At 66.6% G+C, this 115,343-nt stretch carries 99 protein-coding genes (2 of these 99 cut by a window edge); 49 read left to right on the top strand and 50 right to left on the bottom strand.

The features are described from left to right. Positions 1 to 1,475, bottom strand: partial view of an FdhF/YdeP family oxidoreductase gene (locus tag DIE11_RS09300; protein ID WP_124623068.1) — the 5' portion only. Its footprint begins 850 nt before the window's first position; 1,475 of the gene's 2,325 nt are visible here — the first part of the coding sequence; the start codon lies at positions 1,473 to 1,475; the stop codon falls past the left edge of the window. Between the two features lie 152 nt (positions 1,476 to 1,627). Here DIE11_RS09300 and DIE11_RS09290 point away from each other — a divergent pair, with 152 nt between their 5' ends. Then, on the top strand, positions 1,628 to 3,049 hold the full coding sequence (locus tag DIE11_RS09290; RefSeq protein WP_124623064.1) for a PLP-dependent aminotransferase family protein: 1,422 nt from the start codon (positions 1,628 to 1,630) through the stop codon (positions 3,047 to 3,049). Positions 3,050 to 3,108: 59 nt separating this feature from the next. Here DIE11_RS09290 and DIE11_RS09285 read toward each other — a convergent pair whose 3' ends face one another. Beyond that, positions 3,109 to 4,350 (bottom strand): mechanosensitive ion channel family protein, encoded by a 1,242-nt coding sequence (locus tag DIE11_RS09285; RefSeq protein ID WP_124623062.1) that lies wholly within the window; start codon positions 4,348 to 4,350, stop codon positions 3,109 to 3,111. A 256-nt stretch (positions 4,351 to 4,606) separates the two neighbouring features. Then, a complete protein-coding gene (locus DIE11_RS09280) occupies positions 4,607 to 5,482 on the bottom strand; it encodes a LysR substrate-binding domain-containing protein (protein ID WP_124623060.1) in 876 nt (291 codons plus the stop codon). 95 nt (positions 5,483 to 5,577) lie between these two features. Here DIE11_RS09280 and DIE11_RS09275 point away from each other — a divergent pair, with 95 nt between their 5' ends. After that, positions 5,578 to 6,177, top strand: coding sequence for a LysE family translocator (locus tag DIE11_RS09275; protein WP_082729053.1), 600 nt, complete (start codon positions 5,578 to 5,580; stop codon positions 6,175 to 6,177). Positions 6,178 to 6,206: 29 nt separating this feature from the next. Here the strand turns inward: DIE11_RS09275 and DIE11_RS09270 are convergent, their stop codons facing one another. The 6 genes from DIE11_RS09270 to DIE11_RS09245 all read right to left on the bottom strand — a co-directional run bounded on the left by DIE11_RS09270 (position 6,207) and on the right by DIE11_RS09245 (position 10,650). Beyond that, positions 6,207 to 7,661, bottom strand: coding sequence for a DHA2 family efflux MFS transporter permease subunit (locus DIE11_RS09270; RefSeq protein WP_124623058.1), 1,455 nt, complete (start codon positions 7,659 to 7,661; stop codon positions 6,207 to 6,209). Then, positions 7,658 to 8,221, bottom strand: a complete 564-nt coding sequence (locus tag DIE11_RS09265) for an isochorismatase family protein (protein ID WP_124623056.1) — start codon at positions 8,219 to 8,221, stop codon at positions 7,658 to 7,660. Before DIE11_RS09265 ends, DIE11_RS09270 begins: the two co-directional genes overlap by 4 nt. Before the next feature lie 68 nt (positions 8,222 to 8,289). Continuing rightward, the gene (locus DIE11_RS09260) at positions 8,290 to 8,745 is read right to left on the bottom strand and encodes a MarR family winged helix-turn-helix transcriptional regulator (protein WP_059607205.1); all 456 of its coding nucleotides are present in this window, start codon (positions 8,743 to 8,745) and stop codon (positions 8,290 to 8,292) included. 120 nt (positions 8,746 to 8,865) lie between these two features. Further along, positions 8,866 to 9,102: a hypothetical protein gene (locus DIE11_RS09255; RefSeq protein ID WP_124623054.1), complete on the bottom strand. Its 237-nt coding sequence runs from the start codon at positions 9,100 to 9,102 to the stop codon at positions 8,866 to 8,868. 46 nt (positions 9,103 to 9,148) lie between these two features. After that, positions 9,149 to 10,216: a serine hydrolase gene (locus tag DIE11_RS09250; RefSeq protein WP_124623052.1), complete on the bottom strand. Its 1,068-nt coding sequence runs from the start codon at positions 10,214 to 10,216 to the stop codon at positions 9,149 to 9,151. Positions 10,217 to 10,413: 197 nt separating this feature from the next. Further along, positions 10,414 to 10,650 (bottom strand): hypothetical protein, encoded by a 237-nt coding sequence (locus tag DIE11_RS09245; protein WP_124623050.1) that lies wholly within the window; start codon positions 10,648 to 10,650, stop codon positions 10,414 to 10,416. A gap of 93 nt (positions 10,651 to 10,743) precedes the next feature. Between DIE11_RS09245 and DIE11_RS09240 the strand changes: the two genes are divergently transcribed. Continuing rightward, entirely contained in the window at positions 10,744 to 11,619 is an 876-nt protein-coding gene (locus DIE11_RS09240) for a LysR family transcriptional regulator (protein ID WP_124623048.1), read from the top strand. A gap of 71 nt (positions 11,620 to 11,690) precedes the next feature. Then, on the top strand, positions 11,691 to 11,975 hold the full coding sequence (locus DIE11_RS09235; protein ID WP_124623046.1) for a transcriptional regulator: 285 nt from the start codon (positions 11,691 to 11,693) through the stop codon (positions 11,973 to 11,975). 72 nt (positions 11,976 to 12,047) lie between these two features. Here DIE11_RS09235 and DIE11_RS09230 read toward each other — a convergent pair whose 3' ends face one another. The 3 genes from DIE11_RS09230 to DIE11_RS09215 all read right to left on the bottom strand — a co-directional run bounded on the left by DIE11_RS09230 (position 12,048) and on the right by DIE11_RS09215 (position 17,996). After that, complete coding sequence (locus DIE11_RS09230; protein WP_124623044.1) at positions 12,048 to 12,794, bottom strand: transporter; 747 nt, start codon at positions 12,792 to 12,794, stop codon at positions 12,048 to 12,050. Positions 12,795 to 12,861: 67 nt separating this feature from the next. Beyond that, positions 12,862 to 15,633: a magnesium-translocating P-type ATPase gene (gene mgtA, locus DIE11_RS09225; RefSeq protein WP_124623042.1), complete on the bottom strand. Its 2,772-nt coding sequence runs from the start codon at positions 15,631 to 15,633 to the stop codon at positions 12,862 to 12,864. A gap of 716 nt (positions 15,634 to 16,349) precedes the next feature. Then, positions 16,350 to 17,996: a S8 family peptidase gene (locus DIE11_RS09215; protein ID WP_124623038.1), complete on the bottom strand. Its 1,647-nt coding sequence runs from the start codon at positions 17,994 to 17,996 to the stop codon at positions 16,350 to 16,352. Between the two features lie 200 nt (positions 17,997 to 18,196). Between DIE11_RS09215 and DIE11_RS36245 the strand changes: the two genes are divergently transcribed. Both DIE11_RS36245 and DIE11_RS09210 read left to right on the top strand, forming a co-directional pair. Then, positions 18,197 to 18,448 carry a hypothetical protein gene (locus tag DIE11_RS36245; RefSeq protein ID WP_185633737.1) on the top strand — a complete coding sequence of 84 codons (252 nt, stop codon included), beginning with the start codon at positions 18,197 to 18,199 and terminating at the stop codon, positions 18,446 to 18,448. After that, the gene (locus DIE11_RS09210) at positions 18,412 to 19,308 is read left to right on the top strand and encodes a glutamate/aspartate ABC transporter substrate-binding protein (RefSeq protein ID WP_124623036.1); all 897 of its coding nucleotides are present in this window, start codon (positions 18,412 to 18,414) and stop codon (positions 19,306 to 19,308) included. Before DIE11_RS36245 ends, DIE11_RS09210 begins: the two co-directional genes overlap by 37 nt. A gap of 136 nt (positions 19,309 to 19,444) precedes the next feature. Here the strand turns inward: DIE11_RS09210 and DIE11_RS36840 are convergent, their stop codons facing one another. Then, a complete protein-coding gene (locus DIE11_RS36840; protein WP_260436561.1) occupies positions 19,445 to 19,570 on the bottom strand; it encodes a hypothetical protein in 126 nt (41 codons plus the stop codon). Between the two features lie 38 nt (positions 19,571 to 19,608). Between DIE11_RS36840 and DIE11_RS09205 the strand changes: the two genes are divergently transcribed. After that, positions 19,609 to 20,856 carry a multidrug effflux MFS transporter gene (locus tag DIE11_RS09205; protein ID WP_124623034.1) on the top strand — a complete coding sequence of 416 codons (1,248 nt, stop codon included), beginning with the start codon at positions 19,609 to 19,611 and terminating at the stop codon, positions 20,854 to 20,856. Positions 20,857 to 20,902: 46 nt separating this feature from the next. Here DIE11_RS09205 and DIE11_RS09200 read toward each other — a convergent pair whose 3' ends face one another. Beyond that, a complete protein-coding gene (locus DIE11_RS09200) occupies positions 20,903 to 21,595 on the bottom strand; it encodes a hypothetical protein (protein WP_124623032.1) in 693 nt (230 codons plus the stop codon). 88 nt (positions 21,596 to 21,683) lie between these two features. On the opposite strand from DIE11_RS09200, the gene DIE11_RS09195 reads away from it, so the two are divergent. Further along, a complete protein-coding gene (locus tag DIE11_RS09195) occupies positions 21,684 to 23,213 on the top strand; it encodes a YgcG family protein (RefSeq protein ID WP_185633736.1) in 1,530 nt (509 codons plus the stop codon). An 80-nt stretch (positions 23,214 to 23,293) separates the two neighbouring features. Beyond that, positions 23,294 to 23,914: a LemA family protein gene (locus tag DIE11_RS09190; RefSeq protein WP_059607227.1), complete on the top strand. Its 621-nt coding sequence runs from the start codon at positions 23,294 to 23,296 to the stop codon at positions 23,912 to 23,914. Between the two features lie 17 nt (positions 23,915 to 23,931). Here the strand turns inward: DIE11_RS09190 and pbpC are convergent, their stop codons facing one another. Both pbpC and DIE11_RS09180 read right to left on the bottom strand, forming a co-directional pair. Continuing rightward, on the bottom strand, positions 23,932 to 26,169 hold the full coding sequence (gene pbpC / locus DIE11_RS09185; protein WP_124623029.1) for a penicillin-binding protein 1C: 2,238 nt from the start codon (positions 26,167 to 26,169) through the stop codon (positions 23,932 to 23,934). A 10-nt stretch (positions 26,170 to 26,179) separates the two neighbouring features. Then, the gene (locus DIE11_RS09180; RefSeq protein WP_124623027.1) at positions 26,180 to 32,212 is read right to left on the bottom strand and encodes an alpha-2-macroglobulin; all 6,033 of its coding nucleotides are present in this window, start codon (positions 32,210 to 32,212) and stop codon (positions 26,180 to 26,182) included. Positions 32,213 to 32,516: 304 nt separating this feature from the next. On the opposite strand from DIE11_RS09180, the gene DIE11_RS09170 reads away from it, so the two are divergent. From DIE11_RS09170 to DIE11_RS09150, 5 genes are all read left to right on the top strand, one after another. After that, positions 32,517 to 33,023, top strand: coding sequence for a sugar dehydrogenase complex small subunit (locus DIE11_RS09170; RefSeq protein ID WP_124623025.1), 507 nt, complete (start codon positions 32,517 to 32,519; stop codon positions 33,021 to 33,023). Next, the gene (locus DIE11_RS09165; protein ID WP_124623023.1) at positions 33,023 to 34,642 is read left to right on the top strand and encodes a GMC family oxidoreductase; all 1,620 of its coding nucleotides are present in this window, start codon (positions 33,023 to 33,025) and stop codon (positions 34,640 to 34,642) included. Before DIE11_RS09170 ends, DIE11_RS09165 begins: the two co-directional genes overlap by 1 nt. 2 nt (positions 34,643 to 34,644) lie before the next feature. Then, the gene (locus DIE11_RS09160; protein WP_124623021.1) at positions 34,645 to 35,922 is read left to right on the top strand and encodes a cytochrome c; all 1,278 of its coding nucleotides are present in this window, start codon (positions 34,645 to 34,647) and stop codon (positions 35,920 to 35,922) included. A 176-nt stretch (positions 35,923 to 36,098) separates the two neighbouring features. Next, positions 36,099 to 36,518 (top strand): DoxX family protein, encoded by a 420-nt coding sequence (locus DIE11_RS09155; protein WP_059607238.1) that lies wholly within the window; start codon positions 36,099 to 36,101, stop codon positions 36,516 to 36,518. Positions 36,519 to 36,581: 63 nt separating this feature from the next. Further along, positions 36,582 to 37,685, top strand: coding sequence for a porin (locus tag DIE11_RS09150; RefSeq protein WP_059533872.1), 1,104 nt, complete (start codon positions 36,582 to 36,584; stop codon positions 37,683 to 37,685). A 195-nt stretch (positions 37,686 to 37,880) separates the two neighbouring features. On the opposite strand, the gene DIE11_RS09145 is transcribed toward DIE11_RS09150, so the two are convergent. Continuing rightward, a complete protein-coding gene (locus DIE11_RS09145; RefSeq protein ID WP_124623019.1) occupies positions 37,881 to 39,200 on the bottom strand; it encodes an MFS transporter in 1,320 nt (439 codons plus the stop codon). A 43-nt stretch (positions 39,201 to 39,243) separates the two neighbouring features. Then, entirely contained in the window at positions 39,244 to 40,428 is a 1,185-nt protein-coding gene (locus DIE11_RS09140; protein WP_124623017.1) for a M20 aminoacylase family protein, read from the bottom strand. 181 nt (positions 40,429 to 40,609) lie between these two features. Between DIE11_RS09140 and DIE11_RS09135 the strand changes: the two genes are divergently transcribed. Together DIE11_RS09135 and DIE11_RS09130 are read left to right on the top strand one after the other, a co-directional pair. Beyond that, positions 40,610 to 41,512 carry a LysR substrate-binding domain-containing protein gene (locus DIE11_RS09135; RefSeq protein WP_059607242.1) on the top strand — a complete coding sequence of 301 codons (903 nt, stop codon included), beginning with the start codon at positions 40,610 to 40,612 and terminating at the stop codon, positions 41,510 to 41,512. 178 nt (positions 41,513 to 41,690) lie between these two features. Further along, entirely contained in the window at positions 41,691 to 42,011 is a 321-nt protein-coding gene (locus tag DIE11_RS09130) for a pyrimidine/purine nucleoside phosphorylase (RefSeq protein ID WP_124623015.1), read from the top strand. Positions 42,012 to 42,123: 112 nt separating this feature from the next. On the opposite strand, the gene DIE11_RS09125 is transcribed toward DIE11_RS09130, so the two are convergent. The 4 genes from DIE11_RS09125 to DIE11_RS09110 form a co-directional block, all read right to left on the bottom strand. After that, positions 42,124 to 42,456 (bottom strand): hypothetical protein, encoded by a 333-nt coding sequence (locus tag DIE11_RS09125; RefSeq protein WP_174919636.1) that lies wholly within the window; start codon positions 42,454 to 42,456, stop codon positions 42,124 to 42,126. A 425-nt stretch (positions 42,457 to 42,881) separates the two neighbouring features. Then, positions 42,882 to 44,669, bottom strand: coding sequence for a chloride channel protein (locus DIE11_RS09120; protein ID WP_124623014.1), 1,788 nt, complete (start codon positions 44,667 to 44,669; stop codon positions 42,882 to 42,884). A gap of 30 nt (positions 44,670 to 44,699) precedes the next feature. Then, a complete protein-coding gene (locus DIE11_RS09115; protein WP_059607248.1) occupies positions 44,700 to 45,113 on the bottom strand; it encodes a MarR family winged helix-turn-helix transcriptional regulator in 414 nt (137 codons plus the stop codon). A gap of 103 nt (positions 45,114 to 45,216) precedes the next feature. Further along, complete coding sequence (locus tag DIE11_RS09110; RefSeq protein ID WP_124623012.1) at positions 45,217 to 46,392, bottom strand: HPP family protein; 1,176 nt, start codon at positions 46,390 to 46,392, stop codon at positions 45,217 to 45,219. Positions 46,393 to 46,757: 365 nt separating this feature from the next. Here DIE11_RS09110 and DIE11_RS09100 point away from each other — a divergent pair, with 365 nt between their 5' ends. Further along, on the top strand, positions 46,758 to 47,726 hold the full coding sequence (locus DIE11_RS09100; protein ID WP_124623008.1) for a LysR family transcriptional regulator: 969 nt from the start codon (positions 46,758 to 46,760) through the stop codon (positions 47,724 to 47,726). A gap of 36 nt (positions 47,727 to 47,762) precedes the next feature. Here DIE11_RS09100 and DIE11_RS09095 read toward each other — a convergent pair whose 3' ends face one another. Together DIE11_RS09095 and DIE11_RS09090 are read right to left on the bottom strand one after the other, a co-directional pair. Further along, complete coding sequence (locus DIE11_RS09095; RefSeq protein ID WP_124623006.1) at positions 47,763 to 49,139, bottom strand: MFS transporter; 1,377 nt, start codon at positions 49,137 to 49,139, stop codon at positions 47,763 to 47,765. Between the two features lie 70 nt (positions 49,140 to 49,209). Next, on the bottom strand, positions 49,210 to 50,148 hold the full coding sequence (locus tag DIE11_RS09090; protein WP_124623004.1) for a 2-hydroxyacid dehydrogenase: 939 nt from the start codon (positions 50,146 to 50,148) through the stop codon (positions 49,210 to 49,212). A gap of 113 nt (positions 50,149 to 50,261) precedes the next feature. Between DIE11_RS09090 and DIE11_RS09085 the strand changes: the two genes are divergently transcribed. The 6 genes from DIE11_RS09085 to DIE11_RS09060 all read left to right on the top strand — a co-directional run bounded on the left by DIE11_RS09085 (position 50,262) and on the right by DIE11_RS09060 (position 57,275). Next, entirely contained in the window at positions 50,262 to 51,170 is a 909-nt protein-coding gene (locus DIE11_RS09085) for a LysR substrate-binding domain-containing protein (RefSeq protein ID WP_059607255.1), read from the top strand. A 237-nt stretch (positions 51,171 to 51,407) separates the two neighbouring features. Further along, positions 51,408 to 52,436: a TRAP transporter substrate-binding protein gene (locus tag DIE11_RS09080; RefSeq protein ID WP_124623002.1), complete on the top strand. Its 1,029-nt coding sequence runs from the start codon at positions 51,408 to 51,410 to the stop codon at positions 52,434 to 52,436. 3 nt (positions 52,437 to 52,439) lie between these two features. After that, positions 52,440 to 54,323 (top strand): TRAP transporter large permease subunit, encoded by a 1,884-nt coding sequence (locus DIE11_RS09075; RefSeq protein WP_124623000.1) that lies wholly within the window; start codon positions 52,440 to 52,442, stop codon positions 54,321 to 54,323. A gap of 8 nt (positions 54,324 to 54,331) precedes the next feature. Next, a complete protein-coding gene (locus tag DIE11_RS09070; protein WP_124622998.1) occupies positions 54,332 to 55,405 on the top strand; it encodes a LacI family DNA-binding transcriptional regulator in 1,074 nt (357 codons plus the stop codon). Beyond that, on the top strand, positions 55,402 to 56,424 hold the full coding sequence (locus DIE11_RS09065; RefSeq protein ID WP_124622996.1) for a D-isomer specific 2-hydroxyacid dehydrogenase family protein: 1,023 nt from the start codon (positions 55,402 to 55,404) through the stop codon (positions 56,422 to 56,424). The genes DIE11_RS09070 and DIE11_RS09065 overlap by 4 nt, the downstream gene beginning before the upstream one ends. After that, positions 56,421 to 57,275 (top strand): amidohydrolase, encoded by an 855-nt coding sequence (locus tag DIE11_RS09060; protein WP_124622995.1) that lies wholly within the window; start codon positions 56,421 to 56,423, stop codon positions 57,273 to 57,275. Before DIE11_RS09065 ends, DIE11_RS09060 begins: the two co-directional genes overlap by 4 nt. Positions 57,276 to 57,608: 333 nt before the next feature. Here DIE11_RS09060 and DIE11_RS09055 read toward each other — a convergent pair whose 3' ends face one another. Next, a complete protein-coding gene (locus tag DIE11_RS09055) occupies positions 57,609 to 57,893 on the bottom strand; it encodes a hypothetical protein (protein ID WP_124622993.1) in 285 nt (94 codons plus the stop codon). A gap of 12 nt (positions 57,894 to 57,905) precedes the next feature. Between DIE11_RS09055 and DIE11_RS09050 the strand changes: the two genes are divergently transcribed. Both DIE11_RS09050 and DIE11_RS09045 read left to right on the top strand, forming a co-directional pair. Continuing rightward, on the top strand, positions 57,906 to 58,676 hold the full coding sequence (locus tag DIE11_RS09050; protein WP_124622991.1) for a hypothetical protein: 771 nt from the start codon (positions 57,906 to 57,908) through the stop codon (positions 58,674 to 58,676). 20 nt (positions 58,677 to 58,696) lie between these two features. Continuing rightward, positions 58,697 to 59,830, top strand: coding sequence for a LysM peptidoglycan-binding domain-containing protein (locus DIE11_RS09045; protein ID WP_124622989.1), 1,134 nt, complete (start codon positions 58,697 to 58,699; stop codon positions 59,828 to 59,830). A gap of 93 nt (positions 59,831 to 59,923) precedes the next feature. On the opposite strand, the gene DIE11_RS09040 is transcribed toward DIE11_RS09045, so the two are convergent. Next, positions 59,924 to 61,012, bottom strand: a complete 1,089-nt coding sequence (locus DIE11_RS09040; RefSeq protein WP_059607271.1) for a calcium:proton antiporter — start codon at positions 61,010 to 61,012, stop codon at positions 59,924 to 59,926. Positions 61,013 to 61,558: 546 nt separating this feature from the next. Between DIE11_RS09040 and DIE11_RS09035 the strand changes: the two genes are divergently transcribed. The 5 genes from DIE11_RS09035 to DIE11_RS09015 all read left to right on the top strand — a co-directional run bounded on the left by DIE11_RS09035 (position 61,559) and on the right by DIE11_RS09015 (position 67,339). Beyond that, positions 61,559 to 63,115 (top strand): 3-hydroxyacyl-CoA dehydrogenase, encoded by a 1,557-nt coding sequence (locus tag DIE11_RS09035; RefSeq protein ID WP_124622987.1) that lies wholly within the window; start codon positions 61,559 to 61,561, stop codon positions 63,113 to 63,115. A 59-nt stretch (positions 63,116 to 63,174) separates the two neighbouring features. Beyond that, entirely contained in the window at positions 63,175 to 64,497 is a 1,323-nt protein-coding gene (paaK, locus tag DIE11_RS09030) for a phenylacetate--CoA ligase PaaK (protein WP_124622985.1), read from the top strand. 38 nt (positions 64,498 to 64,535) lie between these two features. Continuing rightward, entirely contained in the window at positions 64,536 to 65,336 is an 801-nt protein-coding gene (locus DIE11_RS09025) for an enoyl-CoA hydratase-related protein (protein ID WP_124622983.1), read from the top strand. A gap of 120 nt (positions 65,337 to 65,456) precedes the next feature. Then, on the top strand, positions 65,457 to 66,131 hold the full coding sequence (locus DIE11_RS09020) for a MarC family protein (protein ID WP_059819240.1): 675 nt from the start codon (positions 65,457 to 65,459) through the stop codon (positions 66,129 to 66,131). 227 nt (positions 66,132 to 66,358) lie between these two features. Then, positions 66,359 to 67,339 (top strand): aldo/keto reductase, encoded by a 981-nt coding sequence (locus DIE11_RS09015; protein WP_124622981.1) that lies wholly within the window; start codon positions 66,359 to 66,361, stop codon positions 67,337 to 67,339. A gap of 52 nt (positions 67,340 to 67,391) precedes the next feature. Here DIE11_RS09015 and DIE11_RS09010 read toward each other — a convergent pair whose 3' ends face one another. The 3 genes from DIE11_RS09010 to DIE11_RS09000 all read right to left on the bottom strand — a co-directional run bounded on the left by DIE11_RS09010 (position 67,392) and on the right by DIE11_RS09000 (position 70,272). Next, entirely contained in the window at positions 67,392 to 68,258 is an 867-nt protein-coding gene (locus DIE11_RS09010; protein WP_124622979.1) for a CPBP family intramembrane glutamic endopeptidase, read from the bottom strand. Positions 68,259 to 68,330: 72 nt separating this feature from the next. Next, positions 68,331 to 68,987, bottom strand: a complete 657-nt coding sequence (locus DIE11_RS09005) for a VC0807 family protein (protein WP_059607286.1) — start codon at positions 68,985 to 68,987, stop codon at positions 68,331 to 68,333. A 220-nt stretch (positions 68,988 to 69,207) separates the two neighbouring features. Then, positions 69,208 to 70,272 carry a 2,3-butanediol dehydrogenase gene (locus tag DIE11_RS09000; protein WP_124622977.1) on the bottom strand — a complete coding sequence of 355 codons (1,065 nt, stop codon included), beginning with the start codon at positions 70,270 to 70,272 and terminating at the stop codon, positions 69,208 to 69,210. A 563-nt stretch (positions 70,273 to 70,835) separates the two neighbouring features. Here DIE11_RS09000 and DIE11_RS08995 point away from each other — a divergent pair. Continuing rightward, positions 70,836 to 71,318 (top strand): DUF3331 domain-containing protein, encoded by a 483-nt coding sequence (locus DIE11_RS08995; protein WP_124622975.1) that lies wholly within the window; start codon positions 70,836 to 70,838, stop codon positions 71,316 to 71,318. Positions 71,319 to 71,341: 23 nt separating this feature from the next. Here DIE11_RS08995 and DIE11_RS08990 read toward each other — a convergent pair whose 3' ends face one another. Then, positions 71,342 to 72,541 (bottom strand): GNAT family N-acetyltransferase, encoded by a 1,200-nt coding sequence (locus tag DIE11_RS08990; RefSeq protein ID WP_124622974.1) that lies wholly within the window; start codon positions 72,539 to 72,541, stop codon positions 71,342 to 71,344. Positions 72,542 to 72,702: 161 nt separating this feature from the next. Between DIE11_RS08990 and DIE11_RS08985 the strand changes: the two genes are divergently transcribed. Further along, a complete protein-coding gene (locus tag DIE11_RS08985; protein ID WP_124622972.1) occupies positions 72,703 to 74,175 on the top strand; it encodes a PLP-dependent aminotransferase family protein in 1,473 nt (490 codons plus the stop codon). Positions 74,176 to 74,222: 47 nt separating this feature from the next. Here DIE11_RS08985 and DIE11_RS08980 read toward each other — a convergent pair whose 3' ends face one another. Beyond that, on the bottom strand, positions 74,223 to 75,476 hold the full coding sequence (locus tag DIE11_RS08980) for an MFS transporter (protein WP_124622970.1): 1,254 nt from the start codon (positions 75,474 to 75,476) through the stop codon (positions 74,223 to 74,225). Positions 75,477 to 75,607: 131 nt separating this feature from the next. Here DIE11_RS08980 and DIE11_RS08975 point away from each other — a divergent pair, with 131 nt between their 5' ends. Further along, complete coding sequence (locus tag DIE11_RS08975) at positions 75,608 to 76,483, top strand: LysR family transcriptional regulator (protein ID WP_124622969.1); 876 nt, start codon at positions 75,608 to 75,610, stop codon at positions 76,481 to 76,483. Between the two features lie 245 nt (positions 76,484 to 76,728). Continuing rightward, positions 76,729 to 78,297 (top strand): trypsin-like peptidase domain-containing protein, encoded by a 1,569-nt coding sequence (locus DIE11_RS08970; RefSeq protein WP_124623172.1) that lies wholly within the window; start codon positions 76,729 to 76,731, stop codon positions 78,295 to 78,297. A gap of 142 nt (positions 78,298 to 78,439) precedes the next feature. On the opposite strand, the gene DIE11_RS08965 is transcribed toward DIE11_RS08970, so the two are convergent. Further along, positions 78,440 to 79,651 carry an MFS transporter gene (locus DIE11_RS08965; RefSeq protein ID WP_124622967.1) on the bottom strand — a complete coding sequence of 404 codons (1,212 nt, stop codon included), beginning with the start codon at positions 79,649 to 79,651 and terminating at the stop codon, positions 78,440 to 78,442. Positions 79,652 to 79,771: 120 nt separating this feature from the next. Between DIE11_RS08965 and DIE11_RS08960 the strand changes: the two genes are divergently transcribed. Further along, positions 79,772 to 80,731 (top strand): LysR family transcriptional regulator, encoded by a 960-nt coding sequence (locus DIE11_RS08960; RefSeq protein ID WP_124622965.1) that lies wholly within the window; start codon positions 79,772 to 79,774, stop codon positions 80,729 to 80,731. A 303-nt stretch (positions 80,732 to 81,034) separates the two neighbouring features. On the opposite strand, the gene DIE11_RS08955 is transcribed toward DIE11_RS08960, so the two are convergent. Continuing rightward, positions 81,035 to 82,021 carry a zinc-dependent alcohol dehydrogenase family protein gene (locus DIE11_RS08955; protein ID WP_124622963.1) on the bottom strand — a complete coding sequence of 329 codons (987 nt, stop codon included), beginning with the start codon at positions 82,019 to 82,021 and terminating at the stop codon, positions 81,035 to 81,037. A gap of 111 nt (positions 82,022 to 82,132) precedes the next feature. On the opposite strand from DIE11_RS08955, the gene DIE11_RS08950 reads away from it, so the two are divergent. From DIE11_RS08950 to DIE11_RS08925, 6 genes are all read left to right on the top strand, one after another. Further along, positions 82,133 to 83,002 carry a LysR family transcriptional regulator gene (locus DIE11_RS08950; protein WP_124622961.1) on the top strand — a complete coding sequence of 290 codons (870 nt, stop codon included), beginning with the start codon at positions 82,133 to 82,135 and terminating at the stop codon, positions 83,000 to 83,002. Between the two features lie 538 nt (positions 83,003 to 83,540). Then, positions 83,541 to 84,431 carry a LysR substrate-binding domain-containing protein gene (locus DIE11_RS08945; protein ID WP_124623170.1) on the top strand — a complete coding sequence of 297 codons (891 nt, stop codon included), beginning with the start codon at positions 83,541 to 83,543 and terminating at the stop codon, positions 84,429 to 84,431. A 189-nt stretch (positions 84,432 to 84,620) separates the two neighbouring features. Then, positions 84,621 to 85,370 (top strand): SDR family NAD(P)-dependent oxidoreductase, encoded by a 750-nt coding sequence (locus tag DIE11_RS08940; protein ID WP_124622959.1) that lies wholly within the window; start codon positions 84,621 to 84,623, stop codon positions 85,368 to 85,370. An 80-nt stretch (positions 85,371 to 85,450) separates the two neighbouring features. Further along, positions 85,451 to 86,779: an MFS transporter gene (locus DIE11_RS08935; protein ID WP_124622957.1), complete on the top strand. Its 1,329-nt coding sequence runs from the start codon at positions 85,451 to 85,453 to the stop codon at positions 86,777 to 86,779. A gap of 45 nt (positions 86,780 to 86,824) precedes the next feature. After that, a complete protein-coding gene (locus tag DIE11_RS08930) occupies positions 86,825 to 87,667 on the top strand; it encodes a transketolase (RefSeq protein WP_124622955.1) in 843 nt (280 codons plus the stop codon). Then, the gene (locus DIE11_RS08925) at positions 87,664 to 88,668 is read left to right on the top strand and encodes a transketolase family protein (protein ID WP_124622953.1); all 1,005 of its coding nucleotides are present in this window, start codon (positions 87,664 to 87,666) and stop codon (positions 88,666 to 88,668) included. Before DIE11_RS08930 ends, DIE11_RS08925 begins: the two co-directional genes overlap by 4 nt. Positions 88,669 to 89,102: 434 nt before the next feature. Here the strand turns inward: DIE11_RS08925 and DIE11_RS08920 are convergent, their stop codons facing one another. From DIE11_RS08920 to DIE11_RS08885, 8 genes are all read right to left on the bottom strand, one after another. Next, positions 89,103 to 90,185, bottom strand: a complete 1,083-nt coding sequence (locus tag DIE11_RS08920) for an ArsO family NAD(P)H-dependent flavin-containing monooxygenase (protein WP_124622951.1) — start codon at positions 90,183 to 90,185, stop codon at positions 89,103 to 89,105. 81 nt (positions 90,186 to 90,266) lie between these two features. Then, positions 90,267 to 92,030, bottom strand: a complete 1,764-nt coding sequence (gene arsA / locus DIE11_RS08915; RefSeq protein ID WP_124622949.1) for an arsenical pump-driving ATPase — start codon at positions 92,028 to 92,030, stop codon at positions 90,267 to 90,269. A gap of 9 nt (positions 92,031 to 92,039) precedes the next feature. Beyond that, the gene (gene arsD / locus DIE11_RS08910) at positions 92,040 to 92,885 is read right to left on the bottom strand and encodes an arsenite efflux transporter metallochaperone ArsD (RefSeq protein WP_124622947.1); all 846 of its coding nucleotides are present in this window, start codon (positions 92,883 to 92,885) and stop codon (positions 92,040 to 92,042) included. After that, positions 92,882 to 93,181, bottom strand: a complete 300-nt coding sequence (locus tag DIE11_RS08905; protein ID WP_185633735.1) for a hypothetical protein — start codon at positions 93,179 to 93,181, stop codon at positions 92,882 to 92,884. The genes arsD and DIE11_RS08905 overlap by 4 nt, the downstream gene beginning before the upstream one ends. A 669-nt stretch (positions 93,182 to 93,850) precedes the next feature. Continuing rightward, on the bottom strand, positions 93,851 to 95,389 hold the full coding sequence (locus DIE11_RS08900; protein WP_124622945.1) for an efflux transporter outer membrane subunit: 1,539 nt from the start codon (positions 95,387 to 95,389) through the stop codon (positions 93,851 to 93,853). Next, positions 95,386 to 96,462, bottom strand: a complete 1,077-nt coding sequence (locus DIE11_RS08895; RefSeq protein ID WP_124623168.1) for an HlyD family secretion protein — start codon at positions 96,460 to 96,462, stop codon at positions 95,386 to 95,388. Before DIE11_RS08895 ends, DIE11_RS08900 begins: the two co-directional genes overlap by 4 nt. Before the next feature lie 11 nt (positions 96,463 to 96,473). Then, entirely contained in the window at positions 96,474 to 98,099 is a 1,626-nt protein-coding gene (locus tag DIE11_RS08890; protein WP_124622943.1) for an MFS transporter, read from the bottom strand. 52 nt (positions 98,100 to 98,151) lie between these two features. Continuing rightward, a complete protein-coding gene (locus DIE11_RS08885) occupies positions 98,152 to 98,838 on the bottom strand; it encodes an antibiotic biosynthesis monooxygenase (RefSeq protein ID WP_124623166.1) in 687 nt (228 codons plus the stop codon). A gap of 430 nt (positions 98,839 to 99,268) precedes the next feature. Between DIE11_RS08885 and DIE11_RS08880 the strand changes: the two genes are divergently transcribed. Beyond that, the gene (locus tag DIE11_RS08880) at positions 99,269 to 100,201 is read left to right on the top strand and encodes a LysR family transcriptional regulator (RefSeq protein WP_124622941.1); all 933 of its coding nucleotides are present in this window, start codon (positions 99,269 to 99,271) and stop codon (positions 100,199 to 100,201) included. Here the strand turns inward: DIE11_RS08880 and mug are convergent. Both mug and DIE11_RS08870 read right to left on the bottom strand, forming a co-directional pair. Then, on the bottom strand, positions 100,162 to 100,692 hold the full coding sequence (mug, locus tag DIE11_RS08875) for a G/U mismatch-specific DNA glycosylase (RefSeq protein ID WP_059599029.1): 531 nt from the start codon (positions 100,690 to 100,692) through the stop codon (positions 100,162 to 100,164). The genes DIE11_RS08880 and mug overlap by 40 nt on opposite strands. Further along, positions 100,689 to 101,720, bottom strand: coding sequence for a GlxA family transcriptional regulator (locus DIE11_RS08870; RefSeq protein ID WP_124622939.1), 1,032 nt, complete (start codon positions 101,718 to 101,720; stop codon positions 100,689 to 100,691). The genes mug and DIE11_RS08870 overlap by 4 nt, the downstream gene beginning before the upstream one ends. A gap of 529 nt (positions 101,721 to 102,249) precedes the next feature. Here DIE11_RS08870 and DIE11_RS08865 point away from each other — a divergent pair. The 7 genes from DIE11_RS08865 (at position 102,250) to DIE11_RS08835 (ending at position 109,427) form a co-directional block, all read left to right on the top strand. Next, on the top strand, positions 102,250 to 102,804 hold the full coding sequence (locus DIE11_RS08865; protein ID WP_239007243.1) for a DJ-1/PfpI family protein: 555 nt from the start codon (positions 102,250 to 102,252) through the stop codon (positions 102,802 to 102,804). A 368-nt stretch (positions 102,805 to 103,172) separates the two neighbouring features. Beyond that, positions 103,173 to 105,038: a biosynthetic-type acetolactate synthase large subunit gene (gene ilvB, locus DIE11_RS08860; RefSeq protein WP_124622935.1), complete on the top strand. Its 1,866-nt coding sequence runs from the start codon at positions 103,173 to 103,175 to the stop codon at positions 105,036 to 105,038. 137 nt (positions 105,039 to 105,175) lie between these two features. After that, the gene (locus DIE11_RS08855) at positions 105,176 to 105,475 is read left to right on the top strand and encodes a helix-turn-helix transcriptional regulator (RefSeq protein WP_124622933.1); all 300 of its coding nucleotides are present in this window, start codon (positions 105,176 to 105,178) and stop codon (positions 105,473 to 105,475) included. 251 nt (positions 105,476 to 105,726) lie between these two features. Beyond that, entirely contained in the window at positions 105,727 to 106,068 is a 342-nt protein-coding gene (locus tag DIE11_RS08850; protein WP_124622931.1) for a hypothetical protein, read from the top strand. Between the two features lie 340 nt (positions 106,069 to 106,408). Then, positions 106,409 to 106,810, top strand: a complete 402-nt coding sequence (locus DIE11_RS08845) for a hypothetical protein (protein WP_124622929.1) — start codon at positions 106,409 to 106,411, stop codon at positions 106,808 to 106,810. A gap of 481 nt (positions 106,811 to 107,291) precedes the next feature. After that, on the top strand, positions 107,292 to 108,113 hold the full coding sequence (locus DIE11_RS08840; protein ID WP_124622927.1) for a universal stress protein: 822 nt from the start codon (positions 107,292 to 107,294) through the stop codon (positions 108,111 to 108,113). Positions 108,114 to 108,125: 12 nt separating this feature from the next. Then, positions 108,126 to 109,427, top strand: a complete 1,302-nt coding sequence (locus DIE11_RS08835) for an NRAMP family divalent metal transporter (protein ID WP_124622925.1) — start codon at positions 108,126 to 108,128, stop codon at positions 109,425 to 109,427. 144 nt (positions 109,428 to 109,571) lie between these two features. Here the strand turns inward: DIE11_RS08835 and DIE11_RS08830 are convergent, their stop codons facing one another. From DIE11_RS08830 to cobA, 7 genes are all read right to left on the bottom strand, one after another. After that, a complete protein-coding gene (locus DIE11_RS08830; RefSeq protein ID WP_124622923.1) occupies positions 109,572 to 110,270 on the bottom strand; it encodes a fumarylacetoacetate hydrolase family protein in 699 nt (232 codons plus the stop codon). Positions 110,271 to 110,399: 129 nt separating this feature from the next. After that, positions 110,400 to 111,341: a helix-turn-helix transcriptional regulator gene (locus DIE11_RS08825; protein WP_124622922.1), complete on the bottom strand. Its 942-nt coding sequence runs from the start codon at positions 111,339 to 111,341 to the stop codon at positions 110,400 to 110,402. Between the two features lie 126 nt (positions 111,342 to 111,467). Then, entirely contained in the window at positions 111,468 to 112,250 is a 783-nt protein-coding gene (locus DIE11_RS08820; protein ID WP_124622920.1) for a YkgJ family cysteine cluster protein, read from the bottom strand. Between the two features lie 31 nt (positions 112,251 to 112,281). Beyond that, positions 112,282 to 112,881: a uracil-DNA glycosylase family protein gene (locus tag DIE11_RS08815; RefSeq protein ID WP_124622918.1), complete on the bottom strand. Its 600-nt coding sequence runs from the start codon at positions 112,879 to 112,881 to the stop codon at positions 112,282 to 112,284. 145 nt (positions 112,882 to 113,026) lie between these two features. Continuing rightward, on the bottom strand, positions 113,027 to 114,070 hold the full coding sequence (locus DIE11_RS08810; RefSeq protein ID WP_124622916.1) for a CmpA/NrtA family ABC transporter substrate-binding protein: 1,044 nt from the start codon (positions 114,068 to 114,070) through the stop codon (positions 113,027 to 113,029). A 5-nt stretch (positions 114,071 to 114,075) separates the two neighbouring features. Further along, positions 114,076 to 114,672 carry an ANTAR domain-containing response regulator gene (locus tag DIE11_RS08805; RefSeq protein WP_059600584.1) on the bottom strand — a complete coding sequence of 199 codons (597 nt, stop codon included), beginning with the start codon at positions 114,670 to 114,672 and terminating at the stop codon, positions 114,076 to 114,078. Between the two features lie 165 nt (positions 114,673 to 114,837). Further along, positions 114,838 to 115,343 carry the 3' portion of a uroporphyrinogen-III C-methyltransferase gene (cobA, locus tag DIE11_RS08800; RefSeq protein WP_124622914.1) on the bottom strand. The gene runs 265 nt beyond the window's last position, so the window shows 506 of its 771 coding nt (coding positions 266-771); the start codon falls outside the window, past its right edge; its stop codon occupies positions 114,838 to 114,840.

The raw sequence follows: 115,343 nt of genomic DNA, 5'->3' as shown, positions 1-115,343 counted from the left end.
ACGGAGAGGTCGCAGCGGCGCATGCCTTCCCACGTGCGCGGCGTGTCGGGCGTCGCCATCGCGAAGTTGCCGCCGAGACCGATCAGCACCTTCACGTGGCCTTCGAGCATGCCTTCGATGGTTTCGACGACGTCGTAGCCGTGATGGCGCGGCGGCTCGAAGTCGAACACGTGGCCGAGCCGGTCGAGAAACGCCTGCGACGGTTTTTCCTCGATGCCGACCGTGCGGTTGCCCTGCACGTTCGAGTGGCCGCGCACCGGGCACAGGCCCGCACCGGGGCGGCCGACGTTGCCGCGCATCAGCATCAGGTTCGTCAGCATCTGCACGGTCGCGACCGAATGCTTGTGCTGGGTGATGCCCATGCCCCAGGTCGCGATCACGCGCTCGCTGCGTGCATAGCGTTGCGCGAGGCCGTCGATCTGCTCGTACGGCACGCCGCTTTCGGCCGTCAGCGCGGACCAGCTTTCGTTGCGCAGATCTTCGGCGAACGCATCGAAGCCGGCCGTGTGCTCGCCGATGAACGCGGTGTCGAGCACACGCGGCGCACCGGCAGCGCGCGCGGCGTCGTCGAGTTCGAGCACGCGCTTCGCCATCCCCTTGATCAACGCGAAATCGCCGCCGATCGTCGGCTGGATGAACGTCGACGCGATCTTCGTGCCCGACATCGTCAGCATCTCGAGCGGGCTTTGCGGATCGGCGAAGCGTTCGAGTCCGCGTTCCTTCAGCGGGTTGATCGACACGATCGTCGCGCCGCGCTTCGCGCATTCGCGCAGCTCGCCCATCATCCGCGGATGGTTGGTTGCCGGATTCTGGCCGAATATGAGCAGCATATCCGCGTGCTCGAAATCGTCGAGCGTGACGGTGCCCTTGCCGACGCCGACCGACGCCGGCAGCCCGCGGCTCGTCGCCTCGTGGCACATGTTCGAGCAGTCGGGGAAGTTGTTGGTGCCGTACAGCCGCACCAGCAGCTGATACAGGAACGCCGCCTCGTTGCTCGCGCGGCCGGACGTGTAGAACGCCGCCTGGTTCGGGTCCGGCAGCGCGCGCAGGTGGCGTGCGATCAGCGCGAACGCGTTGTCCCACGCGATCGGCACGTAGCGGTCGGTCCGCGCGTCGTACACCATCGGGTCGGTCAGGCGGCCGTGCTGTTCGAGTTCGAAATCCGACTGTTCGAGCAGCTCGGCGACGGTGTGCGCGGCGAAGAATTCGGGCGTCACGCGCTTGCTCGTCGCTTCGGCGGCCACGGCCTTCACGCCGTTCTCGCAGAATTCGAACGTCGAGGCATGCTGGCGGTCGGGCCACGCGCAGCCCGGGCAGTCGAAGCCGTCCGGCTGGTTCTGGCGCAGCAGCGTGCGGTAGTTGCCGCCGGCGACCTTTTCCTTGATCAGGTTGATCGTGACGGCTTTCAGCGCGCCCCAGCCGGCGGCCGGGTGGGTGTACGGTTCGATGCGCGCGGCGGCGGATTTCTTTTTCATGATGCGTGTGTCGGGGTCGATGCACGGAGAGTACGCGCAGTGTTCCGGCCGCTGTGTGTACACCTTTCGTCTTCGAAAAAGAGTACAGTTGCGGCCAATCAGGCAGTGCGGACCGCAACTGTGTTGTTGAAGGGACGTTGAAAGGGAGGCGCGTGAAGCGTTACGAACAACTGGCCGATGATCTGCAGGCGCAGATCGAGCGCGGCGTGTACCGGCCCGGCGAGCGGATTCCGTCGGTGCGCCAGGCGAGCCGGCAGCAGCAGCTCAGCGTCACGACCGTGCTGCGCGCGTATCTCGTGCTCGAGAGCCGCGGGCTGATCGAGAGCCGGCCGCAGTCGGGCTATTTCGTGCGGGCGCGGGCCACGGCGCCGGCGGAGGCCGAGCTGCACGTGTCGGCGCCGGCCGACGAGCCGTCGGCGGTGGACGTGAGCCGGCTCGTGCTGTCGACGCTGCGCTCGATCGCGCGCGACGACGCGGTGCCGCTCGGTTCGCCGTATCCCGACGCGTCGCAGTTCCCGGTGCAGCGTCTTGCGCGCTACGCACAGGCGATCGGCCGGCGCCGCACGCGCTGGGGCGTGATCGACGACCTGCCGCCAGGCAACCAGGAGCTGATCCGCCAGATCGCGCGGCGCTACGCGGAGCGCGGGATCCCGGTCGAGCCGGGCGAGATCGTGATGACGATCGGTGCGACGGAGGCGATCAACCTGTGCCTGCAGGCCGTCGCAAAGCCCGGCGACACGATCGCGGTGGAGTCCCCGACGTTCTACGCGATGCTGCACGCGATCGAGCGCATGGGCATGCGTGCACTCGAGGTGGCGACCCATCCGGGCGACGGCATCGATCTGGACGCGCTCGAACGGATCCTCGCGCGCGAGCGCATCGCCGCGTGCATGGTGATGCCGAATTTCCACAATCCGCTCGGCTTCCAGATGCCCGATGCGCGCAAGCGCGCGCTCGTCGAGCTGCTCGCGAAGCATGACGTGCCCGCGATCGAGAGCGACGTCTATCACGAGCTGCATTACGGCGACACGACGCCGAGTGCGCTGAAGTCGTACGACCGCGACGGGCTCGTGCTGCATTGCGCGTCGTTCACGAAGAGCCTGTCGCCGCGCTACCGGATCGGCTGGGCGATGCCCGGCCGCTACCGCGACCAGGTCGAGAAGCTGAAATTCCTGAACACGCTCGCGACGCCCGCGATCGAGCAGCTCGCGATCGCCGAATACCTGAAGCACGACGGCTACGATTTTCATCTGCGGCGGATGCGCAAGCAGTATGCGCAGCAGGCGAGCCTGATGAGCGCGATGGTGCGGCGCTTCTTTCCGGAAGGCACGCGATTGTCGCAGCCGCAGGGCGGGTATGTGCTGTGGGTCGAGCTGCCGCCGCAGGTCGACGCGATGAAGCTGTATGCGCTCGCGCTCGCGCAGGGGATCACGATCGGGCCCGGCCACATGTTCTCGGCGACCGCCGATTACCGGCACTTCATCCGGCTCAACTACAGCTATCCGTGGTCGCGGCAGATCGAGGATGCGCTGAAGGTAGTGGGGCGGCTCGCATCCGAGTGCGCGGGGCGGTGAGCGGCGCCACGCGCGCTCGGATGCCGGCAGCGACCCGTTGCAGGCCGCCGCGGCAAGCACTATCGCGCGTGCAGCGCCGGCATGTCGGCTTGCGCCGCGCCGGCCATCCGGCGCATGTCGAAGCCCGACGGATGCTGGTACACGCGCAGCCCGAATTCCGGCAGCACCGCGATCAGGTGATCGAACAGGTCGGACTGGATCGCCTCGTAGTCGACCCAGGTCGTCGTGTCGGTGAAGCAGTACAGTTCGAGCGGAATGCCCTCGGCCGTCAGCGGCAACTGGCGCGCCATGCACGTCATGTCGCGGCGGATCCGCGGATGGCCCTTCAGGTAGTTCGCGACGTACGCGCGGAACGTGCCGAGATTCGTGAGCTGACGGCGGTTCGCCTGGCATTCGCCGGCGGCACCGAGCGTGCCGTTCCATTGCGCGATCGCGTCGACTTTGTCTTCCAGGTAGTCCTTCAGGAGCGTCAGGCGTTCGAGCCGTTCGATCTCGTCGTTGCCGAGAAAGCGCACGCTCGTCGCGTCGACGAACAGCGCGCGCTTGATGCGGCGCCCGCCGGCCTCGGTCATCCCGCGCCAGTTCTGGTAGCTTTCGGTGATCAGCTTCCAGGTCGGCACCGTGATGATCGTGTGATCGAAGTTCGCGACCTTGACCGTGTTCAACGTGATGTCGATCACGGTGCCGTCCGCGCCGGCCGACGGCATCGTGATCCAGTCGCCGATCCGCAGCATGTCGTTCGACGACAGCTGCACGCCGGCGACGAGGCCGAGCAGCGTGTCCTTGAAGATCAGCATCAGCACCGCCGACATCGCGCCGATGCCCGACAGCAGCAGACCGATCTGCTTGCCGGTCGCGTCGCCGATCACGACGAGCGCGGCCGTGATGAACATCACGAGCTTGACGAGCTGCATCGCGCCTTTCAGCGACAGGCGCGGCTGGTCGCGCCGGCTCGTGCGATGCGTGTGCTCGAGCGCGGACAGCGTCGCGCTGATCGTCATCGACACCAGGAACACGATCAGCGCGAACAGCGCCTTGTCGGCGGTTTGAGCGGCCACGGCGGGGATGCCGGGCACCGCGCCGAGCCCGAGCTTGATCACGACGAACGGCACGATGCGGTTCAGCCACTTGAATGCGCCGAACTCGAACAGCGCGTCGTCGATGCGGGTGGCCGACAGCCGCGCAAGACGCGCGACCACGCGGAACAGCAGGAAATGGGCGGTGGCCGTGATCGCGCCGGCGGCGGCGAGCAGGATGAGGATGCCGACGAGCGGCGCAAACCAGGATTCGTTCAGGGTCATAAGGGCAGACAGGGTCCTTCTCGTGCGTTGAATCTGCGCCGCGATGCGGCGCGCGCCCGCTGAAGGGCACATGAAAGGGACCGTGATTGTGCCATCGGGTTCCGCCCGGATGCCGCGAATGCATGACGTAGGGCTCCGGAACATTTTCACCGTTACGTCGCACTGCCTTGTTTTCATGCCGGGCAACACACTGCGCGCATTGCCATGCAATGCCCGCTCGGGGCACGTGTCGCGCAGCGGCAAGCGGGGAAGAAGGCTAGGCGGCCGTGCGCATGCGCGCGAAGCCGTTGCGCAGGTGGCGGCCCAGTTCCGCCGCAGCCGGCGTGGGCTCGCCGCGCGGCAGATGGAGGTTGATCGCGAAATTCGGTAGCGCGGGCAGGCCGCTGTTGGCGGGCAGGATGTCGAGATCGACCGGTACGGTGGACGCGAGCCAGACGGTCACCGCCAGATCGGAGCGCACGGTCGCGGCCGTTGCGTCGATGCTGCCGTTCTCGAACACCGTGCGCCATGCGCGGTCGCAGGCACGCAGTGCGTCGAGCACGGTCGGGCGGAACGCGCAGGTCCGGTCGACCATCGACACGGGCAGCGGTGTCTGCAGATGGGCGCTGCCACCTTTTGCGCCGACCCAGACCAGACGGTCGACGGCGACGCATTCGCCGCGCGACGGGCCGACCGGCGCCTCGATCAACGCGACATCGATCTCGCCCTGCCTGAGCGCCTTGCGCAGTTCGGGCGACGCCGCGCACACGAGCGACAGCGCGACTTGCGGATGCGCGTGCGCATAGCCTTTCAGGATCGGCGCGAGACAGCTGCCGACGAGATCCTGCGGCGCGCCGATGCGCACGGCGCCTTCCATCGCGCCGGCCGTCATGTCGGTCAGCAGCGCGTCGTGCGCGGCGAGCAGCCGGCGCGCCTGCGCGAGCAGGCGCTCGCCGTCGGCGGTGAGCAGCAGGTTGCGATGCTCGCGCACGAACAGCGGGCCGGACAGCGTTTCGAGCCGCGCGACCTGCTGGCTGACCGCACCTTGCGTCAGATGCAGCGCGCGGCTCGCCGCCGTCATGCTGCCGTGATCGGCGACCGTGACGAAGGCGCGAAGCAGGGCGATGTCGAGGTTGCGTACCATAGGTCGCATTATGAATGCTAATGGAAGGCATAAAAAGCTTTCGCTTTCGTAATGCGTGGATCGCGGGTAAAACGGGGCTTCGACGACCATGACCGGGGGCCCGCGTGCCGCTTCAAGACTACTTTCCGCTGATGCTGTTCGTGATCGTGTCCACGGTGACGCCGGGTGGCGCGACAACGCTGGCGACAGCATCGGGCGCGCATTTCGGCTATCGGCGTTCGTTGCCGATGATGGCGGGCATCGCGGCCGGCCTGGCATCGATGGCCGCCGCCGCCGCGGCCGGGCTCGGCAGCGTGTTGCTGGCGCTGCCTGCGCTGCAACTCGGGATGAAGGTGCTCGGCTCGCTGTACCTGCTGTGGCTGGCCACGCGGATCGCGCGCGGCGGCAAGCCCGGCGTCGACGCGGCCGTGCATCGGCCGCAAGGGTTCGTCAGCGGCGTCTGGATGCTGTGGCACAACCCGAAGGGCTGGGCGATGACGCTCGGCGCGGCCGCGTCGTTCGCCGCGCTGGCGTCCGGCCCCGTCAGGCTCGGGGTATTGATCGGGCTGGCATTCGGCGTGGCGGCGATGGCGTCGCTGTCGCTCTGGTGTTGTGCCGGGCTGCTGTTCGCGCGCGTGCTGCGCACGGAGCGGCAGTGGCGTTGCGTGAATGCCGGGTTGGGCATCCTGCTCGCGGCGTCGATCGTGCCGATGTGGCTGAAGTAGCGGCGCCACGCGCGGCGCGGCCCCGGCATTCAGCGCGAACCGGCCCGTGCGGCCCCCGCCGGCCGTCCGCCCGCGCCGCTCGACCATCGCGGCAGCCGCAGCGTCGTCACGAAGCTCGCCGCATGCAGTGCGCAAAGCAGGCCGAACGCCCACGCGTAGGCGGTCCCGTGCGTGCCGCCGGTCGACACGGATTCGGCCTGCAGCCGCCATGCGAGAAGCAGCGTGCAGATCGTCGTGAACGTCGGGCCGCCGAGGCGCTGGACGATATTGAGCGACGTCGTCGCCATCGGCAGGTTGCGCCGTTCGACCGACGCATACGCGGCGGAAATCGACGGTGCGCCGATCGCGCTCTGGCCCATCCCGCGCAGAAACAGCGCAGGCACCAGCACGTAGGGATCGTAGCCGGCCAGCGCGAGATACACGAACGGCAGCGTCGCGGCGAGCGCGAGCAGCGCGCCGGCGGCGGCCAGCCGGCGCACGCCGAACCGGCCGGTCAGCGCGCCCATCGACGGATAGGTAACGAGCATGCCGAGCCCGAGCGGCGCCAGCAGCCAGCCCATTTCGCCGGGGGAGCGGCCGCACGCTTCGATCAGGAACACCGGAATCAGCATCTGGCCCGCGTAGATCGCGCCGTTGGACAGGAACTGCGTGGCAGCGGCCGCGCCGAATACGCGCGAGCGAAACAGCGCGAGGTCGATCAGCGCATGCTCGCCCTTGCGCCGCGCGACGCGCAGGAACGCGGCGAGCAGCAGCACCGAACCCGCGATCGCAGCGATGCCGGGCACCGCGTCGATGCGCTCGGCGCCATACAGGAACAGCACGAGCGCCGGCGACAGCAGCGCGAGGCCGACCCAGTCGAGTTCGCGCCGCTGCGTCTGCTCGCGGTCGCCGGGCAGGAACCACACGGCCAGCGCAAGCGCCAGTGCACCGACCGGCAGATTCACGAGAAACAGCCAGCGCCATGATGCGTGCTGCAGGATTGCACCGGCGACGACGGGCCCGAGGATCGGCGCGATCAGCACCGGCACCGCCGCATAACCGATCACGCGCGCCATCTGCTGGCCGGCCACGCGCGCGATCATCATCTGCGCCATCGGCGCGAGCAGCCCGCCGCTGACGCCCTGGAGCACGCGGAATGCGATCAGCGACGGCGCGGACCACGCGAGCCCGCACAGCGCGGACGTCAGCGTGAACGCGGCGAAACACCACAGGTACAGCGCCTTCGCGCCGATGCGGTCGACCAGCCAGCCGTTCAGCGGCAACACCAGCGTGAGGGCGAGCAGGTAGGCGCTCGTCACCCACTGGATCGTCGACAGGCTCGCGTGCAGGTCGGTCGCGAGGCTTGCCAGCGATACGTTGACGATCGTCGCGTCGAGTTGCGACAGCAGCGAGCCGAGCGTTGCGACCGCGCTGACTTTCCAGATCGATGGATCGAGCCGGCCGGCCGCTTGGCCCGGCACCCGCTGAGCGCGTTTGTCGCTCACGCGCCGCGCCGGTCGAGCAGCGCGAGGATTTCTTGCGTCGGGTCTGTCTCGCCTAGACGCGGGAACAGCCGTTCGACGCTGTTCGTGTGCGCGTCGGCGTTGAGGTCGGTCATCGCGTCCACCGCGAGCGTCACGTTGTAGCCGAGCTCGTGCGCCTGGCGGGCCGTCGATTCGACGCCGATGCTCGTCGCGATGCCGGCCAGCACGATCTGTGTGACGCCGGCCGCTTTCAGGTGTGCGTCGAGACCGGTGCCGGTAAACGCGCCCCAGGTCTTCTTCGTCACGACATGGTCGCTCGGCTGGCGGTTCAGTTCGGGCAGAAGATCGGTCCAGTCGGCGGGAAGGGCATCCACTCGCACCTGCTGCTGCGTGCGGCCCGGCGCGCTGCCGGCGACGTTGACGAGCACGACGGGCAGGCCGCGGCTACGGAAGGCGTCGAGCAGTTCGCGCGCACGCTCGATCACCGGTGCGACCGGATGGGCGGTGGGCAGCGCGACGATGCCCTTCTGCAGGTCGATGACGACGAGCGCCGTTTGCGTGTCGAGACGGGTTGTGCTCATGGCGTGATGCTCCGTGAATTGGGCGAAGAAAAGCGTGCGCGCGGATGCCGCGCATCACGCAGGCGAGGTCATTGCTCGCCGATGCGCCGGATCAGCGGAATCGCGGCGGCGAGCGTGCGGATGTCTTCCGGGCCGAGCTTCTCGATCGCGGCGCCGAGCCACTTGTGCTTCGCGGTGTCGCGCTTGCGACGTGCCGCGAGGCCGGCTGCGGTCAGCAGGAACAGGATCTGGCGGCCGTCGGTCGGATGAGGCTCGCGTTCGACGAGCCCGTCTTCTTCGAGGCTTGCGAGAATGGCCTTCATCGACTGCGGCTTCATCGCCTCGGCGCGGGCGAGATCGGCGGTGGTCATCGGGCCCTGTCGTTCGAGCCGCGCGAGCGCGCTCGTCTGCGACATGCCGAGCCCTTCGGATTCGATCTCGGAACGCAGCCGGCGGATCAACTGGCCGACCGCGAGGGTCAGTTCGGCGGCGACGGTATCGGCGGAAACGCCGGGTGTGCGTGGCGGTGTCATGCGGCGGATCATAGAACACGACAGTTTAACTTGCAAGTTAAACTGTCGAATTTGACATTGATGCGGCCGGAGTGGCGGGTAGTGGCGCGGCAACCACCGGTGGGCGGGACGTCGGCGGCGGGCGGCGGCGCGTTACGCGCGGCGCGGGGACGGAATCGGCACGACGTCGTTGTACTTCGGCGACGCATCCTCGTGCAGCAGGTCGCCGAGATATTGCGCAAGTTCGTCCGCGGCGAGCGCGGACGGAATCTGCAGGTTGGCCGGCCGTCGCTTGCCTTCGGTGCCGAGATCGAACACGGCCCAGCGATCGTTCGAACGCACGACGGCGAGCAGGCGTCCGAACGCGTTGAAACGGTATTCGTCCTGCATGGCATCGCTCCTTCGTGGATGAGCGCGCCGGCCGCGCGCGTCGTGTTTACTGGATCGAGCAGGCCAGCCAGCGATGGATCATCAGTGCATCGCTCGACACGCCGGCGCGCGTCGGCGCGCCAAGCAGCACGACAGTTTCGCGGCGGCCCTTCACGTGCATGCGCATGACGACGCCGTGCCCCGATTCGTTGATGAAGCCGGTTTTCTGCATCCGGATCGGCAGTCGGCCGTAGCGGACGAGCGGATCGGAGTTCACGTACAGCAGATCGCCATCGCCGGCCTGCACGGTGGTCGACGTGTCCGTCGAGAAATAGCGGATCAGCGGATCCTGCGCGGCTGCGTCGACGAGCCGCGCGAGATCCTCGGCGGTCGACACGTTGTGCGGCGACAGGCCGGTCGGTTCGCGGAAATGCGTATGGCGCATCCCGAGCCGGCGCGCCTCGCGGTTCATCGCCTTCACGAACGCGGCGCGGCCACCCGGATAGTCGCGGCTCAGCGCGGCGGCGGCGCGATTTTCCGACGACATCAGCGCGATATGGAACATCTGGCGGCGCGACAGTTCGGCGCCGATCGGCAGCCGTGAACCGGTGAACTTGATCGTGTCGCGATCGCGCGAGGTGACGCGCAGTACGCCGTTCAGCGGCCGGTCCGCGTCGCGCGCGACGACGGCGGTCATCAGCTTCGAGATCGATGCGATCGGCCGCACCGTGCGTGCGTTGCGGGCCAGCAGCGGCGTGCCGGAGTCGACGTCGAGCACGTAGGCCGCGCGCGAGTGCAGCGAGCGTACCGCGCGCGGGCTGTAGCCGCAGCTCGCGAGCAGGCGCGGCTTCGCGGCGGGGCGTGGGTGGACCGCGTTCGTGCGTTTCGCGCGCCGGTGCGGTGCGGGCGCCGCGTGACGCTTGACCGCATGATACTTCACGCGCGGGCGGCGATGCTTGACGGCCTTGTGTTTGCGGGGCGCGGGTTTCTTCTTGACGACTTTCGCATGCGCATGCGGCGACGCGGTGCGATGCGGCTGCGCGGACGCGTTCGTCGCGAACGCGAGTGTCAGCAATGAGAGGGCGATGATCAGGGTGGTCCGGGCACGAGGCAGGCGCGCGATGAGGCCGGTCAAGCGAAAGTCTCCTTTTCACGCGCGTTGCGGCGGCGCGAAATGCGTGGGCGGTCGGTGGCTGCGGGAAATTATAAGGTCGATCGCGTGACGATGACGATGGATGTGTGCGCATTGATGCGTGATGCGCGCGGATTTCTGCTGTTTTTTTGCGGAGGGTCGAACGCGTGCGTTCGTCGGCGGGCGCCTGGCGTATCGACTCAACGCGGCCAGTTCCGCCGCGATACGACCGCGAAGCTGATCGCGATCGAACCGGTGACGGCACGCGGCTGCGCGTCGTCCAGCGCATCGCCGAAGCGGAAGCGGCGGCTGCGACCGTCGGCGCGTGCGGTGCGACGCTCGGGCGCCGGCGCGTCGGGCTCGGCATCGCTTGCGTCGGTGACGACCGTGTCGTGGGACGCGTCGGTCAGGCACTCGGCCGCATGATCGAGAGGCATGATGGTGAATTCCGAAAGGGGCGTGCCCGTATTGAACGTCACGCCATTCGATCAGTAAAATGAATGTTTTGATCGATACGATTCCTTTGAAGAATGGAATTGAAACTGCTGCGCACTTTCCTGAAGGTCACCGAGCTCAGCCATTTCAGCCGCGCGGCCGATACGCTGCACATGAGCCAGCCGGCGCTGAGCAAGCAGATCGGCGCGCTCGAGGCGAGCCTCGGCGGCAAGCTGTTCGAGCGCGGGCGGCATGGCGCGGAGCTGACGCCGTTCGGTGAACGCTTCCTGCCCGACGCGCAGGCGCTCGTGCGCGATGCCGACGAGATGCTCGCGCGCGCACGGGAGGCGACCAGCGGGCAACGCGGGCATTTGCGGCTCGGCATCTGCCTGTCCGTGCTGACGCTCGTGCCGAAACTTGTCGCGGAATTCCGGCGCCGCAATCCGGGCATCGCGGTCACGCTGAGCGACCTGTCGTCGTCCGAGCAAACGCGTCGGCTCCGCGCGGGCAAGCTCGACGCGGGGTTCCTGCGATTGCCCTCGGATGAAGGATTGTCGTCGTTCAAGGTGATCGACGAAGGGCTTGCGCTCGCGGTGCCGCCGCACCTCGGCTTCAAGCGCGTGCCGGCCGATCTCGACGTGCTCAACGAGATCGGCTTCATCGCGCTGCAGCGCGCACGCGGCCCCGGGCTCGCCGCGCAGATCGACCGGTGGTGCGTCGAGCGGCGCTTCGTGCCGCAGGTCACGCAGCAGGCGGAGGACGTTCAATCGGTGCTCACGTCGGTCGCCGCCGGGGTCGGCGTTGCGTTCATTCCGTCGCGTGCGCAGTACCTGCTGCGCGACGCGACCGTGTTGCCGCTCGCCGGCAGGGACGCGAAATGGCGCGTCGGGCTGGCGTGGCTGTCCGGCCGCGACGATCCCGTGACGACGCGTTTCGTGTCGTTCATGCGCGCCGCGATCAAGGGCGCGTGACCGGGCGTATAGTGTCCGCGATTGCATCCGTCCTGAATGCCGGTCCCGCGCCGGCTCGCGAACCCGAACCGATGACTTCAGAATCCGACGACGCCCCGCTCGATCCCGCACTCGTTGCGACGCTCGCGACGCTGCACGAAGCCGCGACCGATCCGTCCGGCAGAACGTGGTCGCTGCCGAAGATCGCGAAGCGCGCGCAATTGCCGATGAGCACGCTGCGTCGCGTGCTGACGCAACTCGACGCCGCCGGCCTGAGCGCGACGACGCTGAACGACGACGGCACCGGCAGCGCCGCATTGACCGAAGAGGGGCGCGCCGTGTGCGCGCAACTGTTCGGCGCGAACGACGGCCAATGAGAAAACGGGCCACCCGAACGCGGCCCGTCGTGGTGCGCTCAGACATGCGGCGTCGGCCGCATCACCGCGGCATCACCACCGCGCCGTTACGCCACCCATGATGGAATGACGGTAGGTCTGGTCGTTCAGCCCGTGCCGGTAGCCGATGTCGAGATCGAACCAGCGCTTCGGCGAGTAGATCGCGCCGGCGATCACGAACGCAGGATTCGCGCCGGACGTGCTTTCGGTGTTGCGCGACAGGCCGATGTCCGCCACGAACTGCAGCGTGTCGGTTGCCTTGTAGAGCGCCGCGGCCGACACGGCCCAGACCGAGCGCAGATCGCCCTGGCGATTCGGCTGGTAGGCGAGACCCGCATTCGCGAGCAGCAAGAAGCGTGCGACGTCGGCTTGCGCGAGCAGCGTCGCGCCAGTGCCGACGCGGCCCGTGCCGAGCCCGCGACCGTCGTTGCCGGTCGGCATCGTCACCTTCGGTTTCAGCGCAAGCGATAGCGGCCCGTGTTCGACGAAGCGCCATTTCATGCCGATCTCGACATCGCCGATGCCCGCGCCGTTGTCGTCGGTCCGCGTTTGCAGATGCGTGTAAGGCGCGTTCACGTAGAGATCGACGTGCTCGCCGAACCCGCGCGTGAGCGTCGCGTTCCACAACTGATGGCGGCCGTTCTCGTCCTGTTTCGAGGTTTCCTCGCCGTTGAACTCGAACTGCCAGTTCGCATTGCCCTGCGTGCCCGTGTCGTCGCTGACGAGCGGATGCGCCGCGTAGGCATCCAGCGGCGCGAGGAGGGCGCTCGCGGCCGCGAGCGGAAGCATTCTTCTTTTCATCATGTCACCTGTAGTGCGTCGTGGGCGGCCGGCCCATGTGGGCCGGCACGCCGTCGCCTGGAGGAAATCAGAACCACTGCTTGTAGCGGCGCACATAGATCGTCTTGACGATCTGCGCGAGCAGGATGTAGCCGACCATCGTTGCGGCGAGCCACAGCCAGTAGGTGCCCGGCAGGTGCATGAAGCCGAGCGAAGCCGCGAACGGCGAGAACGGCAGCCAGCAGCCGATCGCGATCGCGGTGAATGTCGACAGCAGCACAGGCAGTGCGGCCGTGCTCTGCAGGAACGGAATCTTCTGCGTGCGCAGCAGGTGCACGACGAGCGTCTGCGACACGAGGCTCTCGATGAACCAGCCCGAGTTCATCACGATCTGGCCGCCCGAGCCGCCTTGCAGGTGATACATCGCGCCCGCACCGAACACGGTCCACATCAGCACGTAGGTCGTGATGTCGAACACCGACGACGTCGGCCCGACCCACAGCATGAAACGGCCGATGTTGCCGGCTTCCCATTTGCGCGGCTTCTTCAGGAACTCCGGATCCATCTTGTCCCACGGCAGCAGCATCTGCGACGTGTCGTAGATCAGGTTCAGCACGAGCAACTGCGTCGCGAGCATCGGCTCCCACGGCAGGAACGCGCTGGCGACGAGCACCGAGAATACGTTGCCGAAGTTCGAGCTGGCCGTCATGTTCAGGTACTTCAGGATGTTGCCGAACGTCTCGCGGCCCTTGATCACGCCTTCCTCGAGCACCATCAGGCTCTTTTCGAGCAAGATGATGTCGGCGGTTTCCTTCGCGATGTCGGCGCCGCTGTCGACCGAAATGCCGACGTCGGCGTCGCGCAGCGCGGGTGCGTCGTTGATACCGTCGCCGAGGAAGCCGACCGTGTGGCCGTTCGCCTGCAGCGCCTTCACGATGCGCGCCTTCTGCAGCGGCGTGAGTTTCGCGAACACCGTCGTGCGTTCGACGACTTGCGCGAGCGTCGCATCGTCGAGCGCCTCGATTTCGGCGCCGAGCACCGGCTTGCCCGGTTCGAGGCCGACCTGGCGGCACACTTTCATCGTGACGGTCGGGTTGTCGCCCGTCAGCACCTTCACCGACACGCCGTTATCGCGCAGCGCGGCGAGCGCCGGTGCGGCCGATTCCTTTGGCGGATCGAGGAAGGTCAGGAAACCGCGCACGACGAGGTCGCGCTCGTCGGCGGTGCGGTATTGTTCGCGTTCGACGCCGCGCGGGATCGCGCGCGTCGCGAGCACCAGCACGCGGAAGCCGTCCTCGTTGTATGCGTTTGCCTGTTCGAGCAGTCGCTTGCGCGCGACGAAGTCGAGCGGACGCACGCCGTGCTCGTCCTGCACGTGGGTCGATACCGCGAGCATTTCCTCGACCGCGCCCTTGCAGATCAGCAGGTGCGCGCCGTGCGTGTCCTCGACGACGACCGACAGGCGGCGGCGCACGAAGTCGAACGGCAGCTCGTCGATCTTCCCGTAGCCCTGCGGCTTCACGCGCTCGCCGATCTCGTCGGCGCGCGCGACCACCGCGATGTCGATCAGGTTCTTCTGGCCGCTCTGATGGAAACTGTTCAGCCAGCCGAGCCGAAGGATGTCCTCGTTACGGTGGCCGGACAGGTCGAGATGGTGTTCGAGGATGATCTTGTCCTGCGTGAGCGTGCCGGTCTTGTCGGTGCACAGCACGTCCATCGCGCCGAAGTTCTGCACGGAGTTCAGCCGCTTCACGACGACCTTGCGGCGCGCCATCGCGATCGCGCCGCGCGCGAGGTTCGCGCTGACGATCATCGGCAGCATCTCGGGCGTGAGGCCGACGGCCACCGCAAGCGCGAACGTGAGCGCGCTCAGCCAGTCGCCCTTGGTCAGGCCGTTGATCATGAACACGATCGGCACCATCACGAACATGAACCTGATCAGCAGCCAGCTCACGCTCGCGACGCCGCGGTCAAAGCTCGTCTCGATGCGCTTGTGGCTCACCACGTTGCGCGCGAGCGATCCGAAATACGTGTCCTCGCCGGTCGCGACGACCACGGCCGTCGCGGTGCCGCTGACCACGTTGGTGCCCATGAAGCACACGTTCTCGAGATCGAGCAGCGACGTCGACGCGTCGTTCGCCGCGCCCGGCGTGCCCGCCATGCCCGCGTGGGCCGACTTGCCGGCAACCGCGCCGAGCGTGTCGTACTTCTCGACCGGCAGCGCTTCGCCGGTCAGCACCGCCTGGCTGATGAACAGGTCGCGGGACGTGAGCAGACGCACGTCGGCGGGAATCATGTCGCCGGCCGACAGGTGCACGATGTCGCCGACCACCACTTCGCGCATCGGCACCTCGCGTCGCGCCGGCTCGGACGTGTCGGTCACCGCGCGCTGCACGGTCGCCGTCGTGCGAACCATCGCCTTGAGCTTTTCGGCCGCGCGCAGCGACCGGAATTCCTGCACGAAGCGCAGCAGCGCGCTGATCGTGACCATCGCCAGCAGGATCGTCATGCCGACGTAGTCGCGATCGTCAGGTGCCGCGAAATAGACGTCGGTGAAGAAGCTGATCGCGGCCAGCACCAGCAGCACGTAGACGAACGGATTGTGGAACGCATGCAGCAGCTGGCGCGTCCAGTGCGGCGGCTTGTCGTGCGCGATTTCGTTCGGGCCGTCGTGCTGCAGGCGGTCGGCGGCCTGCGCGCAGGTGAGGCCGCGCAGGCTGGTATGCAGCGACTTGAAGGTTTCTTCGAGCGGGCGAGCCGCTTCCTGCGCGGCGCGCATGACGCGCGGTTCGTTCTGCTGACCGGGGCCGGCGTTGATGAAGCCGCGCTGTTTCTTTTGCGAGGTGTTTCGTTGTGTCATGAGTCGCTCCTTGCGCACGCGGCGGCGGACGGGAAGCGACCGTGACGTTATCGACGCACGAACGCTTCCCGCCGCGTCGCGCCGGGCGCGATCGGCTGTGGATCGGTGAAGGGAGGAGGGCTCGCCGGCGCGCGGAGTGCGGTCCGCAGGACGAAGCGCGGCGTCGCACCGGCGAGCGGTAATCGACTACTGTCGTCTGAGTTCATCTGCACTCCTGTCGGTTGCGGGTCGGCGGCACGGGCGATCGGCAGCCGCGCACGCTCGAGGGCGCGCGGCCGGACGGCACGCGAACGGAACACGCACGCGGCGTGCGCTGCGTGCGGCGCGAACGTATGCGCGCGGCAACGCACGGTTGCGCAGCGCGGACGTTCGGCGATATCGAAAAAATCGGCGGGGGATTCTGGCCGGTCAGGCCGGAAGGGCGCCGCATCCTGCTTCCCGGGATGCGGCAGAAGACGAGGCTCTGCGCGGTTTCCTCAGGCAGCAGTCAAGTCGGTCGAGGACCAACTACAACTCGCATCGGTGTTCACAGAACACTCCATGTAATCAGACGGGGGCGATGGTAATGGGTCGTCGTGCGAAGCGTCAACCCTTTTTCCGCCCTTTTTTCAGGCAATTCCTGGAATACGTCGGCGCAATGGCGCCGGCTCCGCGGACGAAAAAATGCGCGCACGCCAGGCAGGCATGCGCGCGCTTGCGTCGAGGCGACGTACCGGTTACTGCGTGGCCGCGGTGACGGCAGCGCCTGCATCGGCGATACCGGAACCGGCCGGCAGCGCGGTGCACGACGTGCTGGCCGGCAGCATCGCCGCACGCGCGCCGCCTTGCAGCTTCTGCTGGATCTGAGCGGGCGTGAGGTTGCCGTTCACCGACAGCATCAGCCCGACGATGCCCGTCACCTGCGGCGTCGCGAGGCTCGTGCCGCTCGCGGTGCCATACGTGTCCGTGCCCGGTGTCGTCGTACCGCTGTTGGCCGTCGACAGGATGTTGACACCCGGCGCGCTCAGCGCGACGTCGGAGCCGAAGTTGCTGAACGATGCGCGGCGCCCGGTCGCGTCGGTCGCGCCGACGCTGATCACGCCGCGGCAGTTGGCCGGCTGGTCGAGCGCGGTCGCCAGGCCATCGTTGCCGGCGGCGACGACGACGGTCACGCCCTTCGCGTTCACATCGTCGATCGCCTGCTGGAACGTCGCGCTGCACGCGCCGACGCCGCCCAGGCTCAGGTTGATGATCTTCGCGGGATTCGGGTTCGTCGGCACGCCGGCGACCGGGATGCCGGCTGCCCAGCGCATCGCGTCCGCGATGTCGCTCGTCGTGCCGCCGCACTTGCCGAGCACGCGCACCGGCAGGATCCGGCCGAGCCACGACACGCCGGCGACGCCGATGCCGTTGTTGGCGGCGGCGCCGATCACGCCCATCACGCGCGTGCCGTGCCAGCTGCTGGTGCTCGGTTCGCTCGCGCAGTGATAGTACGGGCCGCTGGTGTCGTCCAGTTCCTGCTGCGTGACCCAGTCGCCCGGATCGGATGCATCGGTGCCGCGCGTCTGACCGTTGTTGCTGGTGTTGGCGTTCGAGATGAAGTTGTAGCCGGACAGCAGGTTGCCGACGAGGTCGGGGTGTGGCCGGTAGCCGGTGTCGAGCACCGCCGTGACGACGGTCGGCGCACCCTTGGTTCGCGTCCATGCGGGCGGCGCGTTGATGCCGACGCTGGCGTCGGACAGATACCACTGCTGGCCATATGCGGGGTCGCTCGGCGTGTCGCGGATTCGCATCGGGTGATCGGGTTCCGCGTAGTCGACGTCGCCGTCAGCCGCGAATGCCTGCGCGAGCGCCGCCGCGTCGCCGGACGCGATGCGCTGGCCGATCGACAGCACGGCCGCGCCGTCCGACAGGGTTCGCTCCACCTGCACGTTCAGCGGCGCCTGCGACGTCGTCACGGCGGCATACGTCCGTGCGGCGCCGGTCGTCGTCGGCGCTGTCCAGCGCGTCATCGAGCGCTGGATCACCGCGTCGAGCCGCGTGCCGGTGTCGATGGCCGCCATCGCGCGCGCGGCTGTCGGCGTCTTCAGCCTGACGATCAGGTGATCGACCGGCGGCTCGGCCGGCGCGGTCGGCTGGGCGGCCATCTGCACGGCGGCCTGCTGCGTCGCGCATGCATTGTTGCCGTTGGTCGCGGGCGGGGTCGTCGGGGAAGGCGAGGGCGAGGGGGCCGGCGCTGCATTGGAAGGTGACGGACTGCTGCCGTCGCCGCCACCGCCCCCGCAGCCGGCGATCGGAAGCAGGGTTGCGGCAGACAGCACGCCGGCGAGCATGCGCGCATGAGCGGAGCGGGCCAGCGCGAGATTGAATCGTTTGGCTCTCATGGTGAAACTCGATCCTCGTAGATAACCGTCGTGCTGGCGGTTGTGCCTGGCCGGCGTAAACCGGACCTGTTTTTTATCGGGCGTGCACGGGACTGCTGCGACGCGCCATGCATTGGGTAACGGCTGATGAGGCGGTTTCTTGAATATGTTTTCGGGTGAAAAAGTGCGAGACGCAAACGATTGCCTTGCTGTATCGCAGCATGAACGCGCGTTTGGAACGGATGATCTGTTCACGTGGTGCAAGATCGCAGGCGGTTGATCGGGCGAAACGTGCGGCGCGGGCGCTTTTGCGCGCCACGGAAACGATTGTTCGCGGCGTGGCCTCGACGATGGTGTTTGGCGCTTTCCCCGATGAGGTGCGAATTTTGTCAGGCGTACGATCGCGATTCGATCAACGTTTCGTCAGGAGAAAAGCATGGATCGTCGCTTCCGTTGGCTGGCCGTCGCGCTGACCTGCGCGCTGGCGGGCACCGCGCATGCGCAGGCGCTCACCGGCACGCTGAAGAAGATCAAGGACACGGGCATCGTGTCGCTGGGTATCCGCGAATCGTCGGTGCCGTTCTCGTATTCGGACAACCAGCAGAAGAACATCGGTTACTCGCGCGACATCGCGGCGCGCATCATCGATGCGCTCAAGGCCGAGCTGAAGACGCCGAACCTGACGGTGAAGGAAATTCCGATCACGTCGCAGAACCGGATTCCGCTGCTGCAGAACGGCACGATCGACTTCGAGTGCGGGTCGACGACCAACACGCTGGAGCGGCAGAAGCAGGCCGCGTTCTCGAACAGTATTTTCCTGTACGGGATCCGCTTCAGCACGCGCAAGGATTCGGGTGTGAAGGACTTCACGGACCTGGCCGGCAAGACGGTCGCGACGACGGCCGGCACGTCCGACGAGCGCCTGCTGCGCAAGCTCAACGAGGAGAAGGGGATGAACATGACGATCATCAGCGCGAAGGACCACGCTGAAGCGTTCATGAACGTCACGACGGGGCGCGCGGTCGCGTTCGTGATGGACGAGCCCCTGCTGTATGGCGAGATCGCGAAGGACCGCAATCCGGGTGCGTACACGGTGACGGGCACGCCGCTCGTTCACGAAAACTACGCGTGCATGATGCGCAAGGACGATCCGGCGTTCAAGCGCGTGGTCGATGGCGTGATCGCGAAGATGCAGACCTCCGGCGCGGCCGAGAAGCTCTATGACCAGTGGTTCATGCAGCCGATTCCGCCGAAGGGCGTGAGCCTCAATTATCCGCTGTCGCCGGAGATGAAGCAGCTGTTCAGGAATCCGACGGATCAGGCGCAATACTGATCGAAGCGTCGTCGTGGTATTGCATCGCACATGAAAAGCCGCCGGCAGATGCCGGCGGTTTCCGTTTCTGGTGCGCTCGCTGGCGCGGCGAAAGTGTGCGTCAGACCTGATTTCCGGCCCGGGCGCTGCCGGCCTGTCAGGCGGAGACTGTGCCGAAATCGGCATTCAACCGTGCCCGCGCCATGGGATTCCTGTCGCGCTGCGCAACAACAGGCACAATACGCACTTCGCCGCGCACCGTTGTTCGTTGTTCGAACAGCACGGCGCGTGTCGCCGCCGTCCGAATCTTTCCCGGTTGTCATGAACGCCTCGCTCACACCCGCGCGCGAATCGAACTCGCCGCGCTTCCTGTTGTTCCTGATCTGCCTGTTCGCCTCCGCCGGCCAGCTCGCGATCGACATCTACGTGCCCGCGCTGCCCGACATGGCGCGCTCGTTCGCGACCACGCCGCAGGCGATCCAGTCGAGCGTCTCCGGCTACATGGCCGCCTACGCGCTCGGCCAGCTGATCTTCGGCCCAGTCGCCGATGCGTACGGGCGCAAGCGCGTGCTTGCGTTCGGGCTCGTCATCTACACGATCGGCTGCCTGCTGTCGCTCGGCGCGCCGAACCTGGAGACGTTCGTGCTGGCGCGCTGCCTGCAGGGCTTCGGGATCGCGACCACGAACCTGCTCGCGAAGGCGATCATCACCGACTCGTTCTCGGGCCAGGCGCTGATGCATGCGTTTACGTACATGTCGATCGCATGGGGGCTCGCGCCGATCATTGCGCCGGTGATCGGCGCGCACCTTCAGGAATGGTTCGGCTGGCGCGCGTGCCTCGTGTTCCTGCTGGTGTACTCGCTGGTGATGTGGGCGCTGCTGTGGCGCTATCGCGAAACCTTGCCGAAACCGGTCCATCTCGAGCCGCGCACGCTGATGGCGAACGCGGGCAAGGTGCTCGCGAGCCCGGTGTTCCAGAGCTGCTTCCTCGCGCAGGGGCTGTGCTACAGCATCCTGCTGGTGTTCAACATCGTCGGGCCGTTCATGGTGCAGACCACGCTGCACAAGCCGCCGACCTTCTTCGGCTATCTCGCGCTCGGGATCGGACTGATGTATTTCCTCGGCGGGCTGTCGAACCGGATTCACGGGCGCGGGCTGCCGAGTGCCGAGCAGCGGCTGCGCATCGGCGCACGCGTGATGGCGGTCGCGGCGGTCGCGATGCTCGTGCTGGCGCTGACCGTCGGCCTGCGCGTGTGGACGCTCGCGACGCCGGTGCTCGTGATGGGCTTTTGCGCGGGCGCGATGTATCCGACGCTGATGGCCAAGGGCAATTCGCTGTTTCCGCATATCGCGGGGCTGACGAGTGCGATCCTCGGGTGTGCGCTGCTGCTCGTGTCGTCCGCGATGATGGGCCTCGCCGGTTTCGTGTCGGTGCAGGTGCTGACGCCGCTCGCGGTGTTCTTCGTCGTGCTGTCGCTTATCGTCGTATGGATGGTGACGAAGCTGCTGCGCTACCTGACGCAGCAGCAGGCCGCGAGCGTGGCGTGCGGGCGCGGGGAAGCCGCGTAAGCCATATAGGCCGCGTGAACGCGTGCCGCAACGGCACGCCGGCCGCTCACAGCGGCTGCGCCGCGCCCGCCTGCGCCAGCAGCGAAATCGCGGCCGGATCCGGCATTCCGTTCGAATCGATCGCGCCGGCCTTGGCCAGTGCGTCTAGATCGCTGTCGACGCCCGGCTGGCCGACCACGAACGGCGTCGTCAGGAAGGCCGGTGTCGACAGTGTGACCGAATAGCGCTGCTGCAGATTCGTCACGACCGCCGATTGCGCGGCCTGCACCGCACCCGGGCTGCCCATTACGCTCTGGAAGTGCGCATTCCCCTGGAAATTGCCGATCAGCCCGGCCGTGTTGGTGCCGAGTTGCGCGGCGAGATAGACGAGCATCAGCTCGGTCTCGGGCGTCGTGTTGAAGGTGCCGCCCGCGTAGGCGAGCGAATGCAGGCTCGTGCCGCTAGATGCGACGGTGATCACGCACGGCAGCACGGCGTTGACCGTCACGCGGTAGTTACCGCCGCCGTCGGTCAGCGTCGTCGCCGAGCCTTGTGCGCAACTGACCGTCACCGACGCGCTCGCGAGCGCGACGCCCGTGGCGGCCGTGCCCGACAGCGCGATGGTCTGCGTGTTGGTGTTGTTGAAGCAGACATCGACGCCGAAGCAGGCGTCGCCGTTGCAGCCTGCAAGTGCCGCGACGGCGGCGACGCAGGCGGTGCCCAGCGCGGGGCGGATGAAGCGCGGGTGGCGAAGGTTCATGGTCGCGGGCCTTTGGGCGAGTGAAGCAACCGGTGGGCGCCGGCGGGGCGGTGCCGCTCCTATTTTATGTCTCGAATCCGGGCGGTGCTTGCCCGTTTTCCTGACGGGACGCGGCCGAACGTGCCGGATCCTGAACCTTTCGATTCCCTTCGCAATTGGTTATGCTGCGGGACGATTAAAAAATGACGAGAGAACGCGCCGTTCCCGACGGAGCTGGTGCGCCGTTTCCGACATGAACCTGAAACGACTGATGGGGCGGTCAAGCCTCCCGGATTGCGAGGGCGATCCGGCATCGATGGCATGCACGCCCCGCGACGCGGTGCGACCCGCGTGTATCCGCGGCAAGGCCCGCATCGGCAACGCGGCGGTGGCCGCCGCGCTGCTGGCCGGCGCGGCGTTCCTTTGCGTCCCGGCCTTCGCCGCCCCGGCCGACGCCGGCGATGGCGCGATTCCGTCGGTAGCCAATGCACCGTCGGCCTGCACGAACGTGGCTGCCGCAGCCTCCTATCCCGTGGCCCACGACCCCGAAGCGGCGCCGCCGCTGACAGGCCGCGTGACCGACATGACGGGCGTGCTCAGTGTCGCATGTGCGTCCGAATTGACCGACCGTCTCGCCGATCTCGAGCGCCGGCTCGGCGTGCAGATGGCGATCCTGCTGGTCGGGTCGACCGGCCACGCGACCATCGAGCAGTTCGCGACCACGGTGTTCGAGAAATGGCGTCTCGGCGAGAGCAAGATCGACAACGGTTTGCTGCTGGTCGCCGCACTGAACGATCGCACCGTACGGATCGAGGTCGGATACGGCCTCGAAGGCGCGATTCCGGACATCGTCGCAGGGCGAATCATCCGCGAGCGCATCGTGCCGGCGTTTCGCGAGAAGCGTATCGAAGCCGGCGTGAGCGATACGGTCGATGCACTGGTGCGGGAGATGACGCCGCCGCAAATGGCGGCGTCGGATAGCGCACTGCCCGACGAGGACGCTCGGCGCGCGGCGTCCGGCGATGCGAAGCGGCTGTCGAACGGCTTGCCGGAGACTCCCCCCGACGACGTCGGGAGCTTCCTGTTCTGGTTGCTGCTCGGGCTGACCGGCGTCACGCTGGGTGTCGTCACCGAATGGCGCAAGCTGCGTTGGCAGGTGATGTTGCCGGCCAGCTTCCTCGTCGCGACGATCGTGCCGGTTGCGATGTTGCCGGTAGGCGCGATTTTCAGAGGCGATCTGGAAGCGATCCTGGGTGCGCTGGCGATCGTCCCGACGAGCATCGGTGTCGGTGCGTGGCTGCTCGGTATCGGCGTCGTTCGCTCGGCACGCGTGCGCAAGAATACGGCGATCATCGGCGGGACGTTGCTGGCGTTGATCGGGATCGGGCATCTGATGGGATATTCGCCCGGCGAGGTTCTGGTGGCGGTCTTCTGCGTGGTGGTGGCGATCCTGTGGATCGTCGAAAAACTGACGGGCAGCGATGGGTCGTCATCCAGCTCCACGTCCTCGTCTTCGTCTTCGTCCTTCAAATGGCCATCGTCCGGCTCGGGCTCGTCCAGTTCCAGTTCCAGTTCGTCCGACTCATTCACCGGCGGTGGTGGCTCGAGCGGCGGCGGCGGGGCATCGGGCCGCTGGTAACCGCCATGCGCGGCGCGTGCGCGAACGTTTCTTTTCAACTTACCGCTCCAGCCGGAGCGTTCAACCGGAAGTCACAAACAATGAAATGGTTTCGAATCCTGCTCGTGTGCTGCGTGCTCGCGCCGCTCGCCGGTTGCGGCTACAACGCGATCCAGTCGTCGGATGAGGACGTTAACGCGGCGTGGTCGGAGGTGCTGAACCAGTATCAGCGTCGTGCCGACCTCGTGCCGAACCTTGCCGCGTCGGTGAAGGGGTACGCGTCGCACGAGGAACGCGTGCTGACCGAGGTGGCGTCGGCCCGCGCGCGCGTGGGCAGCGTGCAGATGACGCCGGAGATGGCAAAGGATCCCGCCGCGTTGGCGGCGTTCGATCAGCGGCAGGGTGAACTATCGGGCGCGCTGAGCCGGCTGATGGTGGTGTCGGAGCGATATCCGGAGCTGAAGGCGAACGAGGCGTTTCGCGATCTGCAGACGCAGCTCGAAGGCACCGAAAACCGCATCGCGGTCGCGCGCGGCCGCTACATCAAGACGGTGCAGCAGTACAACGTGCAGATCCGCCAGTTCCCGGGTGTCGTGATCGCGCGGATCTTCGGCTATCAGCCGCGCCCGAACTTCAGCGTCGCGAACGAATCCGCGATTTCGACCGCGCCCGTCATCGACTTCTCCAATCAGCCGCCGAAGACGAACGCAGCCGGCCAGTAAGCGGCCTGCCCGCGCACTCAGGGCTTGCGCGCGGCCGGCTTCGCGAACGCGCCGCGCACCTCGAAGCCGATCGCATCCGCCACGTTGCCGCGCGCGTCGACGAGTTCCAGCCGGTGCCTTCCCGGCCACGGCATCCACGCGAGGCGGTCGGCGTGCCCGATCACCTTGTCGTCGAGCCGCCACGCGAACCGCGCCGCATGCCCGGAAGACCGCTCGAACCAGATCCGCTGGTTCTTCGGCGGAATGTCCGGATCGATCGCGAAGATCGTGCCGTCGGTCGGCGCGCCGATCGTCAGCGGTGCGCGCGCGCCGTCCTTGCCCGGCGTGACGGGTGCCGCGAGCCGGATCGTGTCGAGCGCCGTGCCCGCGATGAACCACTCGTCGCGCGACGGCTCGACGTCGCGCTCGAACGTGATGCGGCGCATTTCGACACCGGCCGGCGGACGTGGCGCGCGGCTCGGCAAGTCGCGGTGCAGGTAGCCGACGACGGCCGACCACACGGGCGACGCGCCCGTCACCCCTGACACGTCCCACATTGGCGAGCCGTCCGCATTGCCGACCCACACGCCGACCGTATAGCGCGACGTGAAGCCGACCGTCCAGTTGTCGCGCATGTCCTTGCTCGTGCCGGTCTTCACCGCCGAGAAGAAGCGCGTCGCGAGCGGATTGTCGAAGCCGAACGTGCGCACGCGCGCGTTGTTGTCGGAGAGGATGTCGGTGACGACGAAGCTGGCTGCTTCGCTGAATACGCGCGTGCCGTTGTCCGTGCGCCCCGATGCCGATATGCCGGAAGCGGGCGACGGCGCGGGCAGGTCGACGATCTTGCGCGCGACACCGCCGTTCGCGAGCGCGCGATACGCATTGGTCAGCGACAGCAGCGTGACGTCCGCGCTGCCGAGCGCAAGGCTGAAGCCGTAGTAATCGCCTTCCTGCGCCAGCGGCAGGCCGAGCGCGGTCAGCGTGCGCGCGAAGCGGTGCGGCGTGACGAGCACGAGCGTGCGCACGGCCGGCACGTTCAGCGAGCCGCCGAGCGCGCTGCGCACGCTCACCCAGCCCTTGAAATCCTTGTCGTAATTCTGCGGAATGTAGAGTCCGCCACCGGCCGCGAGGTTGATCGGTGCGTCGTCGAGCAGCGATGCGGCGGTCAGCCGTTTCTCGTCGATCGCCTGCGCATAGAGGAACGGCTTGAGCGTCGAGCCGGCCTGGCGCGGCGCGAGCACGGCGTCGACGTCGCGCGCGCTCGACAGCGCCCCCGACGAACCGACCCATGCGCGAATCTCGCCGGTCGCGTTGTCGATCACGACGACCGCGCCGTCCTGCACGTTGCGCCGGTGCGCGGGCGCGTTGAGCTCGGTCAGCGCGCGCGTCAGCGTGTCGCGCGCGAAGCGCTGCAGCGGCGCATCGAGCGTCGTGCGCACCTGCGCGCCGGCCGCCGGTCTGACTTCGGCCGCGATGCGGCGCGCGAAGTGCGGGGCGAGGGCGGCGCCGTCGTCGCGCACGGCGTTGGCCGGGCGTGCGATCACGAGCTGCACGTAGCCGTCGAGCGATGCGCACGCTTGTTCCGCGTGCATGTCGCGCAGGATCCGGCACGCACGCTCGGCGACCTTCGCGCTTGCCGCGTTGGGAGCACGCACCAGCGCGGCCGCGATCGCGGCTTCACGCGCGTCGAGGCCGGACGGCGCCTTGCCGAACAGCACCTGCGACAGCGCGGCGAGCCCGACCGTCTCGCCGCGGAACGGCACGAGATTCAGGTAGGCCTCGAGGATCTGGTCCTTGCGCCAGCCGCGCTCGAGCAGCAGCGCGTTCATCGCCTGCGTGGCCTTCTGCGGCAGCGAGCGCTGGCCCGAGCGGCGCGGCGAATCGCTGAGCAGCCCGGCGAGCTGCATCGTCACGGTCGACGCGCCGCGCGTGCGCTCGTTCCACAGATTGCCCCACGCCGCGCCGGCGATCCCGCGCCAGTCGACGCCGCTGTGTTCGTAGAAACGCTTGTCCTCGGACACGACGATCGCCTCGCGGAACGCGGGCGACACGTCGGCGAGCGATACCCAGTCGCCGCGCCGTTCGGTGAGGTCGACGCGCGTGCGCTGCAGCGGCGTGCCGTCGCGCGCGAGCAGCACCCAGTCGGAACTGCGCCAGTTGCGGCGCACGTCGTCGTAGCCGGGCAGCGCGTGCGCGACCAGCGGCGCGCCGAGCACGACGGCGACGAATACGCGGCCGGCGAAACGCACCGGCCGCGGCGATACACGATCGATCATCACGTACTCGTTACTTGCCCGCGTCGGCCGGCTTCACGGTCATCGGCGGGTTCGGCCACAGGCCGTATACGGACGGCGCGTACAGCGCCTCGACGCGCGTCGGCGGCAGCCCGAAGGTGCCGACGTTGTTCAGCCGCACCGTGTATTCGACCGAGAGTTTGCCCTTCGGCAGATAGTCGTAATACGCGCGGTAGCCGTCGAAGTCGCGTTCGATGAACGCCGGCCACGCGCCGTCCGGGGATTTTTCGCCCTGCGTCGCGGATTCGGAGTCGCGGCCGAGGCCGGAGCCGAGGATCGTCGCGCCGGACGGGATCGGATCGTTGACGACGACCCACGTCATGTCGCTCTGCGCATCGATGTCGAGATGCACGCGCACGACGTCGCCGCGCGTCAGCACACCCTTGACGGCGGGCGACACGGGCGTGACCGTCTTCGTGATCCGGTAGCCGGCCGCGAACGGCGCGCGCAGCGCAACGGCCGCGAGGCTTTCGACGGTCGCCCACGGGCGGCCCGTTCCGTCCTGGATGACGGACAGCGTGGCCGGCGCCTGCGCCGCACGCGGCCACGGCATCAGCACGCTGCGCGCGGCGGCGGCGCGGGTCGCGGCGGTGGCCGACGCGGGGGCGTCGGCGGGCGCCGGCGGCTGCGACCAGGAAATCGCGCGCTCGTTGCCGCCGAGCGCGACCTTGGTCGTGCCCGCCACCGGCGTGCTCTCGTAGGTGCGCGAGAAGCGTTCGATCGCGAGCTGGCCGAGCGCGTTCGACGTCGTCGTCTGCCATGCGCCCTGGCGTTGCAGCGCGAGGAGGCCGGTCGCGATGCGCGGCATCTCGTCCTTCCACGCCGGGTCGCCCGCGAATTCCAGCGCGAGACGCGCGGCGTTGGTCTCGTTGCTCGTCATCAGCCACCACAGATCGTCGTCGCGCGCGGTCGAGAACACGAGCTGCGTGCCCTGGTACGTGAGGCGCGCACGCAGGATCTGCTCGACCTGCGCGCGTTTCTCGTCACGCTGCGGGATGTCCTTCACACGCGTGAGGATCGCGTGATAGTCGATCACCGCCGAGGTCGGCCACTGGTTCGGTGCGATCTCGATCGAACCGAGCATGCGGCCCTGCGCTGCACCGTAACGCGACAGCGCCTCGATCGCGGCGAGCTTGCGCAGATCGCGATCCTGGCGCGGCGCCCACGCGTTGCGCTCGATGCGGCCGTCGACGAAGCGTGCGAGCCCGGCCTCGAGCTGCGTGCGCAGGTCTTCCGGCAGCGCGAAGCGCGCGTCGAGGCGTGCGGCCTCGTCGGCGACCACGAGCAGGTAAGACGACAGCGTCGGGCTGCCGTAGTGTGCATCGTCGGACGACGGCGGGAAGTAGCTCGCGAGGCCATCGCTGTCGAGGTACACCGGCATGCGCGCAACCAGCGCCTGCCATTGCGCGGCGTCATGAAGGCCGATCGCGCGCGACGTCTGCTGTTCGAGGCAGCGATACGGATAGCGCTCGAACCAGCGCCGCACGCCGGGCAGGCCGTCGGCGAGCTTCGACTGCAGCGACACGGCGATGCCGCCGCGCGGCGCGCCCTGTGCGTTGTTGACGGCGCCGGCCGGAGCCGACACGGGCACAGTCAGCGTGCCGTCGACCTGCGTGAGCGTGGCCTGCTGCACGGTGACCGGCAGCGCGGGCACGACCTTCTGCGCGACGGCCAGCGCATCGGACGCGCGCTTGCCACCTTGCTCGGCCGCCTCGATGCGCCAGTTCAATGCGCCGGCCGCGTCGAGCGCCTGCTCGGGCACGGTGATCGTCCATGCAATCTCCGTCGCCGCATTGGCCGCGAGCGACACGGTTTGCGGCGCGACGTCGAGGCCCGTCACGCGCGGCGTCACGACGACCTGCATCGCGCGGTCGGTCGTGTTGCGCAGCGTGACCTGCGCGCGGAACGCATCGCCTTCACGCACGAGGGGCGGCAGCCCGGAGATCAGCTGCAGATCCTGGGTGCTGCGAATCGACGTGCTGCCGGTGCCGAAGCGATCGGGGCCGACCGCCGCGATCGCGACGATCCGGAAGCGCGTGAGCGCGTCGTTCAGCGGCACCTCGACGGTCGCGCTGCCGTTCGCGTCGAGCGTCACGCGCGGATTCCACAGCAGCAGCGTGTCGAACAGCTCGCGTGTCGGCGAGCTGCCGCCGCCGCCGCCCGCCGGCACGGCCTTGCGGCCGAAGTGGCGGCGGCCGACGATTTCCATCTGCGCGGTGGCCGTCTCGACACCGTACGCGCGTCGCTGCAGCATCGCGTCGAGCAGGTCCCAGCTGTTGTTCGGCATCAGCTCGAGCAGCGCCTCGTCGACGGCCGCGACCGCGATCTGCGTGCCGGCTGGCGCCGGCTGGCCGTTCGGCAGCGTGACCTTCACGTGCGCCTGCGCCTTGCTGCGCACCGTGTACCGCGTCGCGTCGGTCGTCACGGACACGCCGAGACGATGCACGCCCGTGCCGACCTTGATCTCGCCGAGGCCATAGCGGAACGCGGGCTTCGACAAATCGACGAACGCGGTCGGCGCTTCATAGTGACGGCCTTCGCGCCAGAACGCGCGGGCCCATTCGACCGGCGCCTTCCAGCCCCAGGTGAAGAACGAGTACCACGGCACTTCGCGAATTCGGCCGCGCAACGCGAGCACCGACACGTACACGTTCGGCCCCCACGATTCGCCGACCTTCAGGTCGACGGTCGGGTTCTTGCCGTTGAGTTCGACGATGTGCGTTTCCATCACGCCGCCGCGTTCGACCGCGACGAGCGCGGTTGCGTAGCGGAACGGCATGCGAACCTGGAAGCGGGCCGTTTCGCCCGCCTCGTAGGACGTCTTTTCCGGGATCACGTCGATCCGGTCGGTGTTGTCGCCGCCGAACCAGAGTTCGTCCTCGCGCGTGACCCAGACGGACGTCGACGCATTCGACGTGCGGCCGTCGCCGTCCTTCGCGACCGCGATCAACTGGATGTTGCCGGCCTGTTCGAGCGTCGCGTCGCAGGCCATGCGGCCCTTGTCGTCGGTCTTGCCCGAGCACAGCACGCCGAGGTCGCGCGTGTCGCTCTTGTTGTCGTATGCGTAGAAGCCGCCGACCATCCGCTTGCGCGACGACGTCGTGATGTGCGCGACGCCCTTGATCTCGACCGCCACCGATGCGCGCGGCTTGCCCTGCAGGTCGACCGCGAGCGCCTGCACCGGCACGCGCTGGCCGACCGACACCCAGCGGCCGGCCTTGATGCCGGCCACGACCGCGGCCGGCCACAGGATCGTGTCGCCGCGGATCGTCTGCACTTCGCCGTTCGGGTCCGCGAACGTTGCCTCGAGCGCGATGCGCTTCGGCGCGTCGACGTCGGGCAGGCCCTTGAGCGTGACGGTGCCGGCGCCGTTGCGGTCGAGCGTCAGCGGCAGCTTGTCCGCGATCAACCGGGTCGCGTCGGGATCGTTGTTCGCGGCCGATGCGCTGTCGCCGTCCTGCGCATCGTCGTCGGCATTGCCGTCGCTGCGCTCCGGACGATACGGCGTGAAGCTGAAGTCCTCGAAGCGATCCGCGAACGGCGGCGACGCCCACTTCATCAGCGCCGACACCTGCACGGGCAGGTTCGATGCGCCGCCGCCCGACACGTAGTCGATCTGCACCGCGAGCGGCGCTTCCTTGACCGCGACGAGCGGGCTCTTCTGCGCGTCGCGCGCGCCGATCGACCCCTTGAGCACCGGCAGGCGGAATGCCTCGACACGGAAGCTGCCGCTGTAGTAGCTGGCGGTCGGTGCATCGTCGGGGCCGCCTTCGAGCGAGACGCTGTATTCGCCGAGCTTCGCCGCGGGCGGCAGCGTGAATCGCGTGTCGGCGCTGTGGTCGGCGGACCACGTGAGCGGCAGCTTGTAGGTCTGGTCGGAGCCGAGATGGCGGATCGTCACGCGCGTCGGGTATTGCGCCGGGAACGCGAGGCTCTGCAGCGTCTCGGTGCGCAGGAAGTGTTTCATCGACACGGTTTCGCCGGCACGCAGCAGCGTGCGGTCGAATACGGTATGCGCGCGCACGGTCGGCGCGCTGTCGGTGTCGGTCGGCACGTTGAAGCGCCACGATTCGATCCCGCGGTTCCAGTTCGAGCTGACGAATGCCATGTCCGGGCCCGTCCTGGGATCGTCGACGCGCGCCGACACGAAGTAGTCGTCGAAGCGTTCCGACTGGCTGCATTCGTGCTTCGGCTCGAATGCACCGTCGATCTTCAGCAGGCCGTGCACATCGGTCTTGCCGGACGCGATTTCGTCTCCGTTGCAATCCGACACGCGGATTCGCGCGTTCGGCACGGGCTTGCCCTTGTCGAGCGTCGTGACCCACACGAGGTTATTCTCGCGGCCCTGTTTCAGATGCACGCCGAGGTTCGTGACGAGCACGGTGGTACGTACGTACATGCTCGACGGCTTCGCGAGCAGCGAGCGGCCGAGCGCGGGCGACGCGAGTTCGAGCACGTAGAAGCCGGGTTTTTCGATCGGCACGCCGACGACCTCGAACGGACGCAGCGCCTTCGGATCAGCCTTCGGCAACGTCAGTGCCTGCGCACCCGGCTCTCCGGCGAGCAGCGACAGCGAGCGCACGTCGATGCGACGGTTCTGCGGCGCGGGCATCTTTTCGCCGGCCTGGAGCGGCACGTAGACGGGGTGCTGGCCCTTGCGCCGGAGCAGGCCCGGGATGCGCTCGTCGATCGTGCCGGCCGTCATCGACCAGTTGTCGAAGCGCTCGATGGTGCGCATCCATTGACGAATCGCGGTGTCGTCGTCGACTTTCAGGTTCGAGAATTGCGCGCCGCTCGTGTTGAGGCCCGCGACATGCAGGTCGGCCTCGACGTTGCGCAGCGTGACGGGCACGAGCGCAGGCGTATCCGGTTCGGCGAAACGCTCGACGATCCCGAAGGTGCCCGACGAGAATTTCGCGAGCGGCGGCATCGGCGCGGTGCGCGTCGCGAGCGGGAACAGGTCTGGGTTCGCGAGCGAGCGCTCGGTCACGTCGTGCAGGCCGGACGGCAGCTCGATCGTCAGGTTCGCCTGCGCGGGCAGCGGCGGGTTGAAGGTGACGGTCGTCACTTCGTCGCTGTGATCGTCGGCCGCGAAGGTCGGTGAAAGCGAACCGTCAGGGCCGCGCAACTTGATCGCCTCGGCGTTCTTGCGCGAGATCGGCGCATTGAACGACAGCGTGAGCGGACGCAGCGGCGTGCAGGGCGCCTTCGCATTTTCGCGCTCGCACGAGAAGCTCGCGGCGAACGGCGCGCGCACGGTGAAGTCGAAGCGGCGCTCGGTGTCGTTCGCGATGCCGCTCGGGCTCGCGACGCCCTTGCCGTAGACGAGTTGCATCTTCGCGCTCGCGGGCAGCGCCTGCGCGCACGACAGCGTCAGCACGCGCGCGGCGTCCTTCTTCAGTCCGAAGTGGTCGAGCAGCGCGTTGCGGGTATCGTCGTCGGCGGCCGTGACGGGGATGCGGTTGCCGATGCCGGCCGCTTCGCACCAGATGTTCGCGAGCGCGGAGCGCGGCTCGGCCGGGCCGTTCAGCTTCAGCACGAAAACCTGGCGCTCCTCGATCTCGCGCGAGCCGGGGCGCACTGTCACAGGGAACGGGCCGCCGGTCTGAAACGTGAAGCGGCGCGGGCCGCTGACCGCATTGCCGGCGACCGAGCGCAGCGTGTCGTTGAGCGCGACGGAGCAGCGCACGCCGGGCGGCAGGTCGTTCTCGAAATCGTAGACCCACGTCTTGTCGTCGAGCCAGTGTCCCTGGCCGCGTGCGGCGGTGGAGTCGTTGCAGGTCATGCGCGCGGGACTCGGCGCGGAGGCGGAACCGAACGCGACCATCGGTTCGTCGAACTTGACGACGCTTTGCCGCACTTCGGTGACGGTGCCTTGCGGCGACACGCTCACCGTGCGTGCGGCGCCCGCATGCAGCGACAGTGCCGCGGCAGCGCCGAGCGCCGTGACCGCGCCGATGCGCCAGAGCAGCCGTGTGGTGTGACGGGTTGAATTCGTATTGTTGTGCTTGTCGTGCTGCTTCATCGCTCGATGCCCTCGGAGGGAAGCTTTCTGTTTGATTGCACGCGATTCTAACCGACGCGCATGTGAGCGGATGAATGGAGACGGCGTGTCGCCGGCTTGCAATACGCCGGCATTCCGAAGCAGAATTGTCGCGTCGACGACACAAAAATGCAGCGAAATGTCGATTGTCTCGGATTGCGGAACATTTATTGGACTATAAAAGCATTGTCCAATTCGAATTGTGCGCGTACATTTCAGGGCCGCGCGAAAGTTTGAGAAATATCAAGCGTGGTTTTCCCGAATCCGGTGTTCGAGAGAAGGAAACATGCACAACGACAACACCCCCCACTCGCGTCGCGATCGCGACGCAGCCGCATCCGGCATCACGCGGCGTCAATGGCTGCAGGGCGCACTGGCGCTGACGGCGGCAGGCCTCACCGGCTCGCTGGCGTTGCGAGCCTTGGCCGATAATCCCGGCGCCGCGCCGCTCGATACGTTCATGACGCTCTCCGAAGCACTGACAGGCAAGAAAGGGCTGAGCCGCGTGCTCGGCGACCGCTTCCTGCAGGCCTTGCAGAAGGGCTCGTTCAAGACCGCCGACGGTCTGTCGCAACTCGCCGGCGCGCTCGCGTCCGGTTCATTGAGTCCCGATCAGCAGGCCTCCGCGCTGTCGATTCTCGAAGCGTGGTATCTCGGCATCGTCGACAACGTCGTGATTACGTACGAGGAAGCATTAATGTTCAGCGTCGTATCCGATACGCTCGTGATTCCTTCGTATTGCCCCAACAAACCCGGCTTCTGGGCCGAAAAACCGATCGAGAGGCAAGCCTGATGGCCGATACCGATACGCAAAAAGCCGACGTCGTGGTCGTCGGATCCGGTGTCGCAGGCGCGATCGTCGCGCACCAGCTTGCCATGGCCGGCAAGTCGGTGATCCTGCTCGAGGCAGGCCCGCGCATGCCGCGCTGGGAAATCGTCGAACGCTTCCGCAACCAGCCCGACAAGACGGATTTCATGGCGCCGTACCCGTCGAGCCCGTGGGCGCCGCATCCGGAATACGGCCCGCCGAACGACTACCTGGTCCTGAAGGGCGAGCACAAGTTCAACTCGCAGTACATCCGCGCGGTGGGCGGCACGACGTGGCACTGGGCCGCGTCGGCGTGGCGCTTCATCCCGAACGACTTCAAGATGAAGACCGTGTACGGCGTCGGTCGCGACTGGCCGATCCAGTACGACGACCTCGAGCATTACTACCAGCGCGCGGAGGAAGAACTCGGCGTGTGGGGCCCCGGCCCCGAGGAGGACCTGTACTCGCCGCGCAAGCAGCCGTATCCGATGCCGCCGCTGCCGTTGTCGTTCAACGAGCAGACGATCAAGAGCGCGCTCAACGGCCATGACCCGAAGTTCCACGTGGTGACCGAACCGGTCGCGCGCAACAGCCGTCCGTACGACGGCCGGCCAACCTGTTGCGGGAACAACAACTGCATGCCGATCTGCCCGATCGGTGCGATGTACAACGGCATCGTGCACGTCGAGAAGGCCGAGCAGGCCGGCGCGAAGCTGATCGACAGCGCGGTCGTCTACAAGCTCGAGACGGGTCCGGACAAGCGCATCGTCGCCGCGATCTACAAGGACAAGACGGGCGCCGACCATCGCGTCGAGGGCAAGTATTTCGTGGTCGCCGCGAACGGCATCGAGACGCCGAAGATCCTGCTGATGTCGGCGAACCGCGACTTCCCGAACGGCGTCGCGAACAGCTCCGACATGGTCGGGCGCAACCTGATGGACCACCCGGGCACGGGCGTGTCGTTCTATGCGAGCGAGAAGCTGTGGCCGGGTCGCGGCCCGCAGGAAATGACGTCGCTGATCGGTTTCCGCGACGGTCCGTTCCGCGCGACCGAAGCCGCGAAGAAGATCCATCTGTCGAACATGTCGCGCATCAACCAGGAGACGCAGAAGATCTTCAAGGCCGGCAAGCTGATGAAGTCCGGCGAGCTCGACGCGCAGATCCGCGATCGTTCGGCCCGCTACGTGCAGTTCGACTGCTTCCACGAAATCCTGCCGCAGCCCGAGAACCGCATCGTGCCGAGCAAGACCGCCACCGACGCGATCGGCATTCCGCGCCCGGAAATCACTTATGCGATCGACGACTACGTGAAGCGCGGCGCCGTGCACACGCGCGAAGTCTATGCGACCGCGGCGCAGGTGCTGGGCGGCACGGACGTCGTGTTCAACGACGAGTTCGCGCCGAACAACCACATCACGGGCGCGACGATCATGGGCGCGGATGCACGCGACTCGGTCGTCGACAAGGACTGCCGGACGTTCGACCATCCGAACCTGTTCATCTCGAGCAGCTCGACGATGCCGACCGTCGGTACGGTGAACGTGACGCTGACGATCGCGGCGCTGGCGCTGCGGATGTCGGACACGCTGAAGAAGGAAGTCTGACCGTGCGGAAATCTACTCTCACCTTCCTCCTCGCTGGCTGCCTCGCGCTGCCGGGCCTCGTGCGCGCGGCCGACTCGGCCGATCCCGCGCAGATCAAGCGCGGCGAATATCTCGCGGTCGCGGGCGACTGCATGGCCTGCCACACCGCGAAGGGCGGCAAGCCGTTCGCCGGCGGCCTCGGCATGCCGGTGCCGATGCTCGGCAAGATCTATACGAGCAACATCACGCCGGACCCGGACACCGGCATCGGCAACTGGACGTTCGACGACTTCGAGCGCGCGGTGCGTCACGGCGTGTCGAAGAACGGCAACAACCTGTACCCGGCGATGCCTTACGTGTCGTACGCGAAGATCAACGACGACGACGTGCAGGCGCTGTATGCGTACTTCATGCACGGTGTCGAACCGGTCAAGCAGACGCCGCCGAAGAACGAGATTCCCGCGCTGCTGAGCATGCGCTGGCCGCTGAAGATCTGGAACTGGCTATTCCTGAAGGACGGCGCGTACGCGCCGAAGCCGACGCAGAGCGCCGAGTGGAACCGCGGCGCGTACCTGGTGCAGGGCCTCGCGCACTGCAGCACGTGCCACACGCCGCGGGGCATCGCGATGCAGGAGAAGTCGCTCGACGAGACGGGCGGCAGCTTCCTGTCGGGTTCGGTGCTCGCGGGCTGGGACGGCTACAACATCACGTCCGACCCGAACGCGGGGATCGGCGGCTGGACGCAGCAGCAACTCGTCCAGTACCTGCGTACCGGCAGCGTGCCGGGCCTCGCGCAGGCTGCCGGCCCGATGGCCGAGGCGGTCGAGCACAGCTTCTCGAAGATGACCGACGCCGACATCGGCGCGATCGCGACGTATATCCGCACGGTGCCGGCCGTCGCCAGCGGCGACGCGAAGCAGTCGCGCTCGTCGTGGGGCAAGCCGGCCGAAGACGGCCTGAAGCTGCGCGGCGTGGCGCTCGCATCGTCGGGCATCGATCCGGCGCGGCTGTATCTCGGCAACTGCGCGACGTGCCACCAGATGCAGGGCAAGGGCACGCCGGACGGCTATTACCCGTCGCTGTTCCACAACTCGACGGTGGGTGCGTCGAATCCGGCGAACCTGGTGCAGGTGATCCTGAATGGCGTGCAGCGCAAGGCCGGCAGCGAGGACGTCGGCATGCCCGCGTTCCGCAACGAGCTGTCGGATGCGCAGATCGCCGCGCTGGCGAACTACCTGACCGGCCAGTTCGGCAATCCGGCCGCGAAGGTGACCGAGCAGGACGTCGCGAAGGCGCGTTGACGCCGGACGCGACGCGGCACGAAGCAGGGCAACACTGACAAGAGGAGGCGCACAGCACATCGGGCGGGCCCCGATGCCGGTTGTTGCAGAGCGGGGCGGGCGGCCGGCAGCCGCCCGTTCCGGTTCACAGGCAATCCGGTGCGCGCGGTTCGCGCACTGCTTTCGTTGATCACACCATGACACCGAATCAACCGTTTCTCGCTTCCCAGCGCGATGTGCTGCTGCTGCTGTCCCGAATCCTGCTCGTGATCCTGTTCGTGATGTTCGGCTGGAAGAAGATCGTCGACTTCTCCGGTACGATCGCGTTCATGGGAAGCGAGGGTGCGCCTGCACCGATCGTTTCGGCGGCAATCTCCGTCGTGATGGAGCTGTTCGCCGGCATCGCGATCCTCGTCGGTTTCCAGACGCGGCCGCTCGCGCTGCTGCTTGCGCTGTATACGATCGGCACCGGCTTGATCGGCCACCACTACTGGACGATGACGGGCGGCGAGCAGATGAACAACATGATTCATTTCTACAAGAACATCGCGATCTCGGGCGGCCTGCTCGCGCTCTGCGCGGCGGGCCCCGGACGTTTTTCGATCGATCGCGGGTAAACGGATCGCCGGCGCGCGCATGGGGCGCGTGTCGGACGGTCGGGACTCCGAGGGGGCATCATTTTGCGACTCAAACATTTCGCATGGCTGATCGTGGCCGCCACGCCGGCGGCCGCGTTCGCACAGACAAGCGTGACGCTGTACGGCCGGATCGACGGCGGCGTCGAATACCTGAACCACATCGCGACGCCCAACGGCAGCTCGACGCGCTGGAGCGCGGAAGGCGGCGACTGGGGCACCAGCATGTTCGGCCTGAAAGGCGTCGAGGATCTCGGCGGCGGGATGTCGACGGTCTTCAACCTGGAAACCGCGTTTCAGGTGATGAACGGCACGACGGGCGGTGGACGCATGTGGTCGCGCCGCGCGTATGTCGGGCTGAAGAGCGACACGTGGGGACAGCTGCAGGCCGGCCGCAACCTGTTCATCGACAGTGATGGCGTGTGGGAATTCGATCCGTTCGTGCAGCAGGCGTTTTCGTCCGCATCGCTCGTGCGCGGGCGCAACTGGCAGCAGAGCAGCAACAACATCGAATATCACAGCCCGGTGATCGGCGGCTTCGACGTGCAGGCGCAATATGCGTTCGGCAACCAGTCGCGCGGCTTCAACTACGGCGCGGCCGACGACTTCGGCCGCTCGGACGGGATCATGATCTCGTACCACTCGCCGGTGCTCGACGTGCGCGGCATCTACGACGAGCTGCGCGACAACAACGGCAAGTTCAGCAATATCTTCACCGCTTCGCGCGAGTATTTCGTCGGCGCGAACGTGAAGGTGTCGAAGTTCAAGATCCAGGGCGCGTATACGCACTACCAGGCGCCGGATAGCCCGGCGGGCGTCGCCGATCGCGCCGATCACTACTGGCTCGGCGCGACCTACACGGCAACGCCGCAGTGGGCCGTGACGGGCGGCGGGTATTACGTGAAGGTCGGTGACGGCGGCGGCGATGCGTCGCACGATCCGTCGGGGCACGCGATCATGTACGTGCTCGGTACGACGTACAACCTGTCGAAGCGCACGTTCCTGTACGGGACGGTCGCGTATGTGCGAAACGGCGGCAACTCGAACTTCTCGCTGCTCGCGTCGCCGCGCGACGCGACGTCGGGCACGAGCCCGATGACGGGCGAGTCGCAGACGGGCGCGTATGTCGGGATGATGCATACGTTCTGATCGAGGCGTAGCGCACGCAAGGCACGGGTGACGGTGGCCCGTGCCTTGTTGCGTTTACGGCGACGGACGGTCCTCTGGCGCTGCCGGTTCATGTGAGCAGTGTCGATCACACAAAAGGAAAGACCCCGTCGAAACCGGCGGGGTCGGTGGATCGACGACGTTGCGGCCGCGCACGTGCCGCGCATCGCCCGTCAGTTAATCGAGTGCTTTCCCGGCCTTCTCGTCCATGCAGCGAATGGCGAGCAGCGTCATCGCACCACAGCCGATCGCATACCACGCAGGCGCATTCGGGTTGCCGGTCGCCGCGATCAGCCAGGTCACGAAAAACTGCGCGAAGCCGCCGAAGATCGCGACGCCGACGCTGTAGACGAGCGCACCGCCCGTCGCCCGAACCGCACGCGGGAACAGCTCGCCGAGCATCGCACCGGTCGCGCCGATGTTGATCGCGTGCACGACAGAGAGCGCGGCGATGATCGACAGCAGCGACGCGGCGCCTGGCCACCGGTTCAGCGCGATGAACGCGGGGTAGATCGCGGCCATCAGCACGATGCGCGTCCACCAGACGATTCGGTTGCGCCCGTAGACGTCGGACAGGTGGCCGCCGATCGGCGTCACCAGCATCAGGATCGCGCCCGCGACGCAGCCTGCCGTCATCGACAGCCAGGTCGGAAGATGCAGCACCTGCACGCCGTAGATCGCCATGTAGAACACGATGATATAGTGGATCGACGTGCCGCCGATCGTCACGCCGAGGCCCGCGAACACGGCCTTGCCGTGGTGGCGCAGCACATCGGCGAGCGGCAGCGACGCGACCGGCTCGTCGTGCGTGGCGGCGTGCGCGGCAGCCGGCACTTCCTCGACGGTCTTGCGCAGCCAGTAGCCGAGCGGTACGAACAGCGTGCCGATGATGAACGGCACGCGCCAGCCCCAGCTTTCGAGCTGCGCGGCATTGAGCGTCGACGTGAGCGCGACGCCGGTGAGCGCGCCGGCGAGCGCGGCGAGCCCCTGGCTCGAGAACTGGAACGACGCGTAGAAGCCGCGGCGGTGCTGCGGTGCCTGTTCGAGCAGCAGCGTCGTCGACGCGCCGACTTCGCCGCCCGATGCGAACCCCTGCAGCAGGCGTGCGAGCACGAGCAGCAGCGGCGCGGCGATGCCGATCTGCGCGAAGGTCGGCGCGACCGCGATCGTCGCGGTGCCGAGCGCCATCAGCAAGAGCGTCAGGATCATCGCCTTCTTGCGGCCGGCGCGGTCGGCATACATGCCGATCACGAGGCCGCCGAGCGGACGCGTGACGAAGCCGACGCCGAAGCTCGCGACCGCGAGCATCAGCTGCCCGAACGACGAGTGGACCGGAAAGAACAGCTTGCCGATCAGGATTGCGAAGAAGCTGTAGACCGTGAAGTCGTAGAACTCGAGCGCGTTGCCGACCGCGGCGGCCGCGATCAGGCGGCGTTTCTTCGCGGCGGCGCGGGCATCGGCCGGCGAGCCGGCGAACGGAAGGGCGGACGTTTCCATGGGGTTCCCCTGCTAAAGCGCGGAACTGCGTGATGAAGGGCCGTCAGGCCGCGAGCCAGGCTTCGGCGACGCGGACCCAGTAGCTCGCGCCGATCGCGAGGATGTCGTCGTTGAAGTCGTATCCGGGGTTGTGCACCATGCAGCCGCCCTTGCTGCCGATCCCGTTGCCGATGAACGCATAGCAGCCGGGGCGCGCCTCGAGCATGAACGCGAAGTCCTCGCTGCCCATCAGCGGCGCGGCCTCGGTCTCGACACGCTCGGCGCCGAGCATCCGGCGCGCGATGTCGGCTGCAAACGCGGTGGGTTCGGGATGGTTGACGAGCACAGGGTAGCCGTAGTCGTAATCCACTTCCGCGGTGAGGCCGAAGCTTTCCGCCTGGCCCTTCGCGAGCGCTTCGATGCGGCGGGCGAGCAGCGCGCGCACGTCGGCGTTCAGCGCGCGCACCGACAGCTTCATCACGACGGTTTCGGGAATGATGTTGAAGGTCTCGCCGGCCTGCACGCTGCCGACCGTGATCACGGCCGCATGCTGCGCATCGACCTCGCGCGCGACGATCGTTTGCAGCGCGACCATGATGCTGCCTGCGGCCGACATCGGATCGCGTGCGAAGTGCGGCATCGCCCCATGACCGCCGACGCCGCGCAGCGTGATCGTCACACGGTCGGCCGACGCCATCGCGGCGCCGGTGCGGAATGCCATGTCGCCGGCGGCCCGGCCCGGCATGTTGTGGATCGCGAAGATCGCATCGCACGGGAAGCGGTCGAACAGGCCGTCGTCCATCATCGATTTCGCGCCACCGAAGTTTTCCTCGGCTGGCTGGAAGATCAGGTTCAGCGTGCCGGAGAACTGGCGCGTCGCGGCCAGGTGACGCGCCGCGCACAGCAGCATCGCGGTGTGGCCGTCGTGGCCGCATGCATGCATCTTGTTCGCATGGCGGCTCGCGTAGGGCAGGCCGGTGGCCTCGGCGAGCGGCAGCGCGTCCATGTCGGCGCGCAGGCCGACGGTGCGCGTGCCTTGTCCTTCGCGCAGCACGCCGACGACGCCCGTCTTGCCTATGCCGCGATGCACTTCGTAGCCCCAGCCGGTGAGCAGTTCCGCGACGAGATCGCTCGTCAGCGTTTCCTCGAACGCGAGTTCCGGGTGCGCATGGATGCGGCGGCGCACTTCGATGAGGTCTGGGGCGATCGCGGCGATGCCGGGGATGACGGGGTTCGCGGCTTGCAGCATGGTGTCTCCTGTGGGGCCGGTGGACGTTTGACGCGCATATGACGGTAAAGGATATAAATTTCTTTTGCGCACCAGAAGCTGCTAAATTGCTTTGGTGCACACCACCGGTTGCTGCTCGGGAATACCCTGAGCCTGCATGCGCCGCGCTGCACGGGGGTTTCCACGAATCACGCATGCCGCCATGAAATACCATCAGTTGAAAGCGTTCGTCACCGTCGCGGACGAAGGGAGCATCCGCGCGGCCGCGCGGCGCCTGAACGTGTCGCCGGCGGCGTTGACGAAGGCGGTCAAGGAACTGGAGATCGCACTCGGCGTGTCGCTCGTCGTGCGCACCGCGCGCGGCGTGCAGCTCACGGCGTTCGGCCAGCAGTTGCAGGTGCGCGCGCGGCTGATCGTCGCCGAGATGCAGCGTGCGCGCGACGACATCGAGCAGGCGCAGGGCGCGATGACGGGCTCGGTCGCGGCGGCGATCACGCCGGCCGCCGCGGTGACGATCCTGCCCGACGCGTTTCGCGCGTTCCGGCGGCGCTTTCCGGTCGCGCGCGTCAATCTGATCGAAGGGTTTCCGGGCGTCGCGCTGCCGCGGCTGCACGACGGATCCCTCGATTTCGCGGTGGCCGTCGTCGTGCCCGAACTGCTGGCGGCCGAGTTCGATCACGCGGAACTCTATGCGAGCCGATCATTGATCGTCGCGCGCAAGGGGCATCCGCTCGCGTCGGCCACGTCGCTCGCCGATCTCGTCGAGGCCGACTGGCTGATGAATCCGTCGCCGGAAAGCTCGACCCAGGTGCTGTTCAACACGTTCATCGCATACGGGCTGCCGGTGCCGCAGCGGGTCGTCGAATGCCCGAGCTTCGGCCTCGCGCACAGCCTGATGACGGGCTGCGACCTGATCGCGTCGATGCCCGAACAGCTGCTGCAAGGGGAGTGGGCGCGCGACCAGCTCGTGGTGCTGCCGATCCGCGAGCGGCTGCCCGGCGTGTCCGTGCAGGTCGTCACGCGCCGCGACAGTCCGCTCACGCCGGCTGCGGCAATGCTGCTCGACTGCCTGCGCGATTCCGCGCGACGCAAGGGGCTCCGTTGAGCATGCTCCATGCGGGCCACACAATGCATCGAATAGTGATCCTGATTATCGGTCGCACGCCTGCGATCGGCCCCGCTTGCGGCACGCCCGCCGCGAGCCGGTATCATAGCGGCCGGCCTGCCGCCCCGGCCGGCTTCCGACAACACGCCATCCGGCATCCAGCAATCAGAGGCATCACATGACCAGTGCAACCCAATTCGACAACGTATCGGTCGTCAAGCGCGCGAACGTCTATTTCGACGGCAAGTGCGTGTCGCATACCGTGCTCTTCCCGGACGGCACGCGCAAGACGCTCGGCGTGATCCTGCCGTGCGCGCTCAACTTCGGCACGGACGCGCCCGAATTGATGGAAGTGCAGGCCGGCAAGTGCCGCGTGAAGCTCGACGGCAGCAGCGACTGGCAGACCTACGGCGCCGGCGAATCGTTCTCTGTGCCGGGCAAGAGCCGCTTCGACATCGAAGTGCTCGAGACGCTCGACTACGTCTGCAGCTACCTGTAAGCGCGCAAGCACGGTCGCGACGCGTGCGTGCGGCCCGTGCGCCCAAACGAAAAAGCCCCGCCTAGGCGGGGCTTGTCGCATGCGGACGGCGCAACGCCGTCCGGCGCGGGGCTTACAGGCAGGCGCTGATGTCGCCGGCGGCAGCCGCGTCGCCGCGCACGCCGACCCACGTCTTCGCGTCCGGCTTCGACGACGGGCGAACCATCGCGGCCACGCCGTTCGGCGGCTGCTGGCCCGGTGCGTAGACATCGGTCGCGAGGCCGTTCGCGAGCACGTTCTGCGAGATCACCTGCTGTTGCGACTTGTCGGCCCAGGTCTTGGCGATGCACGCCGAGACGTCCGGGGCGGCCTTCTGGCTTTGTCCCACGTTCTGCACGGCCGGATCGGCCGCGTGAGCAGAAATTGCCACGGTCAATGCGATGAGCGGTAAGTATTTCACGTTCACGTTTTATCTCCCTCGAGTCGTGATTGATTGAGTGGGATGCGCAGCAGAACTGCGTGCCTGTGAGATTGCATCGGACGAATGCGGTTCCGGCGATTCCGAAACAAGTTGTTAACGCGCTTGCCAAACGGCACTCCGGATGCAATGCGTTCTGTCGCGCGGCGGCATGCGTCGTGCGCGGTCCGTGTGGAGACGCGACAACGACGTCATGCGTCGTGAGGTCGGCTCGCTGCCCTGAGGTGTGGCGGATTGACGGCCGCGGCGTGCTGCATGTGTCTGCATGTCGCGCCGCGACGCTTCTTTATTGGATGACGATGTGGAACGGCTGAATGATGGCCCCGTCGCATGAGTACCATGATGACAAACTTTCGTCCGATCGATTGTCAACGAAGTTTAAACGCCGGACGCGGCGGCGCGCGCGGTGCGTATCAGCCGGCCTTGCGCATACCTGCGTCGCGCAGGTTGACGGGTACGACCGGACGGAAGCGTTCGCGCTTCTGTTCGTCGTCGAAGTGCTGGAGCGCGGGCTTGATCAAGTCGCTGCGCGACACGATGCCGATGATGCGCAGCGATTGCGGATCGTCGACGACCGGCAGGCGTTCAAGGCCGAGCATCGCGAGCCGCGATGCGACCACGCGGCACGTTTCGTGCGCCTGCGCGACGGCCGGCACATGCTCGGCGAACGCGTTCGCGAGCACGCCGCCGGGACCGGCCTGCGCGCGCTGCGCGTCGAGCGTCGCGCGATCGACGATGCCGAGCAGGCGGCCGTTCTGCACGACCGGGTATGCACGGTGTGTCTGCTTTACGCCGAAGTACTGCGACTCGACTGCGTCGAGCGTCGTGGCGCCGTCGATCGCGACGAGCGCGTCGGCCGAGGTCATCACTTCGGCCACGTCATGGCGTTCGAGCGGATCGACGCCGTATTCGCGGTAGATGTGATACCCGCGGCGCGCGATCTTTTCCGTCATGATCGAACGCTTCATCACGACGGTCGCGAAGCCGTGCGCGACGAGCGTCGCGGCGAGCAGCGGCAGCAGTGCGTTCGCGTCGTGCGTGAGGCCGAACGCGAACACGATCGCGGTCAGCGGCGCGCCGAGCGTCGCGCCGAGCGTCGCGGCCATGCAGACGAGCGGCCAGAGCGCCGGATCGCCGCCGGGCAGCACCGGCGACAGCACGGTGCCGAGGCCGGCGCCGAGCATCAGCAGCGGGGCCAGCACGCCTCCCGACGTGCCGGAGCCGAGCGCGATCACCCACATCACGGCCTTCACGATCAGCAGTGCGAGCGCGATTTTCAGCGCGATGTGCTGGTGCAGCAGGTCGCCGATCACGTCGTAGCCGACGCCGAGCGCGCGCGGCTCGAGCCAGCCGCCGACGCCGATCACGATCGCGCCGAGCGCCGGCCACCACATCCAGTGCACAGGCAGCTTCGCGAAGGCGTCCTCGACGCGGTACAGCGCGGCCGACAGGCCGCATGCGAGCATGCCCGACAGCAGGCCCGCGATGATGCACGACAGCAGCGCGACGGGCGTCGGCGACGCGGTGGCCAGCGGAAACAGCGGGCCGACACCGAAGAACACGGCGCGGGCGAAACCGGCCACCGCGCACGCGAGCGCGACCGGCAGGAAACTGCGCGGACGCCATTCGAACAGCAGCAGTTCGACCGCGAGCAGCACGGCGGCGACCGGCGTGCCGAACACGGCGGTCATGCCGGCGGCCGCGCCCGCGACGAGCAGCGTCTTGCGTTCGGCCGCGGTCACGTGCACGCATTGCGCGATCAGCGAGCCGAGCGCGCCGCCCGTCATGATGATCGGGCCCTCGGCACCGAACGGGCCGCCGCTTCCGATCACGACGCCGGACGACAGCGGCTTGAGGATCGCAACCTTCGGCGACATGCGGCTCTTGCCGAACAGGATCGCCTCGATCGCTTCGGGAATGCCGTGGCCGCGGATCTTCTCCGAACCGAAACGCGCCATCAACCCGACGATCAGCCCGCCGATCACCGGCACGACGATCACCCACGCGCCGAGCGTGTTGTGGGCGGGCGAGCGGTCGGCGAACGAGAACTGCTGAAAGAAGAACAGGTTCGTGAACAGGTGGATCAGGCTCAACAGCACGAACGCCGCCAGCGTGCTGAGCACGCCGATCCCGGCGGCCAGCAATGCTATTCTGGGCAGGCGTTCGTTGGTCGAGAAATCGCGTTTGTGTGGTGCGTTCATCGGAGCAGGGAAAGGTTGGTCAAGCCTGGGTCAATAATCGATCTGCGGAACCTGGAACGTGCCCTTGAGCGATTTCAGTTCCGTGCGGTGCATGGCCGCGAGGCGGGCGAGCAGCGTTTCGCCGGCTTCCTCGAGGTGGACCTCGACCTGCCGGCGGTCCGCTTCGCTCGTCTTGCGCTTCACGAGCCCGAGCGCCTCGCAGCGCGTCACTAGCGCGACGACGCCGTGATGCTGCGCCTGCAGGCGTTCGGCGAGTTCGCCGATGGTGGCCCATTCGCGATGCGGGTAGCCCTTGATGTGCAGCAGCAGCAGATACTGCAGCGGCGTCACGCCTTCGCTTTGCGCGGCGCGTTCGGAGAAGCGCTCGAAGCGGCGCATCTGGTAGCGGAACTCGGACAGTTGCTGGAAATCGGCTTTGGTCAGCGAGCGTCGGGTATCGGTCATTGCGGTCGGTCGGGCAGGAGTTTCGGCAACGTGAAATATATCACAATATGATATAAATGGACGATTTTCAGCGGAATGGAGCACATTTCGTTGTTCGTCGGCGTTACGCGGCCTCGAGCATCCGCGTCTGCTGGTACAGGCCCGTGACGAGATCCGTCTGCGTAATGATGCCGACGAGCCGTCGCGATGCGTCGACGACCGGGATGTGGTGGTGGCCCGAATGTGTAAACAGCGGCACCAGCGCGGTGATCGGCATGGTCTGCGGCACGGACGCGACGTCGCGGGTCATCACTGTCGCGACGCTGGGCGGCTGGCCGCCGAACGGCTGCGGCAGCCGCGCGGCCAGCTGCTGCCACAGCGGAGCGGGGCGGCGCAGCTGGCGCGTGAGGTCGGCGCGCGTGACGATGCCGATCAGGCGATCGTCGCCGTCCACGACGGGCAGTGCCTTCACGCGATGGCGGTCGAGCAGCGTCAGCGCCGCCGTCACCGACGTCGACGGGGCGACTTCGATCGCGTTCTTCGTCATCAGGTCGGCGCACGTGAGCTGGCTGAACGTGCGCGCATACGCTTGCATCTCGGTTTCGCGCAGCAGCATCTCGAGGTCGTCCGGATCGACGTCGAGCCATTCGCCGCGGCGCTTCAGCACGGCGTCGAGATCGGCGCGCGTGAAGCCGCCGCGTGCCGGCGCGGCGTTGGCGTCTTGCGGCTTCGCGTCGGGACGCACGCCGCCGTGCGGATAGCGGTGGCCTGTCAGCGCGTGGTACACGAGCGCGGCCGACAGCAGGATCGCCGATTGCAGCGCGATCGGCTCGACCACGAAGCCGAAGCCGAGCGAGTGGATCGCGGGGCCGCCGAGCACGGCCGTCAGCGCGACCGCGCCCGACGGCGGGTGCACGCAGCGCAGGACGAACATGCCGCCGATCGCGAGGGCGACCGCAACCGCGGCGGCAGTGATCGGATCGGCGATCGACTGCGCGCACGCGACGCCGACGGTCGCCGCCACCAGATTGCCGCCGATGATCGACCACGGCTGCGCGAGCGGACTCGCGGGCACCGCGAACAGCAGCACCGCCGACGCCCCCATCGGCGCGACGAGCAGCGGCACGAGGCCCGGCACGCCGGGCAGCAGCCGCATCGTGACGCCGACCGTCGCGATGCCGACGAGCGCGCCCGTGCACGAGCGCATGCGCTCGCGCCAGCCGAGCGTCATCGGATGGGGAATGAAGCTGTGCAGCCATTGACGGAATGTGCGGCGCGACGGGGAGGAGCCTGACGACATGGACGATAAGCGGTAAAAATGACGACGCGGATGACGCAGCGCAAGGAAGGCGCAGATTATATCGTGTTGTGATATAAATTGTCGCGCTGCATCAAGACGTTGCAGGCGCGCGACGCGTCCGTCTTGCAAAAACCCTTCATCAGATGAAAGCTTGGCGACGCTGCAACCGCGCAAATTTGTCTGCGGCGGCGTACAATTCGGGCCACCGAATCCCCCGATATGCCACAACCACGCACGCGATGCCCGCTCTCCCGCCCGTTCCCCGGCATGGCGATCGCTTGCGCATCGTTCGCGCGCACGCTCCGATTCCCGTCTGACGCGAGCGCCGCCGACGTTTTCCCACCGACACTCCCCAAGCCAATTCAATGGACATGCTCGAAAACATGCGCCTGTTCGTGCGCGTCGTCGAAGCCGGCAGTTTCACCGCGGTCGCCAAAGAAATCGATGCGACCACAGCGCAGGTGTCGCGCGCGGTGTCGAATCTCGAAGCTCACGTACAGACGCGGCTGCTGCATCGCACGACGCGCCATCTCGGCCTCACCGAAAGCGGCGAACGCTACTTCGAGCGTGCGAAATCGATCCTCGCCGAATTCGACTACGCGAACGCCGAGGCGCGCAACGCGCTGCTGCGGCCGAGCGGCAAGATGCGCATCCATGCGATGACGGGGCTCGGGCAGAGTCATGTCGTATCGTCGATCGTGCGCTACCAGGAAGACAACCCGGACGTTTCGATCGAGCTGACGCTCGCGCAGCGGATGCCGAACCTCGTCGAGGAAGGCTACGACGTGTCGATCGTGACCGCGTCGCAGCTGCCCGATTCCGGCTACGTCGCGCAGACTTGCGGAACGAGTTGCAGCGTGCTGGTCGCATCGCGCGAATACCTGGCGCGGCATGGCACGCCGACGACGCCCGATGATCTGCCGAACCACGTGTGCCTGCGCCTCGATACGCCCGCATCGCCGGCCAGCGAGTGGCGGCTCGAGCGCGGCGACGGCGAGGATACGGTGTACGAGCTGCAGCCAGCACCGTTCCAGGTCAACGTACCGGATGCGCTGTGCGTCGCGGTGCGGGCCGGGCGCGGCATCGCGTGCGTCGCGCTGTACACCGTGCTCGACGACATCCGCGAAGGGCGGCTGATTCGCGTGCTGCCCGATTACCGGCTGCAGACGGTCAGCGTGTATGCCGTCTATGCGACACGCCGCTATCTCGACGCGAAGATCCGCACCTTCCTCGACCATCTGCGTACGACGCTCACGCCGGCGCTGGAGAACGATCTGCGCGAACTCGACCGGCTCGCCGTCGAGCCGGCGCCGGGCAGCCGCCAGCGCGCGTGATGCTGCCGCCGTTCGCTCGCCCGGCGGCGCCGGGCGTCATGCGTGCGGCGTGACCCGAATCCGTTCGAAGCGGCCGGCGAGCCACGCGTAGGCGGCGATGCCGATCAGCCCGTGTGCTGCGACGAACCACAGCGCGCCCGCGAACGAGCCCGTGTGCGCGACGAAATAGCCGATCGCGAGCGGCGTGACGATCCCCGCGATGTTGCCGAGGCCGTTGAACACGCCACCGCTCAGGCCGACCATGCCTTCCGGCGCGGTATCGGCAAGCACGGCCCAGCCGACCGCCGCGAGGCCCTTGCCGAAGAACGCGATCGTCATCAGCGCGATCACGACGGTGTTCGACGACGCGCCGTTCGCAAGCACGAGCAGCGTCGCCATCGCCATCCCCACGACGAACGGCGTCTTGCGTGCGCGCGACGGATGCACGCCGCGCCGGATCAGCCAGTCCGACAGCACGCCGCCGAGCACACCGCCGGTGAAGCCGCAGAGCGCCGGCAGCGCGGCGACCCAGCCGGCCTCCATGATCGTCATTCCGCGGCCCTTGATCAGGTAGATCGGGAACCACGTGATGAAGAAATAGGTGAGCGCCGTGATGGCGTACTGGCCGACATAGATCGCCCACAGGTTCCGGTGGCGGAACAGCTGCGATGCGTCGCGCCACGATACGCGCTGCCGGTGCCGGACGCGGTTCGCCTCGAGATCGACGAGCGCGCCGCGTTGGCGCAGGTCGTCGCGCTCGGCGTCGCTCACGCGCGGATGGCTGTGCGGCTCGCGATACCACGCGAACCAGAGCGCCGACAGCGCGACGCCGAGCATCCCCATCCACAGGAACGCGTGTTCCCAGCCGAGCGCGTGCGTCAGCCACGCCATCGCGGGCGCGAACAGCACGACGGCCATGTACTGCGCGGAATTGAACAGTGCCGATGCGGTGCCGCGCTCGGCAGTCGGGAACCAGCACGCGACGATCCGCGAATTGGCCGGGAACGCCGGCGATTCGACCAGGCCGAGCATGAAGCGCATCGCGAACAGCGCGAACGTCGCGGCGGCCCCCTGCGCGGCAAACCAGCCGACCGTGCCCTGCAGCATCGTGAAGACCGACCACAGCAGCAGGCTCAGGCCGTACACGCGGCGCGCGCCGAAGCGGTCGAGCAGCCAGCCGCCCGGAATCTGGCCGATCGCATAGGCCCACGCGAACGCGGAAAAGACGATACCGAGCTGCACGGGCGTCAGCCCGAGGTCGTGCGCGACGCCGGTGCCGGCGATGGACATCGTCGCGCGATCCGCATAGTTGACGACGGTGACGGCGAAGATCAGCGCGAGGACCGTGTAACGGACGCGGCCGATCGTGCGCGACGCGGTGGATGAAGCGGGCGACGCGGCGACGGCGGCGCTGCCGCTGGATCGATTGGGCATGCGAGTCTCCTGGCCTTCGTCGTGCGAAGGTGATTGGTTTGGTGTCGTGGTCGGGGAAAGCAGGCGGCGCTCAGTTCGTGACGCTGGTCGGCGGGCGCTGGCCCGCGAAGCACGCGGCGAGGTTGGCGAGCACGATCCGGCCCATGGCGTCGCGTGTCTCGTGCGTGGCGCTCGCGCGGTGCGGCTGCACGACGACGCGTTCGAGTTCGAGCAGCGCGGCCGGCACGCGCGGTTCGTCCGCGAACACGTCGAGGCCCGCGCCGGCGATCGTGCCGTCCGCGAGCGCGCGCACGAGCTCGGCTTCGTCGACGAGCTTGCCGCGCGCGACATTGATCAGGAATCCTTGGTGGCCAAGCGCGGCGAGCACGTCGGCCGTCACGAGCACGTTGCCGTGATCGGCCGATGCCGCGAGCACGAGCACGTCGCTGTCGCGCGCGAGCGCGACCAGGTCGGGCACGTAGCGGTAGCCGCTGTCGCGATGTTCGCGCGGGCCGAAGTAGCTGACCGGCATCCGGAACGCCTGCGCGCGCTGCGCGATCGCGCGTCCGACGCGGCCGAGGCCGACGATGCCGAGCCGCTTGCCCGTCACCTGCGTCGCGAGCGGCTGCGCGGTCTTGCCCCAGCGGCCGGCGCGCACGATGCGCTCGCCGGCGCCGAGGTCGCGCAGCGTCATCAGGATCAGGCCCATCGCCATGTCGGCGACGTCGTCGGTCAGCACGTCGGGTGTCGTCGTCACGTGAATGCCGCGTGCGCGGGCGCGATCGAGATCGACGGCGTCGGTGCCGATGCCGTTGATCGCGACGATTTCGAGCGCGCTCAGCCGGTCCATCAACGCGGCGGACAACCCGTTCGCGCCTCCCGTGACAACGCCGCGGATGCGCGACGCGACGCGGTCGAGCAGCGCGTCCGGCTGGTCGGCAGCGTACAGGCGATGCACCGCGTAGCGGGCCGACAGTTCGGCGTCGATGGCGTCGGGAAGTGGCTGGGTGAGCAGGATGTCGATGGTCATGAAGGTCTCGGTCGTCGTACGCGGCGCGGGCCGCGCATCAGGTGCAACCGAGTATAGGAACCGTATCGATATCGGTCTAACATCAAGAGACTATTGATTGATTCACGATTTGAATGATTGAACTGAACCAGCTTCGTTGCTTCGTCGCCGTGGCCGAGGAACTCCATTTCGGCCGTGCGGCCAAGCGGCTCTTCATGACGCAGCCACCGCTCAGCCGGCAGATCCAGTTGCTCGAACATGCGCTCGGCATCGCGCTGCTCGAACGCAGCAGCCGGCAGGTCAGGCTGACCGCGGCCGGCGAGCGCTTCCTGCGCGATGCGCGGCACATCCTCGAGTTTTCCGCGCGGGCCGAGCAGGCTGCGCAGCGCGTCGCGCACGGCGGGGCTGGCCGCATCACGCTCGGCTTCACGGCCGTCAGCGCGTACCGAATGATTCCGGCGCTGCTCGCGCATGCGGCGCACGCGCTGCCGGACGTCGACGTCGAACTGCGCGAAATGGTGTCGACCGTGCAGATCGACGCGCTCGCGTCGCGCATGCTCGATGCGGGCTTCGTGCGCCAGCGCGCGGCGCGCCATCCGCTCGAATACCGGCTCGTGCAGCGCGAGCCGATGCTCGTCGCGGTCGCGCAGGGCACGCCGCTGGCGGCGTACGAGCGGATCGGCCCGGACGAGCTGGACCGGCAGCCGTTCATCGCGTATTCGCCGAACGAGGGCAAGTACTTCCACGACATGATCTCGGGGATGTTCGCCAGCGCGGGGCGCTTGCCGAACTACCTGCATTACGTCGGGCAGACGCATACGATCCTCGGCCTGGTGCGTGCCGGGCTGGGTGCCGCGCTGGTGCCGGCTTCGGCGCGCGAGCTGCATGTCGACGGTGTGGTGTTCCGGCCGCTCGCGGGCGTCGACGTGGCGGCAGAGCTGTATCTCGCGTGGCGCGCGGACAACGACAATCCGGCGCTGCCGCTGTTCAACGCGATGGTCGGGCAGTTTCTGACGGAAGGGGCGGACGGCGTCGTCGTTTAGAAAAAGTCAGTTGTCTGACGATATCCGCCGGCACGCCTGACGCACGCCAGGAGTCCGAGAGACCGTAATGCGCCGGCTCCGCGTTGCGCTCCGGCCCGAAATTGCCACAGCAATTCCGTTTTTTCATGCCCGTCACGGGAAAACCCGCATTTCGCCCTCATCGGTCGTCGTATTACTGTATCGATACACTAAATCGATACAGTCGAGTCGGAAGACACGATTGGAAAGGAGACGGCCATGAATACCTTCACCCGGCGGCGCTTTCTGCAAACGGCGTCCGCCGCCACGCTCGCGGTCGCGGGCGGCTTGCCGGAAATCGGCCGCGCGGCGCAGACCGTGACGCTGCGCTGCTCGTCGTCGATGCCGGCCGACCAGAACGCCGCGCACTACGTGTGGTACGAGCGCCTCGCGGCGAACCTGAAGGCGAGCGTCGGCGACGCGATTCGGGTCGACTACTTTCCGAACAGCCAGCTCGGCAAGGAGAGCGACGTCGCGCAGCAGGTGAAGATCGGCGCGATCGACATGATGATCGCGGGCTCGTCGATCTGGGCCACGGTCGCGCCGGAGCTCGGCATGCTCGATCTCGGCTACCTGTTCGACAGTTATGCGCACGTCGCGAAGGTGCTCGACGGCCAGGTCGGCACCAGCCTGAACGCGCTGCTGCAAAAGCGCGCGGGCTGCTCCGTGCTGACCTGGGGCTCGCACTTCGGCGGACGCTGCGTGTTCACGAAGCAGCCGGTGACGGCGCTGCAGGGCGTGAAGGGCACGAAGCTGCGCGTGTTGCCGACGCCGGCATTCATGGACACCTTCAAGGTGATGGGCGCGGTGCCGACGCCGATTCCGTTCGGCGAGCTCTACATGGCCGTGCAGACGGGCGTCGTCGACGGGCTCGAGCACGATCCGGCCACGGTACTCGCGAGCCGCTTCGACGAGATCGTCAAGTCTTGCTGGCAATCGCACCACGTGTTCGCGGCGATGACCGTCGTGATGGGGCGGCGCGCGCTCGAGCGGATTCCGGCAAACCTGCGCCCGGCGTTCGACCGCGCGGTGGCCGACGCGACCGCGCAGCAGCGCGCGATCGCGACGCAGAAGGCCGTGCAGGCGGAGGCGGCGCTGAAGCAGCACGGGATGACGTTTCATCCGATGGCGGATGCCGAGCGCACGGCGTTGCGGCAGGCGATGCACGACCGCCTCTACATGGCATTCGCGAAGCAGTATCCGGCGACCGCGCCGCTGTTTCCGGCGATTGCCGCCGCGCGGGGTTGAGCGATGGATACCGGTTCCGTTTCGAGCGTCGCGCCGGCCGTCGACCCAGGGCGTCCCGTGCGCGCTGCCCGCGCGCTGGATGCGGCGATGCGCTGGATCGAATACGTGTCGGCCGCCGTGCTGGCCGTCGACGTGCTGGTCGTGTTCGTGTCGGTCGTCTTCCGCTATTTCCTGCACGATCCGGTCGACTGGGCCGAGGAGGTCGCGAGCGCGCTGATGATCGTGCTGGTGTTCTTCGGCGCGGCGACGGTGCTCGGCCGCAGTCAGCACGTCGGCATCGACCTGTTCCGCGGCTGGCTGCCGGCACGCTGGCAGGGCGCGCTCGTGCAGATCGGGCACTGGATCGTCGCGGCGGTGTCGCTGAACCTGCTGGCGTCGTCGTGGCAGTTGCTCGGCGACTCGTACGATCAGTTGACGACCGGCGGCCTGCCGGGATGGATCAACGTGTATCCGATGATGTTCGGCGCGCTGTTCATGAGCGTGTTCGCGCTCGCGAACGCACTGAACGCGCCGCGCCGCCGCGTGCTCGGCACGCTTGCGTGCTGCGCCGTGCTCGCAGGCGCCGTGTACGGCTGGAACGCGCTGCGGCCCGAGCACGCGATCGCGCCGGGGGCGCTGCTGATCGCCGGCTTCGTCGGCGGGCTCGTGCTGGGCGTGCCGATCGGCTTCGTGCTCGCGTTCTCGGCGCTGCTTTACTTCCTCGCCGATCCGACGCTGCCGTTGCTCGTCTACTCGCAGCAGGTGATGGCAGGTGCCGATCACTTCGTGCTGCTCGCCGTGCCGTTCTTCGTGCTGGCCGGCTTGCTGATGGAGTCGAACGGGATGTCCGCGCGGCTCGTCGAGTTGTTGCTGCGGATCTTCGGGCGCGTGCGCGGCGGGCTCGGGCTGATCGTGATCTTCGCGACGGCGTGCTTTTCCGGCGTGTCGGGTTCGAAGCTGGCCGATATCGCGGCGGTGGGCGGCGTCGTGATGCCGGCCGTGCGCCGCGCGCGGCAGGATCCCGACGAAACCGCGGCGCTGCTTGCGTGCAGCGCGGTGATGGCCGAGACGATCCCACCGTGCGTGAACATGATCATCATGGGCTTCGTCGCGAACATCTCGATCGCGGGGCTGTTCGTCGCGGGGATCGTGCCGGCGGCCGTGCTCGCCGCGTCGCTGGCGGTCGTGACCGTGATCTGCGGACGCCGGATCGACATCGACGCGGTGTTCGTCGAACGCCGCGCGTGGCTGCCGCTCGCGGGCGGCGCGCTCGTCGCGCTGATCATGGTCGCGATGATCGGCAAGGGCGTGACGTCGGGCATCGCGACGTCGACGGAAGTGTCGGCGTTCGCGGTGGTCTATGCGCTGGTGGTCGGCTGGGCGGCGTTCCGCGAACTGACCTGGCGCTCGGTCGGCCGCGTGTTCGTGCGTGCGGCGTCGATGGCGAGCGGTATCCTGTTCATCGTCGCGGCGGCGTCGAGCGTGTCGTTCGCGTTGTCGATCGAGCAGATTCCCGCGCTCGTCTCGGGCACAATGACAGCGTTTGCCCATCAGTACGGCTCGACGGCGTTCCTGTTGCTGGCGGCGCTGCTGATGATCGTGTTCGGCGCCGTGCTCGAAGGCGCGCCCGCGCTGATCATCTTCGGGCCGCTGCTCGCGCCGATCGCGCTGCAGCTCGGCATCAACCCGCTGCATTTCGGTACGGTCGTGGTGGTGGCGATGGGGCTCGGATTGTTCGCGCCGCCCGTCGGGCTCGGGCTGTTCACGACCTGCGCGATCACGGGGACCGAGGTCGCGCGCGTGGCGCGGCCGATGGTGAAATACCTGCTGGTGCTGTTGGTCGCCCTCGTGGCGCTGATCTTCGCACCGGCGTTTTCGTTGTGGCTGCCGGCCCGTTTCGGCCTGTAGCCCGTTCATTGCAAGACGACATGAGTACGATTCAGGACGTGGCCCGTCATGCGGCCGTTTCGGTCAGCACGGTTTCGAACGTGCTCAACGGCCGCACCGATCAGATGAAGCCGGAGACGCTCGAACGCGTGAAGGCGTCGATGGATGCGCTGCAGTACCGGCCGAGCACGCTGGCGCGCCAGCTCAAGACGGGACAGACGCCGCTCGTCGGGCTGCTGGTGCCGTCGATGGCGAATCCGATGTACGGCTACATTGCGCGCGAGATCGAGGCTTGCGCGCAGGAGCAGTATGGCCATCGCGTGCTGATCGGCAACACGTACCGCGACGCGGGCAAGGAGGCGTCGTTCTTCGACGACCTGTTCGCGCACGGCGTGCGGCGCGTGATCGTGATCTCGTCGCTTGCCGACGAAAGCCACCTCGAACGCGCGGCCGAACGCGGGATGACGGTCGTCAGCTACGACCGCCGCGCAACGCCCGGCGCACAATCGAAGGTCGATCACGTGACGGCCGACAACGAGGCGGCCGCGCGGCTCGCGACCGACTGCCTCGTCGCCGCGGGCCATACGCGGCTCGCATTCGCGACGGTGGCCGGCGTCACCGTGAGCCGCAGCGACAAGATTCGCGGCTTTCTCGCGGCAGCGCGCGACGCGGGCGCCGATGCGCAAGTGCTCGATGGCGGTCCGGCGAACGAATATGGCGACGCCGTGATCGTCGAAGTCGGACGTGCGCTCGGCGCCGCGCTCGCGGCCGATCCCGCGCGGCCGACCGGCATCGTCGCGGTCAACGACCTGTTCGCGCTGGGCCTGATGGCCGGGCTGCGCGACGGCGGATTGCGCGTGCCGGACGATGTGTCGGTCGTCGGGATGGATGGTCACTTCCTGTCGGCGATCTCGTGGCCGGCGCTGACCACGGTGCAACTGCCCGTCACGGACATGGCCGCGGAGATGGTGCGGCGCGTGATGCGGCACGACGGCGACCTGTCGGAGCCCGGGCAGTGCGTGTTCCCGGGCGTCACGCTCATCGAGCGCGCATCGGTCGCGCCGCCGCCGCGTGCGGTCGAATCGAACGGAGCCCCTGCATGACGCGCGTCTACGTGACCCATCCGTCCGGGATGCTCGATTACTACTTCGGTGCGAAGGCGCTGCGCGCGCTGCAGGCGATCGCGGACGTCACGTGCAATCCGCTCGACCGTGAGCTCGGCACGGACGAGCTGATCGCCGCCGCCCAAGGATGCGATGCGATGATCGCGTACCGGCAGACGCCGGCGCCGCGCGCGCTGTTCGCGGGGCTGCCCGCGCTTGCCGCGTTCCTGCGTTGCGCGGTCGACATTCGTACCGTCGACGTCGACGCGGCGAGCGAATTCGGCGTGCTGGTCACGCAGGCGAGCCCCGGTTTCGGGCCGGCCGTCGCGGAGTGGGTGATCGGCGCGATGATCGACCTCGCGCGCGGGATCGGCGCCTATGCCGCTACGTACCACCGCGGCACGCCGCCGCTGCCGCGGATGGGCCGCGAATTGCGCGGCAGCACGCTGGGCGTGGTCGGCTATGGACAGATCGCGCGCCATCTCGCGCCGATCGCGGCGGCGTTCGGGATGCGCGTGCTCGTGTGCGATCCGTACGTGCGGGTCGACACGCCGTCAATCGAACAGGTCGACCGCACGACCTTGCTGCGCGATGCGGACTACGTCGTGTGCCTCGCGCCGGCGACGCCCGCCACCGCGAACCTGTTCGACGCGGGCGCGTTCGCCGCGATGAAGCCGGGCGCGTGCTTCATCAATGCGTCGCGCGGCGAGCTCGTCGACGAGCAGGCGCTGGCCGACGCGCTCGACGGCGGCAGGCTGGCCGGTTGCGCGCTCGATGTCGGCCGCGCGACGGACCAGATGCCCACGCCCGAGCTCGCCGCGCATCCGCGCGTGATCGCCACGCCGCATATCGGCGGGCTGACGCGGCCGGCGGTCGAGCATCAGGCACTGGAGACGGTCGAACAACTCGCCGCGCTGCTTGACGCACGCGTGCCGAACGGTGCGGTCAACGCCGCGCACGCGACGCGGCTCGCACGCTGGCGGTCGGTCGACGCATCCGCCGCGCCGGGCGCACGATGACGCACGACCTGGCCGGTACACGGCCGTCGCCCGCATGCGATTGCCATATTCACATTTACGACGATGCGTATCCGCTCGCGCCGACGGCGACGTTCCGCCCGCCGCATGCGCCGGTGGACGCGTATCGCCGCGTGCAACGGGCGCTTGGCCTCGCGCGCGTGGTCGTCGTGCAGCCGACCGGTTATGGGTTCGACAACCGCTGCACGCTCGATGCGCTGGCCGCGCTCGGCCAGCAGGCGCGTGGCGTCGCGACGGTGCCGGTCGACGTGCCGGACGCCGAGCTCGAGCGGCTGCACGCGGGAGGCATCCGCGGTGTGCGGTTCATGACGCTGTCGGGCGGCGTCGCGCGATGGGACGAGCTCGAGCGGATGGCCACGCGAATCGCGCCGCTCGGCTGGCACATCGACCTGCAGCTCGATGGCCGGACGCTGCCCGACGTCGAGGCGATGTTGACGTCCTTGCCGGCGCGTGTCGTCATCGATCACACGGGCAAGTTCCTGACGCCGGTGGCTCCGGGTGCGCCGGCGTTCGTCGCATTGCGGCGCCTGCTGGATCGCGGCCACGTTTGGGTGAAGCTGTCCGCGCCTTACGAGACTTCACGATCCGGTGCGCCCGGTTACGACGACGTCGCACGCCTTGCCACCGTGCTCGCGCGCGAACATTCGGCGCGCTGCGTGTGGGGCAGCAACTGGCCGCATCCGAACGCGTCGCCGGTGCCCGACGATGCGCACCTGCTCGGCTGGTTGCACGCCTGCGCGGCGGACGAGGCGGTCGGCCGCGCGATACTCGTCGACAATCCCGCCGTGCTATACGGGTTCGATGCGGATACTTCGATCGGTGCCGCGACGTAAGATCCTGTCGGCCGGCCGCGGGCCGCGCTTCGATGCAAATCCATCCCGACCGGGCGCGATGCGTCGCGGCGTCGGCAACATCCTTACTGTTCGGAAAGCTGACGCACCGCGCACGTTTTCGATCGCGAAAAGGCAACGCGCCGCCGTGCCGACCGCTTGACGCTGCATGCCGGTCGGCGCAGGATACGTGCGTGCATTTGGAGCGGGGCGCGCTGGCCGCGCGTTCCCGCATCAGCGACGCGCACAAGAACAACGATGAGCCTTCACGCACTCGTACCGGAATCCCGGCGCCGCAGCCGCCGGCCCGCCGCGATTTTCCCGACGCCCGTCGCGTCACGTATCCGTCATCCCGTTTCGTACCGTGCATCGGTACACTTTCCCGTCCGCGCGCTGGCCGCGACGACGAGCGGTGCCGATCGGCGCCGGCGCGTCGCGCGCCAGCCCGTCGCGCCCGAATACCGTATCGCGCATGACGCTTACACCGGCGTGTCGTGACGCCGCCGCCACGCGTCCACGCATCGTGCCGTCAACCCTCCCGCGCGCGCGGCGGCACCGGAGTCCGAAGCATTTCGATTGAGCATGACGCAGCTTACGCACGCAGTTCAGTTCGAGGTTCAAGGAGAAAAACTCATGTCGCAGCTTTCGAATGAAGCAAACGGCAGTTCGGGGAGTGGCAAGGCAAAGCTGATCAAATGGGCGATCATCATCGCCGGCGTCGCGATCGCGGCACCGGCCGCGCTGTTCGTCCTGAAGGGGATGATCGCGCTGATCACGGCGGCCGTGATCGGCCTCGGGGCGATCTATCTCGCGCCGGTCGTCGCGATGAAGTTCGCGAACCAGAAGGTGAAGATGATCGTCGAGGAAGCGCAGTCGAATCCGATCGAGACGCTCATCAACCAGCTCGCGGAAAAGCGCCAGGCGGCGCAGAAATTCGCGGACAGCATCACCGCTTTCCGCACCGAAGTGAAGAACTTCGAAAACAAGACCGAGCTGTTCGAGAAGCAGTATCCGGAAGACGCACCACGCTTTCGCGCGCAGCTCGACACGATGAAGCAACTGCTTGCGTTTCGCGAAAGCCGCTACAAGCAGGTGCAGGCGGAACTGAAGAATTTCGCCTCCGCGATCGACCGCGCGAAGGCGATGTGGGACATGTCGCAGGCGGCCCAGCACATGAACAAGCTCGCGGGCCGGCAGACGGCCGATACGTTCGAGCAGATCAAGACCGACGTGGCCGTTGATTCGGTGATGCGCTCGGTGAACAAGGCATTTTCCGAAATGGAGACGTCGCTGCTGGACAATCCCGAGGTCAAGCAGGCGCAACAGCAGGCGGTGATGAACGGCACGCCCGTGCCCGGCCCCGATGCGGCACAGGCCGCTGCATTGCCGTCGAAACAACAATAACTTCCCGCAGGCACGCAACCATGAAAAAACTTCTCGGTGCAGTCGTGTTTCTGGTGGTGCTCGTCGGCGTATGGATCGTCCACCAGGGCGGCCTGTCGACACTGATTCCCGCGCACGATGCGGCGCCGGGCGCGACGTCCGCGCAGGCAGGCGACGTGGGCCAGCCCGCGCAGACGTCGACGTCCCCCAACGTGCTGCCGGCCGGCTTCACGCCGCAGACGAGCACGCTGAAATCGATCGCCGAAAACGGCGTCGTGCGCGTCTCGGTGCAGAACCCGAGCGAGCCGTTCTTCGGCGAGGACAAGGGCGCGCCGCACGGCTTCAACGTCGAATTCGCGCGGCTGCTGTTCTCGGATCCGTCGTTCTCGCACGGCGGCAAGCCGGTCGTCGTCGATACGCGTCACGAAGTCGACACGTATCCGGGCGTGCCGAAGCAGCTGCTCGACACCGATGCGAAGGGCAACCATGTCGTCGATGTCGCGATGGACGGGCTGACGTTCCCGGACAACACGCCGGCGGGCGTCGTCTACTCGGTGCCGTACGTCGATGATTTCGGCTATTCGCTGATCGTGCGGCAAGGCTCCGCGATCCGCTCGGCCGACGATCTTGCCGGCAAGACGGTCGGCATCCTGAAGGGCGACCCGGACGTGCGTGCATTCGTCACGCGCCAGTATCCGAACGTCCGGTTCGTCGAGGTCGACGATTCCGACCCGGCGTTCATCGCGAAGAGCCTCGACGGCCATGCGGTCGACGCGTTCATCTACGACTATCCGTTCGCGGTCAGCTCGATCAAGGGCACCGACCTGAAGTTCGCGGTGACCAAGCTCGACGGCTCGAACATCGCGTACAAGATCGGCGTGCGTGCCGACGACCAGGACCTGCTCATCTACCTGAACGCCGCGATCGCGAAGCTCAAGCAGTCGCCGCAGTATCTGGACCTGCTGCGCAAGTACTTCGTCAGCGACCAGACGATGACGACCGCGGCCGCGTCGGGCGAAAAGACGTACGTGGTGAAGGCGGGCGACACGCTGAACATGATCGCGGCGAGCAAGCTCGGCAGCGGCCAGCGCTATCGCGAGATCCAGCGCCGCAACAACCTCGCGAACCCGAACCTGATCCTGGCTGGCCAGCATCTCGTGATTCCGGTCCGGTAGGCGCGGCGTGGAGCGAAGAAGGTGGGGCGGGGAAGGTGAACCACGGCGCGCGGCACGGCGGATCGTTTTCGCCGTGCCGCGCGCCGCTTTGCATCAGTGCGTGATCGACAGGAACAGGTAGGCTGCGAACAGCGACAAATGCACGACACCGTGCAGCACCGTCGTGCGTCCCTGGCTGAGCGTCAGCGTGCTGACCAGCAGCGTCAGGGACAGCAGCACGGTTTCCATCGCGCCGATGCCGAGCGTGAGCGGCTGGCCGACCCAGATGAACACGGCCGCGACGGTCGGAATCGTCAGCCCGATGCTCGCGAGTGCCGAGCCGAGCGCGAGGTTCATGCTGGTCTGCAGGCGATTCGCGCGCGCGGCGGTGACGGCTGCGAGCCCTTCGGGCAGCAGCACGAGCGCGGCGATCACGATGCCGACCGCCGCTTCCGGCGCGCCGAGCTTCATCACCGCATGCTCGACGGCCGGCGACAGCAGCTTGGCGAGCAGCACGACCGCGACGAGGCTCGCGAACAGCAGCACCAGGCTGGTCAGCGCGGTGCGGCCGCTCGGCGGCGCCGCGTGCACCGATTCGTTCGCGCTGTCGTGCTCGGTGAGGAAGTAGTCGCGGTGGCGCACGGTCTGCACGAACACGAATGCGCCGTACAGCACGAGCGACGACACGCCGGCGAACGCCAACTGCGATTTCGAAAAGAACGGGCCCGGCGCGGCGTTCAGATAGTTCGGCATCACAAGCGACAGCACCGACAGCGACGCGAGCACCGCGAGCGCCTTGCTCGCGCCGCGCCCCTGGAAATCCTGTTCGCCGTGCTTCCACGCACCGACCAGCAGGCAGAGGCCGACGATGCCGTTGCAGATGATCATGACGGCGGCGAACACGGTGTCGCGCGCGAGGCCCGATTTCTCGGGGCCTGCGCCGAGCATCACCGACACGATCAGCGCGACTTCGATGACGGTCACGGCGACCGCGAGCACGAGCGTGCCGAACGGCTCGCCGACGCGGTGCGCGACGACTTCGGCATGGTGGACGGCGGCGAACACGGCGCCGGCGAGCGCGGCGGCGAACACGGCGATGACGAGGCCTTCGGCCGGCACGACGCGCGACAGCGCGAGTACCAGCCATGCGGCAAGCGGGGCCCAGAGTGTCCAGCGCGGGAGCTGGTTGGACGAGAGCGGCATGGACGGTTTCCTATGCGAGTGACGGCGCGCGACGCGCCGTCACGGGTTGACGAAGCCCGGCCGGATGATCCGCCGAACGAGGATGATGAAGCCGATGCGCGGCAGCACGGAACTGCGCTGCCACGGGTTCGCCGCCGTAAGGCGGCGAGGGGCGCGGGCGGGCCGAGGCCCGTTGCTGGATGAAACGGTTCGATGCGACCGAGTGCCGGAGGCGGGCACTCGCACGTGACGACAGGCATGCCGGGCGGTATTGAACCGACCCCGAAAGGGCGCGGACGATGGACGGCAACGGCGTGACACGCGGTTTCCCCCTGAAATCCGGCGAATTGTCGAATTTTATCAGGCGTTCGGGGGGCACTATCTCATATTCGAACGCTTTCATTGACCTTTCGATTTGCAAAAAGTGCCCCGACCGTTCGATTTTTTGAGTTTTACAGTTTCCGTAACGGTCTCTTGCACGACAAATTCGGGCTCGCCCTGACATAAATCTACCGACCGGTCGGTTTATAATCGCTCGCACCTCCACTTCATGACGGATCGCAAGCGATGGCTGTTTCTTCTGCACATTCGGTGAATTCGGGCGCGCTGGCGCCGTCGGCGGTCGTCGGCGTGATCGGCGCGGGCGCGATGGGCGCGGGCATCGCGCAGGTTGCCGCGGCGGCCGGCCATGCGGTGCTGCTGTACGACCTGAACGAAGCCGCGTGCGACAAGGCGCTTGCCGGCATCCGCGCGCAGTTCGCGCGGCTCGCGGAGAAGGGCCGTCTCGAGCCGGCGCAAGCGGAGGCGGCCGGCAGCCGCATTCGCGCGGTGCGCGCGCTGGCCGAGTTCGCCGGCGCGGCGCTGATCGTCGAGGCGGCGGCCGAGCGGCTCGACGTGAAGCGCGAGATATTCGCGACGCTCGAGCGCCATGTCGACGATCGCTGCGTGCTGGCGACCAACACGTCGTCGATCTCGATCACGTCGATCGCGGCCGGGCTGCGAGCGCCGCAACGCGTGGCCGGCCTGCATTTCTTCAATCCGGCGCCGCTGATGGCGCTCGTCGAGGTGGTCAGCGGGCTCGCGACCGCGCCGGAAGTCGCGCAGGCGCTGTACGACACCGCCGCCGCGTGGGGCAAGCGGCCGGTACTGGCGAAGTCGACGCCGGGCTTCATCGTGAACCGCGTCGCGCGGCCGTATTACGCGGAGGCGCTGCGCGTGCTGAACGAGCAGGGCGGCACGCCGGCGTCGATCGATGCGGTGATGCGCGAAGCCGGCGGCTTCCGGATGGGGCCGTTCGAGCTGATGGACCTGATCGGCCACGACGTGAACTTCGCGGTGACCGAGTCCGTATTTCGCGCGTACTTCAATGACCCACGCTACACGCCGTCGCTGATCCAGCAGGAGCTCGTGAACGCGGGCTTCCTCGGACGCAAGTCGGGGCGCGGCTTCTATTCATATGCCGACGGTGCGACACCGCCCGCGCCCGAGCTGGAAGCGCCGCGCGATGCGCCGGCCGACGTCGCGCTGTTCGCGCAGGACGGCCCGGCCGCCGCGCTGCATGCACGCTTCGCTGAACGCATCGCGGGCGCGCGGCAGAGCGGCGCGCATGCCGACGAACTGCTGGCCGTGGCCGGCCGCGCGTCGATCGCGCTGACCGACGGCCGCACCGCGACCGCGCGCGCCGCGCAAACCGGCGTGGCCGATCTCGTGCTCGTCGATCTTGCCCGCGATTACGCGCAGGCCGGGCTCGTCGCGCTGACGCGCGCGCTCCAGTGCAGCGATGCGGCCTATGCGGACGCGGTCGGCCTGTTCCAGCAGGCGGGTTTTCGCGTCGTCGGCGTCGCGGACGTGCCGGGCATGGTCGCGATGCGCACCGTCGCGATGCTCGCGAACGAGGCGGCCGACACGGTGAACCAGGGCGTGTGCTCGCCCGCCGATCTCGATCTCGCGATGGAGAAGGGCGTGAACTACCCGTGCGGCCCGCTCGCGTGGGCCGATGCGATCGGCATCGGCCGCGTGCATCGCGTGCTGTCGAATCTCGCGGCGAGCTACGGCGAGGACCGCTATCGCGTGTCGCCGCGCATCGCCATGCTGCACGCGGCCGGCCGCACGTTCCGGTCGTAGCCGCCGGCCCCGTTACCCCGAACACGATAACGACATCACTCCATTGGAGGAGCACCCCGATGACTCACCCGACGCATCCCGCCGCCGCCCTCGAGCCGATCGAGACCGCCAGCCGCGACGAACTGCAGGCGCTGCAGCTCGAGCGCCTCAAGTGGTCGCTGCGCCACGCGTACGACAACGTCCCGCACTATCGCCGCACGTTCGATGCGGCGGGCGTGCATCCGGACGACCTGAAGTCGCTCGCCGATCTCGCGAAATTCCCGTTTTCGACCAAGAACGATTTGCGCGACAACTATCCGTTCGGGCTGTTCGCGGTGCCGCGCGAGCAGGTCGTGCGCGTGCACGCGTCGAGCGGCACGACGGGCAAACCGACGGTGGTCGGCTACACCGCGCGCGACATCGATACCTGGGCGAACGTCACCGCGCGCTCGATCCGCGCGGCCGGTGGCCGCCCGGGCGACACGCTGCACAACGCCTTCGGCTACGGGCTCTTCACGGGCGGTCTCGGGATTCACTACGGCGCGGAACGGCTCGGCTGCATGGTCGTGCCGATGTCGGGCGGCCAGACCGAGAAGCAGGTGCAGCTGATCCGCGATTTCGAGCCGAAGATCATTCTCGTCACGCCGTCGTACATGCTGAATCTGATCGACGAGATGGTGCGGCAGGGGATGGACCCGGCCGAATCGTCGCTGAAGATCGGCATCTTCGGTGCCGAGCCGTGGACGCAGGCGCTGCGCGAGGAAGTGGAGACGCGCGTCGGCATCGACGCGCTGGACATCTACGGGCTGTCGGAAGTGATGGGCCCGGGCGTCGCATGCGAATGCGTGGAGACGAAGGACGGCCCGGTGATCTGGGAAGACCATTTCTATCCGGAGATCATCGATCCCGTCACCGGCGAAGTGCTGCCCGACGGCAGCCAGGGCGAGCTCGTGTTCACGTCGCTCACGAAGGAAGCGATGCCGGTGATCCGCTACCGCACGCGCGACCTCACCGCGCTGCTGCCGCCGACCGCGCGCACGATGCGCCGTCTCGCGAAGATCACCGGCCGCTCCGACGACATGCTGATCGTGCGCGGCGTGAACGTGTTCCCGAGCCAGATCGAGGAGATCGTCGTGGCGCTGCCGCAGCTGTCGGGCCAGTTCCAGATCACGCTGTCGCGCGACGGTCACATGGACCGGCTCGACCTCGCGGTCGAACTGCGCTCCGAAGCGGCCGCGTCGGTCACCGAAAGCGCTCGCGCGGCGCTCGCGCGCGAGTTGCAGCACCGGATCAAGACGATGGTCGGTGTGTCGTCCGGCGTGACGGTGCTGGCGGCCGGCGGCATTCCCGCGAGCGCGACCGGCAAGGCCCGGCGCGTGATCGACCGCCGCCAGGCCGCGTAATTCGGATGTTTGCCGTTCTACCTGAGGAAACCTGTTCGATGGATGGATTGAAGACCCTGGCTGTCGCCGTCGATGCGCGCGGCATCGCGACCGTCGCGCTGCAGCGCGGTGACGTGCTCAACGCGTTCGACGAGACGATGATCGCCGAGCTGACCGACGCGTTCACGACGCTCGGCGGGCGCGACGACGTGCGCGCGATCGTGCTGCGCTCGGACGGCCGCGCGTTCTGCGCGGGTGCCGACCTGCAGTGGATGCAGCGCGCGAGCGCGAACGACGCGGCCGCGAACCTGCGCGACGCCGAGCGGTTCGCCGCGATGATGCGGGCGATCCGGCAGTGCCCGAAGCCGACCGTCGCGCGCGTGCAGGGCCACGCGTTCGGCGGCGGCGTCGGCCTGTGCGCCGCCTGCGACATCGTGATCGCGAGCGATCAGGCGCGCTTCTCGGTCAGCGAGGCACGTTTCGGGATCCTGCCGTCGGTGATCGGCCCGTATCTGGTCGAGGCGGTCGGCCAGCGCCAGGCGCGCCGGCTCGCGCTGACCGCGACGCAGCTCGCGGCCGGCGAAGCCGTCGCGATCGGGCTGATCCACCAGGCCGTGCCGCCCGACGCACTCGACGCGGCGCTGGACAAGACGCTCGCCGAGCTGAGCCGCAATGGCCCGACCTCACTGATGGAAATCAAGCGCTTTTTCGACGCGATCGGCGAGTATCCGCCGTCGGACGAACGCTCCGCGTTCACGGCGCAGACGATCTCGCGCGTGCGGGCGACGCCCGAAGCGAAGGAGGGCTTCGCCGCGTTCTTCGCGAAGCGGCCGCCGGCGTGGGAGCCGGTCGCCGAATAAGGGCGGGGCGCGGCCTGTCGGGCCCGCGGCGCGATTTGCGTCGCGGGCGCGGGCGCTTGCTCTACAATGCGTGACCCCCGGCGCGCCGCCGGCCCAGCCCTGACCGCTTCTTCGCTTCCGATGATCGTCAATCGCCTTATCTCCGAGATCCTGTTCGGCTTCACCGGCTTGATCGGCATCATCAATCCGATCGGCATCGCGTTCCTGTTTCTCGAGCGCACCGAGGCGCTGACCGAGCACGAGCGGAACCTGCTCGCGAAGAAGGTGGCGTTCAACGCGTTCATCGTGTTGCTGGTTGCGTTCTTCGCCGGCACGCCGGTGCTGCACTTCTTCGGGATTTCGATGGAAGCGCTGCGGATCGGCGGCGGCTTCGCGGTCGCCGTCGCGGGGTGGCAGATGCTGAACGAGCCTGACGGCCCGGCGGGCGGCGGCGATACGCCGATCAAGCCGATCAATGCGAATGCGATCATGACCCGCGCGTTTTTTCCGCTGACCGTGCCGCTGACGGTTGGCCCCGGCTCGATCGCCACCGCGATTGCGCTGAACGCGAATCGCACGCACAAGCTGTCGGAGTTCATGCTGTCGAGCATCGTGTCGATCGCGGTTTCCGCGCTCGTCGCGGTCGTCATTTGGCTGACCTACAGCCGTGCCGCGCTACTCTCCCGCTATCTCGGCACCGAAGGCACCAAGGTTGCGAAGCGCGTGTCGGCGTTCCTGCTGTTGTGCATCGGCGTGCAGATCATGCTGACCGGCTTCTCCGAATTCCTGCAGCCGCTCGCCGACCAGATCAAGTAACTTCGTTCGTCATTCGACGCGCAACCCGGGCCCGAGCGACGTGTCCGGGCTGCGGGGGTGCGTTCGTCCGTCCGACCTTGGCCGGCAGCGCGAGCGCACCGATACGCGTTTGCGCGCCGCGGGATACCATGCGACGTCCGGCGGATGCATGCCCCGGCGTTCGCGCCCGGCGCGGCGAACCGGGGTGCGCATCCGGCCGTCACCCCACTTCAATGACGAGGCGCGCGATGGAATACGTGAAATTCGGGTCGACCGGGATGGACGTGTCGAAGCTGGTGCTGGGCTGCATGACGTTCGGCGAGCCGTCACGCGGCACGCATCCGTGGACGCTGCCGGAAGCGGAAAGCCGCCCGATCATCCAGCGCGCGATCGAGGCCGGCATCAACTTCTTCGATACCGCGAACATGTATTCGGACGGCACGTCGGAAGAGATCGTCGGCCGCGCGCTGCGCGACTTCGCGAAGCGCGACGACGTCGTGATCGCGACCAAGGTGTTCTACCGGATGCGGCCGGGGCCGAACGGCGCGGGGTTGTCGCGCAAGGCGATCATGACCGACATCGACCAGAGCCTGAAGCGGCTCGGCACCGACTACGTCGACCTGTACCAGATCCACCGCTGGGATTACGGCACGCCGATCGAGGAGACGCTCGAGGCGCTGCACGACGTCGTGAAGGCCGGCAAGGCGCGCTACATCGGCGCGTCGTCGATGTTCGCGTGGCAGTTCGCGAAGGCGCTGTATACGTCGAAGCAGAATGGTTGGACCCGCTTCGTCAGCATGCAGAACCACCTGAACCTGCTGTATCGCGAGGAGGAGCGGGAAATGCTGCCGCTGTGCGAGGCCGAAGGCGTCGCGGTGATTCCGTGGAGCCCGCTCGCGCGAGGTCGGCTGACGCGCAACTGGGACGAGTCGTCCGGCCGGCAGCAGAGCGACGACGTCGGCCAACGGCTCTACGACGCGACGGCCGATGCCGATCGCGCGGTCGTCGAGGCCGTTGCCGCGATCGCCGCCGCGCGCAACGTGCCGCGTGCGCAGGTCGCGCTCGCGTGGGTCGCGCACAAGCGCGGCGTCACCGCACCGATCGTCGGCATCTCGAAGCCGCATCATCTGGACGATGCGCTCGGGGCCCTGCAACTGAAGCTGACGGACGACGAAATCGCGGCGCTTGAAGGCCCTTACGTGCCGCACGCGGTGGCTGGCTTCAACTGACCAACCGCGCGAAACCGGCGGCCTGCCGCCGCCGCCCCGTCGCGCACGGCGTTCAGCGCGCGGCGGCGAGCATCGGGTAGGTGAACAGCCCGAAGTGGATCGCGTTCAGCCCCGCATGCGCGAGCGCGGACGCGAGCAGCCCGCCGCGCCGCCAGGCGAGACCATAGCCGAAGCCGGCCACCGTGCCGAGCACGATCCAGGGCCAGCCGCCGGCCGCGTGCGCGGCGCCGAACAGCACCGCGCCGATCGCAAGCGCGGCCCATGGCCCCCATCCGAACCGTCCGAGCACGCGCGTGAGTCCACCCTGCACGTAACCGCGGAACAGCGCTTCCTCGGCGAGCGTGACGAGCAGCACGTTGTTGACGAGCCACATCCAGCCCGACGCCGGCCATTTCGGCGCCCAGCCGACCATCCCGAAGGCGAGCGCGCCGGCCAGGCAGGCCGCCGCCGTCGCGACGGCCGCCACGGCACCGGTGCGCAACGCGCGCGCCGGCGGGACGTCAGGCGCGGTCCACGGCAGCGCCCACAGCAGCCACAGGCCGACGAGCGGCTTGTCGAAATTCAGGTACATCGTGAACGGCACGGCATCCGGCGTGAAACGCGTCGGCTCGATCACGCGCGGATTGTGGAAGCCGGGGATCAGGTGCAGGGTCAACGCGATCGCGAGCGCGGCAAACACGACATGCGCGCCGATCCGCACCGCGAACGGACGGCCCGGCGCGACGCCCCAGGCGGCGGCCACGAGCAGCGCGATCGGCGCGAGCACGATCGGCTCGAGCTTGCCGAACGCCAGCGCAGCGGCATAGCCGAGCGCGGCAAGGGCGATGCTCAGGACGTGCAGCGGGCGCTGCCACGCGAATGCAGCGGCCGCGAACAGCGCGAGCCAGATCGTGGCACACGGGAGAAGCGAGAGAGACATGAGGCGATGCAGGGTCGGACGAAACGCCGCGCATCATACCCTAGCGGCCGTGACATGCCGCGGGGCGGGTAGTCAGCGGCCGGCGATTTCGGTGACGCCGTCGCGGCCAGGGATGTCGACGCGGTTGCGCTCGCGCATTCGCCGCCGGTACCAGAAGGTCCACAGCAGCAGCGTGCCGAACACCGTGTAGCCCATGATCGGCGACACGACGAGCACGCGCTCGACGGGCCATGTGACGACCATCCACAGGCGCAGCAGCATCTCGAGCGTCATGCACGCGCCCCACACGAAGGTCATCAGCCGCAGCATCTGGCGCAGCCCCGGCTGCTCGGCCCAGACCGCCTCGAAACGCGCGGCGCCGCCGGCCATCTCGCGGGCCACCGTCGCGCGCGCGAGATAGAAGATCAGCGGACGATCACGGAACAACGACAGCAGGAACACGACGCCGATCGTGCCGGACGCGAGCGATTCGCGCATCAGCAACGTGCGCGCGCTGCCCCCGAGCGCCATGCCGGCGATCGACAGCGCGATGCCGAGCAGCACGACGGCAGCCACCGCATCGATGCGGCGCGAGCGGATGAATTCGACGACGGACCAGACGATCGGTGGAATCGCCGACGCATACAGCGCACCGGTTTCGCCGAAATACGGATGCGCCACCCGGTATGCGACCCAAGGCAGCAGCAGGTTGACGACGAGTTCGAGGATCAGGCCGGCTCGTGGTTTCACGGAAGCGGGTGCGCGGGCGGCGCGCGGGGCGGTGATGTCGCTTCGAGTATATCGAAGTCCGACCCCGCGCGCCCGCGCCCGGTGCCGTTGTGCGCGCACCGAGAACGGTCGGGAACATGTACCGGCCGGGCGGGCGTCGCGGCGGCGACAGGGTTGCCCCGGCACCGTTCGGCGCCGCGTCCGTCCGGCACGCGGCGGTCATCGGCCGGTCCGCGGTTCGTCAGGCGTTCGCGGGCTGGACGATGATCTTCACGTTCCGGTCCTTGTGGTTGACCAGTTCCTCGAAGCCATGCGTGACGATGTCGCCGAGGTTGATGCGTCCGGTGATCAGCGGCTGCACGTCGATGCGGCCGTCCGCGATGAAGCGGATCACGTCCGCGAATTCGCCGTTGTACGCGAGCGAGCCGATCACTTCCTTCTCGGTCGACACGATGTCGAAGAAGTTGAACGACGTCGGCTCCTCGAAGATGCCGACCATCACCGACTTGCCGGCCTTGCGGATCACGTCGATCGCAAGCTGCGCGGTGGCCGTGTGCCCGATGCACTCGAACGACACGTCGGCACCGTAGCCGCCCGTCAGCGCCTTGACTTCCGCGATCGCGTCGGACGCCTTCGGGTCGATCACGACCGTCGCGCCGACTTCCAGCGCCTTCTGCTTGCGCGCGGCCGACATTTCCAGCGCGATCACGCGTCCGGCGCCCGCGGCCTTCGCGCACATGATCGTGCACAGGCCGATCGTGCCGGCGCCGACCACGACGACGGTCTGGCCGACGATGTTGCCGGCCTTCTTCACCGCATGCAGCCCGACCGCGAGCGGCTCGATCAGCGCGCCGGCCTCGGTCGGGAAGTCGTCGGGCAGCTTGTACAGCAGTTCGGCCGGCACGTTGACGAATTCGGCGAAGGCGCCGTTGTTCATCAGCCCGGTGAACGCGAGGTTCTCGCAGATGTTGTACAGCCCGTGCCGGCAATACCAGCAGGTGCCGCAATGCTGGCACGCGTCGGCCGTCACGCGCTCGCCGACAGCGAAGCCCGTCACGCCGGCGCCGAGCGCCGCGATTTCTCCGCTGAATTCGTGGCCGAGGATGCACTGTCCCTTCAGGCCCGTCAGCGGATGCGGCGCGTCGACGGGGATGAACACGGGCCCGGCGACGTACTCGTGCAGGTCGGAGCCGCAGATCCCGCACCAGTGCACGCGGATCTGGACCCAGCCGGCCGGCGGATGCGCCGGAACGGGAACCTCCTCGACGCGGATGTCGTTGCGGCCGTGCCAGACGGCGGCCTTCATGCTGGGAGCGGTGTTCGGTGCCGGTGTACTCACGTTGCTGTCTCCGTCAGGTTGTTGTCGGACGCGCGGCAAGGGGCCGGTGCGTCCGTCGCGCGATTGCGCGAGCGACCGACATGCAGGAACGGGGCCAGCCTGAACGGGCGGTCGGGTGGTGACGGAGCGGGAGGGGTGGTGTGCGGTGCAGCAACCGGCCTTGCGCTGGTATCAGCGCGTGCAGAGCGAATCGTGCGTGAAATTTGCTGCGCTTGCGACGGGCTGGGGCGGGTGAGACCCCGGGACATTAGTCTCAGCTGATTGAGACGAAACGTGAGACGCGTGGCTGGGTGGCTGCGCCTCCACCACCGTCGTGCGAGCCCATTGTGCCGATCGGTGAAACGCATCGTTGCGCGCACACCCCCTTTACTTGAAGTCAAGTTCAATTTGTATCATCTGCGGCAATGTCCGATCGCATGCGTGCGCGGCGGTGGCACCGGAGGCGGCGCATGACCGAATCGGCCGGCGCTGCTGCGCGAAGGGCCGAGCGCGGCGCGGCTCGTTTCAATCTTCACTGAAGGTCGTCCAGGATGCCAAACTTCATCGAAAGCCTGATCTGCGGGTACGTGTCGTACCACATGCTGGTAGCCGACGAGCGGGACGCGATGCCGTTGCCGGCAGAGGTCGGGACGGCCCGGCCGTCGGAGCGCGCCGGTCGTGCGTCATCTCCGGAGCCTGTCGCACCTGGCGTTTCACCGTTGCGGCCGCAACTGTTCGTGTCGGTTCTGGAGGCTGGCGACGACGGCTTGCTGGTGCGCTGGAGCGAAAGCGGGCGCTGCCATTACGGCGAGCAACGCTGGCGCTTGCGCGTCGCGTTGCAGGCGGGCCGCTGCGCGATCTCGGGGCAGGCGATCGAGCCGGGTGAACCGGTGTACCGGCCGGTGCGGCGGCCGGTGCCCGTCAACGGCGACGAGATGATCCACCCCGCGTCGGTGCCGCCTGCGGCCGGCGCCGCGTGCCACGTTGCACCAGCCTGCGGCGAGGCGACGGATCCGGTCGACGCCCTGGGCTGAGCGCGACCGGTTGCACCCGCGCGTTACTTGAGATCTTTCCGGTACTGAATGAACCCCGCGTTGGTCGCGAGCTTGTCGTACAGCGCGCGCGCGGTCGTATTGGTTTCGTGCGTGAGCCAGTACACGCGGCTCGCGCCGGCTTCGCGGGCCCGCTCGTACACGGCCTCGATCAGCGCACCGCCCGCGCCTTGTCCGCGTGCGTCGGCCGCCGTGAACAGGTCCTGCAGATAGCAGTACGGCCCTTCGGTCCAGCATGAGCGGTGAAAGATCGTGTGCACGATGCCGACCAGCGTGCCCGACGTATCGAAGGCGCCGAGCGCGAACATCGGTTCGGCGGGATCCATCAGGCGCGCCCACGTCGTCGCGAACACGGCGTCGCTCAGCGCTGTCTCGTAGAACCGCTGGTACCCCTGCCACAGCGGGCGCCACGCGGCTTCGTCGGCGGCGACGAGCGGTCGGACCGTGACGCGCGTCGCGTCGTTCTCACGGCTGGCTGCGTCGCGCGCACGCGCCCGCGCGTGGCGGATCGTAACGAGCGACTCGCGTTGCGTACCGCTGGCGTCGAAGTTTTCCGGCGCGAGCCAGGCTTCGAACGCGGCGCGCACGTCCGGCCATTCGCCGTCGATGATCGAGAACCATGCCGTGTCGCGATTGCGGCCCTTGTAGATGATCGCCTGCCGGAACGTACCCTCGTAACGGAAGCCGAGCCGCGCGGCCGCCTTGCGCGACGGCTCGTTGAGCGCGTCGCACTTCCATTCGTAGCGGCGGTAGCCGAGCGTGTCGAACGCGTACTTCATCAGCAGGTACTGCGCTTCCGTCGAAATCGGCGTGCGCTTGAGCCGCGGTGAGAACGTGACGGAGCCGACCTCGATTACGCCGTTGGCCGGGTCGATGCGCATCAGCGCGAGCGTGCCGACCGCGCGGTTCGTCGCGCGGTCGATCACCGTGTAGTGCAGCGGATCGGCGCTCGCCGCCGCGCCGCGCGCGTAGTCGCGGTAGCTCGACTCGTCGGCGTACGGCCCGTGCGCGAGATAGGTCCAGTCGCCGCCGTCGGGCGCCTGCGCATATGCGGCGTACAGGTCGGCGGCATGGCGGTCGGCATCGAGCGGTTCGAGGCGGCAATAGCGGCCCTCGAGCACGATGCGCTCCGGGCGCGCGCGCGCGGACCAGTCGGGAACGGGGTGGCCGATGGGCTGCTGGAAGTCGTTGGTGAGCGTGGACAAGGTCGATCTCGCTTCGGTTGGCGGCCGGCGACATGCCGGCATGCAGACGATCGTAGTCCCGGCGAGGTACCATGAGAAGCGCCAGACGATGGCAAATTTATGGTGCCACGAAGGCGCGACGATGGCGCCATGCACCGAGACTTCCACGCCGCGATATTCCGATGACGACTGCCATTCCTTCCGGTGCCGCGCCACTGCTGCCGCTCGACGCGCCGCTCGCGCGCATGGCCGGCGCGCCTTCCTTGCAGCGGCAGTTGCTGCGCCGCGTGCGCGATGCGATTCTCGGCGGCGCGATGCCGGCCGGCACGCGGCTGCCCGGCACGCGTGCGCTGGCCGAGACGCTCGGCGTGTCGCGCAACACGACGGCCGCGGTCTACGAGCAGCTCGTCGCCGAAGGCTTCCTGCAATCCGATCGTCGCGGCACGCGCGTGGTCGGCCTGTCGCGGCCGGCCGCGCCTCGTCGGCGGGCCGCACCGCCGGACGTCGCGCAGCGGCTCGGCCGGATCCGTCCGAGCCTGATCGGCACCGGCGAATCGGAGGGCTTCCGGCCGGGCGTGCCCGCGCTGTCGCATTTCCCGGTCGATGCGTGGCGGCACGCGATCGACCGTGCATTGCGCCGCGCCGGCCGCGACCTGCTCGCGTACGGCGACCCGCTCGGCGAGCGCGCACTGCGCGAGTCGATCGCGCGCCATCTGGCCGTGACGCGCGGCGTGCGCTGCGACCCCGAGCAAATCGTGATCACCGAGGGCGCGCAGGGCGCGATCGCGTTGTGCGCGCAACTGCTGACGAACCCGGGCGACACGGTCTGGGTCGAGGAGCCCGGCTATCGCGGCGCGCGCACCGCGATGCAGGCGGCCGATCTCGATGTCGTGCCGGTGCCGGTCGACGCGGAGGGGCTGCGCGCGGAGGACGCGAACTGGCGCGAGCGGCCGCCCCGGCTCGTCTATACCACGCCGTCGAATCAGTTCCCGACCGGCGCGGTGCTGTCGATCTCGCGCCGGCTCGCACTGATCGACGCCGCACGCCGGCATCGCGCGTGGATCATCGAGGACGATTACGACAGCGAGTTTCGGCATACCGGCGAGCCGATCGGCGCGCTGCACGGGCTCGCGGCCGACTCGCCGGTCGTCTACCTCGGCTCGTTCAGCAAGACGATGTTTCCGGCGTTGCGGATCGGCTTTCTCGTGCTGCCCGACGCGCTGCTGGCCGCGGTGCGGTCGGCGTTGCCGGAGATGCTGCGCGGTGGGACGCGCCACGTGCAGCTCGCGCTCGCCGATTTCATCGAGACGGGCGAGTACGGGCGGCATCTCGGGCGGATGCGCCGGCTGTACCGCGACCGGCGGCGCTTGCTGCTCGCCGCGCTGGACGACGCGTTCGCCGTGCCGCATCAGGTCGAGGGCGGGCCGTGCGGGCTGCATCTGGCGCTGCGGCTGCCGGCACGCTATCGCGACCGCGCGATCGTCGAGGCGGCGCGCGTGCACGGGATCGGGCCGTTTCCGCTGTCGGGTTTTTCGATCCATGCGACGTCGGCGACCAACGGGCTCGTGCTCGGGTTCGGCAATACGCCGGCCGATGCGTTCGCGCCGATGCTGCGGACGTTGTCGACGATCGCGCATCGGGTCGCGGGCGATTGAGTCGCGTCGCTGCGCATTGCCGGGAGGCGAAGCGGGCGAATCGGAACTTACCGCGCGCGTTCCTCGCGCATGATCCGGCGGGCAGCCGCCAGGCCGAGCACGAGCAGCACCGCGACATACGCGGCGACCGCAGACCACGCGCCGTGTTGCCAGAACGTGCCGCCGACCGAGCCCAGCACGCTCGACCCGAGGTAATAGGCCAGCAGGTAGAGCGACGCGGCATGCCCCTTCGCGGAACCTGCAAGGTGGCCAACCCAGCCGCTCGCGACCGCATGCGCGACGAAGAAGCCGATCGTGATCAGCACGATCCCGACGATGATCGCGACGAGCGAATGCGACAGCGTCAGCGCGAGGCCGGCCGCGAACACGAGAATGCCGCTGATGAGGACGGGCGCGCGCCCGAGACGATCGGCGAGTGCACCGGCGCTCGATGAAGACACCATCCCGAACAGGTAGGCGCCGAAGATCAGCCCGCATGCGGTCGCGCTCAGGTTGAACGGCGCGGCCGTCAGCCGGAACCCGGCGTAGTTGTATACGGTCACGAACGCGCCCATCATGAGGAAGCCGACCGCGAATACGAACGGCAGCCGCGCATGATGCAACTGCGCGCTCCACAGCCGCAGATGGTGACGCACCGTCAGGTCGGTTCGCTTCACGAAGCGTCGCGACTGCGGCAGCAGCATCACGAACGCGACCGACGCGATGAGGTCGATGATCCCGATCGTCAGCATCGCGGTGCGCCAGGAGAAATACTCCTCGAGCGCGCTCATCCCGATTCGCCCGATCATGCCGCCGAACGCGGTGCCGCCGACATAAAGACCCATCGACAGGCCCAGCCCGTCGGCGGCGATTTCCTCGGCCAGATAGGCCATCGCCACTGCCGGAACGCCGCCGAGCGCGAAACCTTCGAGCGCGCGCCAGATCAGCAGCAGGTTCCAGTTCGGCGCGATCGCCGAGAGCACGTTGAACAGTGCCGCGAGCGTCATCGACGCAAACATCAGCCCGCGTCGGCCGAAGCGTTCGGACAGCGCGCCGGCGCACAGGATGGAGACCGCCAGCATCCCCGTCGACAGCGACAGGGATAGCGAGCTCGACGCCGCGCCCAGGTTGAACTCGCGCGCGAACGCAGGCAGCAGCGGCTGCACGCAGTACAACAGCGAGAAGGTGGAAAAGCCGGCCAGGAAGAGTGCCAGTGCGATGCGCTTGTAGGCCGCCGAGCGGGGCGACACGCCGGCGGGCAGCGCATCCGGCGCGGCGCTCGGGGCGCGCGTCGCGGCGGACGAAATCGCGGGATTCGACATGGTATGGACCCGATGGGCTGCGGAATAGCCGAATTCTTGCGCACGGTCATATATATGTCCAATATATGAAATGAACCGTAGCAATACCTTTTGCGAATGGCTGGATCGCCATTTCCGTCGACCGAGATCACATGGAACTTCGACATCTCCGATACTTCCTGGCCGTGGCGGCCACGTTGAACTTCACCAAGGCCGCGGAGGCGCTCGGCATGGGGCAGCCGCCGCTGAGCCAGCAGATCAAGGCGCTCGAGAACGAACTCGGCGTGGAGCTGTTCAAGCGGACCGCACGCGGTGCCGAGCTGACCGTTGCGGGAGAGGTGTTCGCGGAAGAGGCGCGGCGCGTGCTCGACGATGCGGAGCGCGCGGCGCGGGCGGCAAAACGGGCCGCGCGTGGGGAAATCGGGCAACTGCGGGTCGGATTCACCGGGACGGCGGCCTTCAATTCGAAAGTGGCCGACCTGATTCGCCGCTTTCGCGAAGCGTTTCCGGATACGGACCTGACGTTGCAGGAGGCGACCTCCGGCGTGTTGCTCGAGGCGCTGGAAGCCGGGCGGCTCGATGTCGCGATCGTGCGTCCGGAGCGTCGTATCGCGGACACGTTGCGGGCAGCGGACTGGGACGAGGAGCCGATGTTCGTCGCGATGCCGGTCGCGCATCGCCTCGCGCAGCGGCGTCGCATCGATCTGGCGGAACTGGCCGACGAGGCGTTCGTGCAGGTGCCGCGCGAAGCGGGCAGTGCGCTGTTCGACGACATCGTCGCGGCGTGCAATGCCGCCGGTTTCCAGCCGCGCATGGCGCAGCCCGCGCCGCAAATCGCGTCGGCGGTGACGCTCGTCGCGGCCGGGCTCGGCGTGTCGATCGTGCCGAAGGCGATCACGCAGGTGCGGGTCGCAGGCGTCGTGTATCGGCAGGTCGCGGGCAACGGGCTGCGCGCGAGGCTCGCGATTGCGTCGCGACGCGACGATCCGTCGGCGGTGGTGCGCAACTTTCTGCTGCTGGCCTGGTAGCGCGGGACGCACGTCATCGTGCGCATCGCCGCGGTATCGGGTGGATATTCTGATTGACGAACCGTGAACTTTGCCCGGAACGAACGCTGTCGCGACTCCGCCGTCGCGTGACGACCCGGCATGCGGGTTTCGATTCGTATGTTCCGGATGCCGCTTGGACTATAAATGGAGGGGTGTACCGGTGCTTGTCGGGCGCCCGCGCGTGGCGCGCGGGGCGGCGCCGCGACTGCCGGGGGAGGTGCACCGTGGTTCGCCAGACGCTTGCTCGCGCCGTGCTTCGCACCGCGTTGATCGGGGGCGTATTCGCCTCGTTGCTGTCGCCATCGCCAGCTGTTGCCGGATCCGTCGCACCGCCCGCCACACCGCCTGTCATGAAGAACCGGCTCGCCGCATCGCCTCACTCGATGCCGGTCGACTTCCCGGCGATCGTCGACCGTTACGGCCCGGCGGTCGTCACCATCATGACCGCCGCGCCCGACCAGCAGGCCGGTGGCCCGTCCTTCGCGATTCTCGATTCTGACGATCCGCTTGCCGCGTTCTTCCGCCGCGGCGGTCCGCCGGCGTCCGCACAAGGTCCACTGGCGCCGGGGCCCGATACGTCGCCGCGCACGCTGTCGGGCAGCGGCTCGGGCTTCATCGTCAGCGCCGACGGGCTGATCCTCACGTCTGCGCATGTCGTCGACGATGCGACCGATGTCACGGTGCGACTGGCCGATCGTCGCGACCTGAAGGCGACGGTGCTGGCCGTCGATCCGCAGAGCGACGTCGCCGTGCTGCGCGTCGACGCGACGAAGCTGCCGGTCGTGCGCATCGGCGATTCGTCGAGGGTGCGCGCCGGCGAACCGGTGATGACGATGGGTGCGCCGGACGGCTCTGGCAACACGGTCACGGCCGGCATCATCAGCGCGACGTCGCATGCGCTGCCGGACGGCAGCGGGTTTCCGTTCTTCCAGACCGACATCGCGGTGAATCCCGACAACTCGGGCGGCCCCGTGTTCAACCGCGCGGGCGACGTGATCGGTATCGCGGTGCAGGTCTATACGGGCGCCGACCGGTACGCGAGCACGACGTTCGCGATCCCGATCGCGCTCGCCGTGAAGGTGCGTGCGCAGGTGCAGGCACAGAGCCGCGCCAATGCGCAGGCGCAGCGCGCGTCGTCCGGCAACGCGCTCGGCGTCGACGTACAGGACGTCGGCGTCGGGCTGGCAGCTGCGTTCGGCCTGCCGCGTCCGGCGGGCGCGCTCGTCAACGGCGTCGATCCCGGCTCGCCGGCCGCCGCGGCGGGCGTGAGGCCCGGCGACGTGATCGTCAAGTTCGGCGACAAGCCGATTGGCCAGTCGGCCGAACTGAACGACCTGGCCGCCGCATTGCCGCCAGGTGCAAAGGCGCCGGTGCGGCTGATCCGCAACCGCGCGCCGATGATGCTGACGGTCACCGGCGCGGCGACCGGCGACGCGATCGACAACGCGGGTGCGACGGGCAGCGCGGGCACGGTTGGCGCGGGCGGTGCCGCCGGCGTGGCGATGGCGGCCGCGCGGCCGGCTGACAGCGGCGATCGGCTCGGGCTGACGATGCATCCGCTGAGCGACGCCGAACGGCGTTCGACCGGGCTCGCGGTCGGGATGATGGTGGATGCGGTGCGCGGGCCGGCCGCGAACGCGGGCATCCGTCCGGGCGACGTCGTGCTCGAGCTCAACGACACGCTGCTCGAAACGCCGGACGACGTGCAGTCGCTCGAAGCGAAAGGCGGTGTGATCGCGGTGCTGATCCAGCGCGAGAATGCGCGGAAGTTCGTGTCGGTGCGTGCGCGGTAGGGTGTTGACGGGAGGGTGGGAAGAGCGTCGGTGTGCGGCCAGAGGCGTCACTCACGAAGGCGTTTGACCGGATGTTTGTAAGGCGGCTACACCTCCGCCATCGGCCGTTCGCGGCTTGCGCGTAGCGACGTGCCTGGTTCATTCATTGACGCTGCCCAGACGGAAATCCGTGGACATTCGCTCGCCATGCCGCTAACAGGCCAATCACCAGCAGCGACGCGACCACCCACGGAAAAGAAGCGACGCCTACCGTCCCGAGTAGTACCCCACCGACAATTCCACTGCCGGCAAACGAAAGATTGAACACCGTCACCAATGCGGACTGCGCGACGTCAGCCCCCTCGCCGGCTGCATCGGCCAAAGCAGTCTGAAGAAGTGTCGGCGCTCCGCCGAAACTGAAGCCCCAGATCGCAACGCCAACGCAGATGACCGTGGGTGACGTGGCGCCTAACCCAAATATCACCGAAACGCAGGCGAAGGCTCCGAGCCCGCCCAATACCAACAGGCGCAGCCACCCGTCAACGAGAGAACCGATAACCCAAATGCCGAGCATGGAAGAGATACCGAAGATCAGCAGCACAGAATCCACATCGCGCGCCAGTCCGACCGATGCCAGGTAAGGCGCAATGTACGTGTAAAGAATGTAATGTGGAAGAATCCAGGCCATCACCACGAACAGCACGGGTCGCACGCCCCGGATCATGAGGACTCGCCGCATCGGCAAACGGTGGTTCGTCATCTCGCCGGGATAATCCGGCACTTTCCAGCACACCAAGGCCATTAACGCCAGTGACATCCCGGACATAATGCCAAAGATGCTGCGCCAGCCGACCATACTGCCGAGCCAGACGCTTAACGGCACCCCGACCGACAACGCCAAAGGAATGCCGATCATCGCCACCGCAAGCGCGCGTCCCTGCATCGACGCGGGAACCATACGCCGCGCGTACGACGCCAAAAGGCACCAAGCCAGTCCGGTGGCGAGTCCCACAGCAAAGCGCGTAGCCAGCGTCAGCGTGTAATTCGTCGACACCGCAGTGATCGCATTGCAAACGAGAAACGCGGCCAACACCAGCAACAAGACATGCCGCCGTTGCCACTTACGGACAACTGCGGTCAGCGGGATGGCTGCTACACCCGACCCGAGCGCACAGAGGGTTACAAGTTGCCCAGCCCAGGCTTCGCTGACGTGGAACCCTTGTGCAATCTCTGGAAGCAAGCCAGCCGGCACAGTTTCGTTCGCTGTGGCGATGAAACTGGCCATCGCCAATGCAAACAACGCTCCCACGGGGAGACGATTCACCGTCTCAGCGCATCCGATACCCACGGTCGCTGCCCCGCAATTTTTATCCATCTTGTTCTCCAGATTTCACCGTTTTCCCTCGTTGGGGGCTTGCAGAGTGGCAGTCTGCCTAGTAAATATGGATTTGATAATTGGCCGCGCATTTGAATACTTTTCAAATCTGGATGAAGAATGGCAACTGATCGACTGGGCGACATGCGTTTGTTCGTGGAGGCGGCGGCACTGGGCAACTTGTCCGCTGCCGGTCGTAAGCTGGGATTCTCACCGGCAGCAGCGAGCGCGCGGCTCACCAAACTGGAAGCGGCACTCTCAACAAGGCTATTCGACCGCAATACAAGGCAATTACGCCTAACAGAAGAGGGCCGGCTATACCACCACCACTGCCGCATTGCATTGAGGGCCATCGAGGATGCCGAGGCCGCACTCAACGCGAGCCAGGGGATAGCGCGCGGCAAGGTTCGGATTTCGGCATCGGCCGATTTCGGCCGCAATCTACTGAGTAGCTGGCTAGAAGACTTCGTTCGTACGCAGCCCGAGCTGAAAATCGCGCTTAACCTGACCGACTCCCTCTCCGACTTGCTGCAAGACGACGTGGATCTCGCAATCCGATTTGGAAGGCCAAACAATCCTTCACTTATCGCACGGCAACTTGCACCGAACTGGCGAGTGCTATGTGCGTCTCCTGAATATCTGACCAATCACGGCACGCCGCGAATCCCGGCTGACCTGGTTGCCCATCAGTTTGTCGTTCTGGTTACGGCTGCAGGCCCGTTGAACGAATTTCACTTCGTGTCCGAAGGCAAGCGTTGGAATCACACCGTAGCAATGGAAAACGCATGGGAAACAAATGATGGCGCCTTGGCACGTGCGTGGACACTTGCCGGGTTCGGCATAGCCCGCAAGACAATATGGGATGCCGCAGCGGATATTCGTGCAGGCAAACTTCAGGTCGTGTTGCCGGAGTGGGTCGAAGGTGAGCCCGGCATATATGCCGTGTTGAACCGAAATCGCTATATGACTCCACGCGTGAGGGTGGTACTGGACTTCCTGGTCGACCGCTTCCAGCGTGCGATATCCGAGGGCATCCTGGCCGGGATGCCCACGCCATCAGGGTCGGAAAACCTAGGCTAACTTGCGATAGTCACTGACTTTCAAAGTGCGCCAGCGGTGAGATTCCAGATTAGGGCTTCGCTAGTAGGTGCGGCTCGTGACATGCGGTGAACAGACATTCAAGGTGCGCTATGTGAGTGTCCCGGATGAGTCGGCAGCGGTCAGTTGCTTTTGACCGCAGCCGGCCAGGTTCCGTCATTCGCTCGCGCGACGCGACGGACACTCGAATGTCCGCATCGGATCGTGACGATTTGCTTGAGGGGCGCCTGCACCAACCGTGTCGGGCAGTCGTGAATCGACACAGCGAAGCTGACACGTTCGATCTCACGCGACGTCCACGACGATCTTCCCGCGTGCGGTGGCGTTCGTGATGGCGTCGTAGGCGCATTCTGCGGATCGCAGGTCGAACCGGCGCGGATCGAGATTCGGAGTGAGCTTGCCGGCTTCGACCAACCGTGTGGCCTCGCGCAGTATCGCTCCGTGATGCGCGCGATGCATGCCCGTCAGGAGCGGATAGAGGGTGAAGACCCCAGAGTACGTGGCTTCTCGGAAAGACAGCGGCGCCAGCGCATGCGTACCCCAACCCAACGCGCTGACAACATGGCCAAAATGCTTGACCGCAGCAAACGAAGCATCGAGCGATGGGCCGCCGACGGTGTCGACAACGAGGTCGAAGCCAGTGTCGTGCGTCAACGATGCGACATACTGTTCGACGGATTGCGACCGGTAGTCTATTGGCTTAGCGCCGAGCCGCGCAACGAGATCGTGGTCGCGTGAACTTGCTGTTGCAAAAACTTGAGCACCGAGTGCGCGCGCCAGTTGCACCGAGATATGTCCGACACCGCCTGCTCCACCTTGCACCAGCACCGTTTCTCCCGCTTGCAGATGGGCCCGATCGACAATGCCGGAATAGGAAGTGATGAACGCGAGGGGTAGCGCCGCGGCTTCACGCATCGATAGGTTGGAGGGCTTGATCGCAAGCAGATCGGCATCCACCGCCGCATACTGGGCCAGCGAGCCCTGAATGCCGCCGACGCCGCCCGTCATACCGTAGACCTCGTCGCCGACATGGAAAGCGGTCACGCCCGGCCCGACGGCATCGACTACGCCAGCCATATCGATGCCGAGCACCAGCGGGAGCGGATGCTTCGCATGCGCCGCGCTGCCAGCGCGGATCTTGGTGTCGAGCGGATTGAGACCGCTTGCGGCAATGCGCACGCGCACCTGGCCGTGTGCGGGTTCAGGCATCGAGATTTCAGTCAATTCGAGCGGGCCGTTGTAGCGGCTGAGGACGAGCGCTTGCATAGTCATGGTGGTTTCCAATCGGGTTGTCTTTCCGTTGAGCTAATGGGTCGATGGGTTCATCGTGACGTATGCTATAACGCATGTAAATCAAAGTTTTAGCACGGAGTCCATGCAAAAATGAATGACCTGTACCTGGATTGGGGCGATGTCCGGATTTTTTTGGCGATTGCCCGCTGCGGCACGCTGGGGGCGGCAGCGAAGCGCGTGGGCCAGACCCAGCCCACCATGGGGCGCAGGTTGCGCGCACTCGAAGACGCGCTCGGACATATGCTGTTCCAGCGCACGAGCAATGGCTTTGTGCTGACGGATGAGGGTGCTACGGCGCTCGCCTATGCCGAGCGAATGGAGGAGGAAGCGCTTGGATTCACGCGCGCGCTCACCGGGAAAGAGACCCAGTTGACGGGTCTGCTCCGTGTCTCCTCGTCGGACTGGTTCGGCGTGCACATACTCACCCCCGTGTTCGCACGCTTTCTAGCGAAGTACCCGGGCATCTCGTTGGAACTCGTCACGGATTCGCGCCTCTACAACCTCGCGCGGCGCGAGGCGGATCTGCTATTCCGCATCACGCCATTCGACGAACCCGACGTCATCCAGCGCAAGCTGATGCACATCGATTATGCGTTGTACGGGCACGTCGATCTCGTCCCGCCGACACGCGGGGACGGTGACGGCTACACGCTGATCAGCATGGACAGCGAGTTCAGCTCGCTGTCCGACGTCGAGTGGGTCAAGCGCATGCTGCCCCGGGCCAGGATCGTGTTCGGCAGCAACAATCGTGGAGTACAGGCGCGCATGTGTGCCGAAGGATCTGGCTTTGCAGTGCTGCCCTGTCCGCTGGGTGATGCGACGCCGGGCATCCGACGAGTCGATTTAGGCGAAGCCCCGCCGGGTCGCGATGTTTGGCTTGGCTTTCACCGCGATTTACGTCGAGTCGCGCGACTGCGCGCACTTCTGGATGCAACGATTGATTCGCTAGCGAACCTTTGAGTGAGGCGGGCGATCAATGCCTCCGTGCGATGTACGTCCGCTTCGCTGGACCGCCTTTCAAAGAAGGCCCCCAGGTTATCGCAACAATTGTCCTCCAGTGGCTATACGGGTTTGCTCGCGCCCGGCCGTGCGAATGACCGTTGTTGCTGGTTGAATCCACCCCAGGAGCCGGCCAATTCGTACATGGCAACTCGAAGTGCCCTTATGGGTCGAGATGCGCCGCTCGGACGTCGCCCGCTCGCTCGAGCGGCGCGACAGCATCGTATGGCGCAGTTCGGCCACGAGCCGCCAGACGGTCAGAACATCTGGACGTCGGATATCGGCCCGAGACCTGCCCCTGTCCGACTACCGGCGGATGCGTTTGGTCGCCGGGCTCGCCCTCATATTTGCACGACGTCTCGCGCCCGTGTGAACCGATTGCCATCGGCCGAACCGCGGCTTGCCTTTACCTCTCGGATACGCGACATTTCTGGAACCGCCCTCAGGGGAGCAGAACACCCTGATCCAGGACAGTTTGTCACCGCAGCATCCAGGAACAATGCGCATCCCACCGCTAAAAGCCATCGTCGCGTTCGAGAGTGTCGCCCGGACAAAGAGTGTCAATCGGGCGGCCGATGAATTAGGGTTAACGCCGTCGGCGGTCAGCCATCAGATTGCCAATCTCGAATCCATGGTTGGAAGACCCTTGTTCATGAGGCTGGGGCGGGGACTGGTGCTGACGCCAACGGGTCAGCAGTATCTGGCCGATGTCACCGGATCGCTCGCCGACCTGAGCCGCGCGACGGAGCGTGCATCGAGCCAGTCGGGTATCGAGATTCTTCGCATTCATTCGAGTCCCAGCTTTGGGTTGATGTGGCTGCTGCCGCGGCTGGCCTTGTTTCAGGAAGCGAACGGCGACATTCAGTTGAATCTCGCGTGCTCGTACGAGGACGTGTCGTTCACCTCGGGCCACTATGACCTCGACATAAGGCATGGCTACGCCCATTGGACCGATGGCGAGATCAAGACGCTACGCAACGAGTTCATCACGCCTCTTGCCTCGGAGGAATACCTCAAGCAACACCCGGTGCGCACCCCCGAGGATCTGCTCGAACGGCGCCTGATCTTTTCGGAGACGCCTCTCGTACAGTGGAAGCAATGGTTCGGCAAGTTCGGCGTCGCGGTATCGCACAAGGCATACGATTTCGCGTTCGACCGCTCGTACATGTCTCTCGAGGCCGCGGCATTGGGACACGGCATTGCGCTCGAAAGCACGATGCTCGCATCCGTCCATCTCAAACGAGGTTCACTCATACCGGTCTTCGATCGCACGTATGCGGTCGAGGTCGGAGCTCATCACCTCGTTTACCCTGCCAGGAATCTGGACTTGCCACGCGTGGCCAAATTTTTGGACTGGGTCGAGCAAGAGACCAGCCGCGCCGCCTTATAGCGTCGGGCCGCGCAGGGCGGGGCGGCGGCACACCAGCGTTATGCTAAAAGGCCGCTTCTGATACCCGTGAGTCCACGTAGCAGCCACACCTGAAAATTCTTCAGCAATAGTTGAGCCGAACTGCATTGATCGAGATAGTTGAAGCACTGAAACTGCGTCTACCAACTAACGTGATCGATGGAGACAAACATGTTGCTCGACAGCAAAGTGGTCATCGTAACCGGTGCCGCCTCGCCGCGCGGCATCGGCAAGGCGACCGCAAAAGCGCTCGCTGCGCAAGGCGCGCGCGTAGTGATTCTGGATCTTCACAAGGGCGATGCCGAGAGTGCTGCGCGTGAGTTCGGCGAGGACAACCTCGGCCTCCACTGCGATGTGACCGACAAAGCCGCATGTATAGCTGCCGCCGCGGCGGTCATCGAGAAGTACGGCCGTGTAGATGGATTGATCAACAACGCAGGTATCACGCAGCCTTTGAAGACGATGGACATCGGCGCCGACAACTTCGATGCGGTCATCGACGTGAACTTGCGCGGCACGCTCTATATGTCGCAAGCGGTCATTCCGCAAATGCGGGCGCAAAGGAGCGGCAGCATCGTCTGCATGTCATCCGTTTCCGCGCAACGCGGCGGCGGCATCTTCGGCGGTCCGCACTACAGCGCAGCCAAAGCCGGTGTGCTCGGTCTCGCTCGCGCGATGGCGCGTGAACTCGGCCCGGACAACATCCGCGTCAACTCGATCACCCCGGGTCTCATTCAGACCGACATCACAGGCGACAAGCTCACGACCGAGATGCGCGCCGAAGTCATCAAGGGCATTCCGCTCGGCCGGCTCGGCGATGCCGCGGACGTCGCGAACGCCTGCCTGTTCCTCTCGAGCGACCTGTCGACTTACCTCACGGGCATCACGCTCGACGTCAACGGCGGAATGCTGATCCATTAAGTACGACATCGGCCGCGGTTGCGGCAGATGGGTCAATGCACCCGGCGGTAAAACCCGGGGCGATATGGCAGGAGACAACCATGAAAACGAAGGCCACCGCGCCGTCAATGGCGGGCGATGTCACGAAGCTCGCCGACTCGGCGAGCTTCGAATCAAAAACGTATGCGAAAGTCGGACGGCGCCTGATACCGTTCCTGATGCTGTGCTACCTGGGCGCTTATCTCGATCGTGTCAACGTGGGCTTTGCAAAACTGCAGATGCTCAACGACCTGCGCTTCAGTGAAACCGTGTATGGCCTTGGCGCCGGTATTTTCTTTCTCGGTTATTTTCTCTTCGAGGTACCGAGTAATCTCATGTTGCACAGAGTAGGCGCACGAAACTGGCTCGCTCGCATCATGCTGACCTGGGCTGTGATTTCGGCCTCGTTTGTCTTCGTCAAGTCGCCCACAACGTTCTATGTTCTCCGCTTTATGTTGGGCGTGGCCGAGGCGGGGTTCGCGCCGGGCGTCATTCTGTATCTGACGTACTGGTTTCCTTCGGCACGGCGCGCAAAAGCACTCTCACTCTTTTTCATGGCTATTCCGCTGGCCGGCATTGTCGGCGGCCCGCTGTCCGGTTACATCCTGCATGCGTTCCAGGGCGTGCAGGGATTGGCTGGCTGGAAGTGGCTGTTCATCCTCGAAGCCCTGCCGTCGCTGCTCCTTGGTGTCACGATCCTGTTCTACCTCGATAACGGTATCGCTGCCGCGAAGTGGCTCACCGATGCGGAGAAAGCACTCCTCGCACGCAACGTGGCGAACGACAACGCGCACAAGATCGCGCATGTGTCGATCAGGTCGTTCATCGGCGATCGTCGTTTGTGGTTGATGGCCTCCATCTACTTCTGCGTCGTGCTCGGTCAATATGGGCTCACATTCTGGCTGCCGACGATCATCCGCAAATCCGGTGTGGCCGATCCGCTGTGGGTGGGCGTCTTTACAGCCATCCCGTACCTGTGCGCGATCATTGCGCTGCCGCTGGTGGGAGCGAGCGCTGACCGGCATCGCGAACGCCGTCTGCATCTTGCGATCCCGATGCTCGTATCGGCAGCGGGCTTCGCAACGCTTCCGACACTGGGCGGAGTCGGCGCGTCGCTGGTGTGTGTCAGCGTCGCCGCCGCAGGCATTCTCGCTTCGTCTTCGCAGTTCTGGTCACTGCCGACCGCGCTTCTCGGCGGCATGTCCGCCGCGGCGGGTATCGCGGCGGTGAACTGCTTCGCCAATCTCGCCGGCTTCTTCTCGCCGGCCATCGTGGGCTGGTTGAACGATCTGACCGGTAAATCGACGGCTGGGCTCATCTTCATCTCCGTCGCGATCGTCATCGGTGCCGGGCTTGTTTTCCTCGTGCCGGCCAAAACCGTCAATCGCTGACACCGTCCGCTGCAAAGACTCACCTTTTTGAATCAAGGATCCACCATGAACAATCCGTCATCAGATGGGCTGACGCTCGCCGAGCGCGCCTACCGGATTCGCAGAAACGCATTGCTGATGGGCGAGGTACAGGGCCAAGGCTATATCGGCCAGGCGCTCGATATCGCCGATGTACTCGCGGTTGCCTACTTTGGCGCGATGCGCTACCAGCCCGACAGTCCGGACTGGGAAGGCCGCGATCGCTTCCTGTTGTCCAATGGTCACTATGCAATCGCGCTCTACGCCGCGCTTTTCGAAGCCGGCTTCCTGCCACCGGAAGAACTCGAAACCTACGGCAGCGACGACAGCCGGTTGCCGATGTCCGGAATGGCGAGCTACACGCCCGGCATGGAGATGTCCGGCGGCTCGCTCGGCCACGGTCTCACGATCGCGGTGGGCCGCTGCCTGGGACTGAAGCGCAAGGGCTCGAACGCCTTCGTCTACACGCTCTTCTCCGACGGTGAACTCGACGAAGGCGCCATCTGGGAGGGCCTCATGTCGGCCGCTCACTGGAAGCTGGACAACCTGATCGCCATGGTCGATGTCAACAACCAGCAAGCCGACGGTCCGTCCTCGACGATCATGGCGTTCGAGCCGCTCGTCGAGAAGCTCGAAGCATTTGGCTGGTTCACCCAGCGGGTGGACGGCAACGACATTGACGCAGTGAAGGCTGCCTTCGATGCTGCACGCAATCATCCGAAAGAGCAGCCCCGGATCATCGTTTGCGATACCCGCATGGGCTGCGGCGTGCCGTTCCTCGAAGAACGGGAAAAGAACCATTTCATCCGCGTCGACGCCCATGAGTGGCAACTGGCGCTCGCAGCACTCGAAGCAGGGAGACAAGCATGAGCGATACCACTCTCACCACGAAGCCGCGCCTGAAGACCTCGGCGATGATCGCCTCTATTGCCGGTGAAGGACAGGTCACGCGTTCCGCCCCGTTCGGTCATGCGCTGGCCCGGTTGGCTCGGGAGAAGACGAACGTAGTTGGCATGACTGCCGACCTCGGCAAGTACACCGACCTGCACATCTTCGGAAAGGAGTTTCCAGACCGTTACTATCAGATGGGCATGGCCGAGCAATTGCTGATGGGCGCGGCCGCCGGTATGGCGCATGAGGGCGCCCAGCCGTTCGTGACGACGTACGCCGTATTCGCAACCCGTCGCGCGTATGACTTCATGCACCAGGCCATCGCGGAAGACAACCTCGACGTAAAGATCATCTGCGCACTGCCGGGGCTCACGACCGGCTACGGACCGAGCCATCAGGCGGCCGAGGATCTTGCGCTGATGCGCGCGATGCCGAACATGACGGTCATCGATCCGTGCGATGCGCTCGATACCGAGCAGATGGTGCCCGCGATCGCCGCGCATAACGGGCCGGTGTATGCGCGCCTGCTGCGTGGCAACGTTCCGGCCGTGCTCGATGAATACGACTATCAGTTCGAACTCGGCAAAGCCAAGCTGCTGCGCGACGGCGCCGACGTTCTGATCATCTCCTCGGGCATCATGACGATGCGCTCGCTGGAAGTCGCGAAGGTGCTCGAAGCGGACAACGTAGGCGTTGGCGTATTGCACGTGCCGACCATCAAGCCGCTCGACACCGAGACGATCTTGCGTGAAGCCCGACGCACAGGTCGCATGGTCGTGGTCGCCGAGAATCATTCGGTGATCGGCGGTCTTGGCGAAGCGGTCGCGACCTCGCTGCTTACGGCGGGCGTGACGCCAATGTACCGTCAAATCGCACTGCCCGATGAGTTCCTCGGTGCGGGCGCGCTGCCGACCTTGCACGATCGCTATGGCATCTCCACCCACGTCATGGCCAATACCATCAAGGGCTGGCTTGGTTGAGCCCACAGTGTTGTCCCGGCGCAGCACCACGGCGGACATCGCTTCGCCTGCGTATGAAACATGTCCTCGGCTAGCTTGAGCGGGGAGGGTGCGTCGGTTCCATCGACGCACCCTCCTGAAAAAGTAGGCTGCTGACATGTGTCGAGCAAAGCCTGCCCGACTGAAGAAGAGCGCTGACGGGCCGCTTGCCGCTTGTCATCGGCCTCTCGGAATGAGCGAGCGACTGGCAGCACCGGGTCGGCCGCGGTCGGTTGCTTTTGACCGCAGCCGGCCACGACCGCTCATTCGCCAGCGACTCCACATGGCCGTGCGGGCGTGTGTTGATACCTTGGTAACTGCGGCCCGGCCTCGATCCACGCCGCCTGCCACATGACCGAGACGTGGCGTGGCAGAAAAAACGGGCGATGCCTCATTTGCGATGCCCCTATCACCGGCTACGGTGCCGATGTGCTGCGCGGCTGTATAGCGCGCAGATATCGGGCTATCTCCCCCGCTGCGTCGCGAGCGCTACGCATTACACCGATGAGCGTGGCAGAGGCGGCGCCGCACCACTCGCCGTAGCCGACAAACCACAAGCGTTCCTCGTCGCTGGCTCGCGTCCCGTCTGTCCTCGGCAATCCGTTTGCATCGCTGATCTGTAGCGGGTCAAGATGTTTGAGTGCGGGGCGGAACCCGGTGCACCAGATCACGACATCGACGCGGGAATGCGTGCCGTCGCTCCACGCGACGCCGTCTGTATCGAAATGGCTGAACGGACGCATTGTGTGCAGAACGCCACGCGCACGCGCGTCCCGTACAGGTGGCACCATGACGATGTCGCCCAAACCACCTACCGGCGCCGTCATCGTGTGCCCATCGCGAAGAGCCTGCCATTTGGCTGTCGCGCGTTCGAACAAGACCCGGCCATCCACGTCGTCTGGAAGAAAAACCGGTTCCTGCAACGTCACCCACATGGCGTTGCAGACTGTCGATACCTCCGCCAGGATTTGCGCGCCCGAGTTGCCGCCGCCCACCACCAGCACATTTTGTCCGCGCAGATTGTCCGGATTGCGATACTGAGCCGAATGCATCTGACGACCACGAAAGATCTCGCGTCCAGGATAGTCGGGGACATACGGCGCGCTCCAGGTACCGGTCGCACTCACGATCGCCCCGGCGAGCCATTCCCCGCGATCGGTACTGACCAGCAACCCACCCTGAACGCGTGAAACGGATTCGACATGAACGGGGCGTCGGACAGGGATGTGATAACGCTCCTCATATCGCGCCAGATAGTCGATAACCTCGTTGCGCGACGGGTACCTGTCGTGTGATACGGGCATCTGCCAGCCTGGCAGCGAACTCCATTGCGCCGGCGAAAACAGGTGTAGCGAGTCCCAGGTATGTCGCCAGGCGCCTCCTGGGGCGCTTTGGTTATCCAGCACGAGATAGTCGAGCCCCGCGCGACGCAGAAAGTAGGCGGTGGCAAGCCCGGCCTGGCCACCGCCGATTACCACGACATCAATGTCTACAGGCATCCGCTTTCGTCCCATCTCATGATTCGGATTCCGGCGGTCACGCCGCCCATTGAGCTCAAAGGCGGTGGGCGGTGCACTGCACTACGTGGCCACCCGCGACGTAATCACGTGCTCGAGGCCAGCTGGCCCCACCGGTGCCTCGGCGAGCCACGGAATGAGTGCGGTGCGCTGCGCCAGATCGTCCGCCACGCGGCGGACGAACGGCACCTCGTAAGTGCCCCGCTGGCACAGCATCGGGTCGGTCGTGCCACTCGCCAGCAACGACTGGTTGATGACCCACGCGTACGGCGTAATTCCCGCGCGCGCGAGGTCGGCGCTTAGGCGTTCCGCTTCGTGAACCGGCGTGGCTTCCGGCAACGTGACGATCAGGATGCGGCTGTAATCCGGGTCCCGCAGGCGCGGCAGCAGTTGACGGACCGACTCCGGCATGTCGCCTTGTGTGCGCATCACTTCGCGGTGATAGGCCTCGGCAGCGTCCAGCAGCAGAATGGTGTGCCCGGTCGGCGCGGTGTCAAGCACCACGAAGCCGGACTTGCCTTGATCGACCGTGCGCGCGAAGGCCCTGAAGACGGCGATTTCCTCCGTGCAGGGCGAGCGCAGATCTTCCTCGAGCATCGCCCGGCCGCCCGCATCGAGGTGCGATGCCGCTTTGGCCAGCACCTCTTCGGTGTACTGCTGCACTTCGCGCGCCGGGTCGATGCGTGTGACGCTCAGGCGAGGCACGACGCCATCGACGGTGGCGGCCACGTGCGAGGCCGGATCGGTGGTCGAGAGGATCACGTCGTGTCCGCGCCCGGCCAACGCAACTGCGATCGCGGCTGCTACCGTGGTCTTGCCCACGCCGCCTTTACCCATCGTCATGATCACGCCGCGGCCCGCGGCCGACAGCTCGTCTACCAGGCCGCCCAGGCCCGGCGGCAAGGCGGTGTCGGGCATCCGGTGTTCGGTCGGCATGCGCACGCGTTCGGGATGCGCCATGTCGCGCAGCGCATCCAGCCCGACCGTGCCGCGCGGCAGAAACGGAATGCGCGTCTGAGGCAAGCCCGCCAGTTCGTGCGGCATGTCGGCCAGTGCCTGTTGCGCACGCCGGGCCATGGCGGTCGCAATCGCGTCGTCGTTACGATCTGTGTAGAAGAGTCCGTTGATCGCCAGCACCTGGTTGCAGATGCCGAGGTCGGCCAGTTCGTGCCGCGTGCGATTCGCTTCGCGCAGTGCTGCGACTTCGGGCCGGCTCACCAGCACGACGGTGGTCTGGGCTGCGCTCGACAGCCGTTCGACGGTTGCCGCGTAGAGCGCTTTCTGCTTCTCCAGTCCGGCCAACGGTCCGAGGCACGAGGCACCCCCCGTCGACGACGAGATGAACGCGTTCCACGCCGAAGGCAGCGTCAACAGGCGCAGCGTGTGGCCGGTCGGAGCGGTGTCGAAAATCACGTGATCGAAATCGGCCGTTGCGGCGGGGTCGCCGAGCAGTTTGGAGAATTCGTCGAAGGCAGCAATCTCGACCGTACACGCCCCGGAAAACTGCTCTTCCATGTTGCGGATCGCCGCGGCAGGCAAGACGCCGCGATACGGTTCGACCATCCGTTCCCGGTAGGTCTGCGCGGCCACTTCCGGATCGATGTTCAACGCGAACAGGCCCGGCGCGCCCGGCACCGCGGTCGGCAACTGACTCAGGCGGACGCCGAGCACCTCGTCGAGATTGGAGGCCGGGTCCGTGCTGACGATGAGCACCCGCTTGCCGGCATCGGCCATGGCAAGGCCCGTGGCACAGGAAAGCGATGTCTTGCCGACGCCGCCTTTTCCGGTGAAGAAGAGATATCGGGTCTGCGTTTCAGGAAGGGACATGAGCGTTCCTTAGCAGCAGCCCGAGCCCGGCGAACAGCAGCTGCCGGCCTTGATATGAGGCTTTTCCTCCGTCGTCAGCGCAATGCCGAGTTTCTGCGCAAGCTGCTGGCGCGACGGATACATCCCCGTCGAGACGATATGGCCGTCGACCACGAGGATCGGCAGCCGCTCCATGCCGGCTTCCATTTCCTTGACCACCGCGGCGTTGGCGGCGAACGCCTGCGGCGCGTGGCCCAGGTTGTAGCGGGCCACCGTCACGCCGTGCGCCTCGACCCACTTCAGATCGGCGGCGAATTGCGCCAGCACGGGGTCGACGTCTACGCCGCAAACGCCGGTCGAGCAACACATGGCGGGATCGAACACTTCGAGATTCTTCATGGCAGGCACCTTGGAGCAATTGGAATTCAGCGACTTCCACAAGCTCGGATGCGTCTGCGGACAAAGATGCGTGAATTCGGGCAGACCGCGGATCGCTTCGGGAATGAGGGTTCGCTCAATGCGTGTGAATCCGCGGCGCGCAAAAAAATTGAGGGCGGATTCATCGTTCGGAATAAGGTATAGCGCGCGCAGCGATCGCGTTTGCGCCAGCGCAATGGATGTGTCGATAAGTCGGCCACCCAGACCGGATGCGCGCAGCCGCGGGTGAACGGCGACCGAACGCAAAAGGGCCGCATCGCCAACTTGCTCCAGCCCGGCCACCCCGACGATCCCGGCGTCCCGTACGGCGACGTGGAAGCCGTCGAGGCTTTGCGCCGTGAGGTCGCTGGCGGGTAGCCCGCACAGGTCCAGCAACGCGAGGATGCCGCCGAAGTCTGTGGCGACTGCCCGGCGAATCTCATCAACGGGCGTGCTCATGCCAATTCTCCCTTACGTTCACGGTGTGTAAGTGTCTGCCGGATGATCAAGGTGATTTTTGTGCGGAGGCTGCCAGTGTAGTCCCGCGTGGTAACGGCAAACACCGGGTCGTAGAGGGGCGCCGGCGTCACGGCGAAAAGGGAGACGGCGTAGCAGATGGTTCCCCACGAGACAAGCTGGGCGATTGCCAGCGCCCATGTCACGGTGTTGTCGTTCTCGTTGCGACGGGGAGCGAAGGCCGGCATGCGGTCAATCCGTTTCCAGAGTTTGTCGATTTCCCCATCGATATCTTTCACGTCAGGCTCTCCGTTCTGTCATAGACCATCTGGCTCGACCATTGTGGTGCCTCAGCTTGCAGAGTGGTGACGGTACGCGTCTTGACGCACGTCAAGGAGGACCGGACTGCCCGTGCCATCATGGAAAGCCGTCTTCTGTGCGACCAGAACAGTGCGGGGACCGACTACCGACGTATGCGCAAGAGCACTACACCGGACAACATCGCTCTTCGCAAAAGTGAGGTGACGGTCATCTGCGATGTGACCGTGCGGACGTCCCCTTATAGGCCCAAAGCCGTCATCGGCCTCAGTGCTTGCAGAAGGACGGATATGGGTCGGCAGCGATCAGTTGCTTTTGACCGCAACCGGCCATATCCGGCCATTGGCATCAGCCGCATCAAGGGCTGCTCTTCGATCGAAAGCAGACGTCTCCGCTTGAACGGTGATTGGCCATAACGGTTCGACATTCTATCGATACGCTGCACCACGTGCGGCAAGATAGGTGCCATTTTGAGATTGATGCGCGGCTTAAGCATCTTGTCGACGGCGCGTCAACCGGCGCCACTCTCGCTGCACGCGAGTCGTCTCTGTTAGAGGCGTCGGGATAGAAGTGAACGCAACACTTTGAGATAAACGACACAACCGGATGCGAACGCAGAACAAGCGGAACCTGTCCACCTGAGCGCTTTGTCAGCGATCAGCGTCCCGAATCGAGTATGTGGATTCCCAGCCGCCACCGAGCGCCTTGCACAGCGTGACGAGGTTAGTGTCGGCGGTTGCCTTGCTCTGCTCGAGATTGCTCTGCGCCGCCACCAGCTGCTTCTGCACGTTCAGTACGTCGAGGTAATCGACCGCGCCAGCTTTGTACCGTTGCTGTGCGATCGCGAGCGCGCGCTGGTTCAGCGTTACCACGGATACGAGCCGATCGCGCCGGCGCTGTTCGGCAGCGTAGACGACAAGCGCGTCGTCCACCTCCCGCCATGCCTCGAGTACGGTACGTTGGTAGTTGATCGCAGCCTCCTGTTGTTGCGCTTCACGCAGGTGGAGCATTCCCTTGAGACGCCCGCCCTCGAAGATCGGAAGTGTAATCGACGGTCCGATCACGAACTGGCCCGATGCCCAGTTGGCGAGGCTCGACAGCTGCAGGCTCTGGAATCCCGCGCTGCCGTTCAACGAAATGCGCGGATAGAAGTCGGCCTTCGCCATTCCGATCGACGCCGTCGCGGCATGCAACTGTGCCTCCGCTCGCCGGATATCCGGTCTGCGCTGCACGAGTTCGGACGGAAATCCGATCGGCACCTGCTCGGGGAGCGCCGGAACGTCGCGAGACTCGCCGAACGCATGCCGCAGCGCCCCCGGCTCCTGGGCGAGCAACACGCCAATCGCGTTGATCGTCGTCTCGCCTTTCGCTTCGAGCGTCGGAATCAGGCTTTCAATCGATTCGGCCTGTGCTGACGCATTTGCGACGTCCAGCTCCGTCGTGACCCCTTCGCGTACGCGAACTTGCGCGAGGTTTACCGCGTCCCGGGCAATCTCGAGGTTCTGCCGCGCGATACGAAGCTGAGACTGCGTATCGCGCAACTCGATATAGTCGCGCGCAAGCTCGGCCCGGACCGACAGCAGCACCGCATTGCGGTCCTCGTATGACGCGTCGCTCAATGCGGTCGCCGCTTCGACGCCACGTCGAACCCGGCCCCAGATGTCGATCTCCCACGACGCATCGAAGCCCGACTGATACAGATTGTAGGCCGGCGAACCTTTGGACCCCGGCAATGCTGCCACGCCGACCGGCGAGGTTCCCGATGCCGATTGCGGTTGCGTCTGTGTCGGCGTGACGCCAAGCAACGACAATATCCCGTTCTCGCTTCCACGCTCGCGGTTATACGATGCAGCGCCGACGATGGAAGGAAGTTCCGCGGCACCGGCGACCCGCTGTTGCGCACGGCTCTGGCGCAGGCGCGCCGACGCCACCGCCACGTCCAGGTTCGCGTCGGCGAGCTGCTTTTCCAGCGAGTCGAGCACCGGATCGCCGAAGAGCGTCCACCAATCTGCATTGAATTGCGATTCGACGGTCTTGCTCGATGCTTGCGCCGCTTCCGTGCGGCTGAAGACATCGGGGGTCGAGGTTTTCGGACGCTCGAAGTCCGGACCCAACGTGCATCCCGCCATCACGAGACACGCGAGTATCGCCAGTACCGTCTCGCGGACGGAGAATTCGTTCGTATTCATTTCCCGTTCCCTCCCGCCGTCGGCGCATCGCGATGCTTGCCAACAGCTACCTCCGCTTCGACGGAAAGCCCGACGCTCAGTGCGGACGCCGCCTGCTGTCCGCGGTCGATCGTGATCTTGACCGGTACGCGTTGCACGACTTTGGTGAAATTGCCCGTCGCGTTGTCGGGCGCGATGGGCGCGAAGCTTACGCCGGTCGCGGGCGCGAGACCGTCCACGTGACCTCGAATCACCACGCCCGGAAAGCTGTCGACCTTGATGCGTACGCCGGCACCGCGCCGCATGTTGGTAATCTGGTTTTCCTGAAAGTTGGCCACGACATACGCGTCCCGGAGCGGAACGATCGCGAGAATCGCCGCGCCGGGCGTCACGAACGCGCCCACACGCGCGGAACGTCGCCCGATCTTGCCGTCGACCGGTGCGCGGATCTCGCTATAGGACAGGTTGAGCGTCGCCTGTTCCAGTGCCGCCTCGGCACGCGCCAGTGCCCCTGCCGCCTTGTCGCGCCCGGCGCGCAGGACGTCGAGGTTCTGCTCGGTCGCCGTCAACACGGCCCGATCGCGCGCTTGCTGTGCAAGCTGCTCGGCAAGCGTCGTCGCAGCATGCTGCTGCTCCTGTGCCGTCCCTGCACCAGCTTCCGAGAGATTCTGGTAGCGCGATGCATTGGCCCGCGCAAACGCGATACTGGCATCGTCGGACCGCAGCGTCGCGCGCGCCTGCTCGACGAGCGACGGCTGCCGTGCGATCTCGGCGTCGAAATTGGCCACGGACGCCTTGGCCGCGACCACATCGGCCTGGGCACTCAGCAATGCTGCGCGGAAGTCGCGATCGTCGATGCGTACCAGCAACTGGCCGGCCTTCACCGACTCGTTGTCGTCCACCAGGACATCGGAAATCTGGCCGGCGACGCGTGGCGCCACGAGCGTGAAGTCGGCTTGCACGTAGGCGTCGTTCGTGGATTCGGTTTCGGGTGCGGAAACGAGCCGTGCGCAGCCCCATACGGCCATGCCTGCCGCGACCAGGGATGCGGCAACGTAAGTGGTCTTGAACGGAAAACGGGTGGCGGTCGACATGATTTCGTCCATCAACGGGAAGGAGGCGGCGTAATGGTCCACGGCGGATAGATCCGCACGGGCAACACCGGAACAAGGAAAAGAAGTGCAACGGCGACGCCCGCCATCACGCGATAAAGATCGGCCGACGTCAGCACGAACGCCTGCTCGTGGACTCGGTGCGCAAGTTCGCCGAAATCATGAAGGCTGTCGATGCTCTGGTCCGTCATCGCCATGTGGTTGCCCAGGCGGTCCACCAGCACGTTCGAATGGAAGCGTTCGCGAGCGGTACCGACACCTTCGATCAGCGCAGTCGCCGCAGCGGCGGAGAACGTCTTCAGCGAATTGAACATGGCCGACGCGAACGGGCCCTCGGTCGGCGGCAAGCCCGTCGTCACGCCCATCAGGATCGACAGGATCACCATCGGCTGGGCGGCGATCTGTAACGACTGAAGCAGGTAGAAGTTGTCGCGAATCCACTCGGACGTCATCACGCTGCCCATCGCGCAGGTCGTTGCCATGAGGGCAAGGCCGATACCGAGCACCCAGCGGCGATCGATCTGCCTAAGGTTCAGCACGGCGGCGGTCAACGGCAGCGTGATCAGCAGCGGAAGCGCGACCAGCAGCGACAGCGGAGCCGTCTGCAGCGCTCTGTAGGCGTGAACCTTCGCGAGATACTGTCCCGGTATCGCAGCAACGCCGACCAGCAGCACCACAGCGCCCGTGAGCGTGAGGAGGCCGTGCGCGAAGTTGCGGCGGCCGAGCATCTGCAGCTTGAAAAAGGGCAGCGGGTGAAACCATTCGTTGACGAAAAACACCGCAAGCAGGAGCGCCCCGCCGGAAAACATCGCCCAGACGAAGCCGGAATTCAGCCAGTCGAGGCGATCGCCTTGCAGAAGACCGATCACGAGCATCGCCACGCCGGGAAAGCCGGTGAGGAATCCGATCCAGTTGAACGAACCGAACCGTTCGAGTTTCAGCGGATCGGCCGGAAGGCCGAACTGAATCGCCACACAGCTGCCGATCCCGAGCGGCACGATCTGAAGAAAGGCCATGCGCCAGCTGACATACTCCGTCCACAACGCAGCCAGCGGCGTGCCGAGCGCGGGCCCGAACGTCGCGGTCAGCGCGTAGCCTGCTAGCCCGTACAACTTTACCTTGGGCGGCAGATAGCGCAGCGCGACGATGATCAGCATCGGCGGCAGGCAGCCGCCCGCCACGCCCTGCAGCACGCGCAGCACGTACAGCGCGGGCAGGGTCGGCGCGATCGGGCAAAGCATGCCGAAGATCAACGTGGCGACGACGGCGCCGATCGTGAATCGCTTCAGCGTGAAGGTCATGCCAAACCACGGGGCGAACACCATCGTCGCCACGTTGGCGGCTTCGAACAGCGCGGTCAGCCACGTCCCGTCGTCATGTCCGATCGACAGTGCGCCTTGAATGTCGGCCATCGCCGCTGCGGTGACTTGTTCGTTGAGTATCGCCAGCAACGACGCGAACAGCATTCCGGTCAGGCCGATAGCGACACGCGGCGACAATGCAGCGTGACCGGAGCCTGTTTGCACCGGCGTCTGCGTGCTCCGCACCGGCGCGTGCGCCGGTGCGGGTATTCCGAGCGGCTCGCTCGTTCCGGTCGTCGAAGGGTTGGCGGAACTCATAGGATCCCTTGGCTACTGAGATTGGAGAAATGACGGCATGGGCGCGACGCCGTCAGCGTGCGGCCGGTTCATGGCGACGCGCTTCGTCGAAGTACTGCGGCGCTTCCCGGCGATCGAACATGCCGTACTCCCGCACGATGCGGATATGCCGAACGCGCGTATCGGAACGCAGATTCGCTCCGCGTTCGAACGCGGCGGCGGCAGCTTGGTCGCGCCAGGTCGCGACGACGATCACATCGCCGGGCGTCAACAGCGCGTCGAATGCGTCCCATGCAACGAGGCCGTGCGCCTGCGTGTCGAGCCCCAACCATCCGGCAACCGCTCGCGGACCTGCCTGCCTGGGCCAGTCCGGCGCGCACGTCGCGTCCAGCAGCGTGACGGCCTTGCCTGCGCCGACCTCGGTCACGTCGAGGCGCTGTTCCTGCAGGACCTGGCCTGCCGGAACACACGTATCGGCCACGACCTGGCCGATGCGCAGCTGGTAGTCGGAAAATATGCGATCGCGCGCGACCTGCTGAATGGTGTGGTGCTTCGTCGAGGTTCGCCAGCGCACCAGCGACTTCTCGTCGCGCCAGCTCGACAGCGACAGAAGCCATCCGTCCCGGGTCAGGCTTCCATAGCGCGTGTTGTCGACAAACCCGTCGATCTTCTCGAGTTCGGGCCGAAGCATCTTCGCCATGCCGAGATAGGCATCGAACTGTTCCGGTATCGGCTTGACTTCAAGCATTGCAGCAAACATGGCGGACTCCTTCATTCGGTTAGCGATACGGCGCAATGCGCAATGCGCGCGGCGCCTTTGATGCGGGCCGGTATCGTCGTGCTGTCGCAGCCACGCGGTGATGGAGTTCATTGTCGGAGATGAAGTGGCGCTCTCATAGCGCGGGCAGTTTCGGTTTTGGGCCAATGAGTGAGCGAATTGCGCCACGGCCGCAATGGACGTCTTCATTACCTGCACGACCGGAAAGACGCTGTTGCCGTCCGGCCGCAACGATCTGGCATCGGCGAACCGTGGGTGGCACGATCGGCCTGCTTCATGCCGAATGAAAATGGATCGATTGCGGCCATCCTGACGCGCTTTTGGGTCAGCCGAACGTGTGAAAGCTCGACGTGCAGCATCGCGCGCATACAATCGCGACGTAGGGATTCAATCGACCGCGTCGGGAGGCGGAATGGACAAGTTGCGCGAGATGGAAGTCTTTGTGGCCGTCGTCGACCGCGGCAGCTTCACCGCCGCATCGGAGAAGCTCGGCTTGTCGACGGCAGCGGTTTCGCGGGCGGTGCATTCGCTCGAAACCCGAATCGGCACGCAACTGCTGGCGCGCACGACGCGCTCGGTGCGGGCGACGGATGCCGGCACGACGTACGCCGATGCGTGCCGCAAGGTGCTCGACGTGATCACGGACGCGGAGGTGAATATCGCCACGGATCATGAAAACCCCGTGGGCACGCTGACCATTTCAGCCCCGGTGCTGTTCGGCCAGCGATTCATCGCGCCGCTGGTGAATGCATTCGTATTGCGTTATCCCGATGTCGACGTCAACGCCGTGTATGTCGACCGGACCACGCGGCTGCTCGAGGAGGGTGTCGATATTGCCATCCGGATCGGCCACTTGGGCGACTCTTCGGTATTCGCGCTTCCGTTGGGTGTCGTTCGGCGGCGAACGTATGCAGCGCCTGCCTATCTCGCTGCGCACGGAGAACCCGCGCATCCGCGCGACCTGCTCCATCACGACTGCGTGTCATGCACCGGCGTGTCGCTTCCGCTCGAGTGGGTGTTTCACGACAACGGTTCGCGAGTGCCCGTTCGACTTCGGCCGCGGATGATCGTCGATCTGGTTCCCGCCGCCGTTCTGGCTGCCGTCGATTGCGTGGGCGTGACCCAGCTCTTGTCGTATCAGGCTGCCCCGGAGGTGCGCGACGGCAGGCTTCGGCCAATCCTGACGGCGTTCGAGCACGAGCCGATTCCCGTAAGCCTGCTCCATGTCGAGCGGCGAGGCGCGAGCGGGAAGGTCCGGGCCTTCGTGGATTTCGTTACCCACACGCTGCGCAACAATGCAGAACTTCAGGGCACGGACGTGATCGCGACACGGAGCTCGCGGTAGGCGGCCACCAGCGAATCGAGGTCGAACGCGCGGTTCAGGCCGCTCGGATTCGGCAGCACCCATACACGCGCACCGCCGAACGTATCGGATTGCGCGCCCCACTGGATGTCGCGCTTGCCGGACATCGCCGCAAGGGCGGTCTTGCCGAGAAACGCGACGTACCTCGGCGCATGGTATTGGATCTTCCGCTCGAATCCCGATGCGGCCGCTTCGAACTCCGATCGCGACAATTCGGCGGCACGGGCCGTCGCACGCGAAACGGCGGTGGTGAGCCCGCAACCATATCGAAGCAGCGTGCGATCGTCATCGGGACGAATCCGTTCGGGCGAAAAACCGGCGAGGTGAACGACGCGCCAGAATCGGTTGCTTGCGTTCGAGAAATGATGGCCCGCCGAGGCCGAACCGAGCCCTGGGTTGATGCCGCAAAAGATCACCGACAACCCGCGTTCGAGAATGTCCGAGAGCGGCTGAACCGGATTGGCGTGACTCACGGATGCAATCGCCGTTGCGAATGCGAACCGGCCGCGTCTCCCGCACCGGCCTGCGCGTGCCGATTCGAATCGGCCGTGCTCCTGAACCGTTGCCGGTACTGTTGCGGCGTGACGTTGAGCCGCCGCGCGAACGTCGCGCGCATGTGCGTGGCACTGTGGAAGCCGCATTTGAACGCGACGGTCTTGAGCGGTGCATCCGACGTTTCGAGCAATGTCCTCGCGGTATCGACGCGAATCTGTTCGACGAACGCGGACGGCGTCACCTTTGCATGCTTGGCGAACAGCCGCGAGAAGGTCCGGCGGCTCACCGACACGGCGCTCGCGAGCTGCTCGATCGACAGCGTATCGGCGATGTGGTCGGTCACGTACTGGTGGACCTTGCCGATGATCGGGTCCTCGTCCTTGCCGGCCGAAATGAACGGACTGTACTGCGACTGCCCGCCTTCGCGCTGAATATAGACGACCAGTTGCTTCGCGATGCGTACGGCCATCTCGTGTCCCCAGTCTTCCGATACGAATGACAGGCAAAGATCGATGCCTGCCGTCACGCCGGCGGACGTAAACAGTCGCCCGTCCCGGATGAAGATGCTGTCGGGTTTTACGCTGGCCAGCGGAAACTCGTTTGCGAGGCGCGCTGCAACCGCCCAGTGCGTCGTCACGGCCTTGCCGTCGATCAGGCCCGCATGGCCGAGCAGAAACGTTCCGTTGCACACGGAGCCGAATCGCGTCGCGCCCCGTGCCTGGCACTGCAGCCAGCCGAGGACGTCGCCGGAGGGGCAGGCGTCCGGCAATTGCGGGCCGCCCGCGACCAGTATCAGGTCATATTGCGCGTCGAGATCCCCGAAGCCGAACTGAACGGACAACTGCATTCCGTTCGAACACGTCACGGTGCCGGCCCTCTTTCCGACGAGGGAAACCTCATACCTCTGATGAACAGGAAGATACGTGTTGGCTTCCGCAAATACGTCCAGTGGGCCTGCGACATCCAACGCCTGCACACCATCGAAGACGACAATGGCGACTTTCATTCCTGACCTTCAGCAAATAAGAGCCCGCTCGCGCGGAGGCACCACGTACCGCGACTGCTGCATCGCGTTTCGAGCCGGCGCGGCGACCTGGTGACGAGCGTTGCGCCAGATTACCGCAACGGACGGACCGCGTGGACACACGGTCCGGTAATTGACTTTTGCGGCGCAGGAAGAAGGCTGAATGTAAGCCGTGCCGGCGTGCTCCGACGTTTGTGGAGCGGTAGCCGTGTGTCGGGCGCCGAAACCGGCGACGCGACGTGGCCGAAATCTCGCCGCGATTGGCCGCGCAAGGTTGCATGTCCGGGTTTCCGCTCCCGCTCCGCCTGACTAGACTGGGTTCGGCAACGCGCGAGGCAACGACGCCGCCGAAGATGGGCACGGAACCGAATCGTCGTATCGCTCGCAACGCGTCACGTGGCGCCGCTGTTTCGAAGGAACGACGCGGCCCGTCTGCGACCGGTATCGGCGTCGAAAGCGTGGCCTCGCCCGGAATACGTTTGCGGAGGAATGTGTCATGGATGTCGGAATCATGCTGTATGCCGGCTTTCGGCTGCTCGAGGCAAGCGGTCCAATGGATGTTTTTCAGGAAGCGAATCGCCAGTGCGGCCGGATCGTCTACGAACAGCACCTCGTCGGACCGGTGCCCGGGCCCGTCGTCTGTTCGAACGGAACCGCGGTGGGCACGACAGCGTGCCTGGCGGACGCGGCCGCATCATTCGACATCGTCGTGATACCCGGTTCTCCGTTCGACGGTCCGGAGCGAGAGCATCGTGCGCTCGTGGACTGGCTTCACGAAACCGGATGCCACGTGCGGAAGCTCGCGACGGTATCCAACGGAGCGTTTCTGCTCGCACGTGCCGGCCTTGCCGATCGTCGCTGGCTGGTCACGCATCCGGGCGGCGGACAGCGTCTTGCCGACGAGCATTCGCAGGTGAACGTCGTCGCCGGTCAGCATTGCGTGAAGGACGGCAACGTCTATTCGGCGGACGGCGTGCACGCCGGCATTCGCGTTGCCCTGGCGCTCGTCGGCGAGGATCTGGGCCAGCGCGTCGTCGAGCGCATTGCCAGAAGATTGTTGGCGTAACCGCACTGAAGTGGCGCACGAGCGGGCGCCATCGGTCACGCGCGCTCGGTCCGGGACATCGCGTCGATGAGCAGACGCATCGCGTCGCAACCCGCCGTGGCCCGGAAAACGCTCATTTTGGCCTGCAAGCGCGGTTCATCCGCGCACCGACGGCTTCGATCGTTGGCAGAATGATCTCGACTCCTTCGCAATTCTTTCATATGTGCGCGCACGAACGTGCGCGATGAGTCGGGCCTGATACAACGAGTCCGTTGGAACGATCGTCCGTGAACGGGTTTGGAACGCACGCTGTTCTCGAGTTGGAAGGCAAATCATTCATCGTCATCGGTCGCCGACGCGGTCGGCGCCCATTTCCCTACGAGGCAGCCATGTCCCGGAATCCCGCTGTTACGTCGCAGATTCTTCCGCCACCTGCTCACGCCGGCGAACTGATGTCCGGCGCGGACATCATCCTGCGGGTGCTCGCCGAACAGGGCGTCGATACGCTGTTTGGATACAGCGGCGGTGCAATCCTGCCCACATACGACGCCGTGTTTCGTTTCAACGAATTGCACAAGGCAAGCCCCAAGCGCCAGATCCGGTTCGTCGTTCCTGCGAACGAGCAGGCTGCAGGCTTCATGGCTGCCGGCTACGCGCGTGCCAGCGGAAAAGTGGGCGTGTTCATGGTGACGTCCGGCCCGGGCGCGACGAATGCGGTCACGCCGATCGCCGACTGCAACGGGGATTCGGTTCCTGTCGTCCTGATCTGCGGACAGGTTCCGCGCGCAATGGTCGGCACCGATGCGTTTCAGGAAGCGCCGGTCTTCAACATCATGTCGGCGTGCGCAAAGCAGGTCTTTCTCGTCACCGATCCGGCGAAGCTGGAGCAGACGCTGCGAAGCGCATTCGAAATCGCTCGCACCGGCCGTCCGGGACCGGTGGTCGTCGACGTGCCTAAGGACGTTCAGAACTGGGTGGGACCTTATCTCGGCCACGGTACATTGCAGTTTCGCGGGTACTCGGATCGACTTCGAATGGTGGCAAAAGGCGCCCGTCTGGACGACGACAAGCGTGCGGCATTCTTCGACCTGCTGGCGCAGAGCCGGCGCCCGCTGCTCTATGCGGGCGGCGGCATTGTCGCAGCGGAAGCGGCAGGCGAGCTGCTGCGGTTTTCCGAGCGCTACAGGATCCCCGTCGTGACCACGCTGATGGGCATCGGTGCGATACCCGCACGATATGAGCTGGGGCTCGGCATGCTCGGCATGCATGGCACCGCCTGCGCGAACTACGCGGTCGAAGACTGCGATTTCCTGATCGCAGTGGGTGCCCGGTTCGACGATCGGGTCGTGGGCGGCCGCCCTGATCGATTCGCGCCACGCGCACGGCATGTGGCTCACATCGACATCGACGAGGCGGAAATCAACAAGGTCAAGCGGGCGCAGTGGAGTCACATCGGCAATGCGAAGGACGCGTTGCGGTCGTTGATGACGCATGACCGGATCGTGCAAAGCTCCGCGGACTGGCTAGATCGAGTCGCGGAACTCAAGCGCCGCCACGGGATGAATTTCGACCGGAACAAGTCAGCGATTCAGCCACAGTACGTGATCGAGAAACTCAGCGAGATGACGGGCGGGCGCGCGATCGTCACGACTGGAGTAGGCCAGCATCAGATGTGGGCCGCTCAGTATTTCGATTTCGTCGAGCCCCGCAGCTTCCTCACATCGGGCAGCATGGGTACGATGGGCTTCGGGCTACCGGCTGCGATCGGTGCGCAGTTGGCGAGGCCGGATGCCCTGGTAATCGATATCGACGGTGACGGCAGCATCCGGATGAATGTCGGCGAACTCGAGACGGCGAGTACGTATGGTGTGCCGGTGAAGGTGCTGCTTCTCAACAACTGCGGCGACGGGATGATCCGGCAGTGGCAGCGGCTCTTCTTTGATGGACGGATGTTCGTGAGCGACAAGGCGCTTCATCGAAAGGACTTCGTGATGGCGGCTCGGGCCGATGGATTCGAATTCGCTTGCCGCCTCGATACGATCAGTGAATTGGAGGCCAAGCTTAGGGCGTTCATTGAATTTGAGGGGCCAGCCTTCCTCGACGTAAGGATCGACCCAGGTGCCGATGTGTTCCCAATGGTCGGGCCGGGTCAAAGCTATTCGACGATGGTCACGGGGCCCTTTATCGCGGCCCGAGCGGGCATTGAGCGTGGAGCACACCACGAAGGCCCCCCGAACCGGACCGATATGTTCTGATGCTGCTGCACTCTGGCGCTGCGGCACATAACGCGTGCACGAACGTGAAGCAGAGCGGTCGGGGCGGAGCATATCGTATGCCGGCCCCCCGCCTTGCTTCATATCGCCGACTTCTATCCCGATCCTGGTCGAACATCATGATTGACGAAAATCTGATTCATAAGGCGCTCGCAAACCCCTTGAGGCGCGAAATTCTGGCGTGGCTGAAAACGCCGGATCGAGGATTCGCGAGAGGAGTCGTCGACTTTCGTCATGGCGTGCCGTCGAATGCGATCCATGCACGTAGCGGTCTATCGCAGTCTACGGTATCTGCACATATCGCGACGTTGATTGACGCCGGGCTTCTCGTTTCGAACCGAGTGGGTCAGTGGATTTTTGTGTCTCGTAATGAAGAGGTAATACGCGCGTTCGGCAAGCGTGTCTACTTGCATCTTTGACAAGTTCGTTGGCGCATCGCGGACAGACGAGTGTCTAACGTCGGCGGCTCTTATACATCTGTTTGCGGACTTTCCAGGCAAGTACACTGAAGATCCGCTTCGGGTCGATCTGCGTCGGTCGCGCGTCGCAGGGCGGCGGACGGCCGCGTTCGGCCAAGAAGGGACGTTCGACATCGGCGCATAGATCGTCGACAATTCGCCGGAGAACCTCGGAACTCGCCTGCATCATCTAACTCGTACAAGGACCGGTAATGAGTTTTGACATCATCGCCATTAAACCAACGAATCTCGATGCGGAAAGTCTGAACGCCGTTCGCGAAGTAAGCCCTTTGGGCGATGCCGAGTCCGTGCGGAGAATCTTTGAAGCCAAGTTCCCGGGAGCTACAACCAGCCTGTTCGTGAATCGCGAGGAATATAGTCTGGAAGTCACCCTGGCGAATGACCCGGTGGGTTCCGCGCATCTCGCTCTGCGCTCTGGTCAGGCATGGTCAACATCATCTCGCGACCAGTTTATTGAGCGTCTTGGTGAACTTTGTCGTCACCTCCAGTGTGTGGCTTTCGCCGTGTCAGATAATTCTCGGCTGGCTCCTTGAATCCGCCGAAATTGCAAAATGAACGACCGGATTGGAGAAGGGTGAAGGGCCGTTCGGGGTCGATGCCGGACGCCGACTTCGCGCGAAAGCGCATCGCTCGATGCCCGTCATGGACGGGATCACACCGATAAGCGCAAGCGTTGAATGCCGGCCCCGGTCGAAACAGCGGCCATCTGATCGTGGAGTAGTATTCCCCCATGTCCAGGTTATTGCTCGGCCTCTGCTGCGCGCCGCCAACCATCCGTGACGAGGGTGGCAAGCTCATCAAAGGGTTTGGAAACTCCTTCAGCGATACGTGCGTTGGCGTCGGCCGCGACGACGGCATTGATGGGAATGCATCATGTCAATCGAATGGAAGCACCGTGCAAGGCTATTTATCCAGCGTTTCTGGCAGCCGACCAGTGCGTGCATGACCTGCATGCCGGGGAGCTGGGGCAGTATTACGAGCGTTGCCCACTGGACGATTGCATTGCATACGGGTCTGCTTACCGGGCTTCTGGCCGTACTTTTGACTTTCACGCCTGCGTCAAAACTCTACGCGCATCGATACGGCAATGCGCTGATCATTGGCTTGCTGACAACGCTAGGCGACGCCTACTCGCACACGAGTCACTACCGTATCCCCTATGTCGAGCACATCGTGACGGGGGCAATTTCAGGTCTCTTGACACTGGCGGCCTCATATCTCTTCGAAGACCGCGCGCGACGTCTTCGGGCGGTGTGGGCTCGAGTGTTCGGATAGCGTATCCGGTGACTTTCTGAGCCCTCCCGGCCGAACGGCAAAAGGCTCCCCGGCGAGGCGACGCTTCATGATCGGGAGACTGCGTAAGGACAACGGGAGTTCGCGGCTGTGACATGCCCCAGCGTCAGCGTGCGGCCAGCTCGAGCCGGTCCGACGAAATTGGCGAGCGTCGGCTTCGCGTCCCCGGTGCGATGGTCGCGGGCCGCACCGAGAACGTCGGTGTTCCGGTGACGCAAAACCATTTGTACCGCCCGGCAATCAACGGTACTCGCTAAGACAGCGGCTGTTCCGCAGTGCCTGACTCGATGCGGGACGTAACGTGATCTGCATCAAAGCTCGCATGCGATGTGCCACGTTTAATGTGCGGAGCGGAATCGCTCGTTTTTGAGGCTGCCGTGCGCCGTGACCGACGCTGGCGTCTGCCCGCGCAGCGGCGCGCCGCCGCCTCGGCTTGGGCCGGGAAGCAATCGGGAGACTGGACATGCTGCGCGATGTGCTGGTGCACGTAGACGGGAGCGAGTCGGGGCGGCGCAGGGTGCAATTCGCCGTCGACTTGGCAATGAGCGTCGGTGCGCGACTGAGCGGAATACACGTGACCCCGCCGGCGGAGGTCCCGCCTCTGTACAAACCGACCCGCGTGGCGGAAGTCACTGCATATCTCTCCGCGAAGCTGGCACAGGACAGCACCGCGGCAACGGTGGCCTTCAGGGAAGAAGCCGTGGCGCGCCTTGCTGATGCATGCTGGTTCGAAGCGAAAGGCGACGTAGCCAAAGGCATCAGCGACCGAGCCCGCTACGCGGACCTCGTCATCATTGGCCAGGACGAATGGCAAGGCTCGCCCGAAACGCATCCCTTGCCGATCGCCCACTCGGTTGCCGTCCGATGCGGTCGCCCGGTCCTGGTTGTGCCTGCCGCGGCACCACCATCACTGGTCAGGGCCGCCGTTGCCTGGGATGGCAGCCGTGAATCCGTGAGGGCCGTCCACGATGCCTTGCCGCTGCTGCGGCTGTCGCGGTTGGTCCGGATCATCGCGTTCGTTTCTCCGACGGCGGAGGGCAGCGAGGACGACGCGGAAAGTCTCCTGGACCACCTGACCCGACATGCCGTCGCTGTCGATTCAGCCGTACTTCGGATCCGTTCCACGGAAGAGCATGGTTCACTGCGTGAACACATTGAGAACGGGCCATACGACTGGCTGGTGATGGGCGCTTACTCGCATCCCATGTGGATGGAGTTCATCCTCGGTGGCGTCACTCAGTCCATTCTCCTGTCGGCGAAGATACCCGTGCTGGTTTCCCATTGACGAGGTGAGTGGATGGACGCCAAAGGATTGCAGCGCACGCACGTTTTTCGGGGCCTTTGGGGGCGTCTGAAGGAGCACCCGCTAGCCCGGGTCGGGCCGGGGCTGATCACCGGCGTCGCCGACGATGACCCCAGCGGGATCGCCACCTATTCCCAGGCGGGTGCCCAATTCGGGCTGAACATGCTTTGGACGATGCCGCTGGCGTACCCGTTGATGGCGGCGGTTCAATCGATGTGCGCGAACCTTGGCAGGGTCACTGGAAAAGGGCTCGCGGCCAACATCAAGACCGCATTCCCGCCGAGCGTGCTGAGGAGCGTCGTGCTGCTGCTGCTCGTTGCGAACACGCTCAACATTGCTGCCGACGTTGCTGCCATGGGCGAGGTTGCGGAGCTCGTCTCCGGTGTCGATCGTCACCTCATGACGGCGTTCTTCGTGTTCGGGACGCTTCTGCTGCAGATGTTCGTTCCCTACCATCGCTACGTCTTCTTCCTGAAGTGGCTCACCGTCTCCCTGCTCGCTTACGCGGCGGTTCTCTTTACGGTTCATGTTCCGTGGGGGCAGGTTGCACTGCGCACGGTCTGGCCCAGGTTCACACCCAATGCCAGCGCCGCCGCCGTGGTGGTCGGTGTCTTTGGCACGACCATCAGCCCATACCTGTTTTTCTGGCAGGCCTCCGAAGAAGTCGAGGACATGCAGGCGAACCGCGGCAGTGCGCCGCTGGTAAGCGACGCGCGTGTCGCCGACGCGGAACTTCGACGTATCCGGTGGGATACGTGGAGCGGCATGCTGTACTCCGACGTCGCCGCGTACTTCATCATTCTTGCGACCGCCGTCACCCTCCATGTGGCTGGCGTCACCGACATCAACACGGCGGCGCAGGCAGCTAGCGCCCTGCGGCCGCTCGCCGGCGACTTCGCGTACATGCTTTTCGCGCTCGGTATTCTCGGCGTGGGGCTGATCGGTGTGCCGGTGCTGGCGGGTTCCGGCGCGTACGCCCTGTCCGAGGTGATGGGCTGGAAGGAGGGGCTCGAACGCAAGGTGGGCGATGCGCGCGGGTTCTACGGGATCATCGCCGTCAGCGTGCTTGCCGGACTCGGAATCCAGTATTCGCCAATCAGTCCGATGAAGGCCTTATTCTGGAGCGCGGTGATCAACGGAGTGGTCGCCGTACCGCTGTTGGTCGTCATCATCATCCTCGTCTCGAAGAAATCGGTCATGGGCGCTTTCACGGCGAGTCGGCCGCTGATTGTCCTTGGCTGGATTGCGACCGCGATCATGGGGGCGGCGGCCGTGGCAATGTTCATCCCTGGCTGACCATGCGGTGAACGTTCGGTTCACGTTGCGACCATCGGCTTTCGCCAGCACGCGAGCCGGATCGGCCAGGCGCGGCACGATGCGACGCGACGGCCGTCGGACGGACGGCGCGTCACGGCGCGTCACGTGCGCCCGCACGATGCCTTACGGCTTGGCCCCCATCACGAACTCGAACGTCGCCACGCCATCGACGCCACCGGTCACGCGGTCGCCCGGCTGCAGCGCGCCGACACCGGCCGGCGTGCCGGTGAAGATCAGGTCGCCGGCCTTCAGCTCGACCGAGCGCGACACGTACGCGATCACGTCCGGCACGGCCCAGATCATGTCCGCGAGATCGCCTTGCTGGCGCGTTTCGCCGTTGACCGCGAGCCAGATCCGGCCGCTTGCCGGGTGGCCGGTCGCGGTCGCCGCGCGCAGCGCGGTCACGGGACCCGACGCATCGAAGCCCTTCGCCCAGTCCCACGGCCGGCTCAGCTTCTTCGCCTCGGCCTGCAGGTCGCGGCGCGTGAGGTCGACGCCGACGCCGTAACCCCACACGTGCGACAGCGCGTCGGCCGGGTCGATCGACCGGCCGTCCTTGCCGATCGCGACGACCAGCTCGATTTCGTGATGGAGGTCGCTGGTCAGCGGCGGATAGGGGACGGTGCCGGCGGCCGGGACGATCGCGTCGGCCGGCTTCGTGAAGAAGAACGGCGGTTCGCGGTCGGGATCGGCGCCCATTTCGCGCGCGTGGTCGGCGTAGTTGCGGCCGACGCAGAAGACGCGGCGCACCGGAAAGCGCGCGGACGACTGATCGACTTCGACGGAAGGACGCTCGGAAGCGTCGATGACGTATACGGACATCGGATGGCCTCGTTCGATGAAAAGACGGATGCCGTCGCCCGCGCAATGCACCACGGGCCGGCATGCATGGAACGATACCCGACGCATACGCGCCCGGATGCGACGCAACTGCGTTTTAACCGGACAAATCTACGCGTCGCCGCCCGCCGGCGCGTCGTCGCCGGCCGGCAGCGCGGCATTCGCGTCCCGGTACGCCTTCGGCGACACGCCGACCCGCGCGCGGAAGCGCCGCGCGAAATACCCTTCGTCGCGAAAGCCGACGGAGCGCGCGATGTCGGCGATGCGCCGGCTCGTATGGGCGAGCAGCGATTGCGCGAGCGCGATCCGGCGCTCGGTCACGAGATCGGTGAAGGTGCTGCCGGTTTCCTTGCGCACCAGGTGTGCGAGGTAGTTCGGCGACAGGAAGGCGGCCTCGGCGGTGGCCGCGAGCGTCAGGTCCTCGCGGGTCAGGTTCGCGCGCACGTGGCGCAACACGCGCGCGAGCGCGTCGCGCCGGCCCGCGCGCTGGGCACCGCGCTGCGCGAGCTTGTCGAGCGCGCCCGCGTATTGCGTGCAGACGAGGCCGATCAGCTGCAGCAGATAGCCGCGCAGCAACGTGCTCGAGCCGAAGGTGCGCACGCGGTCGGCATCGAGCATGCACAGCGCGAGGCGGCGTGCCTCGTCGAAGGCGTCGCCGGTCAGGATGAAGTCGAGATGTTCCTGGAAGCGGAAGGGCGTCAGCTCGGGAAAGCGGTGCGCGGGGACATCCTCGAGATCGAGCGGATCGACGTCGAGATCGGCGCGCAGGAACGCCTGGCTGAAGTTGATCACGATGAAGTGCGCGCCTTCCGGATGCGGAATCAGGTGCTCGCGGTGCGGCAGTACGAACGCGAGCGCGCCGCGCGGAAACGGTCGCGTGACGCCGCCGATCCGCTGTTCGGTGTCGCCGCCGAGATTGAACTGGATCTGGAAATACGCGTGCCGGTGCGGCTCGGTGATCGCCTGGCGCGACGCCTGGTCGCGGATGTAGAAATCGAGCCGGTCGCTGCGTTCGGGCATCCCGTACAGGCGCGGCGGGGCGGTGGATGGCATGAAGGATTCTGCTGTTCGTGACGCGGTTGAGCCGCGATGGTACAGCGAACCGGGCGCGGCCGGAATCCGTGGGCGCGAGCCGCGCAGGCCGGGCGGGCGGCTCGCGCCCGCCCGGCGACAGGGCAATCAGGCGGCCGGATGAAAGCCCAGGTAGCGGCAGCGCGTGCCGGCCTCGTCGGTCGCGAGCCGGCTGGATGCGCCGACCGATCGGAGCGTGTCGGCGGTCGCGGTGCGATTCGTGAGCAGCGTCCATGCCGTCGGGGTGGCCTCGGCGGCGGCCGTCGCGCGCGCATCGTCGAGCGTGCTCAGCGCGGCCAGCAGGCTGTCGGCGGGCGGCGCATGAATCGCGAAGCCTTCGTTCGCGACGGCTGCCGTATCGATGCCGAGCGCCGCGCACAGTCGCGCGCGCAACGGCGTCTCTGCCTCGCTCGCGGCCCGCGCGCGCGCGATGTCTTCGCGCGTGTGCGCATCGACGATCGTGCCGCCGCGGGTGAGCGGCGCCTGCTGCCATGCGTCGGGCGGGCACTGCTTGCCGTCCGGCAGCAGCGGTACGAACGGATTGACCTCGGCCGGGTAGATCCGGCACACCAGCGGCCGTTCGTCGTAGATCCCGCAGCGCAGGTCGTCGAGCAGATTCGGGCACGGCCCGGCATGCGACGCGGTGAGCAGGGTGGTGACGCGTACCGGCAGCGAGCCGCTGAGCGCGGGCGACGAACGTGCCCGCTTGTACGCGGCGAACGCGTCGTCGGGGGCCGGTTCGACGGGCCATGGCATGGCGTCGCACAACAGCTCCACGTGGCCACCGCGCCGCAGCCATGCGGTGGCCTCGGCGACGGTCAGCGGAATGCGCAGGTCGTGGCAGCAACGGCCGCAGCCGGTGCATGAAAAGTCGATGTCGTTCTGAGTCATTCGGATAGGGAGTGGGATGCGACCGGCTTCGTCAGCCGGCGATCATTGGCGCGACGCGCCGGCGCAGTTCGGGCACGATCTCGGCGTCGAACCACGGATGGTGCTTGAACCATGCCTGGTTGCGCGGCGACGGATGCGGCAGCGGCAACACGTCGCGGCCATAGTCGCGCCATGCCTGCACGGTGTCGGTCAGCGTCGCCTTGCGCGTGTCGCGCAGGAAATGCCGCTGCGCGTACTGGCCGACCAGCAGCGTCAGCCGGATCGACGGCAATTCGGCGAGCAGCCGGTCGATCCACAGCGGTGCGCATTCGGGGCGCGGCGGGTTGTCGCCGCTCGCGCCGCGGCCCGGGTAGCAGAAGCCCATCGGCACGATCGCGAAGCGTGTCTCGTCGTAGAACGTGTCGGCGTCGACGCCGAGCCAGTCGCGCAGCCGCTTGCCGCTCGCATCGTCCCACGGGATGCCGCTCGCATGGACGCGGGCGCCGGGCGCCTGCCCGACGATCAGGATGCGGGCGTCGCGATGCGCGCGCACGACGGGGCGCGGGCCGAGCGGCAGGTCGGCTTCGCAGGCGCGGCACGCGCGGATTTCGGTGAGCAGCACGTCGAGCGGCGTGCGCATTCGTTTCGGCATCGATTCTGAACGGGGACGGATCGGCGGCACAAACGCAGGTGCGTCCATGCCGCGCGGCGCGCCGGCGCGGACCGGCGCATCGCGTCAGGCGTTTCGCTGGGCACGGCATGGCGTTGCGCGGCGGCCCCGGCACCCCGTGCCGGGATCACCCGCCCGCCGTATCGCCTTCGGCAACCGCAGCATCATACAACGCCGTCTGCGCGATCGCCGCGGCGATCGCCGCGTCGTCCTGCGTGCCGTCGAGCATGCCCCAGCGCCGGTATTGCAACAGGAACCAGCGGCCTTCCTGTGGATCCGGCCGGTTCACGGCGCCGCCGTCGTGGAAACGGATCGGCAGCGGCGGCTGCGCGAACGGCCCCGCGCCGTAGTCGCCGAGCAGGCGCGGCGCGATCAGCCGGGCCGGCACGCCGAGCGCGTCGGGCGACGCGAGCCAGTCGGCCGCGTCGCGACGGTGCGCGGCATCGTCGAGCCACGCGCACGCATCGACGAGCGTGCGGATCAGTGCACGCGCGGTGGCGGGATACAGCGCGACGAAATCGCGCCGGGTCGCGAGCACCTTCTCCGGATGATCGGGCCAGACCTCACTGGTGACGGCGACGGTCCGGCCCGCGCCGCATGCTTCGGCCACCGCGTGCCACGGCTCACCCGCGCAGAAGCCGTCGAGCTCGCCGCTCGCGAGCGCCGCGACCATCTCGGGCGGCGGAATCACGACGCTGCGCACGTCGCGCAGCGGATCGACGCCGTGCGACGCGAGCCAGTGGTTCAGCCACATCGCATGCGTGCCGGTCGGGAAGGTCTGCGCGAGCAGCGGCTTGCGGCCGAGTGTCGCGAGCGCCGCGCGGACGTCGCCGCTTGCGCGGTACGCGTCGGCGAGGCCGCGGGCGAACGTGATCGCCTGTCCGTTGCGGTTCAGCACCATCAGCGCGGCCATGTCGGTCTGCGGGCCGCCGATGCCGACCTGCAGCCCGCACACGAGCCCGTACAGCGCGTGCGCGGCGTCGAGTTCGCCGGTCAGCAGCTTGTCGCGCACGGCGGCCCAGGATGGCTGGCGGCACAGCTCCAGCGTCAGGCCGTGGCGTGCGCCGAGATTCAGGTGCTGCGCGACGATCAGCGGGGCGGCGTCGCTGAGCGCGACGAACCCGAGGCGAAGATGCGCGCGTTCCGGCGCGGGGGGAGGCGAAGGTTTCATGGCATTCATGACGGGTGGGTCGCATCGAGCAGTTGCCGCGCGATGTCGACGATGCGCTGGCCCTGATCCATCGCGCGCTTGCGCAGCAACGCATACGCATCGTGCTCGGACAGCCTGCGCTGATCCATCAGCAGGCGCTTCGCGCGATCGATCAGCTTGCGTTCGGCGAGCTCGCGCTCGACATCGGCGAGCCGGCGGCGCAATGCATCGTCGTGCGAGAAGCGCGCGAGCGCGACCTCGAGGATCGGCGCGAGGCGCTCGGCCGACAGGCCTTCGACGAGATACGCGCTGACGCCGGCGCCGACCGCCGCGTGAATCAGCGCCTGGTCGGCATCGTGGCTGAACATCAGCACGGGGCGCGGCGCGGTCGCGTGCATCACGGCCAGTTGCTCGAGCGTGTCGCGCGACGGCGAATCGGTATCGATGATCACGACGTCGGGGCGCTGCTCCTCGACGGCGGCGGGCAGGCGCGCGGGCGTCGCGACGTCGTTGAGCATCTCGTAGCCGAGGCGCGCGAGCGCGTCGCCGAGTTCGCCGATCGGTTTGTCGGTGTCGGTGACGAGCAGCACGCGCAGGCGCAAGGGTGGAGCAGGCGTACTCATGAGGCAAACGGCGGCGGCAAAATCGCGGCGCGATACGCGGATCGGGCGCAGTGGCCCTGTGCGGACATCCTGTCGGCACCGCGTGCGGCGCTCTGGCGGCCGGTGCGAGGCGCGCCGCTGCTTTCATGATAGATGGGCGGCCGGTGCCGCGTGGTGTCACGCATGCTACGCGGCCCGGGACAAGGTCGTTTCGATCGCGGCACCTGCGTGTGGCACATCGTGCACGGCCGCTTCCCCGATCGCGCCGCCGACGAGGATCACGGCCGGGCTGCCGAGCCGCGCTGCCTCGATACCGCGCGCGAGATTGCCGAGCGTGCCGGTCCAGCGGCGTTCGTCGGGCGTGCCGGCCCATTGCACGGCCGCCGCCGGCGTCGACGCCGGCAATGCGGCGAGCAGGCCCGCCGCGATGCTGTCGACGCGGCTCATGCCCATGTAGATCGCGAGCGTGGTGCCGGTTGCGGCAAGTGCCGCCCAGTCGGGCTCGCCGTGGTCCTGGCGGTGCGCGGTGACGAACGTGACGCCCTGGCAGTGCTCGCGGTGCGTGAGCGAGATGCCGAGGCTCGCGGCGGCCGCGAATCCCGACGAGATGCCGTTGATGATGTCGACCGGAATCCCGGCGGCGCGCAGCGTCGCGAGCTCTTCGCCGGCGCGGCCGAACAGCAGCGCGTCGC

The sequence above is a fragment of the Burkholderia sp. Bp9012 genome (assembly GCF_003853825.1).
GTDB lineage: Bacteria > Pseudomonadota > Gammaproteobacteria > Burkholderiales > Burkholderiaceae > Burkholderia > Burkholderia diffusa.
Note: the sequence above shows the minus strand (reverse complement) of the source record. Positions and strands in the feature narration are given on the sequence as shown.

Coding starts and splice junctions, on each gene's coding strand:
- DIE11_RS09100 (WP_124623008.1), top strand. CDS start 46,758: ATGGACATGCTCGAAAACATGCGCCTGTTCGTGCGCGTCGTCGAAGCC.
- DIE11_RS09020 (WP_059819240.1), top strand. CDS start 65,457: ATGATCGTCAATCGCCTTATCTCCGAGATCCTGTTCGGCTTCACCGGC.
- DIE11_RS08805 (WP_059600584.1), bottom strand. CDS start 114,672: ATGAGTACGCCTGCTCCACCCTTGCGCCTGCGCGTGCTGCTCGTCACC.
- DIE11_RS08920 (WP_124622951.1), bottom strand. CDS start 90,185: ATGCCTGTAGACATTGATGTCGTGGTAATCGGCGGTGGCCAGGCCGGG.
- DIE11_RS08930 (WP_124622955.1), top strand. CDS start 86,825: ATGAACAATCCGTCATCAGATGGGCTGACGCTCGCCGAGCGCGCCTAC.
- DIE11_RS08870 (WP_124622939.1), bottom strand. CDS start 101,720: ATGAAAGTCGCCATTGTCGTCTTCGATGGTGTGCAGGCGTTGGATGTC.
- DIE11_RS08950 (WP_124622961.1), top strand. CDS start 82,133: ATGAATGACCTGTACCTGGATTGGGGCGATGTCCGGATTTTTTTGGCG.
- pbpC (WP_124623029.1), bottom strand. CDS start 26,169: ATGATCGATCGTGTATCGCCGCGGCCGGTGCGTTTCGCCGGCCGCGTA.
- DIE11_RS08995 (WP_124622975.1), top strand. CDS start 70,836: ATGCCAAACTTCATCGAAAGCCTGATCTGCGGGTACGTGTCGTACCAC.
- DIE11_RS09090 (WP_124623004.1), bottom strand. CDS start 50,148: ATGACCATCGACATCCTGCTCACCCAGCCACTTCCCGACGCCATCGAC.
- DIE11_RS09280 (WP_124623060.1), bottom strand. CDS start 5,482: ATGCGACCTATGGTACGCAACCTCGACATCGCCCTGCTTCGCGCCTTC.
- DIE11_RS09265 (WP_124623056.1), bottom strand. CDS start 8,221: ATGAGCACAACCCGTCTCGACACGCAAACGGCGCTCGTCGTCATCGAC.
- DIE11_RS08980 (WP_124622970.1), bottom strand. CDS start 75,476: ATGTCGAATCCCGCGATTTCGTCCGCCGCGACGCGCGCCCCGAGCGCC.
- arsA (WP_124622949.1), bottom strand. CDS start 92,030: ATGTCCCTTCCTGAAACGCAGACCCGATATCTCTTCTTCACCGGAAAA.
- DIE11_RS09215 (WP_124623038.1), bottom strand. CDS start 17,996: ATGAGAGCCAAACGATTCAATCTCGCGCTGGCCCGCTCCGCTCATGCG.
- DIE11_RS09230 (WP_124623044.1), bottom strand. CDS start 12,794: ATGAAAAGAAGAATGCTTCCGCTCGCGGCCGCGAGCGCCCTCCTCGCG.
- DIE11_RS08820 (WP_124622920.1), bottom strand. CDS start 112,250: ATGACTCAGAACGACATCGACTTTTCATGCACCGGCTGCGGCCGTTGC.
- DIE11_RS08925 (WP_124622953.1), top strand. CDS start 87,664: ATGAGCGATACCACTCTCACCACGAAGCCGCGCCTGAAGACCTCGGCG.
- DIE11_RS08945 (WP_124623170.1), top strand. CDS start 83,541: ATGCGCATCCCACCGCTAAAAGCCATCGTCGCGTTCGAGAGTGTCGCC.
- DIE11_RS08900 (WP_124622945.1), bottom strand. CDS start 95,389: ATGAATACGAACGAATTCTCCGTCCGCGAGACGGTACTGGCGATACTC.
- DIE11_RS09235 (WP_124623046.1), top strand. CDS start 11,691: ATGACTTCAGAATCCGACGACGCCCCGCTCGATCCCGCACTCGTTGCG.
- DIE11_RS09060 (WP_124622995.1), top strand. CDS start 56,421: ATGACGCACGACCTGGCCGGTACACGGCCGTCGCCCGCATGCGATTGC.
- DIE11_RS09015 (WP_124622981.1), top strand. CDS start 66,359: ATGGAATACGTGAAATTCGGGTCGACCGGGATGGACGTGTCGAAGCTG.
- DIE11_RS08835 (WP_124622925.1), top strand. CDS start 108,126: ATGGACGCCAAAGGATTGCAGCGCACGCACGTTTTTCGGGGCCTTTGG.
- DIE11_RS09000 (WP_124622977.1), bottom strand. CDS start 70,272: ATGAAGGCCGCCGTCTGGCACGGCCGCAACGACATCCGCGTCGAGGAG.
- DIE11_RS08855 (WP_124622933.1), top strand. CDS start 105,176: ATGATTGACGAAAATCTGATTCATAAGGCGCTCGCAAACCCCTTGAGG.
- DIE11_RS09065 (WP_124622996.1), top strand. CDS start 55,402: ATGACGCGCGTCTACGTGACCCATCCGTCCGGGATGCTCGATTACTAC.
- DIE11_RS09025 (WP_124622983.1), top strand. CDS start 64,536: ATGGATGGATTGAAGACCCTGGCTGTCGCCGTCGATGCGCGCGGCATC.
- DIE11_RS09045 (WP_124622989.1), top strand. CDS start 58,697: ATGAAAAAACTTCTCGGTGCAGTCGTGTTTCTGGTGGTGCTCGTCGGC.
- DIE11_RS09120 (WP_124623014.1), bottom strand. CDS start 44,669: ATGAACGCACCACACAAACGCGATTTCTCGACCAACGAACGCCTGCCC.
- DIE11_RS09130 (WP_124623015.1), top strand. CDS start 41,691: ATGACCAGTGCAACCCAATTCGACAACGTATCGGTCGTCAAGCGCGCG.
- DIE11_RS08830 (WP_124622923.1), bottom strand. CDS start 110,270: ATGTCCGTATACGTCATCGACGCTTCCGAGCGTCCTTCCGTCGAAGTC.
- DIE11_RS09155 (WP_059607238.1), top strand. CDS start 36,099: ATGACACCGAATCAACCGTTTCTCGCTTCCCAGCGCGATGTGCTGCTG.
- DIE11_RS09165 (WP_124623023.1), top strand. CDS start 33,023: ATGGCCGATACCGATACGCAAAAAGCCGACGTCGTGGTCGTCGGATCC.
- DIE11_RS08935 (WP_124622957.1), top strand. CDS start 85,451: ATGAAAACGAAGGCCACCGCGCCGTCAATGGCGGGCGATGTCACGAAG.
- DIE11_RS08885 (WP_124623166.1), bottom strand. CDS start 98,838: ATGTTTGCTGCAATGCTTGAAGTCAAGCCGATACCGGAACAGTTCGAT.
- DIE11_RS09205 (WP_124623034.1), top strand. CDS start 19,609: ATGAACGCCTCGCTCACACCCGCGCGCGAATCGAACTCGCCGCGCTTC.
- DIE11_RS08965 (WP_124622967.1), bottom strand. CDS start 79,651: ATGGATAAAAATTGCGGGGCAGCGACCGTGGGTATCGGATGCGCTGAG.
- DIE11_RS09145 (WP_124623019.1), bottom strand. CDS start 39,200: ATGGAAACGTCCGCCCTTCCGTTCGCCGGCTCGCCGGCCGATGCCCGC.
- DIE11_RS08960 (WP_124622965.1), top strand. CDS start 79,772: ATGGCAACTGATCGACTGGGCGACATGCGTTTGTTCGTGGAGGCGGCG.
- paaK (WP_124622985.1), top strand. CDS start 63,175: ATGACTCACCCGACGCATCCCGCCGCCGCCCTCGAGCCGATCGAGACC.
- DIE11_RS09255 (WP_124623054.1), bottom strand. CDS start 9,102: ATGCAGGACGAATACCGTTTCAACGCGTTCGGACGCCTGCTCGCCGTC.
- DIE11_RS09075 (WP_124623000.1), top strand. CDS start 52,440: ATGGATACCGGTTCCGTTTCGAGCGTCGCGCCGGCCGTCGACCCAGGG.
- arsD (WP_124622947.1), bottom strand. CDS start 92,885: ATGAGCACGCCCGTTGATGAGATTCGCCGGGCAGTCGCCACAGACTTC.
- DIE11_RS09240 (WP_124623048.1), top strand. CDS start 10,744: ATGGAATTGAAACTGCTGCGCACTTTCCTGAAGGTCACCGAGCTCAGC.
- DIE11_RS08850 (WP_124622931.1), top strand. CDS start 105,727: ATGAGTTTTGACATCATCGCCATTAAACCAACGAATCTCGATGCGGAA.
- DIE11_RS08985 (WP_124622972.1), top strand. CDS start 72,703: ATGACGACTGCCATTCCTTCCGGTGCCGCGCCACTGCTGCCGCTCGAC.
- DIE11_RS08840 (WP_124622927.1), top strand. CDS start 107,292: ATGCTGCGCGATGTGCTGGTGCACGTAGACGGGAGCGAGTCGGGGCGG.
- DIE11_RS09210 (WP_124623036.1), top strand. CDS start 18,412: ATGGATCGTCGCTTCCGTTGGCTGGCCGTCGCGCTGACCTGCGCGCTG.
- DIE11_RS09010 (WP_124622979.1), bottom strand. CDS start 68,258: ATGTCTCTCTCGCTTCTCCCGTGTGCCACGATCTGGCTCGCGCTGTTC.
- DIE11_RS08865 (WP_239007243.1), top strand. CDS start 102,250: ATGCTGTATGCCGGCTTTCGGCTGCTCGAGGCAAGCGGTCCAATGGAT.
- DIE11_RS08890 (WP_124622943.1), bottom strand. CDS start 98,099: ATGAGTTCCGCCAACCCTTCGACGACCGGAACGAGCGAGCCGCTCGGA.
- DIE11_RS09245 (WP_124623050.1), bottom strand. CDS start 10,650: ATGCCTCTCGATCATGCGGCCGAGTGCCTGACCGACGCGTCCCACGAC.
- DIE11_RS09135 (WP_059607242.1), top strand. CDS start 40,610: ATGAAATACCATCAGTTGAAAGCGTTCGTCACCGTCGCGGACGAAGGG.
- DIE11_RS08880 (WP_124622941.1), top strand. CDS start 99,269: ATGGACAAGTTGCGCGAGATGGAAGTCTTTGTGGCCGTCGTCGACCGC.
- DIE11_RS09260 (WP_059607205.1), bottom strand. CDS start 8,745: ATGATCCGCCGCATGACACCGCCACGCACACCCGGCGTTTCCGCCGAT.
- DIE11_RS09200 (WP_124623032.1), bottom strand. CDS start 21,595: ATGAACCTTCGCCACCCGCGCTTCATCCGCCCCGCGCTGGGCACCGCC.
- DIE11_RS09140 (WP_124623017.1), bottom strand. CDS start 40,428: ATGCTGCAAGCCGCGAACCCCGTCATCCCCGGCATCGCCGCGATCGCC.
- ilvB (WP_124622935.1), top strand. CDS start 103,173: ATGTCCCGGAATCCCGCTGTTACGTCGCAGATTCTTCCGCCACCTGCT.
- DIE11_RS36245 (WP_185633737.1), top strand. CDS start 18,197: ATGAACGCGCGTTTGGAACGGATGATCTGTTCACGTGGTGCAAGATCG.
- DIE11_RS09115 (WP_059607248.1), bottom strand. CDS start 45,113: ATGACCGATACCCGACGCTCGCTGACCAAAGCCGATTTCCAGCAACTG.
- DIE11_RS08815 (WP_124622918.1), bottom strand. CDS start 112,881: ATGCCGAAACGAATGCGCACGCCGCTCGACGTGCTGCTCACCGAAATC.
- mgtA (WP_124623042.1), bottom strand. CDS start 15,633: ATGACACAACGAAACACCTCGCAAAAGAAACAGCGCGGCTTCATCAAC.
- DIE11_RS08975 (WP_124622969.1), top strand. CDS start 75,608: ATGGAACTTCGACATCTCCGATACTTCCTGGCCGTGGCGGCCACGTTG.
- DIE11_RS08825 (WP_124622922.1), bottom strand. CDS start 111,341: ATGCCATCCACCGCCCCGCCGCGCCTGTACGGGATGCCCGAACGCAGC.
- DIE11_RS09080 (WP_124623002.1), top strand. CDS start 51,408: ATGAATACCTTCACCCGGCGGCGCTTTCTGCAAACGGCGTCCGCCGCC.
- DIE11_RS09040 (WP_059607271.1), bottom strand. CDS start 61,012: ATGCCGCTCTCGTCCAACCAGCTCCCGCGCTGGACACTCTGGGCCCCG.
- DIE11_RS09085 (WP_059607255.1), top strand. CDS start 50,262: ATGATTGAACTGAACCAGCTTCGTTGCTTCGTCGCCGTGGCCGAGGAA.
- DIE11_RS08895 (WP_124623168.1), bottom strand. CDS start 96,462: ATGTCGACCGCCACCCGTTTTCCGTTCAAGACCACTTACGTTGCCGCA.
- DIE11_RS09050 (WP_124622991.1), top strand. CDS start 57,906: ATGTCGCAGCTTTCGAATGAAGCAAACGGCAGTTCGGGGAGTGGCAAG.
- DIE11_RS09095 (WP_124623006.1), bottom strand. CDS start 49,139: ATGCCCAATCGATCCAGCGGCAGCGCCGCCGTCGCCGCGTCGCCCGCT.
- DIE11_RS09180 (WP_124623027.1), bottom strand. CDS start 32,212: ATGAAGCAGCACGACAAGCACAACAATACGAATTCAACCCGTCACACC.
- DIE11_RS09285 (WP_124623062.1), bottom strand. CDS start 4,350: ATGACCCTGAACGAATCCTGGTTTGCGCCGCTCGTCGGCATCCTCATC.
- DIE11_RS09170 (WP_124623025.1), top strand. CDS start 32,517: ATGCACAACGACAACACCCCCCACTCGCGTCGCGATCGCGACGCAGCC.
- DIE11_RS09035 (WP_124622987.1), top strand. CDS start 61,559: ATGGCTGTTTCTTCTGCACATTCGGTGAATTCGGGCGCGCTGGCGCCG.
- DIE11_RS08845 (WP_124622929.1), top strand. CDS start 106,409: ATGTCAATCGAATGGAAGCACCGTGCAAGGCTATTTATCCAGCGTTTC.
- DIE11_RS09190 (WP_059607227.1), top strand. CDS start 23,294: ATGAAATGGTTTCGAATCCTGCTCGTGTGCTGCGTGCTCGCGCCGCTC.
- DIE11_RS09110 (WP_124623012.1), bottom strand. CDS start 46,392: ATGTCGTCAGGCTCCTCCCCGTCGCGCCGCACATTCCGTCAATGGCTG.
- DIE11_RS08955 (WP_124622963.1), bottom strand. CDS start 82,021: ATGACTATGCAAGCGCTCGTCCTCAGCCGCTACAACGGCCCGCTCGAA.
- DIE11_RS08940 (WP_124622959.1), top strand. CDS start 84,621: ATGTTGCTCGACAGCAAAGTGGTCATCGTAACCGGTGCCGCCTCGCCG.
- DIE11_RS08810 (WP_124622916.1), bottom strand. CDS start 114,070: ATGAAACCTTCGCCTCCCCCCGCGCCGGAACGCGCGCATCTTCGCCTC.